Raw genomic sequence first — 82,694 nt, 5'->3', positions numbered from 1 at the left:
AAGGAGAAGCTCAAGGCCGGGTTGATTCGCTCAGAGGAACCCACCACCACGATTAACTGAGGACCGGGCGGGTGGGTGAGGAATTCTCAATGACCGCAGATGGGGAAATTTGAATGACCGTTGACAATTCCGCTCATGCCGATCGCCATGGGCAGCGCGATGCGCAAGCCCCACATGAAGCGCATGCCGAGAACGATCAAGGTGCCGCGTTGCTCAACGAGCCGTAACGCTACGTCGATCTTGGCGCGCAGCTTGGGCCGGCGCATCAGAATTCGAGCTCCGTACCGGCGACCCAATTGAAAGTAGATCTGGTCGCTGACCACGCCCGCGACGAACGCTGTGACGATCACCCAGGGCAGTTCCAGGTAACCTCGATGAGCCGCGAATCCGCCGAGGAGCAGCATGCTTTCGCCTTCGGCCAGGGAGCCGACGAACACAGCCAGATAGCCGTACTGTTGAAGCAAGCTCGATAGCATCGTAGGGTTGCCGACAGGTTTTTGCCGAGGTTTTCGTGTGCAGCTATGATGCACGAAAACAGACCGAGGGACTCCCATGGACTGGACGGCGTTTCGGAGCGCGATCGCGGCGACGGCCTTGCTCTTGTCGGCAGTCTCACATGCGCAGGAAACCCAGCGCATGGATCAGATCGTACAGCATCTGGTCGATCGCAAGCAGTTCATGGGCACGGTACTCGTGGCGCGTGCCGACCAGATCGTGTTCCATAAGTCATACGGCAGTGCGAACCTCGAGTGGGACATCGCGAACACGTCGACGACGAAGTACCGCATCGGATCGATCACCAAGCAATTCACGAGCGCCAGCATTTTGCTGCTGGAGGAGCGCGGCAAACTGAAGCTGGACGATCCCATCAAGAAACATTTTGGCGAGGCGCCCGCTGCGTGGGACAGCGTAACGCTCGAGCATCTGCTGACGCATACGTCTGGCATTCCGAATTTCACCAGTTTCCCCGAGTTCGACAAACTCAAGCAGTTCCCAACCCCGGTGACGGAGCTCATGGGCCTGTTCAAGGACAAGCCGCTCGAGTTCGCCCCGGGCGAGAAGATGGCGTACTCGAACTCGGGCTATGTGCTGCTGGGTTACGTCATCGAAAAGGCTTCCGGCATGTCGTATGCCGACTTCGTTCAAGCCAACATCTTTACGCCGCTCGGCATGAAGGACTCGGGCTACGACTCGAATGCGCCGATCATCGCTCGCAGAGCGGCTGGATACACGCGCAGCGGCGAGTCGATGGTCAATGCCGATTTCGTCCACATGAGCATCCCGCATGCTGCAGGCGGGCTGTATTCGACGACCGAGGATCTGCTGCGTTGGCAACGCCAGCTATACGGCGGCAAGCTGCTGTCGGCGGCATCGCTGGCGAAAATGACCACGCCTTTCAAGAACGATTATGCGCTCGGCCTCGCCGTGCACACCGGCAAGCGCAAGATGTACAGCCATGGCGGTGGCATCGAAGGCTTCAACACACTTCTGGCCTATTACCCGGACACCCAAGTGTCCGTGGTGGCGCTCGCCAACTTGAACGGCAACGCGCCGGCGGAAATCGCCGCGAAGCTCGGCTCTCTGGCGCATGGCGATGCGGTCGTACTGAGTCACGAGCGCAAGGAAATCACTGTCCCACGGCGAGTGCTCGAAAGATACGTCGGCACTTATGCCTTGTCCCCGCAGCTGAACGTCATGGTGACGCTCGAGGGCGATCAACTCATGACGCAGGTATCCGGCCAGCAACGTGTGCCGACCTTTGCGGAGTCGCAAACACGCTTCTTTCTCAAAGTCGTCGACGCACAGTGGGAGTTCGTGGAAACCGATGGCAAGGTCACGCACGTCATCCTCTATCAGGGAGGACGCGAGATCAGGGCGAAGCGCACTAGCGATACGGTTGCGGTGAAGCGGGAGATTCCCCTGCCCGTCAGCGCGCTGAAAAAATTTGTGGGGACCTATCAGCTCCGTCCCGGTTTCGACCTGGTCATCAAGCTCGAAGGTGAGCAACTCATCCTGCACCCGACGGGACAAGGCACCGATCGTCTATACGCCGAAACCGCGGACACCTTCTTCAGCAAGGTCGTCGACGCGACGATTCAGTTCCATGGCAACCCTCAGGGCGAGATCACGCATCTGACGCTGAATCAGGGGCAGTTCAAAGGCGATGCCCACAGAAAGTGAGTCGAGAATCGCGCCCCATCCAAGAATCATGAGATTTTTTTGCATGCACCAATGTGTACGCAGCTCCCACATACCTCTGCAGGAACCCCGCCCGATATCCGCATACAGCCACCCGCCGCCTACTTGGAGTCCATGTCCCTAAATACTTCGGCAGCGTTGCCGAACATCAGCATGAAATGGCTATACATGAACGGCACGCAGAAGCCGATAGCGCCCATTTCGCTTGCCTTGCCAAATGGCTTGTGCCCGCCCCAGTGGATACCTAGAACCTTCCCTCTGTCTGAAAAAACAGGTGCGCCGCTCAGCGTTTGCGCTGTGAGGTAGGAAGCCAGGAACCCGGTTGCATGAGATCCTGGAACAAAGTTTGATGGGCTTACGCCCGATATAAACCCGTACTGGAAGGTGGGGCCGACCCTCTCGACGTCTGTGCCGCCAAAAAGTAACCGCGCCCCCGAGGGGTACCCGCAGACAGCAACCGGCCTGCCGACTACAAGGTCACCCTCGTCTGCAGGTCTTAATGGTGGGTAGTCTACTGCCCTATCGAGCCTCAGCAGCGAGATGTCTGCTGAGCTCCTAATATCGAAGGCGTCAATCTTCGATCCCGATATCGTGGCCATGTAAGTGGTGGGCACCATATCGAATCCAGGAACTCCATCAGGACTCAATGTGGCAAACGCCGCCATGCGGCGGTAACCGACAACACCCTCCTTGTGAAGTTCGGCCGAGACATGGCCCGCGGTGACGATCGTTCTTGAGCCGATTAGAAAACCGGTACCGACGATGCCTAAGTTTTGAAGCGAAATCGATCGCTCATTGTCTGGAGAAACAACCACAATTGCACACGTTCCAGCCTGTACGAGGGCCAGTATTTGCGGGTTAAACATGGTGTAGAGCCCCTGTTGTTGTAGTGTTCTCTTTGCATCCTGCCCTCAAATCACCCCCCCCCCGCAAGCAACTCTGAAGCAAGCAAAGACGCGATTCTCCGACCTGCGGCGCAGCCAATTAGAATATTCGTTCCGCATCATCAGAAGCACTGAAACGAGTGCTCGCACGAGAACGACAAAGCACGCGAGGTCCTGCACAACTCGACCGACTCATTTCCAAACAACTTTGTATCTACCTGCCTGATGATCCTCCAAGATCTCGATTTTCCCTCCGACGGGTCCGTCTATTAGCAAATTTCCTTCGTTCACTACGTCCGTAACCGTCGTGGGCCCTCCGGCGTGGTCGTACTCAGACGCAGTGCGTGGGCTTTGGCGTCACGCATCCTTGAGCTTGCGTCGGCACTCGAAGTAGGGCCCTAGTATCACTTGCTCGATCACTTTCCTGTCGGGTCTCTTAACAGCACCTGCTACACAACACTGATTGTTTGCCTCCATCTCACTGAGAAGATGCATTTGCATTTGAATTGCGTCATTATTCCGTCCATCGGCGGGATCAGTTTCACATGATTACAAAACTAAAACGAACCGCAAGCCCACTTCTCCTTTGCATCGCGACCTCCAGTGCATCGGCGACAGTCATCACATACGATGATGGCGCTACACACAATCTCACCGGGCCACTGATTGCTGATATTAAACTCGCCAGTCCCGACACCCATCTGGTGATCGGTCCTGGCGGCACATTGATCGGCAACGTTGAGGGCCAAGGTCGATTGACCGTGGCCGGCGGCACGCTCGCAGGAACGACCAACTACTCTGGCCACGTGGTGATCGTCGAATCAGGCACGGTTACTGGCGCGATCACTGGGTGGGCCGGCCACGCTGATGAGCGAGTAGCTGAAGTTCAGATCCACGGCGGCAACGTTTTGGGCGGCGTATTCACGGACAACCAGGAGATTCTAATAACAGGCGGCTATGTCGGTGGCTGGGGTGCCGATTGGATCTTTACTGATTTCACAATGACCGGCGGCATCGTAGATGGTGGGTTGTACAGCGACGCTGCCTGGGAGATAGCCATCACCGGCGGGATCATAACGGGCAACATGTTCTTCGACGACTATAACGATACGTGGAACTCTCGAGTTATTACGGGCGGTACCTTCACGGCGGCGAACATGTATGCGTCTTCACCGTTGCTGAGTCTCTACACGAATCTGGACATCTTCGGTGGCCAATTCGCCCAGAATGAGTTTCATGTCGGTGATGAGGGTGCTCTCAATATCTACGGACGCAATTTCCGCTTCACCGATGGCCTTCTTAGCGGGTATCTGACAGACGGGAATTGGCTCAGTCAACGCATAGTCGTTACGGGGACGGGTGCTTTGAACATCCATGACGTGCCTGAACCATCTGTGATAGCCCTGTTTGCGTTCGGTCTATTCGGAGTTGCGATCGTGCGGCGCAAGATGCCGCGCGTGATCCGGCCGACTCATGTCTAACACGGTAGCTTCTGGGGGATATATGCGCGCTCTAATCTTTCTAAGCTTGATTCTGCCTATCGCTACGCCCGCCAAGATGATCACGATAGAGCCAGACAAGTACGCCCCTGGGACGAACCTTTCTGATATCTCCCCCTACGCAGCGCTCAGACTCGTTAACGGAGACGAAGTTATCTCCCGCAGTGTGGTTACAGGCGGCTGGGAAGTCTCCGGGGGTAGTTGGGAAATGCTCTCTACGGGGCCGCTCCGTGCCAACGTTTTTGGATACGGGTCCACCGTTGGCTTTCATGAATGGATGGCGCCAACGATCGACAATCAGCCTTCTGAATTCGATACCTATGGTAAGTGGACATCTGAAATTGGCTATGGCGGTGCGTTCACAGTAACGTTCAATCGTCCTGTGGACTACGTGAGTATTCTCATGGCGGAGGGTGATTGGGATGGTGGAGACGCAGGCGGCATTACTCAGGATCCAGCGCACTGGTTTTTCTACGACTGGAATGACGACCTAATTCACTACGAGTATTTCGGATGGGAAGACAGCGTGATCGCTTACAACGGCATCTACTATCCCGATGCTCTGCCTGCTTTTCCCGTGTATCGAAGTGAGTACAGGAACGCGAATATCCATCGCGTAGTTATCGGCGGCGAAAGTGAGCCCGCGATGATCGACCGTTTGCGCTTCAGGGTTGTAGAGGTTCCGGAACCGAGCACGCTATGGCTGTTCATGGCGGGCGCTGCATTCCTGTGGCGCTCAAGGCGAAAGGCACAGCCAGCGCTTTAAATGCATACGGCGGCTGTGCAAAGTGTCAGAGGACGCGCGGCTCCTAAATGAAGCATTGAAGGCCGATAGGAAAAGTGAATGAACCAGCGATTCCGGCTCGGGCTCCTCGATCAGGTCCATGGCAACAGCGCGAGATCACGCACCTGGCGCTGAACTCCGAGGCAGTTCAAGGTGATGCGCAGAGATAGTGAGCATCACCAGCACCGCAATGGCGCGTTTCTCGTTACGCGGCCGCCTTCTTCCTGAACTTCAACGTCATGCGATCGCTCTCGCCGATGGCTTCCATCTTGGCCTTGAGCTCGGGATCGTTCTGGCTGGTGGCGAGCGTCGGTGGCAACCGCCACACGAAGTCCTTCTCCGTGGGCTGATCTTTCGGATTGGCGTTGATCTCGCTCGCTTCCACCAGTTCGAACCCTGCCTTCTCGAACGCGGCGACCACCGCTGACTGCTTCACATAGCCCTGATCGCCCTTGGCCCACGCATCCGAGGCCGCCTCGGGCGCGCGATGCGCCTCCACACCGACGATGCCGCCCGGCTTCAGCATCTTGTTCATATCCGCGAGCGCCTTGGTCATCCACTGGCCCTTGTCTTCCATTCGCATCCAGTGATGGACGGCGCGGCTGACCAGGATCACATCGGCTGTACCAGCGAGATCATCCGGAATCTCACTGAAATGAACCGCAACGACGGCTGCATCATCGGCCCCGCGCTTCGCTTCCATCTTGCTGGTGAACTCCGCAGCCCACTTGGCCTTCTCCTCGGGTTTGGGCGAGTAGTCCCCAAACAGCTGCCACATTTCCTTGGAATAGTCGGCGGCGATGACCTTGCCCTGCGGACCGAGATAGTCCGCCAGGATGCCCGCGAACCAAACGTCTCCAGGCAGGGTGTCGACGACCGTCATGCCGGGCTTCACCTCGAAGAACTCCAACATTTCCTTCGGATGACGAGCCGCATAACGCGCCTTGTCCGCATCGGACTGAGCCGCGAGCACTGCGTCCAATTGCTCGCTGGGCGAAGCCTGTTGTGCCGTTGGCTCGGCCGGCGGCGCCGTGGTCGCTGCAGGCGGCGGTGATTCTTTTGAACAGGCGAACAGACCGAAGGATGCCAGGCAGACGATTAGAGTCTTGTTCATTGCTGCACCTTGCGAGTGAACGGCGCCGCACTATATCAAATTTATATGGCGGCAACGTGTCGTGCCTACATGGCTTCAAGCGTCTGAGCATTAGCTGCCACAACTGATCGTTGAATGTAAGCAGCACGGCGATACCAACTTTCTTGGGTTTCGTTTACAACCACTCAAGACCCGTCCCTGCAATCCTGTAAGTCGCTCGGAAGAAGGCAGCATGGGCTACCCCACAACGCGCGACGGTCTCTATTCAAAATTGACCGGGAACTCATCATGGCTTCTTTGGCGGCTTTTATCCCTGGACCAGTACGCACACCTCTGCGCAAGCTCAGAAAGGCGGTCATCGAGCAGAAAAAGCGGAGTACTTTTCGCAGCGCGATGCGGAAGTTCCAAAGAACGCAGGACACACGTGCAATTCCCAAGCTGATCTATGGCTGGGGAAATGCGCAGTGGTCGGCTCTCGACGAATACCTGATTGCGTGTGCTCGCGCCGCACGCGACGCTGAAGGCGACATCCTGGAATGCGGCTCTGGATTGACCACACTGCTACTTGGGGTAGTGGCTCAAAGCAAAGGCGTCCGCGTCTGCACGCTCGAGCATTCCGAGCCGTGGGCTCAGCGCGTTCGCGCCTGCCTCGAACGATATGAGATTGAAAGCGTATCGATCTTCTGCAGCCCACTGAAAACATACAACGGCTTTCAATGGTACGACCCGCCACATGAGGCATCCCTCCCGAGCCGATTCGCGCTAACCATCTGCGACGGCCCGCCGACGAGCACGACAATGGGCGGACGCTACGGGCTGCTGCCCGTTATGGGAGATCGGCTGAAAGGAAGCACGATATTGCTCGACGACGCTCAGCGACCGGAGGAGCAGGAGGTCGCGCGACGCTGGAGCGCCGAATTTGGCGGGAGCTACCGCCAGGTCGGCATCGAGAAACCTTACTTTTCAATGGCAATACCGGCGTGATCGGACCCTGCGACGGCTGACGGCAACGAGGAACCCGAGCAGCACAAGCTCCGCCGCACCGATCGCACCACCTCCGCCTCCTCCGCCACCTCCAGAGCGCGACGCGGTCACTTGAACCGAGACCGTAGCGGCGTTCGATGTCGTACCCAAGTTGTCTCGCACGGAATATTGGAAGCTGTCGGAACCGGAATAGCCGGCAGTCGGTGCATAGGTCACCGATCCGTTGGAGACGGCGGCGGTTCCATGTGCGGGGCCATTGACGATCGTGATCGATGCGTTGTCCAGCGTGCCCCCCCTCGCTCCTGTCATTGGTCAGGACATTGATCGTGACGCTTTGATTGGCCTGAACACTGGAGGCGTCGTTCGTTGCAATGGGTGCCGGCTGGACACTCAAACTGACGGTAGCAACGTTGGACACGCTTCCCAGATTATCTGTAACGCAGTACTGGAACGCGTCGACACCCGCGTAGCCTGCAGCAGGCGCATAGACGACCTGACCGTTTGTAACGACGGCGGTGCCGTGCAGAGGCTGGACCGCGATCGTTATCGATGCAGCCTCAAGCGTGCCGCTGCTTGTATCGTTGGCTAGCACATCGAGTGTGACGGACTGACCCGCAGCGAGCGTTCTCAAGTCGTTGGTAGCAACCGGTGCAGGTTGGACGGCGATGTTGACAACGGCCCGCTGAGATCGGGCACCGAGGCTGTCGCGCACTGTGTACGCGAACACGTCCAAGCCTGCATATCCCGATGCCGCGGCATAGGTTACCGAACCGCTCGCGTTCACCGTCGCGGTCCCGTGCTGCGGAGTCTCGGTGATTTTAAGTGAGCTGACATCCAGCGTCTGACCCGACGCTGCGGTGTCATTGGCCAGCACATCGATCTGCAGCCCCGTATTGATCGCAACGACAACAGAGTCGTTCTGCGCGATCGGATCCTGAGCAAGAACAGTCGGATAGTACGCGCCATAGTTCGAGGCCCCGTCTACCACAAGGACAACAGGTGCTGCGTTGGCAACGAGCGTGCCGACGTCAACGCCTCGTCCATAGCCGCTCAAGGAGGTCGCGGGACTATCGACGGGACTGGTGTTAGCGAATGGATTTGTCGCGCCGCTGTGGAGATAGATCGAACCCACCGCCGGGTTTTCCGGGGCCGGATTGGCGTTCCACCCTGGCGCTGAGCAGGAGAACAACAGATCGGGGCGAGCGTCACCGTTCACATCTCCGACCGCTATGTCGAGACAGCCGCGGCCGAGATTGCCGCTGGGCTGGAGCGCTTCAGAACTCGCGAACGGCTCGGCGGACGAGGCCGTGTTCAGGAACACGCTTTGCGTCCCCGATGCGAGTCCCGTGTCGGAAATCGACGTGATCAGGTCCATCCTGCCATCTTGATTGACGTCCGCCACTGCAATCGCCATGACCGATCGACCCGCGAGCAACTGCAGCGGCGTAACGTTGCCGAAAAATGTAATCGCACGCGGCCTCCAACGAGACGAACGTTTGCAGCTCGGCGTGTCGATGCGATTTACATAAGGAAACGTTACACCCAGCTAAATCACTTTGAAAATGCAGAAAATCGCCGGTGGCACACTTGTTGCTGCGCCTCTCTCGGTCCTTAAGGAGGAGACATTGTGCACACTAAAACCATAGCTGTTTCGGCCTGCCTCGCACTCATCGCATCGTTTGAGGCATCGGGCGCATTCGTAACTTATGAAGCCGGCCAGGTTTATAAAGTTACAAGTCCAGTTGTCGCCGAAGAGATCAGGCTCGATGGAGAGTTGCGGATCAAACCCGGTGGCACCGTGATCGGCACCATCACTGAGGGTGATGGTCATCTCGTCGTCGACGGAGGCACGCTGGTCGGTGGCACGTTCTGGTGGAATGGCACCACCACGGTCAAATCTGGGACCGTGACTGGACAGCTGACCGGTTATGCTAGTCACGGCAACATGCTAGTTCCTGACATCGCCATCTCGGGCGGATCAGTGCTCGGCGGCATCTCGGTCGACAATCAGTTTGTTGAGATCTCAGGAGGCTACGTTGGTAACAAGGTCGAATGGATATTCGCTGACTTCGCTATGACAGACGGCGTTGTAGACGGACGACTCTGGAGCGACGCGGCCTGGAACGTATCCATCTCGGGTGGACTGGTCACAGGAAGTATGTACCTGGGAGACTACAACGAAACTGGGGGAGACAGGTCCATTACTGGAGGCACGTTTACTGGCACGAACCTGCCGGGTGACACGCCTTTGCTGAGCTTGTACACCAGTCTAAACATCTTTGGCGGAAGTTTTGCAACCAACACCTTCCTGATTGGGGAGTTTGGGCAACTCAACATTTTCGGCACCGGGTTTAGCTACACCGATGGAATCCTTTCTGGACTGCTAAGAGACGGTAGCCAGTTCAGCCAAAGAATCGTGCTGGAGAATGGTGGCAAGCTCAACATTGTCGATGTGCCGGAGCCATCAACGTTAGGCTTGTTCGGAATCTCTCTTCTGGGACTGGCCTTAGGAAGTCGCGGGCGCGCATCGCAGGCAGCACGTCTTTAGGAGCGACATCGCAATCTTCGCTCACCTCCCCCGTCGGCCATCGATCCCAAGATCGGGCCGACGGTGGGGTGATTGGATGTTGTTGGACCGAGAGTTGGTGCGCCCGGCAGGAGTTGAACCTGCGACCTACCGCTTAGGAGGCGGTCGCTCTATCCACTGAGCTACGGGCGCAACGGGCGGCATTCTAGCAGCTCGACGCGATTTCATGTCCCCGCCGGCTCATTCTTCTTCGCCCCCCGAAGGTTCAGGACGAACAGGCCGACCTGCAGGACGATCAGGGCCAGGGCCTGCTCGTGCCAGCCCCAGATGATCCACAGCACGTTGCTCGCGATGAACGTCCAGAAACCCCAGTTGCGGCGGGCTTTGGACTGGGACGCGACCAGCCACGCGGCCACCAGAGTGACGACCATCGCGGGCCATTGCAGCAGCGACAACGCATCCATGAACACCTCGGATCGACCATTCGGCAGGGATTGCCAGCGATCGAAGCAATCGATCGCGCGCCCCATGAGTTCCGGCGCGGGGGCGATGCGGCTGTCGGGAAAGCACGTGCTTTGCTAGATTGCCCGCTTTGTCGGCGGGACAGCTTCCACTCGAACCCATGCTCGTAAGACGTATCCGCAAGTGGTACGAAGCCACGCAATTCCTCCGCGAGCACAGCTGGCTCGGCTATGCCTTTGCCCTGCTGACCAGCATCGGCGCCATGTATGTACGGGTGCTGCTCAGTGGCGTGCTCCAAGGCTTTCCGTTCATCACGTTCTTCGTCGCCATCGTGCTCACGGCGTTTATTTTCGGCTGGCGGGCCGGCGCCCTGGCCGGCGTGATCGGCGCGGTCATCTCGGGATACTTTTTGCTGCCGCCGGGCTGGGCCCTGACTGGCAATGGACTGTCGAACTGGATCGGCATGGGCTTCTACGTCGCCCTGGTCAGCGTGATCCTGTTGTTGACCGCTGCCATGCACCGCGGCTTTGCCGAATATGCCCAAGACGACCGACTGCGCCGTCAGCTGAATGACCTGCTCGAAATCCGGGTTGCCGAGCGCACCGCCGAGCTGGAGGCTGCGAATCAGAAACTGCGCGACGAGGCTCAATCGCGGGCGGCCGCCGAAGCGCTCGTCAGGCAGATGCAGAAGATGGAAGTGGTCGGCCAGCTCACCGGCGGCATCGCGCACGACTTCAACAACATGCTCGCCATCATCATCGGATCGCTCGACATGGCGAAGAAATACTTTCAGCGCGATCCGGTCAAAGCGTCGCGATCCATCGACCATGCGCTGGAAGGCGCCACGCGCGCCGCGGAGCTGACAGCCCGGCTCCTGGCGTTCTCGCGCCAGCAACCGCTCGATCCCCGCGTCGTGGACGCAAATAAACTGGTGAGCGGCATGTCGGAGCTGCTGACACGAACGCTCGGCGGCAACGTGCGCATGGAAACGGTGCTCGCCGGTGGGCTGTGGCGCATGTTCGCCGATCCGCCGCAACTCGAGAGCGCCATTCTCAATCTGTGCGTAAACGGTCGCGACGCCATGCCCGAGGGCGGCAAGATCACGCTGGAAACGATGAACGCGCACCTGGACGACGTCTACGCCGCGGAGCATGCCGAGGTGCGGCCCGGTCAGTACGTGGCGATCGCCGTCACGGACACCGGCATGGGAATGAGTGCCGAGGTGCTGTCGCGCGCCTTCGATCCTTTCTTCACGACCAAGAAGCCCGGCCAGGGCACGGGCCTCGGGTTGTCGCAGGTGTACGGCTTCGCGAAACAATCCGGCGGCCACGTGAAAATGTATTCGGAAGTCGGCCAGGGCACGACGGTGAAGCTCTACCTCCCTCGCTACGTCGGCGAGGACGAGCCGGTTCAACACGCGTTGCCCACGGATCGTCAGCTCCAGGGGACGTCGTCAGAAGTGATTATCGTGGTCGAAGATGAAGACCGCGTGCGCCGGATGTCAGTGCAACTGCTGCGTGACTTGGGCTACACGGTTATCGAGGCGGCCGATGCAAAGCAGGCGCTCACGATGCTGGAAACCGACGACGTGGCGTTCGATCTTTTGTTCACGGACGTGGTGATGCCGGACATGAACGGCAAGCAACTCGCGGATCGCGTCCGAGAGCTGCGACCGGGCGCCAGGGTGCTCTACACCACCGGCTACACGCGCAATGCCGTCATTCACAACGGCATGCTCGACCGCGATGTCTCGTTCCTGCCGAAGCCCTTCACGATCCAGCAGCTCGCGGCGAAGATCCGCCAGGTGTTGGATCAGAACTAGCTCACCGGCCCTGGAGCGATGCGGTCGATGGCCGCCAGCTCTTCCTTCGTGAAGCTCAGGTGCTTCAGCGCGCCGAGATTCTCTCGCACCTGTGCCACGCTGCTCGCGCCGATGATCGCAGACGTCATGCGCGGATCGCGCAGAACCCACGCAATCGCCAACTGTGCAAGCGACTGGCCGCGTGCCTGAGCAATTTCGTTGAGCGCTGCCGCCTTCTTGACGACCACATCAGACACCTGCTCCGGCCGCAGGAAGCGAGTGCCACGTCCCACGCGTGAGTCCGCGGGGATGCCCTGCAGATAGCGGTTCGTCAGCAAGCCTTGCTGGAGCGGCGAGAAACAGATCATGCCCGCGCCGACCTTCTCGACCGCCTCGAACAAGCCCGCCTCGATCTCTCGTTTGAAAATGCTGTACGAGGGCTGATGGATCAGCAGCGGAATATTCCAGCGCCGTAACGCTGCTTCCATCTCGAGCGTCTGCTGGGGCGAATACGCGGAGATGCCGACGTAGAGCGCCTTGCCCTGTTGCACGGCTGTAGCAAGCGCCGAAGCGGTTTCCTCGAGCGGCGTCTCTGGATCGAAACGATGCGAATAAAAAATATCGACGTAATCGAGCCCCATGCGCCGCAGACTCTGATCGAGGCTGGCGAGCACATACTTACGTGAGCCGCCGCCCTGCCCGTACGGCCCTGGCCACATATCCCACCCAGCTTTGGTGGAGATGATCAGCTCGTCGCGATGCGCCTGAAAATCTTCCTTGAGGATGCGGCCGAAGTTGGTCTCGGCGCTGCCGTACGGCGTGCCGTAGTTGTTCGCAAGATCGAAGTGAGTGATGCCGAGATCGAACGAGGCACGCAGAATCTCGCGCTGGCGCTCGAGGGGCGTGTTGTCGCCGAAGTTGTGCCACAGCCCGAGCGACAGCGGCGGCAGCTTCAGGCCGCTGCGACCGACTGGGCGATACGGGACTCGATCATATCGATCGCTGGCTGCGAGGTAAGCGGTGGCGGGCTGTGTCATGTCCGCCATCGTAGCAGTTATCAGAACGAGACCAGAAACGCGACCCGGATCCGATCCAGCCAGTCGCCGATGGCATTGCTGCCGGCGTCGAAGGAGTTTTCGGGCTTGTAGTGATACCAGATGGCCGTGACCAGCGTCTTCGGCATCGGCACGTAATCGACCGTGAGGGCGTGCAACTCATAGTTGGTGCCGATGCCGATATTGTCGTGCGAGAACGCGCCCAGCACCGCATCCGTCTCCGCCACCGAGTAGCCATAAGTCACGCGCCAGTCGTGTGGCTGAGTCACGCGGCCGATACCCAGGTCCGCGCCGTAGCCGGTGTCCTGTGAAGTCTCGGCGCCGAAGTTCTTCACATAGTCGCCAACGAAACGTATCGGCCACTGCGAGCCAAGGCCCGCATAGGTCGCGCCGACGATGAAATTGCCCAGATTGAAGTCGGAGAGGTAACTGCCGTCGGGTCGACGCAAGTTGCTCCGGAAATCGCCCACGTCGGCGCCCACAACGCTGCCCAGGGTGTAGTCGTAGTAGCCTGCGGACGCATCGAATTTGAAACTACCGAGCTCGGCCGTGTCGTAGCCGATCTGGCCGCCCGCCATGGTGCTGTCCGGGCCAACCGCATCTTCGTCGACGATGAAGAACAAGCCGCTGGCGCGCAGCGCCGAACCGTCGCCGAGCTTGTGCTTGTACACGCCGCTCAAGCCCTGCGGGTTCACGTCGCCGTCCCACACCAGGTCGGTCCGGACGAAGGGCTGCGGAATCTTGCCGCCATAAACATTCAAGTCGCCGAAGTTGAGCTGCGCGTAGGCCTGATCGAGGCTGACCTGAAAGTCATCGTCCCAGTTCGACATCTGCACATCGACGCTGTTCGGATCGTCTGCATCGCCGGTCACCAGTCGAGCGCCGATCGTGACGCGATCGGTCACGGCGTACGTCGCACCGAGACGGCCACGAACCTGCCCGCTGCGACGTGCGCGAACGTCGTCATCGGAGTAGTCGCCTTGATAGCGCAGGCGCAGATCGCCCGAGACAGTCAACTTCGGCTTGCCATCGACGTTCGCGAACTGCGGGACCGGCGACGAAGGCGCAACTGCGGGCGAGATCTGAGCCGAAGGACTGGTCGCACCAACACTCGCTTCCAACGCGCGAATTTTCGCTTCGGTCGCACGCTGCATCTCGGCGATGCGAGCCTGCTCTGCTCGCAGGGCCTCGATCTGCGCACGAAGTGCGGCGACATCAGTGGCGTTCGGGGTTTGAGCGAATGCGCTCGGACTCAGGGCTGCTAGCAGGACGGCAACGGCTGCGCCGAGGTTCTTAGAATTCATGCATGCTCCACAGTTGAAACTCGGCCGCGCCTGTTCAGCGCGACCGCGGAGCATGATGCCGAAAGAGTACTGACGTGAACCTGACGCGCTTGTCAGCTGCCGAGGGTCAGCTGCCGAGATCGAACATCCCTTCGACTGCCGCCTTCGTGAACACACGAAACGCGATCATCGTCTCGGTCAGCTGCACTCCGGGCAGCTTGCGCATCTTGTCGCTGACCACCTCGGCCAACTGCTCGTTTTCCTTGACGCGCACGATGGCGACGAGATCGTACTGACCCGCCACCGAGAACACTTCGGCGACGCCTTTGAGTTCGACGAGCTTTTGCGCGAGCTCGTTGACACTGGAAGTTTCGGCCTTGATGAGGACCACTGCGCTGACGCCGCCGACCATGACTGACTCCTTAAACTTTTGTAACACTACTTTCGTCGCTCACCGCAAGCAGGCCATCACCGAGCCGCGATGCTTGATGGTCTTCATGCAGACCGTCGTTTCCAATCGTTGCACGCCGGGCAGCCGCGAGATCTGCGCCCGGAGCAAGTCATCCAGTTCGCCGATGCCACGCACCAGGACGTGCAGCAGATAGTCCGCCTGCCCGGCCGTCGTGAAACACTCCAACACCGATGGATGACGATTCACCGCCGCCTCGAAATCGGTGTGCCGCGTCGGGTTGATGGTCACTTGCACGAAGGCGTGTAAATCCAACCCGACGGCCGCCGCGTCGATCTCCGCCCGATAACGCCGGATGACGCCCTGGCGCTCCAACTCCCGCACTCGCGACCAGCACGGACTCTTCGACAAGCCCACTTTTTCGCCCAGCTCGGCGTAGGAGAGTCGTCCGTCGTCTTCGAGCAATTTCAGGATAGTGGTCTCGGTCTTGTCCAGCATCGGGACATTGTCCTTCGAATTGGGGTGCTGACACTACTATCGTTCTTCGAGGAGCTTGGCAAGGCCAGCCTTTCGGAACAATGTCCGGCGGCCTCGGCGCGACACTTCCGATCAGGCACAGGGGTCCGCCAGATGCATCGAAAATTCGACAAGATCACGACCTTCGAGCGACGAGATGCGATTACCTACCCGGCGATCCGCCGGTGGGACCAGGAAGACCCGTTGCGCCACCGCCGTGAGGAGTTCGAGCTGCCGGGCGGCATCATCTATATGGACGGCAACTCGCTCGGCCCGCTGCCCAAAGCGACCCGCGGCCGGATCGACGAAGTGGTCGCCAGGGAATGGGGCCAGGGCCTGATCCGCAGCTGGAACGAGCATCAGTGGATCGATGCGCCGCTGCGAGTCGGCGACAAGATCGCCCGATTGATCGGCGCGCGCAGCGGTGAGGTCGTCGTGGCCGACTCCACCTCCGTCAACTTGTTCAAACTGCTGGGCGCGGCGCTCGCCGCCCGCCCGGACCGCTGCGTGGTGCTCTCCGAGCCCGGCAACTTCCCCACCGATCTGTACATGGCCGAAGGCGTCATCGGCACTCGCAGCTGTCCGATACAACTGCGACTGGAACCGGCCGAGCGCATCATCGACGCCATCGATGCGAACACCGCGGTGGTCATGCTCACGCATGTCCACTACAAAACCGCCGCCATTCACGACATGCGAGCCATCACTGCCAAGGCTCACGAGCATGGCGTGCTGGTGATCTGGGATTTAAGTCATAGCGTCGGCGCGATCGAGATCGATCTGAACGGCTGTGAAGCCGATATGGCCGTGGGGTGCGGCTACAAATATCTGAATGGCGGGCCGGGCGCGCCGGCGTTTTTGTTCGTATCGCAACGGCTGCAGGACCAGCTCACTTCGCCGCTCAAGGGCTGGATGGGCCACAACCGTCCGTTCGAGTTCATCGATAACTACGAGCCGGCCCGCGGCATCCGTCGCTTCCTGTGCGGCACGCCGTCCATTCTTGGCGTCCTGAGCCTGGAGGTCGGCGTCGATCTGATCTTACGCAGCCGCATGCAGGACATCGTGCAGAAGTCGCGCTGGCTGAGCGAGTTGTTCGTCGATCTCATCGCCGACATCTGCCCGTCGCTGCGACTGGTCAGTCCGGCGAATGCGAGCAATCGCGGCAGTCATGTTTCTTTCGCGCATCCGGAAGGCTACGCGATCATGCAGGCACTGATCGAACGCGGCGTGATCGGCGACTTCCGCGCACCGGATCTGCTGCGCTTCGGCTTCACTCCTTTATATCTGCGATACCAGGATGTCTGGGATGCCGCCTACACTGTGGCTGATGTAGTCCACAGCGGCTGCTGGGCAGATCCGCGTTATGCCGTTCGCGCCGCGGTGACCTGATGTTCGCCGAGTCCTTTCGCATGCCGTACACCTCGCACGTGGATGGATTTGCGAACGAGCGGTTGCCGCCGCCGCACTTGTGGCCCGAATTTCGCTTCGATCTGCCCGAGCTGCAATATCCCGAACATCTCAATTGCGGCGTCGTGCTCATCGACGATGCCGTCCGCGAAGGCCATGGCGCCCGTGTCGCGCTCTACTCCGACAGCGGCGTCTTGACCTACGCAGAGCTGCTCGATCGCAGCAATCGCATTGCCAATGTGCTGGTGAACGAAATGGGCATCGTGCCGGGCAATCGCGTGCTGCTGCGAGGCCCGAACAATCCCACGTTGGTTGCCTGCTGGCTGGCCGTGATGAAGGCCGGCGCCATCGCGGTGACCACCATGCCTTTGCTCCGCGCGCACGAGTTGTCGGTCATCGCCGAGCGCGCGCAAATCGACCATGCCCTGTGCGACTCACGTTTCGTGCAGGAGCTGCACCAGGCCGCCGAACTCGGCGGACGCCTGCGCAAGACCGTGCAATTCGGGGATGGCCAGCTGGAGAAAATGATGAACGGGCAGGCTTCGACATTCGTCAATGTCGACACTGCCCGTGACGATGTTTGTTTGCTCGCATTCACCTCCGGAACGACCGGCACGCCAAAGGCCACCATGCATTTCCATCGCGACGTGCTCGCGATGCGCGAGATCGTCGCGGGACATTTGCTCGAGACTTCACCCGAGGACATCTATGTCGGCAGTCCACCGCTCGGCTTCACATTTGGATTGGGCGCCCTGCTCGTATTCCCACTGGGTCGCCGCGCGGCCAGCGTCCTCGTCGAGCAGCCGAGCGGCGAAAACCTGCTGGCAGCCGTGCAACGTTTCCGGGCGAGCGCATTGTTCACATCGCCGACAGCGTATCGATCGCTGCTGCCACTGCTGAGCAAGTTCGATATCTCCAGCCTGAAGCGCTGCATCTCCGCAGGCGAGGCATTGCCCAAAGCCACCTCGGATGCGTGGTTCGCCGCGACTGGCATTCGCCTGATCGATGGCATCGGCGCCACCGAGCTGATCCATATATTTATTTCCGCCAAGGGCGATCAGATTCACCCGGGCACCACGGGCAAGCCGCTGCCTGGCTATCAAGCGTGCATCCTCGATGCCGATGGCCTGCCCCTGCCACCGGGCAAAGTGGGAAGACTCGCCGTGAAGGGCCCGACGGGATGCCGCTATCTCGATGATCCGCGCCAGCACGACTACGTGTATCAAGGATGGAATGTCACCGGCGATCTGTATTCACAGGACGAGGATGGGTACTTCCATTTCGAAGCGCGCGCCGACGACATGATCATTTCCGCCGGCTACAACATCGCTGGTCCGGAAGTGGAAGCGGCGCTCCTGGAATATCCCGCGGTCAAGGAATGCGCCGTGGTCGGCGTGCCGGATGAAGCCCGCGGTCAGCTCGTGAAAGCATTCATCGTGCTCCACGATGGCAACGACGGCTCGCCGGAGCTCGCGCAAACACTGCAAACGTTCGTGAAGCAAACGATCGCGCCGTACAAATACCCGCGCGCCATTGAATTTCGCAGCTCGCTGCCGAAGACCGCGACCGGGAAATTGCAGCGTCATGCGCTGCGTGTAACGAGCTGACTACAACAATCGGCGCCAGAAGAACGCAGCGAGCGTGACTGCGCCGCTGGCGACGATCAGCAGCATTACCCACCAGAATGCGTGACCGCCGTGCAGGCCAGGCAAGCCACCGACGTTCATACCGAAGATGCCGGTGACCAGCGTCATCGGCAGCATCACCGCGGTGACGATCGACAATACATACAAATTGCGACCGGTGTTCTCGGCCAGGCGCGACGCCAGCTCTTCCTGCAGCAGCTTGGCGCGCTCGTACAGCTCGGATATTTCTTCGAGGGCGAACGCGAGCGTATCGGTGGAGGACTGCAGCGCTTCGCGATCCGCCGCGGACAACGGCCCTGCCGGCCGGTGCAGGAAACGATTCAAGTCCGAGCGCTCCGGTGCGAACTGCCGCCGCAGCCGGGCGCACAAACGCCGGTTGCGACCCAGCAGCTCGCGCTGCTGCTCGATCTTGCCGGCCAGAATGCGATCCTCGATGGTGTCGAGCTGATCCGTCATCTCGTTGGCCAGCCGCTTTACCCGGCTGGTGCGAATGTCGAGTAACTGCGCGGCCAGCTCGATGCCCGAGGACGCAGTGAGGTACGAGCGCATTTGCAGGCGCAGCTCGTCGGCGCTCCTCAACGGGTGCAGCCGGGCCGTGATCAGCAACTGCTGGCTCGCGAAGCACCACAGCGGCGCGACTTCGGACGGATCGGACGCATCGTCATAAGAGAAGTCGTTGACCACCAGCAGCAGACCGCCATCATCGACCAACTCGACCCGGCGATTGCCATCGTGCTCGCGCCACAGCTCTCGCAACGCTTCGGGTAGAAACGTTGCGTCGAGCAGCCAACGGCGGGCCCGTGCGTCGCTCAGATTGAAATGCAGCCAGACGACGGCGTCGGAGCCGGCCTGGGCCTGCACCAGGGCGGATGCGACTTCTTCGGTAGGAATTTCCTGGGGCGCGGCGTTCGGCCGCAGGCGATATCCGCAGATCAGCCCACGGTCAGCGCCCAGGCTCTCGCTGAGTACAGCGGGCATGGGTTTGGGGCGGGCATCTGGCGTGTCTGGCGTTGGGAACATCCTTGTTCCCTATTACATCACCCTCGCTGCGCTCCGGTCATTACATTCTTAATTGATGCGGACGATGCGCCCTTCGATGGCGGCGCTGAACGGCTGCGGCAGCGATTCCACGTACTCGACCAGCGCCTCCAGATCGACGGGGCCGACCACCCGGTTCGTGCCCTGCGGCAGCACCAGAAAGCCGTCGCCGCCCGCGGCCATGAAGCTATTGACGGTCACGCGATAGGTCGCCGCCGGATCGAGCGGCGTACTGTCGGCCTTGAGAATCTGCGTCACTCGATCGCCGACCGCGCGGGCGTTATCCCACGTGTAGGTCAGGCCCGAGGTCTTGAGAATCTTCGGGAACGCCTGGCCTTGCCACTGCTGTTCGAGCAGCGTCTTGATCTGCGCGCCGGTCAGGTCCATGGACACCAGGTCGTTGCCGAAGGGCTGAATCGTGAACAGCGCGCCCCAGGTCACCTCGCCCGCCGCCAGATCCGCACGGATGCCACCGGGATTCATGAAGGCGAATTCGGCATCGGTCGCCACACGTTGCGCGTCGGCGATCAAATTGCCGAGCGACGATTCGCCCGCGCCGCTTTCAGTGCGGGTCAACGCCGTCGTCACCGTGCCGACGACGCGACTCACCAGCGGCGCGACCCGCTCATCGGCCTGCGCCACGAGCTCGGCCACTTTCACATCGGGCACCAGGCCCGGGCCTTCGTCGCCCCAGGTCGTGACAATGGCGGCGGACTTCTCCACCACATCACCGCTCTTGCGACTGATGGCGAGATCGATGTCGCCGTACGCAGTGCTGGCCGAGAACGCCTGCGTCAGCAGAATCTGTTTGCCAACGTTGTTCGGCACCAGCGCATTCGTGAAGCCGTGCGCGTGACCGGACACCACCACGTCCACTTCGCTGTCCAGGCGCTTGACGATGTTTGCGATCGGGCCGCTCGGCGGCAGCACCTCCGGATCGGTCGGACCGGTGTAGCTGGTCTGACCCGTGCCCTGGTGAATGGTGACGATGATGGTCTTCACACCCTGACGCTTCAGCTGTTTCACCGAAGCATTGATGGCATCGGCTTCGTCGATGAACTTCAGGCCGGCGACGCCCGTGGGCGTCACGATCGTGGGCGTTTCTTTCAACACCGCGCCAATGAAGCCGATGGCGACGCCGTTCATCACTTTGATGGTGTAAGGCGGCAGCACCGGGCGGCCGGTCGACTCGTCGATGACGTTTGCGCTGATATACGGGAACCCGGCTCCCTGCCAGCGCTTCTCGAGGAACGGACCGTCTTCATGATTGCCGCCGTAAACCAGGCGCAGCGCCTCGCCGATGCCTTCGTCGAATTCATGATTGCCGAAGGTGCCGACGATGTTGCACCGGGGCTGCGTGTAAGCCTGCAGCTCATATGGCAGCTTGCGGAACAGCTTCACCGGCAAGCACTGCTTGTTCGCAAGCTGATTCATCACGCTGATCGCCGGCTCGTCCTGCAGCAACGCCGAGTTCGGCGGCGACGCACCGACATGGTCGCCCGCATGAATGATGACCGCGCCGTCTTTCGCCGCTTCCGAAGCCGCACGCAGATAAGAAGCGAGCACCGCCGCGCCACCCGCCGGCCGAGCGCCGACGGCACGAGGCGACAGCTGACCGTGAAAATCGTTGATGCCGAGCAGCTTGATGTTGACGACCGGATCGTGTTTCCAACGCGAATCACGCCACGTCAGCCGCTGCGCCGCCTTGTTGCGAGCCCCGATTCCTTCCAGGCGCTCCTCGTACTTGTCCTGTTCGTTTGAGTGGGAATATTGATCGTGCGAATGAGCGGCGACGGAAAACGTAGCCGCAACCGCAGCGGCCAGCAACACAGACTGCGAACGCATAGCAACCCCTCTGCAACAGCGCATGATGGCCGTGAACTATGCAGGGGGCGTTTTACAGAATCGTCGCGGGAAGATTGCAGGTTTGTGGCGGCAGGCAGGGCTCATTCTTGCCGTGCCCGCCATCCATTGCACTCGTCCAGCCGTTGCCTCATACTGAACCATATGGTTCAGTTTAATCAAGCCCACCTGGACGCCTCGTTCGCCGCCCTGTCCGACGTCACTCGCCGCGGCGTGCTCGAGCAGCTTGGCCGCGCCGACGCCTCGATCACGGACCTCGCCGACCGTTTCGAGATGTCACTCACCGGCATGAAGAAACACGTCGGCGTGCTGGAGCAGGCCGGGCTGGTGATCACCGAGAAGGTTGGCCGGGTTCGCAACTGCAAGCTCGGCGTGCGCGGACTGCAGGAAGTCGCGGCTTGGATCGAGCGATACCACCAGCTCTGGGACGCGCGCTTCTGCGCACTCGACCAGATCGTCGAAGAATTGAAACGCAAGGAGAAGATCGATGGACGCAAGAAAAAGTAGCGAGGCGGCCGTGAAGCATCCGACGACGGTTGAGCGGAAGTCCGATCGCGAGCTGGTCGTGACGCGACTGTTCGACGGCCCCCCTCGTCTCGTGTTCGAGGCCTGGAGCAACCCCGAATTGTTCAAGCGATGGTGGGTGCCGCGCTCGATGGGCATGACGCTCAAGTCCTGCGAGATGGACGTGCGCACCGGCGGTAAGTACCGCCTCAACTTCGGCGACGGCATGGATTTCTTCGGTCGCTACATCGAGGTCACGCCGCCCTCGCGCATCGTGTGGACCAACGAAGAAGGCGGCGAGAACGGCTCCGTCACCACCGTCACTTTCGAGGACAAGGGCGGCAAGACGCTGCTCGTCATGAGCGAGCTCTACCCGTCGAAGGAAGCGCTCGACGCCGCCGGTACTGGCGCCGCGGACGCGACTCACGAAACGTTTGCGCAGCTCGACGAACTGCTCGCCACGCTCGCCTGAGGATTGGGCGCGACCTTTGCAGGCCCGGTCGCCGAAGGCGGCCGGGCCGATCTAATCGAAGATCTTGCCCGGGTTGAGGATGTTGTTCGGGTCCATCGTTCGCTTCAGCGCGCGCATGACCCCCACCGCCTGCTTGCCGTGCTCCGCTTCGAGGAAGCGCTTCTTGTGCAACCCCACTCCGTGCTCACCCGTGCACGTGCCGCCCATCGCGATGGCTCGGTGCACGAGCCGGTCGTTGAACTGCTCGCAAGTCTCCCATTCTTTCTGATTGGTAGGATCGAGCACCATCGACACGTGAAAATTCCCATCGCCCACGTGCCCCAGCACTGTCGCGAGTATGCCGTTGGCCGACAAGTCCGCCCTCGTCTCCGCAATACACTGCGCCAGCTTCGAAATCGGCACGCACGCATCGGTCGAAAACACCCGGCAGCCCGGCCGCAACTGCAGGGTCGCGAAATAGGCGTTGTGTCGCGCGCTCCACAGCTTCGTACGCTCCTCGGGCAGCTTCGTCCAGCGAAACTCCTCACCGCCGTTCTGTTTCGCAATCTCTTCGGCCACCGCCGCCTGCTCGGCCACCGACGTTTCGCTGCCGTGAAACTCCATCAACAGCATGGGCTGTTCGAGCAACGTGAGCTTGCTGTATCGATTGACCGCCATCACCGTCATCTCATCCAACAACTCACACCGCGCAATCGGTAAGCCATACTGGATGATCTCGCTCGCCGTACGCACCGCGGCGTCCACATCAGGAAAGTGCCCGACCGCCACACTTGACGCCTCCGGCACCGGCCGCAGCTTCACCACCGCCTGCGTCACGATCGCCAGCGTTCCTTCGCTGCCGACCAACAAATGGGTAAGGTCATATCCAGCCGAAGATTTACGCGCGCGCGTGCCTGTGTGAATGATTTCGCCACTCGCCGTCACGGCCGTCAGCGATAAAACATTCTCACGCATCGTTCCGTAGCGAACCGCGTTTGTGCCACTCGCACGCGTGGCAATCATGCCGCCGATCGTCGCATCGGCGCCCGGGTCGACGGAGAAGAACACGCCCTCCTGCCGAATATGCTCGTTGAGCTGCTTGCGCGTGACGCCCGCTTCGACGACGGCAATGCCTTCGGCGGCGTCCACTTCGAGGATGTTATTCATGCGGGAGAGATCGAGACAAATCCCGCCTTGCACGGCGAGCAAATGCCCTTCCAACGACGAACCTGCGCCGTAGGCGATGACAGGCACGCTGTGTTGGTTTGCTAGTGCCAGAGTGAACGCTACATCTTCAGTCGAATGCGCGAAGATCACCGCGTCTGGCGGGGTGATGTCGTACGCGGACTCATCACGACCGTGATGCTCTCGCACAGCGTCCGAGGTGACGTAACGATCCCCAAACCGCTCACTCAACGCAGCTGCCGCAGCCGGCGCCAACGGCCGCTTCTGCCCGGCGACTACCGCCCCGGCTACGCTACTCGACGACATCGAAACTCTCCACGGAAGGTCCGGCGAGGATCATACCGCAGCGCTCGGGAATGGGTCCGGGACGTTCAGCGGCCATGTCCGCCATGGCAGCTTCATGCACGCAGCGCGTAGTAAGATGACGACGCTAGCGAACACGCCGTACAGCAAGAAGTGCATGCGCGACACCTATAAACAAATAGCTGAATTTGGCCTGCTAGCCCTCGCATTCTTCTTAGCCGTGCCGCCACTGTCGTCGACACCGGAGCCCTATGACCTGATGCCCGGTCTGGCCTTTGCCGGCCTCGCCTTTACCGGAAGTCTGGTCTTTGCCCTGTACCGTAAAGCCGAGACCTGGCCGTTCGCTGCGGCGAAGCTACTACTATTTCTGATGTTCGGCTGGGGACTTCATTTGCGCATGACGATCCATTGAGCGCGGCCCCTTACTTCTTGTTCTTGGTCGCCGCCTTGGCACGCCCTTTTTGAGCCAACCCCCGCACCTCCGGCGCCAGGGTCTGCTCGAAGAAGCGGATGAATCCTGCCTGATCCGGCCCGACGCCCATCAATACGAGATGGTCGAAGCCCGCATCGATCGCTTTCTTGATCTGTTCGATATAAGGCTCCGGGTCCGGCCCGTGCGGAATGCTGTCCTTCAGATCTTCCGGTTTGATGTGCTTAGTGGCGCCTTCGAAACCTTTCACGCCGGGCAACTCAGCGAGCACTTCCCAGCCAAGCGCACCGAAACGGGAATATTCATGGGCGAGCTCGAGACCTTCTCTCTCCGAGCGTGCATAAGCGAACGAGAGCTCAAGGTAACGCGCACCGTCACCGCCGCCGGCCGCCTTCCAATCCTTGATCAAACTCGGCTCAGCCTCGACCGCCATGATCCCCGTCCCCAACTCGCCAGCGAGCGTCGCGGACTTCTTGCCGCTCACGCCGATCACAATCGGCACCGACGCTTCCGGCAAATCGTAAATGCGGGCGCTCTCGACTTCGTAATATTCGCCGCTATGTGAGAACAGCCCGCCCTCCCACAACCCGCGCATGATCTCGACCGCCTCACGCAGCATCCCGTGGCGATGATGCACCGGTGGCCACCCATAACCCACGACGTGCTCATTCAAACGTTCGCCCGCACCGAGCGCCAGCGTAAACCGCCCTTCGCTCATGACACCGATAGTCGCGGCAGCCTGCGCAATGATCGCTGGGTGATAACGAATGATGGGACAAGTAAGCCCGGTCGCGATGCCGACGCGCTCGGTAGTCTCCGCAATCGCGCCGAGCACACTCCACGCGAATGGCGAGTGGCCGTGGGATTCGAGCCACGGCAAATAATGATCGGATAAGCCGACGAAATCGAAACCGGCCTCCTCGGCCAGCTGCGCATTGCGGACCAGCTCGCGCGGTCCGGTGGTTTCCGACATCAGCTTGTAACCAAACCGGAGACCGCCGGATCGCGCCATCACACCGCTCCCATTGCAGGATTCGGCGGCGTAACGCCCCTAACGCATCAAATGATCCGCGTCAGTGCGCCTTCCGCTTGCGGTCCGCGTCCTTGATCCGCTGATGCGCAGAGCGCTGTGCCTCGGGCGGACTGGCGGTGGCATTGGCCCGCCGCTGCTGATGACGGACGTTGGCCGACAGCACTTCCTTCATCGTGCCCGGCGTCTTCGTCTTGCGAGTCAAATGACTCTGCTTCGTGTGAGTCGCCATGAACGTCTCCTCACTGCTCCACCAATGCTGGTGTTAAGCAGTCGGAGGCGCCGCGGGTTCCGACGAAATCACGTGCAGCACTTCTCGGGACACGCGCTCGTCGATCTCGGCAGCGTGCAGCAACTCGACCGGATAGCGCACGATCGCATCGACGCCTTCCGCCGAGAAACGCAGCTGAACCTGGGCCTGCGCATCCGCACTGCCGTGCACCTGCGCCGTGCGCTGGATTTCCTGCGTTTGCCGCAGGATGTCGTCGCGATAATCCTTCAGCACGCCGGCGACTGCTTCGATGAGCCTCGTCTTCAGCGCCGCCGCGTCGGCGCCGGAGGGCAAGCGCACGGTGATCTCGTGCCACGCCAGGTTGATGCCAGGGATTTGTTTGAACAAGCCACCCGTCGCGCCGAAGATGATGGAGTTCGCAAAGGCTACGACGCGCCCGGTCGGGCTCATCGCGCCGTCCTGCCCGCTCAATTCCATCAAGTGCAAGCGGACCAGACCAAGATCGATCACCTCGCCCGTCACGTTGCCGACCTGCACGCGATCGCCGACGCGAATGCCGTACTTGCCGATAAGGAAGAAATAACCGACGACCGAGACCAGCACGCTTTGCATGGCCACCGCGAGACCCGCGGTAATGAGGCCAGCGAACGTGGCCAGCGATCCCAACTCGGTGGCAAAGGTCGCGGCCGCGATGGCGACGACGAGCGCCCACAGCAAAATCTTTCTCAGCAGCAACAAACGCGAGCGTCGACGCGCGTCAGTCACGTAACGGAACACCGCGCGTCGATACAGTTCAGCAGCGGTGAACACCAGCGCCAGCAAGCCCGCAAAGATCGCGAGCCGAATGCCGAGCGCGCGCCATGCATCGCGCGTCTGACGCTGTGTCGCCTCCCGCCAGTTGTCGAGATTGTTTCGATACTGTGTGAGCAGCACTTCGGCTTTGCTCAGCGGCGTCACGATGCCGGAGGTTTGCTGGAACAGCCACGCGATGGTGTCGTACTGATCGCGCACGTACTTCAGCTTCGAGGCGTCTTTTGCCGCCTCCGCCGCCAGCTCATCGCTGCGCGTGGACAGCGCCTTCAACTGATCCAGCGGCTTTTCGCGAATCTGCGTAAAGACCTCCTGCAGATCCTCCGTGCGCCGGTCGACTGTTTCGATAGTGCGTGCCTTCGCCGACAAGCGCAGCACCGTCGCCGTCAAATCCCAGATGCCGAACTGACTGAGCGAGGTGCTCACCGCAGCGGTGACCGACGTCGACCCAGCGGCCGGCGCGCTCGTCGTGGTGGTCGTCGTGACGGGCCCAGCGCTCGCGGGGATCGACGCGGCAATCGCATCGATATGCGCTTTGAGCGCGTTGGCGCCGGCGTTCTCGTTCGCGTACTGAGTCATGTTCGCGAACAGATTGCGGCGGGCGTTGAGAAGATCCAGTTCGCTTTGCAGGACCGCGACCCGGGCTTGCAACTCCTCCCGATCCTTGCCCGACGCTGCCGCGATCTGACGGCGCACGCCTTCGATCTCGCCCTGCAGTTCGGTGCGCTGGTCATCGAGCTTCTTCTTGATTCGCGTGAGCGACGCCGTTTCCGGCGAGCTGGCTTCCTGCTGCTCCTGTTTAGCCCCGGCCTCGCTGCTGATCAGCTCCGCATTGGCCCGCGCGATCTCGAACGCGAGCGCCATGACTTTGTCCGCGGTCTGGCGATTGGCGTAAAGAATCAGCAGGTCGCTGGGCTGGGTCGCGGCCTGTTGCTGCGTGCCCAGCGTGCGATACCAGTCGACGGTCTCGTCGAGGATCTGCACCACTTGCTCGCCGGTCATCACGGCGCGCTGGGCGATGGGGTCGGCGGCGGTCTGGGTGGGCGCCTGTTCGGCGGCGCCGGCAGTCGTGCAGAGCGCGCTCATCATTAGCGCGGTGAAGGACGCGATTCTGGTGAGCATGCGGCGGTCTCTGCCACTCCTACCGGTTGAAAAGAGACTCGACTCGTTGGGTCGTGCCCGACTAAGTCATTGTTCTGGTTAGGATTGTGGGGAAGTTGGTGGACCCGAGGAGGATCGAACTCCTGACCTCCTCATTGCGAACGAGGCGCTCTCCCAGCTGAGCTACGGGCCCACCGAAGGGCGCGAATTGTAGCACCGGGCCTGCGGCTGGCAAGCGTGTGCAGCGGCTTTCATCGAACGCCTAATACCTGAGGCTCACGACCTTGGTCTTCGATACCTGGGGCACGAACACTACGAACATCGTGCTGTAGTCGTCCTCGGCCACCGTCACCGTCTCGCCGCTCAACGCGTGCACCAGCTGCGGGATGTTATTGGGGTTGCCGGCCACCAGCACATATTCGCCGCGATGCTCGCGAGTGATGCGCTTGGCCAGGTCCGCCCAGGTCGCCGACGGTACGACGTTCACAGGCAGAGCCAGGGTTTCGGACAAGGGCGTGACGGTCTGGTGAGCGCGGCGAAATTCCGAGGCAAAAATAGCATCCAGGCCACGCACCGGACGCGCCTTGGAAAGCATGGTCGCCAGACGCGCCGCACGCTCGCGGCCTTCGACGCTCAGCGGAGGATCGGGGTCATTGCCCGCTTCCACCTCGGCATGACGGACGACGAACACCACCGTGGTCGCGCGGGCATCGAACAACCACGCGGCAGCTGCCACCAAAGCGATGAACAACAGTACCGGGAGCACCAGCGGAAAAAAGAACGGCCGCCGGCGCATCTTGTCGAGATCTCGTTGCATGGGGGCGGATCATAACACTCACACCGAAACTGCCCGGGGATACGGTCACAAGCGGTGCAAACGCCCCGGCCAAAGACCCGATGTAGTGCAATAAACGCGGCAACCGCCCACCCGAGGGCCTCTTTTCCGGGCATCAGGATTGCATTCAGGACCCAGCTTGCGCTCGAGCACAGGAAAAAGACATGCATCTCTCATCGCCCTCCAGGATCGGCTGGACCTTGGCCGACTGGCGCGCCGCGTATCGCAGCGGCCGGCTGAAGCTGAATGATGTTTACGATGCGTCGCCCGTGGCCGACGGCGACAGCGCGTGGATCGCCCGAATCGACGCTGCCAGACTGCGAACCCAGCTGGAGCAATTGGAACATCGGCTGGGCGCCGTCGGCGGTGACACTTCGCAGCTGCCTTTGTATGGCATCCCCTTCGCTGCCAAGGACAACATCGACGCTGCCGGCTGGCCGACCACCGCCGCGTGCCCGGCATATGGTTACACCGCCAACGAAGATGCCACGACGATTCGACGTCTGCGCGAGGCCGGTGCGATTTTGCTCGGTAAAACGAACCTGGATCAATTTGCGACCGGGCTGGTCGGCACACGCTCGCCCTACGGTGTTGTGAGCAACGCGTTTCGCAGCGAGTACATCAGCGGCGGATCGAGCGCCGGCTCGGCCAGTGTCGTCGCGCGCGGGCTCGTGCCCTTCTCGCTCGGCACGGACACGGCCGGCTCGGGTCGCGTGCCCGCTGCCTTTAATAACATCGTCGGACTGAAGCCCACGCGCGGCTATTTGAGCACCAGGGGTGTCGTGCCCGCGTGCCGCACGCTCGATTGCGTGTCGGTGTTCGCGCTGACCGTCGAGGACGCCGACGAAGTCGCGGCCATCGCGGGCGGCTATGACGCGAACGATCCCTACTCTCGGGCATTTCCTGAGACGCCGGTACGGATGACGACGCTGCGCCTGGCGGTGCCCGACTCACTGGAGTTCTTTGGCGACGCGCAAGCACGGAAAACATTCGATCAGGCGATCGAAACCTGGCGAGCGCTGGGCGCAGACATCGCGCCGATCGATTTCTCACCCTTCGCTCAACTCGCTGCATTGTTATATGAAGGGCCGTGGGTCGCCGAGCGCTACGCGGTCGCCGAATCGTTGCTGGAACGCGACCCCGAAGCCTTGCACCCGGTTATTCGATCCATTGTTTCGACCGCAAGCCGGTTCAACGCGGTCGATGCATTCAAATATGAGTACCGCCGCGCCGCGCTCGCCCGCCTCATCAACCATACATTGGAAGGATTCACAGCGCTGCTGGCGCCAACGACACCGAGCATCTACACGATCGCGGAAGTGTTGGACGATCCCGTACGGCTCAATTCGCGTCTCGGGACCTACACGAACTTCACCAATCTCGCCGATCTTTCGGCGCTGGCGCTGCCGGCTCATTTCCGCGATGACGGCCTGCCTGCCGGGATCACGTTGATCGCGCCGGCCTGGCAGGATCGAACATTGGCCGAGCTCGGCAAACGCTGGCAGCAGCACCTGTCTCTCCCGCTCGGAGCGACTGGTCGCGCGTTCTCGGCCGTCGCGAAAGAAACAAAGCCGTCGGCTCCTGCCACGACTGTGCGCCTCGCCGTGGTTGGAGCCCATCTGACTGGCATGCCGCTCAATCATCAGCTGACATCGCGTGATGCCGTGTTTGTAGAACGCTGCCGGACTGCGGCGACTTATCAGCTGTACGCGCTCGCCAACACGACGCCGCCCAAACCCGGCTTGGTGAAAGCAACTGCGGGTGCACCAATCGAGGTCGAGCTTTGGGATGTGCCGCTCGACCGCTTCGGCTCGTTCGTCGCGGAAATTCCCGCGCCGCTGGGCATCGGCTCGCTGGAGCTCGATGACGGCCGCATCGTGAAGGGTTTCATCTGCGAGCCCATCGGATTACAGGGCGCGCGCGAGATCACGTCGTTTGGAGGCTGGCGCGCCTATCTGGCCAGCTTGAAGTGAGGGACGACGCATCGGCAGCGCTAGAGGAATAGACTCAAGCTCACCTCGTTTGCAGGAAGCAACCATGAACAGGATCATCTCGCTCTTCGTTCTAGCCTGCCTGACGGGCTGCGCCTCCAGCGGAAGTCCGGCCTCGTCCCGCACTCCGCCCGTCGTACACAGCAAGCCAAGCCACTGTGCACTGTGGCCCGGCGGCTATGGCCTGTGTATGCACACCTGCGCTCACGAAAACGCCATGGCTCAGGCCAGAACCGCCCAGTGCCAGGCGAGTCCTCCCGATAACAAACCCGCGGGCTGCGAGCTTGCCGGCATGGATGCCGGACAATACGGGGCGTGCATCGGCCGATGCGCAGCCATGCCAACCGAGTGTCAGTAACCGCTAGGCGACATTCGAGTCGAATGCGCGAACGGCATCGATGATTGCCCGCGCCACTTCGGCTGCTTGCTTCGCGCTCGTCGCCGGATCGAGAAACACTTGGTAGGCTTTGATCGCGAACACCGCGATGCCCATCGGGCCTGCGGGCACGCGGACGGTGAAGCTGTCACGTCGATCGCGAATGAACGTCGCCGCTGCACGCACGGCGGCGTGTTCCAATTCATCGATGTGTTCTGGATATGAGAAGCGCCACTCTCGCACGCGCTTATTGATGACGGCCTTGTCCTCACCGCCCGCATCGATGCCGGCTGCGGCGAAGATGCGGCAGTCGTAATCGTTACAGGTCTGCGGCCGGACGGAATAGATGGAGCACTTGCCGTCATCGAGCATCGGGCACAAGCCATTCTCCAGCGCTCTCACGGTCAGATTCCCCTTGGCGAATCCCGCGGCGCTTACCACGAATGTCGCGGGTATTCGCGCCGCCGCTTTGTGATCCTCAGGCCGAAGCTGTAACGAGTAGCCTGACACGCAGCAGCCGACGCAGTCTCCGCAAGGCACGTCCATGCCGTCGTTGCCCTGCAAAGAGCGGCGCATTTTCCGCAGCCAGTCACTGAACGGACCGGCGGCGACGATGGATTCGGCAGAGGGCTGGGACATGGGCGGCCGCTAGATAGCATCACGCGGCCGCTCTCGCAAGCAGTGTCAACGTGAGGGCATGGACGACAGCGGCACCCACGCCAGGCCCAACTGGAAGCCGATATCGGGCGTGTTGTTGACGTTCTGCAGGTTCTCGGTGATACCGAACGTGATCAGGAAGTTGTTGAGTCGATGGCGCAGACCCAAGCTCACCTGGTATTTCTCGCCGAGCAGTTCCTCGAGATCGGTCTCGTCGTGCGAGTACACGCTCTTGCTGATGTATCCCTGCAGGTTGACGTTGGTGCGCGCGGTCAGCATGCGCTCGTAACCAAAGATCACGGTCGGGATCAACTGCGCGTCCTGGGGCGACACCTGGCTCGCACCGTCGTAGTAGACAGCCGCGGCATCCAGATAGAACGCGTGATGCTGGCCCTTGCGCTGTAACGACACCTGCACGCCATAGTCGGTGCGCCCGGTTGATAGCAGCTCACGACGGCCCGCGACGGGCACTTTCACCGCCACTTCCGTCGCGAGGTGCCACTTCCCTGGCAGCGTCCAACCGGTGTAGCGCAAGCCAATGGTGGGATCGAGCAGACCGCCGTCGGTCGCCGTGCCGAGGCTCGCGTACTGGCTCGACTTCAAGTCATAGATCAGATTGACCTGATTCTTCGACACCGCCGGCCGGCCGAAGGAGCTGAAGCCGAACGTGTCGTGAAACCCTTCGATGGTGCCGTCGAGAAAGCCGCCCTGGAAGGACACGCCGCTGGCGATGAGGTAGGCCGTCCAGACGTTGGAGATCTTGTAGTGGAAGGTGACGTCCAGCAGCGCCAGCTCCAGGTCGATCAGATAATTTTCGCCGGGCAGATCGCGGATCGCCTGCAGTTCCTCGGGTCCGAGATCGCGGCGGCCGCGCGACTCCTGGCTGGTCAGATACTCCTCCACGTCGGGGCTCAGCGCCCAGGTGTTCTGATAGGCCACTTCGGTCTCGAGCGCCCAGCTACCGGGCTCGATCGACACGGCATGCGCCGGCCGCATGTCCAGGCGCAGGAAGCCGAACGGAGTGAGATCGCGAGACCGCAACAGCCCGTAGAGTTGGCCGTCCTCGGCGTGAGCCATGGGCATGCCGAAAGCGAGGCCGGCGAGCGTCAGCGTCGCGGCTGGCAGTATTTTCACATTGATTCCCTTATCGAGAGGCGGAGCGAGCTTGCACAAAGGCGCGAGGGCGCGTCTTGGACTGCAGTGCTGGATATTTTATAGAGCTGCTTCGCAAAGTTGTCCCTTTCACCGGCAATGTCGCCGGATGCGTACAGTACCTATCTCGAGGGAACTTGCACGAAGCAACGGCGGTTCCCGGCGTCGCCCATCGGAGCAACTCGCGAGAATTCGCGCCGTCTCGGGCCGAACGCGTGTCTTATTAGTCTTGGTAGCGTCGACGACGCGTTTGCATGCGCTCGTACAAGCGGCAGATGCAATCGCTCCCGGTGCGCACGAACAGGAACGGCAGTAACGCGTGCACCAGGCAAGCGATGCCTGCGAACACCATCTGGAAACCAAAGCCGGCCGCTGTCCGCAAATGCACCAGGTACGTTTCCCCCGCCGCCGCGGGGTGCTCGGTAAACGGATTGGCACGCACAGTATTCATGTCTGACAGGCTACCGAAGCCGTTCGGCGACCCGATTGCGAAATCGTGGACAGCGACCCCGCTGAACGCAACAATGTTGCGCAACCTCGCCGCGCCGCGCATTCGCCCTACATGGATCGCCTCGACCGTCGCATTCTCGACCTCCTGCAACACGACGGCTCTCTGACCGCCGCCGACATCGCCGAGCGCGTCGGATTGTCCAAGGCGCCGTGCTGGCGCCGGATCCAGCGCTTGCAGGAAAGCGGCGTGATCGCCCGCACCGTGGCCCTGCTCGATGCCAGATCGGTAAACGTCGGCACCACGGTGTTCGTGACCGTGAAGACCTCGAACCACAGCGCCGCCTGGTTCGAGCAGTTCGTGCGCACGGTGCGCGACATTCCCGAAGTCACCGAGATTCATCGGGTCAGCGGCGAAGTAGATTATCTGTTGCGCATCGTGGTGCCGAACATCGATGCGTACGACGTGGTCTACAAGAAGCTGATCGCCGGCTGCGCGTTTCTGGATGTGAGCGCCAGCTTCTCACTGGAAACCATCAAGCACACGACTGCCCTGCCCTTGAACTACCTCGCCACCGACGATTGACCCGCACACCCAGGGGAGCCCATATGACGACCTGGACGTCACACATATCGGCCGCAGAACATGTCGACGTGTTGGTCGTAGGTGCCGGATTGTCCGGCATCGGCGCGGGCTATCACCTGCAGCAGCACTGCCCGAAGAAGAGTTACGCGATTCTCGAAGGGCGTGACTGCATCGGCGGCACGTGGGATCTGTTCCGCTATCCGGGCATCCGCTCCGATTCGGACATGTATACGCTCGGCTATTCCTTCCGTCCGTGGCGCGAGGCCAAGGCCATCGCCGATGGGCCATCGATTCTAAAATATGTGCGCGATACGGCGCGCGATCACGGCATCGATCAAAAAATCCGGTTCAATCACCGCGTGAAGCAGGCGGCCTGGTCGTCGAGCGAGGCGCTGTGGAGTGTCGAAGCAGAGACGGCGTCCGGCGAGATCGCGCGATTCACCTGCAACTTCCTGTTTCTGTGCAGCGGCTACTACAGCTACGAAGCCGGCTACACCCCCGAGTTCAAAGGCATCGACCGATTTCGGGGCCGCGTCGTGCATCCTCAGAAATGGACCGAGGACATCGATTACACCGGCAAACGCGTCGTGGTGATCGGCAGCGGCGCTACTGCGGTCACCTTGGTGCCGGAGCTGGCCAAGAAGGCCGCGCACGTGACGATGTTACAGCGGTCACCAACGTACATCGTCGCACGTCCGGAAGAGGATTCGATTGCCAACTGGCTGCGCCGTCATTTCCCGGCGAAGTTTGCTTATGGAGTGACGCGATGGAAGAACGTGCTGCTGGGCATGTTGTTCTTCAACTTGTGCCGTCGCGCGCCGGAGCGAATGAAACAACGACTGCTGCAGCTCGTGAAGGACGAGCTCGGTGAAACCTGCGACGTGGATCGTCACTTCACCCCGCGCTACAACCCTTGGGATCAGCGCCTGTGCCTGGTGCCGAACGGCGATCTGTTTCAGGCATTGAAGCAAGGCAAGGCGTCGGTGGTCACGGACCACATCGAAACGTTCACCGAGCACGGCCTGAGGCTGCGCTCCGGCCCGCAGCTGGCCGCTGACCTGATCGTCACCGCGACGGGCTTGAATCTGCAGGTGCTCGGCAATCTGGCGCTCACGGTCGATGGCAAGGCGATAGAGCCTGCGCGCCTCATGAGCTACAAGGGCATGATGTACGGCAATGTGCCGAATCTCGCGACGGCCTTTGGCTATACCAACGCGTCATGGACGCTGAAGTGCGACCTCACCTGCGAGTACGTCTGTCGGCTGCTGAATTACATGGACGCGCAGGGCTATCGTCAGTGCATGCCGCGCAATGAGGATCCGTCGATCACGGCCACACCGTGGATCGACTTCACCTCAGGCTATGTGCAACGTTCGATCGAACAGTTCCCCAAGCAGGGCTCGAAGGCGCCGTGGCGCCTGTATCAGAACTATGCGCTCGATCTGATGAACCTGCGCTTCGCCGCCGTCGATGACGGCGTGATGCGCTTCAGCTCACCGGCTGCTCGCTGACCATGGTCAGCACGTCGTAGCTCGCGCAGATTTCGCCGTTCTGGTTGGTGATCTCGGTGTCCCACGCCACCTCGCCATACCCTTTATCCGCGCGCAGCGATTTCGATTTGCAGGTGAGCCGCACTTTGATGCGATCTCCCGGCTTGACCGGCTTCACGAAGCGCAGACGATCGATGCCGTAGTTCGCCAGCACCGGACCATACGGCGGATCGACAAACAGTCCAGCCGCTGCGGACACCAGGAAGTAGCCGTGCGCGACGCGGCCCCCAAACAGCGGATTGCGAGCCGCGGCCTCCTCGTCCATGTGCGCGTAGAACGTGTCGCCGGAGAGCGCGGCGAATTTCTCGATGTCCTCGAGCGTCACTTCGCGCTCGGCCGAATTGAGGCTGTCGCCGACCTGCAGCTCATGGAAGGATTTGCGGAACGGATGACGCCCCGGATCTTTCTGCACGGCGCCTCGCGTCCAGCGACCCGTGACGGCAGCAATCGTCTGCGGGCTGCCCTGAATGGCCGTGCGTTGCATGTAGTGCATGACGCCACGAATGCCGCCCATTTCCTCGCCACCACCCGCGCGACCCGGACCACCATGCACGAGGGCCGGCAGCGGTGAACCGTGCCCCGTCGATTCTTTCGCACAATCGCGATTGATGACGAGCAGACGACCGTGCAACGGCGACAGACCGAGCACCAACTCGGTGGCGAGCGCATCGTCGGCAGTGAACACCGATGCGACCAGGCTGCCCTCGCCCAAGCGGGCGAATCCAATCGCTTCACTGGTAGATGCGTAAGGCACGACGCTGCACACCGGACCGAACGCCTCGATGTGATGAAGCGCTTTGGCCTTGCGTGGCTCGCGACAATAGAGCAACGACGGCGCCACGAACGCACCGTGATCGTGATCCGCACCCGCCAGATCGATTCGTTCTGCGGTAATGAGCTCGGCTTCACGCCGCAACTCACCGATGCGCCCCAACACTTCGCGACGCTGCGACAACGCCGCCAACGGTCCCATGCGTACGTTCTCGAGTCGAGGATCGCCCACGACGACTTTGGCGAGCGAGGCTTTCAAAGCTTCCACGACCGCGTCCGAATAAGCCGCCGGAACGATCGCTTTACGAATCGCCGTGCACTTCTGGCCCGCCTTCGTCGTCATTTCACGCGCGACTTCGCGCACGAACAGCTCGAACTCCGGCTGACCCGGCTTGGCGTCCTGCGCCAGCACGCAGCTATTGATCGAATCCGTCTCGCTGATGAAGCGCACCGAATGCGCAACGATGCTGTGATGAGTGCGCAGCTTCTGCGCCGTGCTCGCCGAACCTGTGAACGAGACTACGTCCTGGCAGGTCAGATGATCGAACAGATCACCCACACTGCCGCACACCAACTGCAGCGAGCCTTCGGGCAGGATGCCAGACTCGATGATGCGTCGGACGACCAGCTCAGTGAGATAGGCGGTCGTGGTCGCAGGCTTCACGATCGCAGGCACGCCGGCGAGCAGCGTCGGCGCCAGCTTCTCCAACATCCCCCACACCGGGAAGTTGAACGCATTGATGTGCACAGCTGCGCCTTCCAACGGCACGCAGATGTGCTGACCGACGAACGTGCCGGTCTTCGACAGCATTTCGACGTCACCGTCGATGTACACCTTGCTGTTCGGCAGCTCGCGCGCGCCTTTGCTCGCGTACGCGAACAGCGTGCCGAAGCCGCCGTCGATGTCGATCCACGAATCGGTCTTGGTCGCACCGGTGGCGTAAGACAGCGTGTAGAACTCTTCCTTGAACTCTCCGAGCTTCTTCGCCAGTTGCTTCAGCAGCGCTGCGCGCTCATGAAACGTCAGCTTGCGTAACGCAGGTCCGCCGACTTCACGCGCGTAACGCAGCGTGGCTTTGAAGTCGATGCCCGTGGATGAGGCCGAAGCGATGACCTGACCGGTCGTGGCATCGCGCAGCTGCTGAGCTTCGCCTTCGCCCGCGAACCAGCGGCCTTGAATGTAACTTTTGAGTTGCATGGTATCCCCTTCGCCCGCCGCTGCAGATCAGCGGCCGGTGAACGTCGGTGTGCGTTTTTCGGTGAAGGCGGCGACGCCTTCAGCGTAGTCCTGCGAGCGACCCAGTTCGCGCTGGAAGTCACGCTCCTGATCGAGCTGCTGCTCGAGCGAATGACTCCAGGATTCGTAGATCGCTTGTTTGGTGCGAGCCAGTCCGCGGGTGGGCGCGGCAGCTAATTGCGTAGCAAGTTGATCGACGGTGTTCTTGAACTCCGCATCCTCGACACAGCGCCAGATCAGTCCCCATTGCGCCGCCTGTTCGGCTGGCAACTTGTCGCCCAACAATGCAAGGCCCATGGCTCTCGCATTGCCGAGTAGTCGCGGCAAGAACCAGGTGCCACCCGAATCTGGAACCAGGCCGAGCTTGCTGAATGCCTGCACGAAGCTCGCGGACTTGGCCGCAATGACCAGATCGCAGGCCAGCGCGATGTTGGCTCCGGCGCCCGCGGCAACACCGTTGACCGCCCCGATCACAGGCATCGGCAGATTGCGCAGTGCGAGCACCAACGGCTTGTAATAGTTCTCGATGGAATCGCCTAGATCGACGCCCTGCCCGCCCGGCGCGACGGCGCGGTCACCCAAATCTTGTCCCGCGCAGAAGCCGCGGCCGGCGCCCGTGAACACGAGCACTCGGGCCTCGCTGTTATTCGTGAGCTGCGCAAGCGCCTCGCGCACTTCCTGATGCATCTGCACGTTGAAACTATTGAGACGATCGGGCCGGTTCAAGGTCAGCCGCGCCACACCGCCCGCGACCTCGAACAAAATCGTTTGATAAGTCATGTCAGCGCTCGTCGTAGGTTAATTCGAGCTCGCGGCTGGTGGGCCTTGCCTGGCAGCACAGCACGAAGCCTTCTTTCACTTCCCAAGGCTCCAGCGCGTAGTTCACGGCCATTTCGGCGCTGCCGCGCGTGACCTTGACCCGGCACGTAGAGCATACGCCGGCTCGACACGAGTACGGCAGCTCCATGCCCATGCGCTCGGCCGCATCGAGCACGGTCGCATCGTCGTCGAGCATCGCAAAGGTGCGCTGACGACCGTCCATCGTGATGGTGATTTCCGCGACCTCTTCCGCTGTCGCTCGCTTCGGCTTCGCTTGAGCGGCCGAGGTGGATTGAACCGCGCCCGCCGGCATGTCGCTGGCGAAACGTTCGGTGTGAATACGCTTGGCGTCGACGCCGAGACCAACCAGCGTGTCGCGCACGCTCTCGATCATGTCGCCAGGGCCGCAGAGGAAGAATGCGTCGGTGTCGAGCGGATCGAACACTTCCTTGCTCAGCAAAGTGACCTTCTCGCGATCCAGCCGGCCGTTGAACAACTCCACGTCCTGCGGCTCGCGGCTCAGGAGGAAATACAGCGACAGGCGCGTCGGATAGCGATCCTTGAGCGCCAACAGCTCTTCGGCAAACATGATGGTCGAGGTCGTTCGATTGCTATAGAACAGCATGAACCGGCTGTTCGGCTCGCGAGCCAGCAGATTCTTCACGATGCCCAGAATCGGCGTGATGCCACTGCCACCGGCGAAAGCGCAGTAGGTACGCTCCGCGGCGGGCTGCGGCTCGGCGAAGAACCGACCCGTCGGCGTCAACACTTCAATGCTGTCGCCTGCCCGCAATTGATTGGCGAGGTACTGCGACATGCTGCCGTTATCGTGAACGCGCACGCCAATGCGCAAGTGACTATCGTCAGCCGCGCTGCAGATCGAATAGGTGCGCCGGACTTCCTGCCCGCCGATCTGCGCACGCACTCCGACGTGCTGCCCGGGGAAAAAGCGATATGCCTCGCGCAACGACTCGGGCACTTCAAATGAAATGCACAGCGCGTCGCTGCCTTCAGGATGGACGTCGGCCACTTTGAGCGGGTGAAAAGTCAGCATTTCTTCAGATGCACTTGAAATATTCGAATGGCTCCAGACAGCTGGAGCAGCGATACAACGCCTTGCAAGGCGTCGACGCGAACTCGCTCACCTTGCTGGTCTGCAGGGATGAGCAACGAGGACAAGCCACCTTCGGCTCGCGAAATAGATGTTTCGGATTGCTCACCGAGTGCGCGGGCGGCGCGATGCCATATTCTTTGAGCTTGGCGCGACCGCTGTCGGTCAGCCAGTCGCTGGTCCAGGGCGGCGCGAGCACCGACTCGACCTTGGGATGTTGGTAGCCTTCCGCTTCCAGTCGGGTTTCGATGGAGCGCGCGATGACCTCAGTCGCTGGACAACCGGTGTAAGTCGGCGACACGCCCACAGTCACACGGCCGTCGTCCGCCACGCGCACGTGACGAATGATCCCCAGCTCGACCACATTGAGCACCGGAATCTCCGGGTCCGGCACATCCGCCAGAATGCGCCAGATCTCGCGCTCCGCAGGAGCGACGAATCGATCGGTGCGGCTGGCGGGCGCCGGATTCATGGCTACCACTGCACCCCAGGGTAGGTCCGCTGCATGAACTGCATTTCGGCCAGCAAGCGGCTCAGATGTTCGCTGTGCTGATTGCGCTTGCCGTACCAGCGATAGGAAACATCGGCCGGCTTCTTCAACGTGGCTTCCGTCAGCACCTGCTCGACGTTTGCCGCCCACGCGGCACGCAGCGACGCGGGATCCGGCCCCAATCCGGCTGCCGCCGCCTCTTCGTCGACCGCGCCCGGCGCGAAGAACTCGCTGGTAAATTTCCACAGCGCATCCAGGCCTGCCTGCACGCGTTTGTGACTTTCTTCGGTGCCATCGCCCAGCCGGACCATCCAGCCCGAGCTGAAGCGATAGTGATAGCGCGTCTCTTTGAGCGCCTTGGCGGCGAGCTCGGCGAAGCGCGGCTCCGATGAGCCCTGCAGGCACTCGAACAATTCCAGCTGCCAGGCATCGATCAGAAACTGCCGCACGAGCGTGTGGCCGAAATCCACATTGGGCTGCTCGACCAGCGCCAGATTCGTGAAGTCCGACGGGTCGCGCAAGAACGCGAGATCGTCCTCAGTTCGGCCCTTGCCCTCGATCTCACCGGCGTACGACAGCAGATAACGCGCCTGCCCGAGCAGATCGAGCGAGATGTTGGCCAGCGCCAGGTCTTCCTCGAGCGCGGGCGCATGACCCACCCACTCGCCCAATCGCTGCGCGAGGATCAGGCTCGTGTCGCCCAGGTGAACGGCGTAGCGGAAGCGCAGGTCCGCCGAAGCGGAGAGCACAGTTTCGGCCGCGGCGCTCATAGATTCTTCACCTCGTCCGGAATCGAATAGAACGTCGGATGGCGATAGATCTTGTCCTTCGCGGGTTCGAACAGCGCGTCGGCATCGCCCGGATCCGATGCGGTGATATCCGATGAGCGCACGACCCAGATGCTCACGCCTTCCTGACGACGGGTGTACAGATCACGCGCGTGCTCGATGGCCTGGCGCGCATCGACGGCGTGAATGCTGCCGACGTGCTTGTGCTCCAAACCCGAGCGCGCACGAATGAAGACTTCGTACAGCGGCCACTGCTTGCGTTGCTGACTCATATATTTATTTCCTCAAGCGGCCTGCGTTTCGCGAGCGCGCTGCTTCTCTGCATGGGCCAGCGCGGCTTCGCGCACCCAGCGGCCGTCTTCATGAGCACGACGACGCGTCTCGAGCCGCTCGCGATTGCAAGGACCGTTGCCTTTGAGCACTTCCTCGAATTCCTTCCAGTCGATGGGACCGTGCACGTAGTGCTGGGTCGCCTCGTCCCAGCGCAGGTCCGGATCCGGCACCTTCAGGCCGAGGAACTCGGCTTGCGGCACGGTGATGTCGATGAACTTCTGCCGCAGCTCGTCATTGCTGAAACGTTTGATCTTCCAGCGCATGGACTGCGCAGTGTGCTTGGAAGCCGCGTCATTCGGGCCGAACATCATGATCGACGGCCACCACCAGCGATTCAGCGCATCCTGCGCCATGCGGTGCTGCTCGGGCGTGCCGCGAGCCAGCGTCATCATGATCTCGAAGCCCTGGCGCTGGTGAAAACTCTCTTCCTTGCAGATGCGCACCATGGCGCGCGCATACGGGCCGTACGAGCAACGGCAGATCGGAATCTGATTCATGATGGCCGCGCCATCGACCAGCCAGCCGATCGCGCCCACGTCGGCCCACGTCGGGGTTGGATAGTTGAAGATGCTGGAATACTTCGCCGTGCCGGCGAGCAACTGTTCCAACAACTCGTCGCGTGAAATGCCGAGCGTTTCGGCGGCGCTGTAGAGATACATGCCGTGACCGCCCTCGTCCTGCACCTTTGCGATCAACACCGCCTTACGACGCAGCGACGGAGCGCGCGTGATCCAGTTGCCTTCGGGAAGCATGCCGACGATCTCGGAGTGAGCGTGCTGCGAGATCTGGCGGATGAGCGTCTGCCGGTAGGCGTCGGGCATCCAGTCCTTCGGCTCGATGCGATCGTCGGCATCGACCTTGCTCTGAAAACGCTGCTCGAGCGTCACGGCGTCCGTCGCCTGATGCAGGCAATCCGCGCCCAGGGAATCCAAACCTTGCGTGTACATAAAGCCCCCACACCTCCAGCTCAGGCAATGTGACACAAAACGATGCGTCTATCAATTTTTTCTGTGTCACATGAGACTGCAATCCACCGGGCGTGCTGGGCAATCCTCACGCTGCCTGCGCTAACATGCGCCTCCATGTCAGCCAAATCGCACTCGGCCTTCGTCACTCGCACCAACGCGCTCGTCGCCCGCTTTCGGCGGCAGCGCCCGCTCCGGGGCGGATCGCTGTTGATCACGATCCTCGGCGATGCCATCGCCCCTCGCGGCGGCACCATTGCGCTGGCGAGTCTGATCAAACTGGCCATGCCGTTCGGATTGACCGAGCGCCTGGTCCGCACGTCGATCGGGCGCCTCGCCAACGAGGAATGGGTCAGCTTCGAACGCAGCGGCCGCGCGAGCTTTTACAGCCTCACGACCAATGGCCGTGCCCGCTTCGCCGAGGCCACCCAACGAATCTATGGCGCGCCCCCGCAGGACTGGGACGGTTTGTGGACCATGGCCATCGTCCCGCCCACGTTGAAAAGTCGACGCGACGATCTGCGGGAAGAACTTCTCTGGCTGGGCTTCGGTCAGATCACGCCCGGCGTGTATGCCCATCCAACCTATAAAGAGTCGGCGATCAGCGCACGCATCGACGAACTGCAGTCGGCCGGCCAGCTGGTCGTCATGAAAGGCTCGATCCTGTCGCAAGCGGCTAGCGCCAACCTGGTCGCCATGGGTTGGAATCTGGAAGATCTGGCCCGCCGCTACCGACGTTTCATCGACATGTTCGCGCCGGTCGCAACGGCATTGCAGGGTGCGACCAACGTGACGATCGATGGCGATGTCGCCTTCCTCCTGCGCACATTGCTGCTGCACGAGTACCGCAAGGTTCATTTGCGCGATCCTTTGCTGCCCGCAGCACTCTTGCCGGAGGACTGGGCTGGTGCCGATGCCCAGGGACTCTGCCGCGATTTGTATGCAACAGTGTTTCCCGCCTCGGAGCAATATTTGTCCGCGACGGTGCAGACGCAGGCCGGCGCCCTACCGGCGCCGGCCGCGGAGATCTTCCAACGCTTTGGCGGGCTGCCGCCCGTCGATGCGAGCATCAGCGCCATGCGCGTGTCCTAGTCGCAAGGGCCTCGGCCACTTTCGACAAATAGACTAAGCGCTCCAGTTCTCCAGCCGCTCCACCAGTACCTGCAGGAACCGGTTCGCGCGATGGCCGTCCATCACGCGATGATCCAGCGTCAGCGTGATGAAGCAACGCGGCTGGATCACGATGCGGTCTTCGCCATTTTCGCTGACGACAACCGCCCGCTTCTCCAGCTTGCCGACGCCCAGGATGGCCGACTGCGGCTGATTGATGATGATGGGCGTCGCGACGAGGCTGCCGCTGACGCCGTGATTGGAAATCGTGAACGTGCCATCGCGAACGTCGCTCGGTGTGAGCTTGTCGTTGCGCGCGCGCTCGACCACGTCACCCAACTCACGAGCGATGCCGAACAAGTCCAAGCCTTGCACGCTGCGAACCACCGGCACCACCAGCCCCTTACCCTCGAGCGCCGTGCCGACGCCGATGTTGATGGTGTCTGGGACGATCAACGCATCGTCGGTCCAGCGGCTGTTCGCCTCGGGCACTTCTCGAATCGCATCGACGCACGCGGCCAGGAAATAGGCAGTGAACGTGAGCGACACGCCTTTCTGCTGGAACTCGTCCTTGTGAGCTGCACGATGTGCGATCACCGCCGACATATCGGCTTCAAACACGGTTGTGACATGCGGCGCGGTGTGCAGAAGACTCTCGACCATGCGCTCAGCGATGCGCTTACGCATGCTCGAATGCGGCACTCGACGACCGGCGACGGCCGCTTCCGCTTCCGTAGGCATCGCAGCTTTCCGCGGCTGAGGTTCGTTGCTCGCCCGCCGGGCAGCGACGTAGGCGAGCACGTCGTCGACGGTCACGCGACCGCCCGCGCCCGTGCCACGAATCGGCGCTGACTCGAGCCCGTGTTCGGCAATCAAACGGCGCACGGCCGGGCTGCTACGGCCCGTCGATAAAGCTTCCGCATGAGCGGCGAGCGCCGCCATTCGAATCTCTGCGCCCGGGGCTGCGGGCCGACTCGAGGCCGCCGGTGCCGCCGCGGGTGCTGGCGCCGCTGCAGCTTCGGCTTCAGCAGCGGCTTGGGCGGACTGGATCGTGCCCAGCAATTCGCCCGGCTCGATCTCTTCCTGCTCGTGTTTGAGAATCTCGCGCAGTACGCCGCCGGCGGGCGCAGGAATCTCGATGGTGACTTTGTCCGTCTCCACTTCGATCAACGGTTCGTTCTCGGCGACGGTCTCGCCAATGTTCTTCAACCAGCGCTGGACCTGCGACCGTGTGCCCTCGGACTGCTCGCTCGGTGCGCGCACTTCAATCGTTGTTGTCATTCGTTGTTCTCTCTATCAGATGCTGGCGAGCTGACGGATGGCGTCAGTGATGCGGGCGGTACTCGGCACGACCGAGTCGAGCAACAGCGGGCTGTGCGGGCTCGGCACGTCCGGCATGGTGACGCGCTCGATCGGTGCGTCGAGATCGAAGAAAGCCTCTTTGGCCAGGGTCGCAGCGATCTCGGCCCCGAAACCGGCAGTGAGATTGTCTTCGTGCACGATCAAGCAGCGACGTGTCTTGCGCACGGACGCCAGCACCGCCTCGCGATCCCACGGCATCAATGTGCGCAGATCGAGCAGCTCGACATCGACACTCGACTCCTCCGCCGCCTGCTCACAACGCTCGACCATCGCGCCCCAGCTGATCACGGTCAGCTCCGAGCCTGCTCGCAGTTGCTTGGCCTTGCCGAACGGAACGATGAAGTCGTCGCCCGGATAGGGACGACGCGCCCAGGCACCGTCGAGCATCGCGCGGTGCTCGAAGAAGATCGTCGGATCGTTGGCGCGCAATGCGCTTCGCAACAGGCCGACCGCATCTTCGGCATTCGAAGGCATCGCGACTCGCCAGCCAATCGCGTGCACGAACTGCACTTCGTTGCTCTGGCTGTGCCACGGATCGCCGCACTTGAAGAAACCACCAGGCATGCGCACCACCATCGGCGCTGCGAAACGATTCGCCGTGCGCCAACGCATCGTGCCGCAATCATTCAACTGCTCGACCGCGGGATCGGCGTACTTGCGGAACTGGATTTCCGGCACTGGCATCAAGCCCGACAGCGCCATGCCCACGGCCCGCCCGATGATGCCCTCTTCCGACAAGCTGGTATCGAACACGCGCGAGGCGCCAAACTTCTCCTGCAATCCCAGCGTCGCGGCGTGCACGCCACCTTTGCGGCCGACGTCTTCGCCAAACACGACGACGCGCGGGTTGATGTTCAACTCATGTTCCAGCGTGCGGCGGATCGCCGTAACCATGTTGATGCGCGGCCCTTCGGAACGCGGCGCCTCGCTGCCCTTGGGAAGGTTCACGCCTGCATTCAACAAGCCGCCCTGCTGCTGCAGGTCGACACTGCCGTCTGCCTTGTTTTCTGAGAAGACATGAGTCGTCGTACGAGCGACATCGGGCACCGGGCTTGCTTCGACAGCCGCCAGCGCAGCCTGCACATCATCGTGAGCCTGCCGCTCGATCGCCTGCCACGCGTCCTCGGAGATCACCGTCGGCACGAGCTGCGCACGCAACTGAACCAGAGGATCGCGAGCTCGCTCGGCACTGATTTCTTCCGGGGTTTTGTAGGTCTGCGTGTCCTGGCCCGAATGGCCGGACAAGCGCGGCACCAGCATTCGCATCAGCACCGGGCCTTCGCCAGCGCGCACCGCGGCCACCGCCTCGGCGAGCAAATTCGCCGCTTCGACCGGCTTGGCGCTGTCGCCTTCGATGATGCGGAGGTTCTTGAAGCCCGAGAGATTGGCGGCGATGTTCCCGCCAGGCGTCTGGAAATCGGACTTCACGGAGATGCCGTACCCGTTGTCTTCGATGAAGAACAGGATGGGCAGGCGCTGCGTAGTCGCAATCGTCAACGCGGACCAGAAGCCATTCGTCGCGACCGAAGCATCGCCGCCATGAGCCACCGCGATGCAGCCATCAGCCTCGGCCTCGCGCAGCACTTGCGAACGATACTGCAGCGACTGCGCCCAACCGATCGCCGGTGTGTACTGCGCACCCACGCCACCACAGGCGGGCAACACGCAAACGCCCTCGCTCCTCGGCAGATTGAATACAACGCCGATGTCGCGACCGTCGCTCACGCTGCCCGAGCGCATCATGGTCGACGCCAGCGCGTCCTTCAGCGACAGGCCGACCGAGAGCATCAGCGGCCGCGAGCGGTAATAAACGCCAATGCCGTCGCGGACGCCGGTCATTAATTGCCCGAGCAACACTTGCGTCACGTCATGGCCGCGCGCCGTGAACTGATAGAGCACTTTGCGCGCCGGCAGCAGTTGGGTCTCTTCCAGCTCATCCAGCGCTCGCGACACCAGAATTGTATGCACGACCCGGTGCCAGTCCGGCTGCGGATGCTGCCGAGTCCCACTACCCACGCCCCTGCCGAAAACCGAATGTCGTTCTGCGCTCATTACTCGCGTCTTCTGATAGCGGCGCAGTTGGCCGCAAGCGCCAGCCTACGCCTGAGCCAGGAGCGGAAATCAACAAAGTGCGGCGCGTTTTAGCTCCAGATTGGTGATAGTCTCCACTTCAACCCGCCGAATTAGGCGATTCCACTCCGGATGCTTTATGGACCTCGATCGCTACGACGCCGCCATTCTCGATGAGCTGCAGCGCGATGGCCGCTTACCCATCGTCGAGCTCGCCGAAGAGGTCGGCCTTTCGAGTACGCCTTGCGCCCGTCGGCTGAAGCTCATGGAACAGGACGGCATCATCCAGGGATACACCGCCGTCATCGATCCGAGCCGCCTCGGCTTGAAAGTGCAGGCGTTCGTGCAGGTCCGCCTCACGCGTCATACCGACGAGAACATCGAGCAGTTCCGCCGCGCCGTCGACAGCATGGAGGAAGTGGTGAGCTGTCACGCCATGACTGGCGCGTACGACCTGCTGTTACAGGTGGTCGTCACGGACCTGGAGCAGCTCAGCAATGTCGTGTTGAAGAAGCTCATGCACATTCGCGCTGTGCGCGACGTGCATTCGAGCATCGTGCTCAATACCATCAAGCGCTCATCGCGCGTTCCCGTGCGCCATCTGGTGCGTTGAGGTTCCATGAGTAAGACCGCAGGCAGAATTCGCGCCGGCATCGGCGGCTGGACCTACGAGCCCTGGGAAGAGACGTTCTACCCTGAAGACCTGCCCAAGAAATCGCAGCTGAACTACGCGAGTCGGCAGGTCACGGCCATCGAGATCAACGGCACGTTCTACCGCCTGCAGAAGCCGGACGTGTTCGCCAAGTGGCGGGACGATGCGCCGGATGACTTCGTATTCTCGATCAAGGCGCCGCGGTACCTAACGTATCGCAAGGTGCTGTCCGAGGCAGTTCCGTCCGTCCCTCGCTTCCTTGCCAGCGGCTTATCGTCGCTCGGACCCAAGCTCGGGCCGATTTTGTGGCAGCTGCCACCGACCCTGCATTTCAATGCGGACGACATCGGCGCGTTCCTGGAAGCGCTGCCCCACACACTCGATGACTTGCCTCTGCGTCATGTGCTCGAGGTGCGACACAAGACGTTCATGGATCCAGCGTATGTGGAGTTGGCAAGGAAGCATTCCGTCGCGACGGTGTTTGCGCACACGGATGAGTTTCCGAACTTCGCGGATGTGAGTGCGGACTTCGTCTACGCTCGCCTGCGCAAGACCGAAGCCACGCAGCCAACCGGCTATTCGAAGGCTGACTTGGACGCTTGGAGCAAGCGCGCGAAGTTGTGGGCGGAAGGCGGCGCGCCCGATGACCTGCCGTATGTAACGAAGACGGCTCCACCGAAGAAGCCAAGGGATGTATTTATCTACTTCATCAGCGGGGCCAAGGAGCGCAACCCCGCCGCTGCGAAGCACTTACTGACGCTGATTTGAGTCGGTCTACTTCGCCAGCAAGTACTTATAAACGACGAAGAGCACCGCAATGGTCGCCAGGAACGCGACCGTAGCAACGACGAGGCTCCGGCCTTTGGCCTCCTCGCCTGTGCCTGCATCGACGATGCGCTGCGTGGCCGTGATCGGCCCACTGCTAGCATCCGTACGGAACACGCATTCGACCGGGCCGAAACGCACGCGGTCGCCCGAGGCGAGATAACTCACATTGGCGCGTTTGCCATTCACGAACGTGCCGTTTGCCGACATCTGATCGAGCACCTTCCAGCGCTCGCCCTCGTTGACGATTTTCGCGTGCAGCGCCGACACGCCGCTGTCCATGAACTGCACTTCGCGATCGGTCTGGCTGCCGATGGTCCACTCGGCATTGCCCGAGTCGCCGACGGCCAGTTGGATATTCAAGCCCGTCCGGCTGCCTGACACTACTTGCAGATGCGGACCGTCGACCGCGCTCGGCACTGCTGCGACCGGGGCGGCGCTGCTTGCCATCTGTTTCATCTGCGCCGGATCGATGAACTTCGTCTTGTGGACGCCGGCGTCTCCCATCGCATCCGGGTCCGCCCACGCGCCGGGACGCTTGAACACGCCGCTGCTCTCGGCCACAACGGCCGCCGACTCCGGCGCCCGATACACCGTCTTGCTCTCATCCAGCGCCACTGGGGCGGCCTGCGAGGGCACACGAAAATCGTACTCTTCGACGTCGAAACGCAGCCGGTCGCCCGAGGCGACCTTCACGCGGCCCGAAATGCGGTTGCCATTGATGAAGGTGCCGTTGGACGACCCCAGGTCTTCCAGCCAATAGCCGTCCTCGGCCTGCACGAGCCTGGCGTGCCGGCGGGAGGCGTGACCTTCGGTGAGCAGCACATCGCATTCGACCTGCCGGCCGAGCACGGTCTCCGACTTCAGCTGGATTTCCCGGCTGCTACCGACCTTGATGAGGAACGCGTTGGACTCAGCGACCATAGAACCACCACCACAGGGCCGCCACCAGCGTGGCTGCCGCGATTCCACCCAGAATTGAGAACATCATAGGTAACATGGGTTTCAGCGTCTGCGACATCCTGCTCGAAACCTCGCCCGAATCGGGGCCGTCGTATTCCACGACCACCGCACTCACATTGTCCCGGCCGCCCTTGGCCAGCGCCGCTTCGATCAAGGCCTCGGTGGCCTTCTCCAGCTGCGGATGGGTCCGCAGCACCTCGGCGATCTCGCGATCTTCCAATTCGTCGTTGAGTCCGTCACTGCACAGGATCAGCCAATCCCGTCGCCGCAGCGGCACCTTGGCCACCGACGCCTCGGGCGTGCCGATGCCCAGCGTTCGAGTCACCAAATTACGGTTGGGATGACCGCGCAACTGCTCTTCGGAAAGGTTCTCCTGGACTCGCAGCACTTCCAGGTAGGAATGATCCCGCGTCAGCGCGCTCAACGCCCCATGACGCCACAGGTACGCCCGACTGTCGCCAACCCAGGCAATCTCCGCCTGCCGTTCAGCGATCCGTGTCGCGACGACCGTCGATCCCATGTTGTCGTAAGCGGTGTTGGTCTTCGCCGTCGCGGCGACCGTCTCATGCGCCTTCTTGATCGCATCCACTAACGGCAGCGTCAGCGCCTCGCCGAGCAGTGTTTCTTTCACGACGCGACTGGCCACGTCGCCGCTCGCATGCCCGCCCATGCCGTCGGCGACGAACCAGAAGTTGCTGGCCTCGTCCCAGCCGATGACATCCTCGTTCGGACCGCCGCGACGGCCCGGATGAGTTCGACCGGAGAATCGTTTGCTGGCGGTTCCGAAACGCACGGTGGGGCTCGTTCAGAATGATTTCTGCGCGTTGGCCGCGGCAGTGGCAAATTGTTGTGGACTGAATGTGGTGTCGTTCTTGACTGCGTTGTACAGCGCATCCAGCGCTGCTTTCTTGCTGTTCCGGTCGCCGATCGTATAGCTCAGGCTTTCCAGCCCCAGCACGATCTGCTCCGCAGCAGCGTAGTCGCCTGCCTTGTCGGTCGCTGCGTAACGAGCGAGGTTCTTGCGCATCTTAATTACATCCGCGCTCGAATATTGTCTACGAGCGAGCGCATCGCGCGGGCCGAGCCAGTTCAGCAACGCCTTCGCCGCTTCGTTCACCGAGGTACGATCGCGTTGCCCGGCGCGAATCAGCGCGTTGGTCAGCTCGACCAGTTGCGCGGTCGCCGCCGGCTCGAAAGTGTCGGTGAGGGCCTGCAACACGATGAGATTCTGGGTCTGCAAACGCACTGTGCCCGGCTTGATGCCGGCGCCCGCGCGCGCCGAATTCCAGCGGATCTTGTCCATCGGGTGATGGCAGCTGTGACAATCGTAGAACGCCAGCTCCGGAAACATGTTGCCCGCATGAAACATATTGGTTTGCAGCAGCGACAGGTAACGGCGCGTGGTCTCGAGCTGACCGGTCACCCACAGGTTCATACCGGCGATCTTGCCCTTGCGCTCGTCGTAGTCGGCATCGACGATGAAATGCGCCGGTTGATTGGTGGTGTACGCCTCGAGCTCGAAGCTCAGGCGCGGATGGCCTGCGCCCATGATGGCGTGCGTCGCAAATTGATCCTTGGTGCCGAGATGACAGCCCAGGCACACCTGAGCTCGTTTCAGCGGCTGTTCCGTCGGATACATGCCGCGCGCGAGATTGTCCTTGTGCGTGGCTTTTTCCTCTGCGTGACTCTCGAGCCACTTTTCCGAACCGCCGTGGCACGCCTCGCAGCCGATGCCATCGCTGATCTGAAACTTCGGGCCGCGCTTGTCGGACGGCACATTGTCGGCGTGACAGTCCAGGCAGATCTTCGCTGCCGTCGCATTCGGCAGGCGGAGATTGGTGGCGATGCGCTTGGATTCGGCTAGCTCGAGCGTGCGGAACGCCTGCGCGTGCCGGTCTTCCTGCTGCCAGATCCGATACTCATTCAAGGCCACATCTCTATCTGATTGCGGCGCGAGCTTGCCGTGACAGACGCTGGTGGCGCAGCTCGCCACGCCCATATGTTTGTAATCGGCAATACCCGGCTCGATGGCGAGCGCGCGCACGCTCACACCGAGCAGCGCTGCGGCCATCCACAGCGCATGTGTTCTCAGGAAGGCTCCCGGCCTCCATCCCATAGAGATACTCCGCTACTGCCGCGAGACTCTTTGTTCTACTTGGTCGGTGACATACCACGGCTGCCCATTGTCATCCAGGAATAGCTTGCGCATTTCCTCCAAGTTGAGCGGGCGCGAGCCACGGCGGCCGAACACGGCGATCTGACCGCCGGTCTCGTCCACGCCGCGATCGCGCTCCAGGCCTTTCGACAGGCTCAGCGCAGGCTTGCCGGTCGAATACATTGCAATCAGCTCCGGCTTGGGCTCGGGACTGAAGCCATAGAACTTCGGCTGCGACGCCGGCGAGGTCAGCTGCACGACTTTGAGACCGCCCTTGCCGTCCGCCACATACATGTACAGCGAGGCATTGGTCGTCGCAACGATCACGTCGTTGGCATCGGTGATCTTGCCGCCCGCCGTGAAGCGCTGATATTCGAACATGCGCTCCGGCCGCTCCACATCGACGATCACCACGCCATCGCTGCCCGCCGCGACGTATGCGTACGTTCTGGCCACGAACACGCGCTGGGCATTCTTCATGCGGATGGTGTTGTCCTGCACGAGGCGCGGCGCTTTCGGATCGGTCACGTCGATGGTCTTCAAGCCGTCGGCATCCGTGACGAACAGATAGCGGAACTGCAGCGCCGTCGAGCGCGCATCCTTCAACGGCACTTCTGCGATCAGCACCGGGTTCTTCGGTGTATCGACGCTGACGATGGCCAGGCCCTTCGCGGTTGTGACGTACAGGTAGTAGCCACCAACCGTGATGTGTCGGGCGCCATTGAGCACGCCACCGGGATTCCAGGTCACCGCGCGCTTGAGGAAGTTATTGCGCGGCTCGCCGTCTGCCATCGTGTTCACGTCGACCAGGATCAGTCCTTCCTTGGAATCGGTGACATATGCGTAGTTATAGAGAGGATGGATCGGCTGCTCCAGGTTCGCCACACGCATCTTCTCGCCTTCGTTACGCGGCGGGTGGATGGGCTGATTGGTCGGCAGCGCCACGCAAGTCGCATTCTTTGTATTGACTTGGGTGTCGTGACCCAGCGGGCTGAACGGCGCAGTGATCAAGCGCTGTGACACGCCCTTGTTGCCCTGGCTGGCCACGTCGTAGACCTGCAGACCAGCGCGACCTTCGGCGACATACAAATATTCGCCCCGCAGTTGCAGGCAGCGCACATCGCCAGCGTCGTGGCTGTAGCCGTTCTTCAGCTCGCGATCGTTCTCGTTGTGCTCATTGAACCAATCCGGATAAGCGTAACGGTGCAGATAGCTGCCGATGACGGCTTGCGGCTCGTCCCATTCGGTGACGTTGACGGCGCTGATCTGGCCGTCGCCGCCCACATAAGCGTTGTAGCCGACGAAGTTGATGAAGTTGGTGCCCTGCGCCAGCAACTGCGCCATGATGGCGTTGTTGTCATTCTCCTTCGACAAATGACAGTCGGTGCAGGTCTTGGTCTCGGTCTTGCGCTCGGTGTGCGGGTAGTGCGGGTTGAACGCCTGCGAGCTGTAGCCGCTGGCCGCGATCGGCGGCTGCTGAATGTAGATCTTTTCGCGATTGGCATTGGTCGAGGAAAGGACCAGCGCCGAGCTCGAGCGCACGGGCGCAATCTTGCCACCCGCCGCGGGCTCGCGACGACCCAGCAGGAACATGTCATCACGCGCGACCTGCGGGTTATACGTCGCGAAGTTACGCGTCTCGCCGCCCTCGTAGTGATTGCGAGTCGTCTTGGCATTCGCCTCGATCGGCAAGTGACAGCCGCCGCAGCTCGTGGTCCACGACGTGTGGCACGTGTAGCACTCGACGTTCTCGTCGGTGTGCGCGAGGTTGTTTGGCGCGATACCCTTGCCCCACTCCAGCGACGCCGTGTTCTTGCTCATCAGCTTGGCGCGAGCCGCCTTCGGGTTGTATTCGGCACTGCTCGGGTCGACCGAGCGCTTGACCAGGCTCATGCGCCATTCGACGCCCGACTCCATCATCGAGCGCTGATACAACGTCTCGCCTATCCATTCGAAGCGCCGCCGGCCGTCCGGCGTGCGCAGCGTCGTCATGTCGACGCCGCCGCCGAGTGCAGCCGGACCTGAGGTGTACAAGTTCGGCAGCTGCAACGCCGTGCCATGGCAGTCCTTACAGTCGATCTCGACCGCGGCGGCCACCTCGCCATAGATATAGCCGTTGCCGTGATTGTCTTGCGAGAAATGGCAGTCCACGCACTGCATGCCCACGTCGACGTGGATGGACGACATGTGGACCGCCTTCTTGAACTTCTGCGGATCCTCGTCGCTCACGACCTTGTTGTTGGCATCCAGCAGGTTGCCCTTGCGGTCGCGCTTGAACACGCCGCGGAAGTTCCAGCCGTGACCGTGATAGTCCGCAAACTGCGTGTCCTTGAGCTGCGGATTGAGCTCGGACACCTGCTTCAGGAAATTCACGTCCGACCACTTGCCACGCGTCGCCGCGCCTTCCGGGTTGCGATCGAGCACTTTGCGCATCTGCTCGCTGGTCGGGTACTGCTGTTTCTCCGGCCACATGAACGGCGCGTCGGACTCGTAGTCCCACATCGTGTAGCCGAGGAAGCTGTTCATGAACATGTTGGGCTGGTGCATGTGACAGACCATGCACTGGCTGGTCGGCACCGAGCGCGTCAACGTGTGCGTCAGCGGATGGCCTGGCTCCGTCTTGCTGATCGTGGGGTCAACGGTGCGCGTCAGACCCTCGTGACCGAACTTCGCATAGATGCTCGAGTGGCGCTTGTCGCGGTCGTTCGCATACACGACGTGGCATGAAGCGCAGCCCGAGTGGCGGAAATCGCCGGGCTGATCGTTAGTGCCCAGGAACCAGGGCAGCGGATCGTTCAACCGAGTCTTGGTGATATTGATCACCGGCACGGCAATGCGAGCACCGGTGCCCGGGCCACGATTCGATTGGCGGAAATCAGGCCGACCCGGCTCTTCGATACGCTGCAACTGACCGAGCGCATTGGGCAGGCCGGTCTCGGGGAACAAGTTCGCGATGTTACGTCCGCCGCGCTCGAACACGCGGAAGATGTCGCCGGGATAAATCGTTTCCCACGACGGTAGCGGATACAGCTGCGGCAGGATGCCGGCGACCGCCGCCTGGTTGACCAGGTGATCCGGAATCTTCGGTCCCTTCAACAGCACGCCCTGGCCATTGCGGTCGTACGACTCGCCGATGATGTACTGTTTGAAATCGAGGATGCCGTTGTTATATGCAGCGCCGCCCCACAACATTGCGCCGGTCGTGTGCATGCTGCGCGCCGACGCTTCGATGATCTCCATGTGGCAGGAGCCGCACGACTCACGAACGATGCGATAGTCCGACGGATTGATGAAGCGAATGAACTCCGGGCTTTCGCGGTTCAACAGCGTATAGGTGCGCTCCGGATTGGCGCTGGACGGATACTTCCACTCCTCCGGAAATTTCGGCAGCACGTGAGCAAGCTCTTGCTGCTTCATGTAGTCCTTCGTGCCGCGCTGAACACCGGGCGTCAGGCGCACGTTGGCATCGCCGCCATGACAGTCCGTGCAACCCAGCTTCACGGCCGGGTTCAAGTGCATGGTGTTCGAATCGGTCTGGGTGTGACAGGTCTGACAGCCTTCGGTCTTGGCCCGCACGTCCTCTTCGGTCTGGCTCTTCGGCGCCGGCGGTGCCGTCACATACTTCGGTTCGTCGCCGAACCAGCCGGCGGAAGCGACGCCGCTGAAAGCGCACAGCGCGACCAATGTCTGTGCGAATCCAGTCGCGAGCTTCCCGAGCGTTGTCATTGGAGTCCTTGGCATGTCTGACGCGCTACAATGATTTTCGGAGGGTCAGTAAGCGAAGATCGCGTTGAGCTGGAAGTAACCCGGATCCTCGTCCGGGAACAGCGCGTCGAAGCCGTCGCCGGCAATCAGCGTCGCGTACGAGGCGCGCACCACCATGTTCTGCGACATCATCGGCCGATAGATCACCGAGGCCGACACGTCGTAACCGATGTGCTTGTCGATCGGCCCCTGATTGCGCGCGACCTCGATCACCGTCGGATCGTCGAAGTACAGCGTGTTGGCGTTGAAGGACAGCCGCAGCTCCGGCATCAAGTCCATATCGACGCCCAGGCCCGCCATCAGCACGCCCGGATTGGTGAAGTTCGACTGACCTTCTTCCTTCGACGAGCGCAGGTTGTTCAACACGCCGTTGCGGGTCGCGAGCGCGACGCGTCCGCCGCCGATCAAGGGCACGGCCTGGCGGATGAAGTAGCTGGTATCGGCGCCGGCGAACTGCGGATTCTCGAACACCGCATCGAAGCCGTTGGCCTCGTCGTCGAACGGATCGTCATCGCCGCTGCCGTACAAGAGCGAGATGCGCGGACGAATCCAGTCGAAGTCCATCGACAGCTCCGCCGCCGCGAACAGCGCGCTGATGTCTACTTCCTGATTGACGAACACGCTCGGCGTCTCGTCGCCGATGGCGTAGTACACGGAGGTCGTGAGGTTGACGCGGCCGAAGTGACCGTCGCCGTTGTAGCCGACATAGGTCACGTCGTACTCGCGCAGGTTCTCCAACCCGAGCGAGGACGGCCGCTCGATGAAGCCATTGTTGTTATAACGCAGCTCGTCCTCGCGATTGCGGTTGTGGAGCACCGTCGCCTGCGACGTGAAGCCGAGCACGGGGAAATCCTGCCGATAGAGGTTGACGACAAACACGTCGTCCTCGCGCAGATCCGCGCCGACATCGTTCAAGCCGCTGTTCGTGTCTTTTTCCAGGCGGCGGAAGTAAGCAATGTTGTATTGCCACTTGTTGTTGCCGCGAGTACCGAACAGACGCGCGCCCAGCTGATTGTCCTGAAACAGGAAGCCGCGGAAGTCCGACGAGAACGGCTGGATGCCGATACGGAAACTGTCGAAGTCGTAGTTGTCCGAAACGTTCCGCAGGTGCCTGTCCACGAACGCCGCCTGCAAGCCGACGAACGTGTCGTCACGCGTCAGGCCGCGGCGTGCATCGGCATTGACCGCCTGCACTTCCTCGAGCTCGGTGTAATTGTAGGAAATGACGGGAGTGACGCGGAATTCCCAATCGGGTGGCTTGAAGACCGTGTTGCCTTTGTAATAGACGAACTCGAAGCTCATGTTCTGCGCCACCGACCATTGATCGGAGCTGCCGAACACATCGATGCCGCCGGGCCTGTCGGTCGAGATCGCGCCGATGGGCGTGGGCACTTCGCGCATTTCATAGATCGTGTCGGAGATCACACCGAGGTTGAAGAACCAGTCCTCGCCGACCACCGGCTTGTCCGCCTTGAGCACGTTGCGGTTGTAGGGATCCCACCAACGTTCCTTGTAGCCCAGGGTGTCGACGATGCGCCAGCGATCGGGCATGGGCACCGAGTCCACGAAGTCTGTGAGACCCGGCCGCGGAATCGGCGAAACCGACGCCGGCGGCGTACGTTCCATCACGCGTCGCCGCGGGGCGCGACCGGTATCTTCGAGCGGCGGCAGCGGCAGCACCTGCTGCGCTTCCGGCGATGGCGGCGGCACACCTTCACCCGACGGCGTGGTCGGTTGCTGTGCGCTGCCCTCTTCCGGACACGGCACTTCGGTGTAGCCCGGCCGGCGTCGCTTCACGACGCGGCCAACGTCGTCCTGATAACAAACTTCAGCGGCGGTCGCGGTCTGAGACCATGCAGTCGCCGTGACTACAAACGTGCTGATCGTGAGAAGAGCAGCGGTTAGCGGTTGGCGGTTGGCGGTTGGCGGTTGGTGAAGAGAAGATTTGGGCAACGACATGTCGTCACGCCCTCCCGATCCCCATAGGAACTGAGCCTCTTGACTAACCGCCAACCGCCAATCGCAAACCGCTAACCGCTTCCTCCTCACGTCACTTCCCTCCACAAACGTTGTCGTCCGTGCCGTCGATGAACGGCGCCTGGGGACACTGCACGTACCGCAAGCGCACGCCCTGCGGCAGCAAGGTGTCGGCGCGCATCTCTGCCGGAGCGTTGTTGATCGCACCGCCGAGCGTCTGACCTGCGTTGTGCAAGCCCATGAACGCGACCATGTCATCCTGATCGATACCGTCGCCGGATACGCCGACGGCGCCGATCAAAGTGCTGCCTCGATAAACAGGCACGCTGCCAGGGAAGATCTGCAGGCCGTTCCCGAGGCGCACACCCGTGATCGTCTGCCCGACGCTGCTCAGGTCGGCGGCGAGTTGCACTCCCGCGCAGCCCGGTGCGACATCGGGAATTCCAGGCACGCCCGCGACGAACAACACATGCTGAAGGACCGCGTTCATCGACAGATCGAGCTGCATGCCGGTCGAGAACGGGCTCCACTCGCCCACCGGCTTGCTCAACGGCCCTTGGTTGGCACCCGTGATGCCGTCGGGAAAGAACGGGCGCGAGAGGTTGCCGTAAGCGCGATCGGTGTAGGCGACCTGTCCATCGGCAAGCGCGTTGGGATTGGCGATGAAAGAGCGCAGAGCATTCACGTATCCACTCAATGGAATTGAACGCACGACGCTCACCGCCGCATCGGTCGTGCTCAGATATCTGGCATCCGGCAGGGTCGCGATGAAGCTCGCCGCTGAACTGGACGACATGAACGCTGCCGTCCGCGCCTTTTGCAACGACACGTCCGTGCCGAACAGCGGCGCGTCTCGCGTGCGAGCAACGCCCAGGATCTCACCTTGCGAGTCGACGACGGAGATCGTCACGCGAGCTTGCGATCCCACCGGACGCCGGATCTGCGCACGAGCGCGATTCGCCACATCGAGCGCCGATTGCAACAGTGTGCGCACTTCAGCTTCACTGAGCACCGCTCCGCCCACAATAGCCGCATCCGTGCCAGCGCGCGGCGGGTAGCGCAGATTGTTTGCTTCATCGACCAGCACGAAGGCGTCGCGGCCAGGGAAGTTCTGATCGCCATCGGGACGCACACCAGAACCTGGCTGACCGAACACAGTACCGTCGCGAACGACGCCATCCGTGTATCCAGGCACCGTGACCAGTCCGCCCACCGCCGCGGTGAGCGTGTCGAAACCGGGCGCGGACTGCGGATCTGCGCTCAGTTCGGCGAACTCCACGTCGGTGAAGCGCAGCACTTTGCCATCGACGGTGATGCGATCGGCGCGTCGATCGACCGGCGCGCTGTAGCTAAACGTGGCGGCAAGCGCAATCGCCTCGTCCACGTCGATGTCACGATCGAGAATGCTCTTGTCGATGGTGTAGAAGCCGTCGGCCAGCACACCGACGCCGCCCACCACCGTGCCGTTCTTGTACAGCGGGAAACCGCCCGGGTCCGCCGACAATCCGAGCGGCGTTCGCTGCGGCCCCGGTCCCGGCGCGCCCGTGAACGAACGAACCAGATCCGAGCACGCAAGCGAGCTGAACTGCACCCCGAACAAAGGGCCGGCCGGCTGGAGGTCCTCGCCCGGATTGAAATGATCTTGCACGATCTGGCTGGCGACGCGCGTCGAGAATGCGTTGCCTTCGGAGGACAGATACGCACCGGTCACGGCCTTGGCGATGGCAGCCGCGTGATCGATGTTCACCATCGCGGCCTGCACCGGCAAACGAATGCCTTCCAATCCACCAGAGATCGGCGCGTCGCCGTTTGGGGAAGTCGTCACGGTGACTGAGCGCGTCGACGGATCGCCCATCCGATACACGGCGAGCACATTGCCCACGCGATCGACGACCGCGATTGTTGCATTCGTGCCGCGTGCTTGCGCTTCAGCAACACCTTGCGCGATCACTCGTTGCACATCGGCGACGCTGAGATTCGAGGTCGACGTGCTCAAGCACGTGCCGGTGCAAGTGGGATCGCTGCTGTCCGTGCCGGTGGTCGGTGTGGTCGGCGAGCCGCCTGAACACGCCACCAGGAATGCCGCCGTAAGCGGCAGCAAGCTCCGCCACGCGCGAATATGTGAAGTCTGTCTCATGATCCAGCGAGTTCGCCCGCAGGCGCCGGTTTGGTTTCGCGGGGCCGACTCAATCGAGTCGTGATGCGCGGGCTCGCGCCGTTGCTGAAGACGTCCAGCAACGACGGATCGCGCGGGTGATACTCGTGACAGCTCACGCATTGCACGGTGACTCGCTCGGCCGCAGCCTTATCGCCATGACACTCGGTGCATTTCGTAAGGCCAGGCACCATCAGATCACTGGCGTCCTCGGATTTTTTGGCTGCATGGCAGGACAGGCACGCATCGTCGCCAGTCAGCTTGTTCTGAATCTGATGGCTGCGATGATCGAAGCGATTTGCGGGGAAGTAATCGCGCGCGAATTTGATCGGGATGACCTGGAAGCGCTCGAATACATTCGGAGCTTGTGTGTCGACCACGGCGTGACAGCCGATGCAGCCGCGACGCGTGAATTGACTTTCGATCTCCTTGCGAGCGCTGCGCATGGCGCAATCGAACGGCACGCCCGTGCAGGTCTCCTCTTCATCCTCGCGTCCCGGCAAGCGCCGGCGCTCTCGCGTCACCTTGCCCATGTTCGGATCGGAGAACTTGCGGGTGAAGTAGTCTTGCAGTGTGAGCACGACTTCGCGCGGCTTACCGTGCGGCAGCTGACGATCCGGCGCGCCGGGATCGAACGTCAGCTCGTGGCACGACGAGCACTGCCCTTCCATCGAGATCGGCGCGAAGTGTTCGCCATCCGGCTCGAGGCGATGACAGTCGGCGCAGTTCATCGGCTTGCTGTCGCCGCGACGGAGCACCTGGTTGGGATCCAGGTGCTGCTGATGGGAGAACTTCAGGTTCGACTGTTCCTTGGCCTTGTCGAGCTCGGCGATCAGCGTCTTCCATTCATACGCGACCCCCGAGCCCGCGGGCGCCGTCGTCGACGCCAGCAAATGTGCTTTGAACTCCGGATGACGCTCGAGGCCAAAGCCCAGCACCCGATCGACCTGGATCTGACCGAAGCCATGCTCGGGATCGCCGTGGCAATCGACGCACATGCTGTCGCCGCTGTTGACCAGAAAGGTCTGCGGCTCGTTGTGCTCGCGATGACAGGTCGCACAGCGCGGCGTCGGCCCGAGCTCTGTGAGCGCCAGGCGCGCGGGCATGATGTGATCGTGCGTCGTGCGGTGACACTCGTTGCACGCTGCATCCTGCACGCGTTGGAACAACTTCTGATGGCACGTTTCGCAGCGATCGCCAATGGCCTGCTGATGTACTTGATGCAGCGGACCGCTGTTCCAGAACTTGTCGCCGGGAATCCACGACGGCGTGGCCGTGCCCGAGTGGTGCAGCTTCATGACGAAGAACGGCAACATCAGCCCGAACAACATCACCAGCACCACGCCGGCCCACGCCATGGTGCGCTTGCCGAGCCAGGTCTGTGACAAATCGGTGCGGAATGCGCTCTCGAACGCGCTGGCGTCGACGCGATCGTTGGGCTGCAGCTCGATGGCCGCATTGAAGCCCGGCGGCGGCTGGGCGATGCGCAGCCGATGTCCGGCGAGCTCGATCACATCGCCGACGTTGAGCCTCGCGGTCGCACGCTTCTTGCCGTTCAAGCGGACGATCTCGCCACGCCGGCACTCCAGCCTCAGCTGCGAGCCCGCCAGCACAATCGTTGCGTGCTCGGGCGCAATGCCACGGCCCAACAACTGAATGTTCCGGTCGGCCGCACTGCCAATGGTCAGCTGTTTGCTGCTGATCTCGGTATCGTAGTACTCGGCGATACCGTCTGGGCCTTCCCGTAGCTCGCGTAACAAGGCGTCCATGCGCGGCTACCAGTAGAAGAAGGTGACGATGATGTGCAGCACCAGCGCGATCAGCAGCGCGATGGTGACGGGCACGTGGAAGTACAGCCAGATCTTCAACCAGCCGTACAAGCGGATGTCACGACGGATGCGCCGTAGCACCGCCTGCCGGCGGCACAATAGAACGATCAGCTGCTGCAGGTTGGCAGCCTCGGCGCCCTTGGCCGCTCGCGGCAGTCGGGTGCCGACGAAATCGATGACTCGCTGCTGGTCCGTGTTCCGGACCGGCTTGCCCTCGCCGCGCACGAAGTACGAGCCGTCACGACTGAAGAGCTGCGAATAAATGCCGCCGCCCAGCGTCGTGCGCTCGATGCTGCTGTCGACGGCGATGGCGACGTCCGGCGCGCAACGGCTCGCGACCGAGCGAGCATTGCGATCCAGCTCGAACAATTCGGCAAACAGCTCCGCGCGCGCCCCACCTTCGCGGTTTTTGGAAATGAGCTGGGGGTAGCTCATGTACGTGTACAAGCCGAAGAAGCCACTCAGAATGACCACACACATGAGCACATACGCAAGCGTGTGCAAATTCCAGCCAACCTGGATGCCGGAATGCAGGGTCGCGATGACGATGAGCGTCGAACCGAGGTACACGTGCGCCGAGGTCCAGCCTTGCACGGTGCCCGTCGTCGAGCTGTAGCGCCGCTTGCGGACGCCGAGCATCGTGAGCCAGACGATCAGCAGCGCGCCGACCGTGCCGAGCACGTAGCCCTGCCAGGTGCCGCCGTTCGGCGGCTGCGAGTCGCCCTGTGTGACATACAGAACACACGCGGCCACGATTAATCCGAGCGACCACCAGAGGTAGCGAGCGCCGCGGTACAAGAGCAGATTGCGGTGGATCACCGCTTCCGCTCCTCGACCAGATCGATGAACTGCTCGGGCCCGATGCGGATGGCGGCGCCGGTGGGGCACGCTCGCACACAGGCCGGCCCGCCTTTGAGGCCGACGCAGGCGTCGCACTTCGTTGCTTTCTTACCTTTGTCCTTGGCCTTCGCGGAGGGCTTGTAATCGGGCTCTTCGCCCGGCCCGCTGCCGGCCGCAAAAATCATCCACGACACCAGGCCCGGTTTCTTCGGCGCGTCGTAGACCATGCGGATCACGCCGTACGGACAATTCGCCTCGCAGTTGCCGCAGCCGATGCAGGTATCGTTGATGTAGACCTCGCCGCTCTCCGAGCGGCGCAACGCGTTCGGCGGGCAGTCCTTCATGCAATGAGGCTGCTCGCAGTGTCGACAGGAGATCGGAATGTGGATGTTGGCGAAGGTTGCGCCGGCTTCGCGATCCAGCCGCGAGACGCCTTCGTGCGTTTCGGCACAAGCCTTTTCGCAGTTATCGCAACCGACGCACAGCGCTTCGTCGATGACCAGGACGTTGGTGGCTTCGCCGAGCCCTTCGTCCATCAGGAAGTTCATCAACGTGCCGGCTTCCGGCCGCACCTGCATGCGAGCATTGTCGACCACTCGCCGGCTCACATCCTTTTGCAAGGGATCGAGGCGTGCATCATCGCGACGCGTGAGCTCCAGGAACTCCCTGCGCTTGATCTCGATCAGCTCGGCGGCCACGTTCGCCGTCGCTGTCTCGCGGCGCATGGGATCACCCATCAACGCCATCTCGCCGATCAGCTGACCGGAGCGGACCTGCGACACCAGCTTGTCCTCGTCGCCTTGACGACGCAGCAAAGTGATTGCCCCCGAGCGCAACACGAACAACGAATCGCCCACATCGCCTTCGCTGAAGAGCACCTCGCCCGCTTTCAGCCGGCGCAGCGTGACGCGCGTGGCGATACTGCGCAGCTCTCTGAGCGTCGCGTACGGAGCAAAGTGCCGCTGCAGCTCGCGCACGATGAAGATCCAATCGATGCCGCTGCGAACTTCCTCGTTGGAGTTCATCAGCTTCAGCATGGTCCGGCGCGGTGTCTCCACTAGGATGCAGCCCGGCCCCGCGACCGCTTTTTCCAAGCGTGGCCGGCCCGACAGCAAGCTCATCTCGCCGAAGAACTCGCCGCGGCCCAGACGTGTGCGGATCTTTTGGCCGCCGGTGGCTTCGAGCAGCACCTCGCCATCGACGATGGTGAAGAACGAGGTGCCGAATTCACCGGGCTGATAGATCACCTCGCCTTCGCGAATGACGCGGGTCATGCGCGGCTGCGGATCTTTCAGCGCCAGCTTCTTCTGCAGGAGCGTCATGCGCTTGCGGGCGTCGTCAAACTCGGCGCCGGCTGGGAACGCGACCAGCAGATCGCTCTCGATCACCAGCTCGCGAAACGCCAGCGCATTCATCTGCCGAAACATCGGAATCAGCGTCTGGAAACGCTCGACGATCTCATCGACCGAGCGCTCGAACGGCAAGCCGAAGAACTGATATTCCAGCAGCGGATGATCCGCCGGCTTCACGTCGTTGCCGTTGATGAACTCGATGACGTCATAGCCCTGGTTCATCGCCTGCTTGATCAGCGGATAGCCCGCCAGCGAGCCGATGATGTACACGCCCGGCACGTTGCTTTCGTAATGCCGGCTCAGCTCGGGAATCGCGTCATTGCGCTCGTTCGGAAACTTGATGCCGATGGACTCGACGAACTTGCGCGGCGGGATGGCGCCCAAGCGCGCAATGATCCGATGACACTGCACCGTCTTCTCGCCCGCGGGTGTCTGCATCACGACGGTGAGCGGCATCGCGCCGCCACCTTGGGTGACGCTCTTGATGCTTGTCTCGTAGTAACAATTCAAACGCCGGCGCGGATCGGTGATGGCCGCGACCACGGCGTTGAGGTTGGCGTCCTTGGCGCGGCTGAATTCCTTGCCGCGATTCAAGATCCAGACATCGTTCTGCTCGGCCAGCGCCAGGGCGTTTTCGATCGCCGAATCGCCCGCGCCGACCACCAGGATGGTCTCGTTGGCGAATTCCTTGGGATCGTCGAGCTGATATTGAACCCGCTCCAGGTCCTCGCCCGGCGCGCCGAGTTTGCGCGGATTGCCTTCAAGGCCGATCGCGAGCACGACGTGGGCGGCTTGAATGGTCTCGCCGCTGGTGAGCTGGATCGCGAACGCGCCCTTGGCGCCGCCGATCTTCTTTACTTCGGCGTTGTGACGGATGTTTACGTTGAGCTCACGCAGACCGTCGCCCCACGCCGACAAGATTTTCTCGCGGCTGCCGGCGCCGAAGCCCAGATCGCTGCGCAGATCCAGGAAGCCGGGTTCGGCCATCACGTGCTTACCCTTCTGGTAACGCTGGATGGTCTTGGCGTGCGCGCTGAAGCCTTCTAGCAGAACGTAGCTGGGGCTCGAGCGTCTCGCCTGTTGATCACGCGCCGCTGCGCGTGCAGCTGCGCTCAGGCCCGCCGGGCCAGCGCCGATAATTGCGATTTGGTACATGCAGAAACAAATGCGCCCGCACTTGCTCCTCCCTGCGATTGCTTGCGACCCGCTGCCATCCCGTTCACTTATATTTGTTAAATCGCGACGGATGCTACCGGCCCGGCCGCGACGCTAGCAAGGTGTCTACCGTGCGCTACGTCACGGAATCCAGGACGTTTGTAGCAGCGAATAGATGAGTCGGCGCTGGTTGGAGACTGGTGCGATCGATCTCAATGGTTGACTCGAGCTGGATTCGCCCGGACGGGCGAACTGGATGCGCCGGCAACGCCAACGACGCGCCGGTGAAAACATTCATCCGCCATACACGAAGCCCATGGTGTGATCGCCGCTCGAGCGCAAAAGTCAGGGTTTGCGGGCGCTGCGCGCCGACGTAAACTCAGGAAGGAATCAAAAGGAATCTCCGATGAAGATGCTCGCTGCCGTCGTGCTGTCCGCGTTCGCCGCCCTGCCGGCGTTCGGGCAATCACGGGAGTATCAGGGTCCCCGGCTGCAGGCGCCGGACGCCACCGACCAGATCATCGTGCGTTGGCGCAGCGGCGCGAAAGCAACGCTCTCGGCCGCACCGGCCCAGCGCGCCGGCAAGCTCACGAGCCGCTCGGGCCTAGCCATCCAGCACAAGCGCAGCAGCACTTCGACGACCGACGTATACAAGCTCGATCACGCCTTGAACGGCCGCGAGTTGCAGTCCGTGCTCGACAAGCTCGCGGCCGATCCCGACGTGGAATTCGCGGTCGCCGACAAGCGCCGCCAGATCCAGCAGATCCCTTCGGACCCGCTGGTTGCCAATCAGTGGTATTTCCTCAGCGCAGAACCTGCGGCCACTCACACGGATGAGGCATGGGACGTCACCACCGGCACCGCGAACACGGTGGTCGCGGTGCTCGATACCGGCATCCGCCCCGATCATCCCGATCTCGCCAACGATACGGATGACAATCCGGCCAACGACAAGCTGCTGCCCGGCTACGACTTCATCTCCGATGCCCGCGTGGCCAACGATGGCGACGGCCCGGACGACGATGCGAGCGATCCGGGCGACTGGGTCGATGCCGCCGACCGCGCGACCGCCTTCTTCGCCAATTGCACCGCCACCTCCAGTTCCTGGCACGGCACGCGGGTCTCGAGCCTGATCGGCGCCAAGAGCAACGAAGGCTTCGGCATGGCCGGCGCCGGCTGGACCACCAAGATCCTGCCCGTGCGAGTTCTCGGCAAATGCGGTGGCTTCGACTCCGACATCATCGACGGTATGCGTTGGGCGGCGGGCCTGCCTGTCGACAACGCACCCACCAATCCCAACCCCGCGAACATCATCAACCTGAGCCTCGGCGGCGATGACGAGTGCAGTGCTGCTTATCAAAGCGCCGTCGACGAAATCATCGGACAAGGCACGCTGATCGTCGCCTCGGTCGGCAACGACGGCATTCCGCCAGGCACGCCATCGAACTGCGAGAACGTGCTCGGCGTCGGCGGCATTCGCCACATCGGGACCAAGATCGGCTTCAGCAACCTGGGCCCAGGCACCGACATTTCCGCGCCCGGCGGTAATTGCGTGAATGACGGCCCGCCGTTCACCGACGCCTCGCCCTGCGTTTACCCGGTGCAAGTGGCGATCGACTCGGGCAGCACCGTTCCGGTCGCCCCCACGCACACCGATCGGGTGAATCGGCCCAACTTCGGCACCAGCTTCTCGGCCCCACTGGTGGCCGGCGCTGCGGCGTTGATGCACTCAGTCAACCCACGACTCACGCCGGATCAGTTCACCACGTTGTTGCAGGAATCCGCCTCGCCCTTCCCAACGTCGAGCGCTACGACCAACGCGATCTGCCGCGTGCCGACGACCTTCGTGCAAGGTGTCGAATGTATCTGCACGACGGTGACTTGCGGGGCCGGCATGCTCAACACCGCGGCCGCCGTGCAAGCGGCACTCAAGCCTTTCGGCATCGTGCAGTCGACGGCGACCATCGATCCGAATGTCGCGGTAAATATCAGCGGCGGCACCAGCTTCGCCGCGCCGACGCACACGGTGGCGAGTTATCAGTGGAGTGTTGTCAACGTTACGGGCGCGACGCCGACGATCGCCGACGCGGCGGCCACGTCGACGACGGTGCAGGTGAATGGCAACAGCCGCTTCACGTTGCGACTGCGAGTGACAGACGATGCGGGCGTGGTCGATGACACCGATTTCGCGATGGTCACGTCCACGCCGCCCGATGCGCAAACGCCGCCGGCCTCATCGCCAATCGGCCAGAGCAACGGCGGCGGCGGCAGCTTCGACTGGTGGCTGCTGTTCCTCGGCTTGTTGCCGCTGGCTCTGCCCGGCCCCCGCCGCCGCAAGGTTGCGAGCGGCTCAGCCGGTCGCAGCCACCGGCGTCGCCGCCGCGAGCACTTCGCGGAGTGATTTTTCGATGATATCGAGGCCTTCGTTGATGATCGCGTCGGACGCGGTCAACGGCACCAGCAAGCGAATCACGTTGGCGTAAAGGCCGCACGACAACAGCACCAGGCCGTTGGCAGCCGCGCGCTGAACCAGCGCCTTCGCCAGATCCGCATCGGGCGCATGCGGATCGCGGTTACGCACCAGCTCCATCGCAACCATCGCACCCAGGCCGCGTACTTCACCGACGCACGTGAACTCGCCCTGGAACTTGCGCAATCGTTGCATGAGGATGTCGCCAACATGATTGGCGCGCGCCGGCAACTTCTCCTTCTCCATCACATCGATCACGGCGAGCGCAGCGGCGCAGCTCACAGCCGAGCCTGCGTACGTTCCACCGAGACCGCCGGTAATCGGCGCGTCCATGATCTGCTGCTTGCCGACGACGGCTGCGAGCGGGAAACCTCCGGCCAGGCTCTTCGCCATGGTCATCAGATCCGGCTCGATGCCGTAGTGCTCGATAGCAAACATCTTGCCGGTGCGAGCGAAGCCGGTCTGGATCTCATCGACGATCAGCACGATGCCGTGCTTGTCACAAAGCGCGCGCAGTGCTTTGAGGAATTCCACGGGCGCCGCATAGAAGCCGCCTTCGCCGAGCACCGGCTCGATGATGATGGCAGCCACGCGTGAAGGCTCGACGTCGTATTTGAAGAGCTGATCGAGCGCGGCGAGGCTGTCCTCGGACGTTACACCGTGATACGTCACCGGAAACGGGACGTGATAAACATCGCCGGGGAACGGACCGAACCCCACCTTGTACGGCGACACTTTGCCGGTCAGCGCCATCGCCATATAAGTGCGGCCGTGGAAGCTGCCGCCGAACGCGATCACAGCGGAGCGCCCTGTGTGAGCGCGCGCGATCTTCACCGCGTTTTCGACCGCTTCCGCGCCGGTGGTGACCAGCATCGTCTTCTTCGGCGTCGGGCCCGGCGCCAGCGCATTGAGCTTCTCGGCCAGTTCGACGGCAACGCGATATGGCGTGATCATCACGCAGGTGTGCGTGAAGCCTGCGTCGAGCTGCTGCTGCACGGCCGCCTTCACCTGCGGGTGCAGGTGACCGGTGTTCAACACGGCGATGCCGCCGGCGAAGTCGACGTAACGGCGCCCGTCCGCATCCCACACTTCGGCGTTCTGCCCCTTCTCGATGTAGATGGGCAGCATGGTGGACATGCCCTTGGTGAGCGCAGCGTTGCGCCGGTTGTGCAGGTCTGTATTAGCTGACATGGGGGATCTCGAAACGTTGGAAACAAATGCAGGCGGGCCCGCGCTGGCCCGCCCACAGGAGTTGGCTAGCCCTTCGGCGCGAGCGTGGTCGTCGCGAGGTTGCGCAGATAGTCGTGGAACTTGGTGCCGAGGCTTTCGTGCTTCAAGCCGTACTCGACGGTGGCTTGCAGATAACCGAGCTTGCTGCCGCAGTCGTAGCGCTTGCCTTCGAACTCGTAAGCAAACACGTTTTCGTCGCCGAGCAGATCGGCGATCGCATCGGTGAGCTGAATCTCTCCGCCCGCGCCCCGCCCGGTGTTCTCGAGCTTGGCGAAAATGGTCGGCGACAACAGATAACGGCCGACCACGGCCAGCGTCGAGGGCGCATTCGACGGCCGCGGCTTCTCGACGATCTGTTTGACTTTGCTGATGCGGCCTTCGCGCTCTTCGGTTGCAACGATGCCGTATTTGTCCGTTTCGGCGCGCGGCACGGTTTCCACACCGAGCACACTGCCGCCCCGCTCCGCATACACCTCAGCCATCTGACGCAGGCACGGCGTCGGCGCGTCGATCAAGTCGTCGGCGAGGTGCACGAAGAAAGGTTCGTCGCCGACCACCGGCTTGGCGCACCACACGGCATGACCCAAACCCAGCGGCGACGGCTGACGAATGTATATGCAGCTGGCCCACGACGGCACGATGTCCTTCAGCGCCTTGAGCAAGTCCCGCTTGCCCTGCGCTTCCAGCGCCTCCTCCAGCTCGTGGTCGGAATCGAAATGGTCTTCGATGGCCCGCTTGGAGCTGCCGGTAATGAATACGAGCTTGCGGGCACCGGCCGCGAGCGCCTCTTCGGCGGCGTACTGGATCAGCGGCTTGTCGACGATCGGCAACATCTCTTTGGGACTGGCCTTGGTGGCCGGCAAAAAGCGCGTGCCGCGCCCCGCCACTGGAAACACTGCCGTCCGGATCTCGGTCGTCGATACTTTCGCCACTGCACATCTCCGCGTTGGTACTTAAGGGGTGCGACGCCGATGATATCGCAAGCGGCTGCGAGCGGAGGGGTGACAAAAGGCCCGGTCCCTGGTGACCGGGCGCAGTTCACACCATTTATCGCCTCAGCTGCCCTTGCGAGCGCCGGTTGTCGCGGAATCCATACGGATGTTGACGCGGTTTCGTTCCAGCGTTTTGGCGCCGATGCCCTTGATCTTGCGCAGCTCGTCGGCGCTCTTGAAGGCCCCGTTCTTTTCGCGGTACTCGACGATGTCCTGCGCCTTGCTGAGCCCGATGCCTTGCAGCTCTTTGGCGATGGTGGCGGCGTCGGCGGTGTTGATGTCCACCGGGCCGGCCCAGCCTGCCGCAGGCAACAGGCTACAGATCAACGCCTGCACCGCGCGCCGGACCGAAAGATGTGTCGACATGATTCTCTCCTTGAATGTATTCAATTTGCCGTAGCGAGACGGATGCGATGGCATCCGGCGGCGGAGATTGTCGACACGATGGGTCGTCCCTGAAGCGCCAATATCGGGGCAAAAGCCTACGCAATCGGACGATCTGCAGCGCCCCGATATGCCTAGCGTCGATGCATGCCGGGCGTCAGGTCCAGCAGCGCTACCGGCGCGAACGCATCCCAGCTGCGGCAGCCAGGGCATTGCCAGAAATGTGCCGCGCTGGCGAAGCCGCAGTCCACGCAGCGATAGCGTTGGGTGCGTCGGAGAATTCGCCCCAGCGCTGTCGCCAGCGCCGTGCATTGTTCGGCGGTCAGATGGGAAGGATCGCCGCTGGTGGCGCTCACGATCTCGCCGAGGGTCGGATCCTCCCGCAGCAGGTCGGGCAAACACTCGCGAACGAACGACTCCTGTTCCAACCCAGCGACAATGGCGGCGTATGCCAGCTCCGCGCGTGCCACGGGATCGGGCCGTATCCACACACGGAAACGCCGTTCGATTTCGCCCGCATCGGTGCCGCGCATCGCACGCATCACGCGAGGCAACGCCAGTGTAAGTAGCTTGGGATGCAGCTCGACCGCACGCTGGCACAGCAATGCTGCGAGCTCGGGCTGATTCATATCGAGTGCGATGTCGGCGCGGATCAGCGCGCCTCGCGGAAAATTACGTTGAGCATCGCGCGCGAGGTGCAATTGTTCGCGAGCGCCGGTGAAGTCGCCCTTTGCGCGCATCTGCTCGGCGAGCTCGCAGTGATAATGGGCAATCGCGGTCGGGTGCTCGGGTGAAGCGACCGCGACGAGCTTGCGATGCGCGACGATCGCCTGCTCCCAATCGCGCTGCTGCTCGTAGATGCGCAACAGATAGCGTAACGCCTGCACGTGGCGGCCGCTGCCATCGGCGAGCTGTAGAAACAAACGTTCGGCGCGGTCGAACAAGCCGGCGCGAAAGTAGTCCTCGCCCAGAGCAAACATCGCGTGCAGACGGTGCTCGTCGCTGAGCGATGGGCGCGCCATGATGTTCTCGTGCACGCGAATGGCACGCTCCACTTCGCCACGGCGGCGATAAAGATTGCCCAGCGCGAAGTGAGTTTCGACCGTGTCGTTGTCGACGTCGACCATGCGCAGGAACACTTCCAGCGCCTTGTCAGGCTCTTCGTCGAGCAGGAAGCCCAGGCCGCGGAAATATTCTTCGGAAAGTTTGTTCGGCTCGGAGGCACGAGCGCCGCCGGCGCCGGAACGATAGCGGCCGAAAAGCCAGCCGGCAGCCGCGGCAACGAACAGTGCGGCGATCAACAAGAAAGACGGTGGGTCAGCCGGCATTTTCCCCGGTCGCAGCGGCGGTGCGAGCGCGCTGCTCGGCCAGACGCAAGGCGCGTCGCAGCCGGCCGCGCTCATTGAGCAGCTCGGCAACCCAATAGACGCGCCAGATCAACCCCGCCACCAGACCGGCGACGAAGGCGACGACCAGCGCAAGGCCGAGCGGAGTCGCAATCCGCAGGAACGCCAGCTCCACCTCGACTCGATCGACATTCATGGCGCTGACGAACAGCGCAACGAGTGCAGCGAGGGCGACGGTGAGGTAGAAAACGACGCGGGACATTCGAAAGGCGGTTGGCGGTTAGCGGTTCGCGGTTGGCGGTTAGTTTAGAGGCAACGGACCAAGCCGTGTTCCCCTCTTCACCAACCGCTAACCGCGAACCGCCAACCGCTTCAGTCCCGGATGGGACTATCGGCGCCGTCATTGACCCGCTCGCGCAGGTCCTTGCCGGGCTTGAAGTGCGGCACGTATTTGCCAGACAGCGCCACGGTCTCGCCGGTCTTGGGATTGCGGCCCTGGCGTGGCGGACGGAAATGCAATGAAAAGCTGCCGAAGCCGCGGATCTCGATGCGACCGCCCTGGGCCAGGGCATCGCTCATGATCTCCAGCACCTGCTTCACCGCCAGTTCCACGTCCTTGGCCGGCAGATGTTTTTGCTTGGCTGCAATGAGCTCGATGAGTTCCGATTTGGTCATGCTCGGGCCCGTTGTTGTTCTTCCACGGAACCTGCCTGGGAGCGACAAGCACGGCGGTGGCAAGCCACCGCCGTGCCGCTGAGTGTCGCTCGGGACAGGTTAATTGTCCTGGCTTCCGCCAATGTGCTCCTTCAGCAAGTCGCCCAGGCTGGTGCCGGCCGAGGTCTCGTTGGTGCGGTAATTCGATACCACCTCGGCTTCCTCGTGAATTTCCTTCGCCTTGATCGACAGAGCAATCGTGCGGCTCTTGCGATCGACGTTGGTGAAGCGGGCTTCCACTTCCTGGTCGACCTTCAGCACCGTACGGGCGTCTTCCACGCGGTCACGCGACAGCTCGGAAGCGCGCAGATGGCCATCCACGCCGCCGCCCAGGTCGATGATCGCACCCTTGGCGTCGACTTCGCGCACCTTGCCCTTCACGATGCTGCCCTTCGGATGATCGGCGATCCAGGCCGAGAACGGATCCTTCGCCAGCTGCTTGATGCCCAGCGAAATGCGCTCGCGCTCCGGATCGATCGACAGCACCATGGCTTCGACCTGCTGACCCTTCTGATAGTTGCGCACCGCCTCTTCGCCCGGGATGTCCCAGGAGATATCGGAGAGGTGCACCAGACCGTCGATGCCGCCGGACAGACCGATGAAGATGCCGAAGTCGGTGATCGACTTGATCTGGCCGCTGACCTTGTCGCCGCGGTTGTAGTTGTCGCCGAAGTCCTTCCAAGGATTCGACTGACACTGCTTGATGCCCAGAGAAATACGACGACGCTCTTCGTCGATGTCCAACACCATGACTTCCACTTCCTGGCCGATGTGCACGACCTTGGAGGGATTCACGTTCTTGTTGGTCCAGTCCATTTCGGAGACGTGCACCAGGCCTTCCACGCCCTCTTCGATTTCCACGAAGCAGCCGTAGTCGGCGATGTTGGTGACCTTGCCGAACAGACGCGAGCCGGTCGGGTAACGACGGGCGATGTTCTGCCACGGATCGTTGCCCAGCTGCTTGATGCCGAGGCTGACGCGCTGACGCTCGCGGTCGAACTTCAGGATGCGCACATCGATCTCGTCGCCAACCGTGACGACTTCGGACGGATGCTTGACGCGCTTCCACGCCATGTCGGTGATGTGCAAGAGGCCGTCGATGCCGCCCAGGTCCACGAACGCACCGTAATCGGTGAGGTTCTTGACCGTGCCCTTGACGACCGCGCCTTCCTGCAGCTTCTCCAGCAGCTCCGAACGCTCTGCGCTGTATTCCTGCTCGACCACCGCACGACGCGACACGACCACGTTGTTGCGCTTCTGATCCAGCTTGATGACCTTGAACTCGAGGGTCTTGCCTTCGAGATACGAGGGATCGCGCACCGGACGCACATCGACCAGCGAGCCCGGCAGGAACGCGCGGACGAAGTCGATCTCGACGGTGAAACCGCCCTTGACGCGGCCATTGATGATGCCCTTGACGATCTCCTGCTTCTCGAACGCCTGCTCGAGACGCGACCAGGTGCGGGCGCGCTTGGCTTTTTCGCGCGACAGGCGCGTTTCGCCATTGCCGTCTTCGACGCTGTCGAGGGCGACCTCGACGTCATCGCCGACGCTGACTTCGATCTCGCCACGGTCGTTCTTGAATTGCTCGACCGGGATCACTGCCTCGCTCTTCAGGCCGGCGTTGACGAGCACCACGTCGGGCCCGACTTCCACCACTCGGCCGGTGAGGATGGCGCCTGGCTTGATCCGTTGGGAGGCCAGACTTTCTTCGAACAGTTGCGCAAAACTTTCGGTCATGAGTATTTCCAGGGCCACAAGAGCCCGCGTGTTTGTCCTGCCGGCATCCGGTCCGACGAGGGGTTATTGAATCAAGCCACGCATCCGGCGCGGCACCAACAAAACGAAACTCTTTCAGCTTGGAATCAACCGCGCCCGAAGCGCGCGGCGGCCAGTTCCAGAACTCTGGCCAGGACGGCGTCAATCGTCATCGAGGTGGAGTCCACGATCAGCGCGTCATCCGCAGGCTTTAGCGGGGCGATCGGGCGGCTTGCGTCGCGTCGGTCACGCTCGGCGATGTCCAGCGAAAGGGCGGCGAGGTTAGCATCGAGCCCCTTGTCTTTCAACTGGTTATAGCGCCGACGGGCGCGCTCCTCAGCGCTTGCCGTGAGGTATATCTTGAGCCGCGCGGACGGAAAAACCACAGTTCCCATGTCGCGACCGTCGGCCACCAGACCGGGAGGCTGTGCAAATGCACGCTGACGCTCTAATAGGGCCGCACGGACGCCCGACATGGCCCCCACGCGGGAGGCGCCCTCGCCGGTCTGCTCGGTCCGGATCGCCTTGCTGACTTCCTCGCCTTCCAGCCAGATCTGCTCGCCGCCGTCCGGGGCTAGGCCGAATCTGACATTCAGCTGCTGGGCGACCCGTTCATGACCGGTTTGATCGGTCGGATCGAGGCTCTTGCGCTGACCGGCCAGCGCGACCAGGCGATACAACGCACCGCTATCGAGCAGATGCCAGCCAAGCTGGTCGGCGACCCGCCGCGCGATCGTGCCTTTGCCCGAGCCGCTCGGGCCATCGATAGTGAGAATCGGAATGCTGTCAGTCATGCACGGCGACGTTCAGCCCCGCCGACCCGGCCGTGCCGGGGAAGTCCGGGAACGACGTGGCCACGTTCGCCACATCCAGGATCTTGATCGGTGCGGCGGCGCGCAGGCTGGCCACCGAGAATGACATCGCGATGCGGTGATCGCCATGACTGTCGACTGTGCCGCCAGAGAACACCTTCGCTTCCGGGCGACCTTGAATGCGGATGCCGTCGGGCAGCACTTCGCAAGTCACGCCCATGGCTTTCAAACCTTCGGCCATGACAGCAATGCGATCGCTCTCCTTAACGCGCAATTCTTCCGCGCCGGTGACAATGGTCTCGCCCTGCGCGCAGGATGCTGCCACGAACAACACCGGGAATTCATCGATCGCCAGCGGCACCAGGTGTTCGGGCACGTGGATGCCCTTCAGCTGCGCCGGGCGCACTTCGATGTCGGCCACTGGTTCGGCGCCGGCAGAGCGATGATTCACTACGCGCAGATCCGCACCCATCAGAGCGAGGATATCCAGCAAGCCGGTGCGGGTCGGATTGATGCCGACACCGGTGATGGTCAGCACCGCATCTTTCTTGGGGTTGATCGAGCCTGCAACCATGAAGAAGGCTGCGGAGGAAAAGTCTCCGGGCACCTCCAAGGTGCACGCTTTCAGTTGCGTCGGCGGCGTCAGCGACACTTCCCCGTGCGCGGCGTCGACCTGGCAGCCGAAGCTCAGCAACATGCGCTCGGTATGATCGCGCGTGATCGCAGGCTCGATGACCGTCGTCGGCGTGTTTGCATATAAACCGGCGAGCAGCACGGCGGACTTCACCTGCGCGCTCGCCACGGGCAGCTCGTAACGAATGCCCTTCAACTTCGCGCCGCCGGTGATTTTCACGGGCGGTTTACCGTCGAGCGTCGCGATCTGCGCACCCATCTCGCGCAGCGGCTTCGCGGCGCGCTCCATCGGGCGCTTCATCAGCGACGAATCGCCGATCAGCTCGCTGTCGAATGACTGGCCCGACAGCAGGCCCGTCATCAAGCGCATCGCTGTGCCGGAGTTGCCCATATCCAGTGCGTGATTCGCCGGCTTCAAGCCGCGCATGCCGACGCCATGCACGCGCACCGCCTGCGGACCGATCTGCTCGATACGCACGCCGAGCGCGCGCATCGCCTTCATCGTCGACAGGCAATCTTCGCTTTCCAGGAAGCCACTCACTTCGGTCACGCCGTCGGCGATGCTGCCGAGCATGAGCGAGCGATGGGAAACGGACTTATCGCCAGGCACGCGGATCGCGCCGGAAACGCCAGGAACGGGCTCGACTATGTAATGCGACATCTATTTTTTGACGGGGTAACCGGGCTCGGCGGCGCCGGGCCTCAGGGGCGCCCAGCATACCCCATTCGGGGGTTACAGCACCGCCGCCGGATACGAGCCCAGCACGCGAAACAGCGTGGACGCCTCTTTCAGCTCCGCCAGCGCGGTCGACAGCGGCGGCTGCTCGGCATGGCCGACTACGTCGATGAAGAACACATAATCCCATTTGCGCTTGCGCGACGGCCGGGATTCGATGCGCGTCATGGTGATGTCGTTGGCAGCCAGCGGGCCCAGCAGCCGATGCAGGGCGCCGGGCGATTGCGTGTCACCGGCCGAGACCAGCAGCGTGGTCTTGTCCTGGCCGCTGGCGCTGAACAGCTTGCGCCCGATAACCAGGAAGCGGGTGGTATTGTCGGCCGTGTCCTCGATCTCCGGCACGATCACGCCGAGGTTATAAACCTCCGCGGCGGCCTCGCCCGCGATCGCCGCGGTGCCGTCCTCATCTCGTGCGCGACGCGCCGCTTCGGCATTGCTGCTGACCGGTATGCGCTCGATGTTTGGAAGATGCTCATCCAGCCATTGCCGACACTGCGCCAGCGACTGCGGATGTGAGCAAACCCGCTGGATCTTCTGCAACCCTTTCATGCGGCCCATCAGATGCTGACGAATGCGCAGCTCGATCTCGCCGCAGATCTTCAGCGGCGAGTTCAGGAACATGTCCAGCGTGTGATTGACCGTGCCCTCGGTCGAGTTCTCGATGGGCACGACGCCGAAATCGGCATGGCCGGCCTGCACTTCCTCGAACACTTCGCTGATCGCCGGCAGCGGCAACGCGCGCACCGAATGGCCGAAATGTTTCAGCACGGCTTGTTGGGAGAAGGTGCCTTCCGGGCCGAGGAACGCGATCTTCAGCGGCTCCTGCTGGGCCAGGCACGCCGACATGATTTCGCGGAACAGCCGCACGACCTCTTCGTTCTTCAGCGGACCTTCGTTGCGTTCGATGGCGTTGCGCAGCACCTGCGCCTCACGCTCGGGCTTGTAGAAATCCGCCGTGCTCAGCCCCTCGCCCCGCTTCGAGTCGCCCACCTGTTGGGCAAAGCGTGCGCGCTCGTTCAACAGCTGATGAATGCGCAGATCGATGTCGTCGATGCGCTCGCGGATCGAGCTGAGCTCGGGCGACGCCACGACCGGCGTCTTCTTAGCTGCCGCTTTTTTGGAGCCGGCCTTGCTGGCGCCCTTGGACGTACGTTTCATTGTGAGACAGTAGCTCGATGGCTGAATGGGTTCTCAGCCCGTCATTCTGCCAGCCTCGCCGGTCACAACGCACGCACGTTCAATACACCCTCGATCTTGCGCAGCTGATCCAGCACGCCGGCGGGCACCTGGCCGTCCACGTCTATCAATGTATAGGCCAGCTCGCCGCGGGACTTGTTGAGTAGATCGGCGATGTTGAGCCTGGCGTTGGCCAGCGCGGTGGAGATCTGGCCGACCATGTTCGGGACGTTCTCGTTGGAGATCGACAGCCGGGTCGAATTCGCGGTCCGAGGCAGCACCGCTTCGGGGAAATTGACCGAATGACGGATGTTGCCGTTCTCGAGAAAGTCCTTGAGCGTGTCCGCGACCATGATGGCGCAGTTCTCTTCGGCCTCGCCGGTCGACGCGCCCAGATGCGGCAGCGCCACGACTTTCGGATGATTCTTGACCGCGTTGGTCGGAAAGTCACAGATGTATGCGCCGAGCTTGCCGCTGTCGAGCGCTTCCACGACGGCCTTTTCATCGACGATGGCGGCACGAGAGAAATTGAGCACGACGCCGTTGTCCTTCAGCAGCCGGAGGCGCGCGGCGTTTACGAAGCCACGGGTCGCTTCCATCAACGGAACGTGCACCGTCACCATGTCGCAACGTGAGAACAGATCGTCCAGCGACAGCGCCTGCTGCACGCCCGAGGACAACTGCCAGGCACGCTGCACGGTAATCTGAGGATCGAAACCCAGCACTCGCATACCGAGCAAATGCGCCGCGTTTGCTACTTCGACGCCGACGGCGCCCAGGCCGATGACACCGAGCGTGCGGCTCGGCAGCTCGTAACCGACAAACTTTTTCTTGCCCTGCTCGACCGCGACATCCAGCTCTTCGTCGCTGCCTTTGAGATTGCGGGCGTAGTCCCACGCCTGGCAGACGTTGCGGGCCGCAAGGAACATACCGGTGATGACCAGTTCTTTCACCGCGTTGGCGTTCGCGCCAGGCGCGTTGAACACTGGAACGCCACGCGCGGACAGACGCGACACGGGAATATTGTTGGTGCCGGCGCCCGCCCGGCCGACACCGATGACACTGGAGGGAATGTCGATCGAGTGCATGTCCGCCGAGCGGACCAGGATCGCGTGCGGGTCGCTCAGAGCGGAGGCGACTTCGTATCCATCGCGCGGCAGTCGTTCCAAGCCGCGAACTGAGATGTTATTCAGCGTCAAAACTCTGAACATGCGCCCCCCCAGGAAAGCGGTTGGCGGTTCGCGGTTAGCGGTTGGCGGTTAGTTTGGGAGATTCGGAGGGCTCTGCCTCTTCACCAACCGCTAACCGCCATCCGCTAACCGCCAACCGCTACTTTATGCGTGTTTGCGCTCGAATTCCTTCATGAAGCCCACGAGCGCTTCCACGCCCGCCAGCGGCATGGCGTTGTAGATGCTGGCGCGCATGCCACCGACCGAGCGATGGCCTTCCAGCGTCACCAGTCCGGCGTCCTTCGCTTCGGCGATGAAGGTCTTGTCCAGCTCCGGCCGGGCCAGCACGAATGGGATATTCATCCACGAGCGCGCATCGTGCTGCACTGGATTCTTATAGAACGACGAGCTGTCGATGGCCGTGTAGAGCAGCTCCGCCTTGCGACGATTGATCTCGCCCATGGCCTTCAGACCGCCCTGGCGCTTCAACCACTGGAACACCAGGCCCGCCATGTACCAGGCGTAGGTCGGCGGCGTGTTCAGCATCGAGCCTTCCTTCGCCATGGCGCTGTAGTCCATGAACGCCGGCGTACCCGGACGCGCGCGACCGAGCAGGTCGTCTCGCACGATGACCAGCGTCAGGCCCGCGGGGCCGACATTCTTCTGCGCACCGCCGTAGATCACACCGAATTTGGAAACATCGATGGGCCGCGACAGCAAGGTCGAGGACATATCGGCGACTAGCGGCGCGCCGCTCTTCAGCTCCGGCACGAAATGAAACTCGACGCCGCCGATGGTTTCGTTCGGCGTGTAGTGCAGATAGGCGGCGTTCTCGCTCACCTTCCAATTCGACAGCAGCGGAATGTTGGTGTACGGCTCGCCCGCGTCGGCGGCGACATTCACCTTTGCGTACTGTTTGGCCTCGCCGATCGCCTTTTTCGACCAGGCGCCCGTGTTCACATAGTCGACAGTATCGCCAGGCTTGCTGAGATTCATCGGCACGCCGGCGAACTGACCCATGGCGCCGCCCTGCAGGAACAGCACCTTGTAGTTCTTCGGCACGCCGAGCAGCTCGCGCAGATCGGCTTCCGCAGCTTCCGCGATCGAAATGAACGCCTTGCCGCGATGGCTCATTTCCATGACCGACATGCCGGTGCCACGCCAGTCGAGCATTTCCTCGCGCGCCTGCTCGAGTACTTCCTGTGGCAACACCGCCGGACCGGGACTGAAGTTATAGACGCGCATGGAACCTATATGACCGTTGCTTACGCTGATTGATTACTCGGGAGCGCCACCGCCGCCATCATCGCCCTCGCCGCCTTCAGCGCCTTCCGGGCCTTCAGCGCCTTCGCCGCCTTCAGCGCCGGCGGCGCCGTCACTGACGATGCGTTCCAGGCCGACCAGACGATCGCCTTCATCGACGCGGATCAGACGCACACCTTGTGTGTTACGCCCCTGCACTGAAATCTCGTTGACCTGCGTGCGCACCAGCGTGCCGCCGGAGCTGATCAGCATGATCTCGTCTTCCGGCTTGACCAGCAGCGCGCCGACCATCCGACCATTTCGCTCGCTGATTTGCAATGCGATCACGCCCTGGCCGCCGCGGCCATGGATCGGGAAGTCCTCGATCGCGGTCCGCTTGCCATAGCCATTCTCGGACGCGGTGAGCACCATGCCCTGCTCGTCGACGATGATGAGCGAGATGACCTCTTCCTTGCTTTGCGGCTGCTCGGCGCCTTCCGCAGCAGCAGCCGGTTCCGGCAAGCGAATGCCACGCACGCCGGCGGCCGTGCGCCCCATCGGACGCACGTCGTTTTCGTCGAAGCGGATGGCCTTGCCGCCGCTCGAGCACAGAATGATCTGCTTGGTGCCGTCGGTGATGTCGACGCCGACCAGCCGATCGCCCTGTTCGAGCTCGATGGCGATGATGCCGGCCTGGCGCGGCCGCGAGAACGCTTCGAGCGACGTCTTCTTTACCGTACCGGCCGCGGTCACCATGAATACGAACTTATTGGTCTCGAATTCGTGGATGGGCAGCACAGCGTTGATGCGCTCGCCTTCCTGCAGCGGCAACAGGTTCACAATCGGCTTTCCGCGCGAGCCACGGCTCGCCTGCGGCAGCTGATACACCTTCAGCCAATACATCTTGCCGGTGCTGGAGAAGCACAGCAGCGTGTCGTGAGTATTGGCGATGAACAGCTTGTCGACGAAATCCTCGTCCTTCATTGCCGTCGCAGCCTTGCCGCGACCGCCGCGCCGCTGCGCTCGATATTCGGTCACCGGTTGCGCCTTGGCGTAGCCACCGTGCGACAGCGTGACCACCACGTCCTGCTGCTCGATCAGATCTTCCAACGTCAGATTCGAGTGATCCGCAATGATCTGCGTGCGACGCGGATCGGCGTACTTCGCTTTGACCTCTTCGAGCTCGGTGCGAATCACCTGCAGCAGCCGCTCCGGCCGCGCCAGGATGTCGCTCAAGTCGGCGATCTGCGCCAGCAGTTCCTGGAACTCGGCGATGATCTTGTCCTGCTCCAGGCCGGTGAGGCGGTTCAAGCGCATGTCGAGGATGGCCTGGGCCTGCACATCCGACAGACGGTAGCCGCCCTCGACAAGACCGAACTCGATGGACAATCCGTCCGGGCGCGCATTGACGGCGCCAGCCCGTTCCAGCATCGCCGGCACGGCGCCGGACGACCACACGCGCCCCATCAAAGCTGTCTTGGCTTCGGCCGGGGTCGGCGATGCCTTGATGACGGCGATGACTTCATCGATGTTCGCCAGCGCGACGGCCTGGCCTTCCAAAATGTGCGCACGTTCGCGAGCCTTGCGCAGGTCATACACCGTGCGGCGTGTGACCACTTCGCGGCGATGACGCACGAACGCTTCGAGCATCTCTTTCAGGCTGAACAGCTTCGGCTGGCCGTCCTGCAGGGCGACCATGTTCATGCCGAACACGGTTTCCATCGGCGTGTGCTTGAACAGCTTGTTCAGCACCACGTCCGCGACTTCACCGCGCTTGAGCTCGATGACGACGCGCATGCCATCCTTGTCGGACTCGTCGCGCAAGCCATCGGAGGCGATGCCTTCGATGACCTTTTCGCGCACCAGCTCGGCGATGCGCTCGAGCAGGCGCGCCTTGTTCACCTGGAACGGCAGCTCGGTGATGATGATGGCCTGCCGGCCCTTGTCGTCTTCCTCGATCTCGGTGCGGGCGCGCACGTACACGCGACCGCGACCGGTCAGATAGGCCGACGCGATCTCGGCCGCGCCGTTGATGATACCGGCGGTCGGAAAATCCGGCCCCGGAATGATCTGCATCAGGCTCGCGATGCTGATGTTCGGATCGTCGATGAGCGCGATACAGGCGGTGACCACTTCGCCCAGGTTGTGCGGCGGAATGTTGGTGGCCATGCCGACCGCGATGCCGGCCGAGCCGTTGATCAGCAGGTTCGGCACGCGCGTCGGCAGCACGACCGGCTCTTTTTCCTTGCCGTCGTAGTTGTCGACGAAATCGACGGTTTCGCGGTCGATGTCGGCGAGCAACTCGCTCGCCAGCGCCGTCATGCGGCACTCGGTGTAGCGGTAGGCCGCCGGCGGATCGCCGTCCACCGAGCCGAAGTTGCCCTGGCCGTCGACCAGCTGGTAGCGCATCGAGAAGTTCTGCGCCATGCGCACCAGCGCGTCGTAAGCCGACGTGTCGCCGTGCGGGTGATATTTACCGAGCACGTCACCGACCACGCGCGCGCACTTCACATATGGGCGAGTGGAGACGTTATTGCTCTCGTGCATCGCGAACAGGATGCGGCGATGGACCGGCTTCAAGCCGTCGCGCACATCGGGCAGAGCGCGCCCGACGATGACGCTCATCGCATAGTCGAGATACGACTGACGCATCTCGTCTTCTAGGTTGACGTGCAGAATTTCGCGAGCGATTTCGGCCATGCGGAGTTCTTCGAAGGAAGTGCCGAATCTTATCACATTGCGCGTCCAAAACAGGGCTTGCCAACTGATTAACTTGCAGCTTCGCAGTTATACTTGCGCCCGCATGGAACCTATCGACACGCTGCTCTCGGCCCGCTGGATCATTCCGATCGAACCGGCGGGCGTGGTGCTGGAAGCGCACTCGCTGGCGATTCACCAGGGACGCATCCTGGCGCTGTTGCCCACCGCCGAGGCGAAACAGCGTTTTTCAGCGCGGGAAGAGCTTGACCGGCCGGCGCACGTGCTGCTGCCAGGGCTGGTGAATGCGCACACTCACGCGGCCAGCAGCCTGCTGCACGGAGCAGTCACCAGCAGTTCGTTCGAGCACTGGGCGCACAGCATCCGGCTGCTTCAACAGCGCTGGGTCGATGCTGAATATGTCCGCGACGGCGCCGAGCTCGCGATCGCCGCCGCGCTGTCGAGCGGCACGACTTGTTTTGCCGACCAGCACCTGTTTCCGGAAGTGGTCGCGCAGACCGCCGCCGAAGCGCGCATGCGAGTCTGCGTCGGGCTTTCCATACAGGACACACCGTCGGTTTGGGCCGGCTCGGCCAGCGAGTGTCTGGCCAAGGGCCTGCAGCTGCGGGACGAGTATCGCGACGATCCACTGATCACGACCGCGCTTGCGCCCGTCGAGCCCGCCTCGCTGAGCGATGAGACGCTGGAGCGTGTGCGCCGACTTGCGGACGAGCTGGAATTACCAATCCACATGCACGTGAACGAAAGCCGCGGCAGCGCGCCTTCGCTCGAACGATTGGAAAAGCTGGGGCTGCTCTCGCCGCTGCTGGCAGCGGTGCATATGGTGAAACTGGATTCCGCCGACGTCGAGCGCGTTGCCGCCGCGGGCGCCAGCGTCGTGCACTGCCCGCAATCCAACCTCAAGCACGGCAGCGGCCTGTGTCCGGTGCCGTTGTTCAAGGATCGTGCGGTGAACGTTGCGCTCGGCAGCGGCGGCGTCGGCAACAACGATCTGTTGGCCGAGCTGCGCAGCGCCGCCCTCATCGCCAACGGCATGTTTCCGGCCGCGACTCCGGTCGACGCTCACGAGTGGCTCCAAACGGCGACTTTGAACGGTGCGCGCGCGCTTGGCCTGGCCGAGTCCATCGGCTCGCTGCTGCCGGGTAAATGGGCCGATGTGTGTTGTATCGACCTGAGTCATCCCAATACCCAGCCTACCTACGACCCGGCGGCGCAGATCGTGTTCGCCGTGTCGCGCGAGCAAATAAGCGATGTTTGGGTTGCCGGCCGCATGCTGGTGCGTGATCGCCAGCTGACGCATCTGGACACCGCCGCCGTGTTGAATCGCGCCGAGTTGTGGCGGGTTCGTATCGCGGCACAGGCAGTCCAATAGATCGGCGCCGCGGCTCAGCTCTGTGAGTAATTGAAACCATGAACGCAGCTGCTTCCAATCACGACCCCGCCGAGATCGCCCGCTTCGATGACATCGCGCAGCGCTGGTGGGATCCCAAGGGCGAGTTC

General features: G+C 62.1%; 69 protein-coding genes, 2 tRNA genes and 2 pseudogenes (1 of these 73 running past the window's edge). 20 read left to right on the top strand and 53 right to left on the bottom strand.

What is annotated here, in order from left to right:
- Positions 1 to 86: 86 nt before the first annotated feature.
- Entirely contained in the window at positions 87 to 476 is a 390-nt protein-coding gene (locus EK373_RS34555; protein ID WP_157994630.1) for a DedA family protein, read from the bottom strand.
- Positions 477 to 636: 160 nt separating this feature from the next.
- Between EK373_RS34555 and EK373_RS31655 the strand changes: the two genes are divergently transcribed.
- Positions 637 to 2,181: a serine hydrolase gene (locus EK373_RS31655; protein ID WP_232831411.1), complete on the top strand. Its 1,545-nt coding sequence runs from the start codon at positions 637 to 639 to the stop codon at positions 2,179 to 2,181.
- Between the two features lie 119 nt (positions 2,182 to 2,300).
- Here EK373_RS31655 and EK373_RS31650 read toward each other — a convergent pair whose 3' ends face one another.
- Positions 2,301 to 3,065, bottom strand: a complete 765-nt coding sequence (locus EK373_RS31650; protein WP_129649364.1) for a S1 family peptidase — start codon at positions 3,063 to 3,065, stop codon at positions 2,301 to 2,303.
- A gap of 563 nt (positions 3,066 to 3,628) precedes the next feature.
- On the opposite strand from EK373_RS31650, the gene EK373_RS31645 reads away from it, so the two are divergent.
- A complete protein-coding gene (locus EK373_RS31645; protein WP_129649363.1) occupies positions 3,629 to 4,564 on the top strand; it encodes a PEP-CTERM sorting domain-containing protein in 936 nt (311 codons plus the stop codon).
- 22 nt (positions 4,565 to 4,586) lie between these two features.
- Positions 4,587 to 5,348: a PEP-CTERM sorting domain-containing protein gene (locus EK373_RS31640; protein ID WP_157994629.1), complete on the top strand. Its 762-nt coding sequence runs from the start codon at positions 4,587 to 4,589 to the stop codon at positions 5,346 to 5,348.
- Between the two features lie 223 nt (positions 5,349 to 5,571).
- On the opposite strand, the gene EK373_RS31635 is transcribed toward EK373_RS31640, so the two are convergent.
- Positions 5,572 to 6,480, bottom strand: a complete 909-nt coding sequence (locus tag EK373_RS31635; protein ID WP_129649361.1) for a class I SAM-dependent methyltransferase — start codon at positions 6,478 to 6,480, stop codon at positions 5,572 to 5,574.
- Between the two features lie 267 nt (positions 6,481 to 6,747).
- Here EK373_RS31635 and EK373_RS33900 point away from each other — a divergent pair, with 267 nt between their 5' ends.
- Positions 6,748 to 7,443 (top strand): hypothetical protein, encoded by a 696-nt coding sequence (locus EK373_RS33900; protein ID WP_232831409.1) that lies wholly within the window; start codon positions 6,748 to 6,750, stop codon positions 7,441 to 7,443.
- Here the strand turns inward: EK373_RS33900 and EK373_RS34485 are convergent.
- A complete protein-coding gene (locus EK373_RS34485) occupies positions 7,423 to 7,752 on the bottom strand; it encodes an Ig-like domain-containing protein (protein ID WP_407676232.1) in 330 nt (109 codons plus the stop codon). The genes EK373_RS33900 and EK373_RS34485 overlap by 21 nt on opposite strands.
- Positions 7,753 to 7,939: 187 nt before the next feature.
- A pseudogene (locus tag EK373_RS34480) lies at positions 7,940 to 8,818 on the bottom strand (Ig-like domain-containing protein); the annotation flags it as partial.
- Between the two features lie 252 nt (positions 8,819 to 9,070).
- Between EK373_RS34480 and EK373_RS31625 the strand changes: the two are divergent.
- A complete protein-coding gene (locus tag EK373_RS31625; protein ID WP_129649359.1) occupies positions 9,071 to 9,991 on the top strand; it encodes a PEP-CTERM sorting domain-containing protein in 921 nt (306 codons plus the stop codon).
- 95 nt (positions 9,992 to 10,086) lie between these two features.
- Here EK373_RS31625 and EK373_RS31620 read toward each other — a convergent pair.
- Together EK373_RS31620 and EK373_RS31615 are read right to left on the bottom strand one after the other, a co-directional pair.
- Positions 10,087 to 10,162 (bottom strand) — tRNA-Arg (locus tag EK373_RS31620).
- A gap of 32 nt (positions 10,163 to 10,194) precedes the next feature.
- Complete coding sequence (locus EK373_RS31615) at positions 10,195 to 10,500, bottom strand: hypothetical protein (protein WP_232831407.1); 306 nt, start codon at positions 10,498 to 10,500, stop codon at positions 10,195 to 10,197.
- Between the two features lie 92 nt (positions 10,501 to 10,592).
- On the opposite strand from EK373_RS31615, the gene EK373_RS31610 reads away from it, so the two are divergent.
- Positions 10,593 to 12,254 (top strand): response regulator, encoded by a 1,662-nt coding sequence (locus EK373_RS31610; protein ID WP_129649358.1) that lies wholly within the window; start codon positions 10,593 to 10,595, stop codon positions 12,252 to 12,254.
- Here the strand turns inward: EK373_RS31610 and mgrA are convergent.
- From mgrA to EK373_RS31590, 4 genes are all read right to left on the bottom strand, one after another.
- Positions 12,251 to 13,270 (bottom strand): L-glyceraldehyde 3-phosphate reductase, encoded by a 1,020-nt coding sequence (gene mgrA, locus EK373_RS31605; RefSeq protein WP_129649357.1) that lies wholly within the window; start codon positions 13,268 to 13,270, stop codon positions 12,251 to 12,253. The genes EK373_RS31610 and mgrA overlap by 4 nt on opposite strands.
- A gap of 20 nt (positions 13,271 to 13,290) precedes the next feature.
- Entirely contained in the window at positions 13,291 to 14,592 is a 1,302-nt protein-coding gene (locus EK373_RS31600; protein ID WP_157994628.1) for a putative porin, read from the bottom strand.
- 106 nt (positions 14,593 to 14,698) lie between these two features.
- On the bottom strand, positions 14,699 to 14,983 hold the full coding sequence (locus tag EK373_RS31595) for an Lrp/AsnC family transcriptional regulator (protein WP_129649355.1): 285 nt from the start codon (positions 14,981 to 14,983) through the stop codon (positions 14,699 to 14,701).
- Positions 14,984 to 15,022: 39 nt separating this feature from the next.
- Positions 15,023 to 15,478 carry an Lrp/AsnC family transcriptional regulator gene (locus tag EK373_RS31590; RefSeq protein ID WP_198683799.1) on the bottom strand — a complete coding sequence of 152 codons (456 nt, stop codon included), beginning with the start codon at positions 15,476 to 15,478 and terminating at the stop codon, positions 15,023 to 15,025.
- A 132-nt stretch (positions 15,479 to 15,610) separates the two neighbouring features.
- Between EK373_RS31590 and kynU the strand changes: the two genes are divergently transcribed.
- Both kynU and EK373_RS31580 read left to right on the top strand, forming a co-directional pair.
- Positions 15,611 to 16,885, top strand: a complete 1,275-nt coding sequence (kynU, locus tag EK373_RS31585; RefSeq protein WP_129649354.1) for a kynureninase — start codon at positions 15,611 to 15,613, stop codon at positions 16,883 to 16,885.
- A 20-nt stretch (positions 16,886 to 16,905) separates the two neighbouring features.
- On the top strand, positions 16,906 to 18,510 hold the full coding sequence (locus EK373_RS31580) for an AMP-binding protein (RefSeq protein WP_129649378.1): 1,605 nt from the start codon (positions 16,906 to 16,908) through the stop codon (positions 18,508 to 18,510).
- Here EK373_RS31580 and EK373_RS31575 read toward each other — a convergent pair whose 3' ends face one another.
- Together EK373_RS31575 and EK373_RS31570 are read right to left on the bottom strand one after the other, a co-directional pair.
- Positions 18,511 to 19,569: a CorA family divalent cation transporter gene (locus tag EK373_RS31575; protein ID WP_129649353.1), complete on the bottom strand. Its 1,059-nt coding sequence runs from the start codon at positions 19,567 to 19,569 to the stop codon at positions 18,511 to 18,513. It lies immediately after the preceding gene.
- A gap of 48 nt (positions 19,570 to 19,617) precedes the next feature.
- A complete protein-coding gene (locus tag EK373_RS31570; RefSeq protein ID WP_129649352.1) occupies positions 19,618 to 21,432 on the bottom strand; it encodes a bifunctional metallophosphatase/5'-nucleotidase in 1,815 nt (604 codons plus the stop codon).
- A gap of 162 nt (positions 21,433 to 21,594) precedes the next feature.
- Here EK373_RS31570 and EK373_RS31565 point away from each other — a divergent pair, with 162 nt between their 5' ends.
- Both EK373_RS31565 and EK373_RS31560 read left to right on the top strand, forming a co-directional pair.
- Complete coding sequence (locus EK373_RS31565) at positions 21,595 to 21,957, top strand: ArsR/SmtB family transcription factor (protein ID WP_129649351.1); 363 nt, start codon at positions 21,595 to 21,597, stop codon at positions 21,955 to 21,957.
- Positions 21,938 to 22,426 carry an SRPBCC domain-containing protein gene (locus EK373_RS31560; RefSeq protein WP_129649350.1) on the top strand — a complete coding sequence of 163 codons (489 nt, stop codon included), beginning with the start codon at positions 21,938 to 21,940 and terminating at the stop codon, positions 22,424 to 22,426. The genes EK373_RS31565 and EK373_RS31560 overlap by 20 nt, the downstream gene beginning before the upstream one ends.
- Before the next feature lie 51 nt (positions 22,427 to 22,477).
- Here EK373_RS31560 and EK373_RS31555 read toward each other — a convergent pair whose 3' ends face one another.
- Positions 22,478 to 23,896: an FAD-binding oxidoreductase gene (locus EK373_RS31555; RefSeq protein WP_129649349.1), complete on the bottom strand. Its 1,419-nt coding sequence runs from the start codon at positions 23,894 to 23,896 to the stop codon at positions 22,478 to 22,480.
- A gap of 154 nt (positions 23,897 to 24,050) precedes the next feature.
- On the opposite strand from EK373_RS31555, the gene EK373_RS31550 reads away from it, so the two are divergent.
- Positions 24,051 to 24,305: a hypothetical protein gene (locus EK373_RS31550; RefSeq protein ID WP_129649348.1), complete on the top strand. Its 255-nt coding sequence runs from the start codon at positions 24,051 to 24,053 to the stop codon at positions 24,303 to 24,305.
- A 10-nt stretch (positions 24,306 to 24,315) separates the two neighbouring features.
- Here EK373_RS31550 and EK373_RS31545 read toward each other — a convergent pair whose 3' ends face one another.
- The 5 genes from EK373_RS31545 to EK373_RS31525 all read right to left on the bottom strand — a co-directional run bounded on the left by EK373_RS31545 (position 24,316) and on the right by EK373_RS31525 (position 28,313).
- The gene (locus tag EK373_RS31545; RefSeq protein ID WP_129649347.1) at positions 24,316 to 25,335 is read right to left on the bottom strand and encodes a TIGR03557 family F420-dependent LLM class oxidoreductase; all 1,020 of its coding nucleotides are present in this window, start codon (positions 25,333 to 25,335) and stop codon (positions 24,316 to 24,318) included.
- Positions 25,336 to 25,396: 61 nt separating this feature from the next.
- Positions 25,397 to 25,585 (bottom strand): hypothetical protein, encoded by a 189-nt coding sequence (locus EK373_RS31540; RefSeq protein ID WP_129649346.1) that lies wholly within the window; start codon positions 25,583 to 25,585, stop codon positions 25,397 to 25,399.
- A 33-nt stretch (positions 25,586 to 25,618) separates the two neighbouring features.
- Complete coding sequence (locus EK373_RS31535) at positions 25,619 to 27,517, bottom strand: mechanosensitive ion channel domain-containing protein (protein ID WP_129649345.1); 1,899 nt, start codon at positions 27,515 to 27,517, stop codon at positions 25,619 to 25,621.
- Positions 27,518 to 27,613: 96 nt separating this feature from the next.
- Positions 27,614 to 27,689: transfer RNA gene (locus EK373_RS31530), tRNA-Ala, on the bottom strand.
- A gap of 69 nt (positions 27,690 to 27,758) precedes the next feature.
- Complete coding sequence (locus EK373_RS31525; RefSeq protein WP_129649344.1) at positions 27,759 to 28,313, bottom strand: SixA phosphatase family protein; 555 nt, start codon at positions 28,311 to 28,313, stop codon at positions 27,759 to 27,761.
- Between the two features lie 182 nt (positions 28,314 to 28,495).
- Between EK373_RS31525 and atzF the strand changes: the two genes are divergently transcribed.
- Positions 28,496 to 30,304, top strand: coding sequence for an allophanate hydrolase (gene atzF / locus EK373_RS31520; RefSeq protein WP_129649343.1), 1,809 nt, complete (start codon positions 28,496 to 28,498; stop codon positions 30,302 to 30,304).
- A gap of 379 nt (positions 30,305 to 30,683) precedes the next feature.
- Here the strand turns inward: atzF and EK373_RS31515 are convergent, their stop codons facing one another.
- The 3 genes from EK373_RS31515 to EK373_RS31505 form a co-directional block, all read right to left on the bottom strand.
- Entirely contained in the window at positions 30,684 to 31,337 is a 654-nt protein-coding gene (locus tag EK373_RS31515) for a YkgJ family cysteine cluster protein (protein WP_129649342.1), read from the bottom strand.
- Positions 31,338 to 31,382: 45 nt separating this feature from the next.
- A complete protein-coding gene (locus tag EK373_RS31510) occupies positions 31,383 to 32,489 on the bottom strand; it encodes a DUF3187 family protein (RefSeq protein WP_129649341.1) in 1,107 nt (368 codons plus the stop codon).
- Positions 32,490 to 32,730: 241 nt separating this feature from the next.
- Entirely contained in the window at positions 32,731 to 32,958 is a 228-nt protein-coding gene (locus EK373_RS31505) for a DUF6356 family protein (protein WP_129649340.1), read from the bottom strand.
- Positions 32,959 to 33,069: 111 nt separating this feature from the next.
- On the opposite strand from EK373_RS31505, the gene EK373_RS31500 reads away from it, so the two are divergent.
- Together EK373_RS31500 and EK373_RS31495 are read left to right on the top strand one after the other, a co-directional pair.
- Positions 33,070 to 33,540, top strand: coding sequence for an Lrp/AsnC family transcriptional regulator (locus EK373_RS31500; protein ID WP_129649339.1), 471 nt, complete (start codon positions 33,070 to 33,072; stop codon positions 33,538 to 33,540).
- Positions 33,541 to 33,563: 23 nt separating this feature from the next.
- Complete coding sequence (locus EK373_RS31495; protein ID WP_129649338.1) at positions 33,564 to 35,051, top strand: flavin-containing monooxygenase; 1,488 nt, start codon at positions 33,564 to 33,566, stop codon at positions 35,049 to 35,051.
- Here the strand turns inward: EK373_RS31495 and paaZ are convergent.
- From paaZ to paaA, 7 genes are read right to left on the bottom strand one after another with little or no spacing between them, the layout of a single operon-like run.
- Positions 35,029 to 37,059 (bottom strand): phenylacetic acid degradation bifunctional protein PaaZ, encoded by a 2,031-nt coding sequence (gene paaZ / locus EK373_RS31490; RefSeq protein WP_129649337.1) that lies wholly within the window; start codon positions 37,057 to 37,059, stop codon positions 35,029 to 35,031. The two genes, EK373_RS31495 and paaZ, sit on opposite strands and share 23 nt — an antisense overlap.
- Positions 37,060 to 37,086: 27 nt before the next feature.
- Positions 37,087 to 37,878 carry a 2-(1,2-epoxy-1,2-dihydrophenyl)acetyl-CoA isomerase PaaG gene (gene paaG / locus EK373_RS31485; RefSeq protein WP_129649336.1) on the bottom strand — a complete coding sequence of 264 codons (792 nt, stop codon included), beginning with the start codon at positions 37,876 to 37,878 and terminating at the stop codon, positions 37,087 to 37,089.
- A gap of 1 nt (position 37,879) precedes the next feature.
- Positions 37,880 to 38,971, bottom strand: a complete 1,092-nt coding sequence (gene paaE, locus EK373_RS31480; RefSeq protein WP_129649335.1) for a 1,2-phenylacetyl-CoA epoxidase subunit PaaE — start codon at positions 38,969 to 38,971, stop codon at positions 37,880 to 37,882.
- A gap of 4 nt (positions 38,972 to 38,975) precedes the next feature.
- Positions 38,976 to 39,500 (bottom strand): 1,2-phenylacetyl-CoA epoxidase subunit PaaD, encoded by a 525-nt coding sequence (gene paaD / locus EK373_RS31475; protein WP_129649334.1) that lies wholly within the window; start codon positions 39,498 to 39,500, stop codon positions 38,976 to 38,978.
- A gap of 2 nt (positions 39,501 to 39,502) precedes the next feature.
- Positions 39,503 to 40,288 (bottom strand): 1,2-phenylacetyl-CoA epoxidase subunit PaaC, encoded by a 786-nt coding sequence (gene paaC / locus EK373_RS31470; RefSeq protein WP_129649333.1) that lies wholly within the window; start codon positions 40,286 to 40,288, stop codon positions 39,503 to 39,505.
- Positions 40,285 to 40,578, bottom strand: coding sequence for a 1,2-phenylacetyl-CoA epoxidase subunit PaaB (gene paaB, locus EK373_RS31465; protein ID WP_129649332.1), 294 nt, complete (start codon positions 40,576 to 40,578; stop codon positions 40,285 to 40,287). Before paaB ends, paaC begins: the two co-directional genes overlap by 4 nt.
- Positions 40,579 to 40,590: 12 nt before the next feature.
- Positions 40,591 to 41,586 carry a 1,2-phenylacetyl-CoA epoxidase subunit PaaA gene (paaA, locus tag EK373_RS31460; protein WP_129649331.1) on the bottom strand — a complete coding sequence of 332 codons (996 nt, stop codon included), beginning with the start codon at positions 41,584 to 41,586 and terminating at the stop codon, positions 40,591 to 40,593.
- A 135-nt stretch (positions 41,587 to 41,721) separates the two neighbouring features.
- Here paaA and paaX point away from each other — a divergent pair, with 135 nt between their 5' ends.
- Complete coding sequence (paaX, locus tag EK373_RS31455) at positions 41,722 to 42,696, top strand: phenylacetic acid degradation operon negative regulatory protein PaaX (RefSeq protein ID WP_157994627.1); 975 nt, start codon at positions 41,722 to 41,724, stop codon at positions 42,694 to 42,696.
- A 33-nt stretch (positions 42,697 to 42,729) separates the two neighbouring features.
- Here paaX and EK373_RS31450 read toward each other — a convergent pair whose 3' ends face one another.
- Positions 42,730 to 43,995 (bottom strand): dihydrolipoamide acetyltransferase family protein, encoded by a 1,266-nt coding sequence (locus EK373_RS31450; protein WP_129649329.1) that lies wholly within the window; start codon positions 43,993 to 43,995, stop codon positions 42,730 to 42,732.
- Between the two features lie 15 nt (positions 43,996 to 44,010).
- On the bottom strand, positions 44,011 to 46,128 hold the full coding sequence (locus EK373_RS31445) for an alpha-ketoacid dehydrogenase subunit alpha/beta (RefSeq protein WP_129649328.1): 2,118 nt from the start codon (positions 46,126 to 46,128) through the stop codon (positions 44,011 to 44,013).
- Positions 46,129 to 46,285: 157 nt separating this feature from the next.
- Between EK373_RS31445 and EK373_RS31440 the strand changes: the two genes are divergently transcribed.
- Together EK373_RS31440 and EK373_RS31435 are read left to right on the top strand one after the other, a co-directional pair.
- Positions 46,286 to 46,759: an Lrp/AsnC family transcriptional regulator gene (locus EK373_RS31440; RefSeq protein WP_129649327.1), complete on the top strand. Its 474-nt coding sequence runs from the start codon at positions 46,286 to 46,288 to the stop codon at positions 46,757 to 46,759.
- Between the two features lie 6 nt (positions 46,760 to 46,765).
- On the top strand, positions 46,766 to 47,566 hold the full coding sequence (locus EK373_RS31435) for a DUF72 domain-containing protein (RefSeq protein ID WP_129649326.1): 801 nt from the start codon (positions 46,766 to 46,768) through the stop codon (positions 47,564 to 47,566).
- A gap of 6 nt (positions 47,567 to 47,572) precedes the next feature.
- Here the strand turns inward: EK373_RS31435 and EK373_RS31430 are convergent, their stop codons facing one another.
- From EK373_RS31430 to EK373_RS31390, 9 genes are all read right to left on the bottom strand, one after another.
- Positions 47,573 to 48,547, bottom strand: a complete 975-nt coding sequence (locus tag EK373_RS31430) for an FHA domain-containing protein (RefSeq protein WP_129649325.1) — start codon at positions 48,545 to 48,547, stop codon at positions 47,573 to 47,575.
- Positions 48,537 to 49,379 carry a PP2C family protein-serine/threonine phosphatase gene (locus EK373_RS31425; protein WP_129649324.1) on the bottom strand — a complete coding sequence of 281 codons (843 nt, stop codon included), beginning with the start codon at positions 49,377 to 49,379 and terminating at the stop codon, positions 48,537 to 48,539. The genes EK373_RS31430 and EK373_RS31425 overlap by 11 nt, the downstream gene beginning before the upstream one ends.
- A 12-nt stretch (positions 49,380 to 49,391) precedes the next feature.
- On the bottom strand, positions 49,392 to 50,702 hold the full coding sequence (locus EK373_RS31420; protein WP_129649323.1) for a multiheme c-type cytochrome: 1,311 nt from the start codon (positions 50,700 to 50,702) through the stop codon (positions 49,392 to 49,394).
- 12 nt (positions 50,703 to 50,714) lie between these two features.
- On the bottom strand, positions 50,715 to 54,467 hold the full coding sequence (locus tag EK373_RS31415) for a hypothetical protein (RefSeq protein ID WP_129649322.1): 3,753 nt from the start codon (positions 54,465 to 54,467) through the stop codon (positions 50,715 to 50,717).
- 45 nt (positions 54,468 to 54,512) lie between these two features.
- Complete coding sequence (locus EK373_RS31410) at positions 54,513 to 56,465, bottom strand: hypothetical protein (protein ID WP_198683796.1); 1,953 nt, start codon at positions 56,463 to 56,465, stop codon at positions 54,513 to 54,515.
- Between the two features lie 91 nt (positions 56,466 to 56,556).
- Positions 56,557 to 58,620 carry a heme-binding protein gene (locus tag EK373_RS31405; protein ID WP_129649321.1) on the bottom strand — a complete coding sequence of 688 codons (2,064 nt, stop codon included), beginning with the start codon at positions 58,618 to 58,620 and terminating at the stop codon, positions 56,557 to 56,559.
- Positions 58,617 to 60,407, bottom strand: a complete 1,791-nt coding sequence (locus EK373_RS31400; RefSeq protein WP_129649320.1) for an FHA domain-containing protein — start codon at positions 60,405 to 60,407, stop codon at positions 58,617 to 58,619. Before EK373_RS31400 ends, EK373_RS31405 begins: the two co-directional genes overlap by 4 nt.
- A gap of 6 nt (positions 60,408 to 60,413) precedes the next feature.
- Positions 60,414 to 61,220, bottom strand: a complete 807-nt coding sequence (locus EK373_RS31395; protein WP_129649319.1) for a hypothetical protein — start codon at positions 61,218 to 61,220, stop codon at positions 60,414 to 60,416.
- Between the two features lie 62 nt (positions 61,221 to 61,282).
- Positions 61,283 to 63,814 (bottom strand): cyclic nucleotide-binding domain-containing protein, encoded by a 2,532-nt coding sequence (locus tag EK373_RS31390; protein ID WP_129649318.1) that lies wholly within the window; start codon positions 63,812 to 63,814, stop codon positions 61,283 to 61,285.
- A 406-nt stretch (positions 63,815 to 64,220) separates the two neighbouring features.
- Between EK373_RS31390 and EK373_RS31385 the strand changes: the two genes are divergently transcribed.
- A complete protein-coding gene (locus EK373_RS31385; RefSeq protein ID WP_129649317.1) occupies positions 64,221 to 66,215 on the top strand; it encodes a S8 family peptidase in 1,995 nt (664 codons plus the stop codon).
- Here the strand turns inward: EK373_RS31385 and gabT are convergent.
- From gabT to gyrA, 13 genes and pseudogenes are all read right to left on the bottom strand, one after another.
- Complete coding sequence (gene gabT / locus EK373_RS31380) at positions 66,165 to 67,475, bottom strand: 4-aminobutyrate--2-oxoglutarate transaminase (RefSeq protein ID WP_129649316.1); 1,311 nt, start codon at positions 67,473 to 67,475, stop codon at positions 66,165 to 66,167. The two genes, EK373_RS31385 and gabT, sit on opposite strands and share 51 nt — an antisense overlap.
- Positions 67,476 to 67,540: 65 nt before the next feature.
- Complete coding sequence (galU, locus tag EK373_RS31375; RefSeq protein WP_129649315.1) at positions 67,541 to 68,446, bottom strand: UTP--glucose-1-phosphate uridylyltransferase GalU; 906 nt, start codon at positions 68,444 to 68,446, stop codon at positions 67,541 to 67,543.
- Between the two features lie 123 nt (positions 68,447 to 68,569).
- The gene (locus EK373_RS31370) at positions 68,570 to 68,872 is read right to left on the bottom strand and encodes a ComEA family DNA-binding protein (RefSeq protein WP_129649314.1); all 303 of its coding nucleotides are present in this window, start codon (positions 68,870 to 68,872) and stop codon (positions 68,570 to 68,572) included.
- Between the two features lie 152 nt (positions 68,873 to 69,024).
- On the bottom strand, positions 69,025 to 70,194 hold the full coding sequence (locus EK373_RS31365) for a tetratricopeptide repeat protein (protein ID WP_198683794.1): 1,170 nt from the start codon (positions 70,192 to 70,194) through the stop codon (positions 69,025 to 69,027).
- Positions 70,195 to 70,207: 13 nt separating this feature from the next.
- The gene (locus EK373_RS31360) at positions 70,208 to 70,498 is read right to left on the bottom strand and encodes a LapA family protein (RefSeq protein ID WP_129649312.1); all 291 of its coding nucleotides are present in this window, start codon (positions 70,496 to 70,498) and stop codon (positions 70,208 to 70,210) included.
- Between the two features lie 110 nt (positions 70,499 to 70,608).
- Positions 70,609 to 70,959: an integration host factor subunit beta gene (locus EK373_RS31355; RefSeq protein WP_268894923.1), complete on the bottom strand. Its 351-nt coding sequence runs from the start codon at positions 70,957 to 70,959 to the stop codon at positions 70,609 to 70,611.
- A 51-nt stretch (positions 70,960 to 71,010) separates the two neighbouring features.
- Positions 71,011 to 72,690, bottom strand: coding sequence for a 30S ribosomal protein S1 (rpsA, locus tag EK373_RS31350; protein ID WP_129649310.1), 1,680 nt, complete (start codon positions 72,688 to 72,690; stop codon positions 71,011 to 71,013).
- Positions 72,691 to 72,815: 125 nt separating this feature from the next.
- Positions 72,816 to 73,502: a (d)CMP kinase gene (cmk, locus tag EK373_RS31345; RefSeq protein WP_129649309.1), complete on the bottom strand. Its 687-nt coding sequence runs from the start codon at positions 73,500 to 73,502 to the stop codon at positions 72,816 to 72,818.
- Positions 73,495 to 74,805, bottom strand: a pseudogene (gene aroA / locus EK373_RS31340) (3-phosphoshikimate 1-carboxyvinyltransferase); the annotation flags it as partial. The gene cmk and the pseudogene aroA, both read right to left, overlap by 8 nt.
- 81 nt (positions 74,806 to 74,886) lie before the next feature.
- The gene (gene pheA / locus EK373_RS31335; protein ID WP_129649307.1) at positions 74,887 to 76,047 is read right to left on the bottom strand and encodes a prephenate dehydratase; all 1,161 of its coding nucleotides are present in this window, start codon (positions 76,045 to 76,047) and stop codon (positions 74,887 to 74,889) included.
- Between the two features lie 62 nt (positions 76,048 to 76,109).
- On the bottom strand, positions 76,110 to 77,276 hold the full coding sequence (locus tag EK373_RS31330; RefSeq protein ID WP_129649306.1) for a phosphoglycerate dehydrogenase: 1,167 nt from the start codon (positions 77,274 to 77,276) through the stop codon (positions 76,110 to 76,112).
- A gap of 123 nt (positions 77,277 to 77,399) precedes the next feature.
- Positions 77,400 to 78,479: a 3-phosphoserine/phosphohydroxythreonine transaminase gene (gene serC / locus EK373_RS31325; protein WP_129649305.1), complete on the bottom strand. Its 1,080-nt coding sequence runs from the start codon at positions 78,477 to 78,479 to the stop codon at positions 77,400 to 77,402.
- A gap of 33 nt (positions 78,480 to 78,512) precedes the next feature.
- Positions 78,513 to 81,176 carry a DNA gyrase subunit A gene (gene gyrA / locus EK373_RS31320; RefSeq protein WP_129649304.1) on the bottom strand — a complete coding sequence of 888 codons (2,664 nt, stop codon included), beginning with the start codon at positions 81,174 to 81,176 and terminating at the stop codon, positions 78,513 to 78,515.
- Between the two features lie 103 nt (positions 81,177 to 81,279).
- On the opposite strand from gyrA, the gene EK373_RS31315 reads away from it, so the two are divergent.
- Positions 81,280 to 82,566, top strand: coding sequence for an amidohydrolase family protein (locus tag EK373_RS31315; protein ID WP_129649303.1), 1,287 nt, complete (start codon positions 81,280 to 81,282; stop codon positions 82,564 to 82,566).
- A gap of 38 nt (positions 82,567 to 82,604) precedes the next feature.
- Positions 82,605 to 82,694, top strand: partial view of a bifunctional 2-polyprenyl-6-hydroxyphenol methylase/3-demethylubiquinol 3-O-methyltransferase UbiG gene (gene ubiG / locus EK373_RS31310; protein ID WP_129649302.1) — the 5' end (the start) only. The gene runs 621 nt beyond the window's last position; 90 of the gene's 711 nt are visible here — the first part of the coding sequence; it begins with the start codon at positions 82,605 to 82,607; its stop codon lies beyond the right edge, outside the window.

Origin of the sequence: Peristeroidobacter agariperforans, from assembly GCF_004138335.1 — a bacterium.
In the GTDB taxonomy this organism is placed as follows: Bacteria; Pseudomonadota; Gammaproteobacteria; order Steroidobacterales; family Steroidobacteraceae; genus Steroidobacter; species Steroidobacter agariperforans.
This window is presented reverse-complemented; position numbering and strand designations above follow the sequence as displayed.

What these genes read in the sequence shown, in the direction of transcription:
- EK373_RS31635 (WP_129649361.1), bottom strand. Translation starts at nt 6,480, where the DNA reads ATGAACAAGACTCTAATCGTCTGCCTGGCATCCTTCGGTCTGTTCGCC.
- EK373_RS31535 (WP_129649345.1), bottom strand. Translation starts at nt 27,517, where the DNA reads ATGCTCACCAGAATCGCGTCCTTCACCGCGCTAATGATGAGCGCGCTC.
- EK373_RS31560 (WP_129649350.1), top strand. Translation starts at nt 21,938, where the DNA reads ATGGACGCAAGAAAAAGTAGCGAGGCGGCCGTGAAGCATCCGACGACG.
- pheA (WP_129649307.1), bottom strand. Translation starts at nt 76,047, where the DNA reads ATGAAACGTACGTCCAAGGGCGCCAGCAAGGCCGGCTCCAAAAAAGCG.
- kynU (WP_129649354.1), top strand. Translation starts at nt 15,611, where the DNA reads ATGCATCGAAAATTCGACAAGATCACGACCTTCGAGCGACGAGATGCG.
- EK373_RS31360 (WP_129649312.1), bottom strand. Translation starts at nt 70,498, where the DNA reads ATGTCCCGCGTCGTTTTCTACCTCACCGTCGCCCTCGCTGCACTCGTT.
- EK373_RS31525 (WP_129649344.1), bottom strand. Translation starts at nt 28,313, where the DNA reads ATGCAACGAGATCTCGACAAGATGCGCCGGCGGCCGTTCTTTTTTCCG.
- EK373_RS31555 (WP_129649349.1), bottom strand. Translation starts at nt 23,896, where the DNA reads ATGTCGTCGAGTAGCGTAGCCGGGGCGGTAGTCGCCGGGCAGAAGCGG.
- EK373_RS31410 (WP_198683796.1), bottom strand. Translation starts at nt 56,465, where the DNA reads ATGTCGTTGCCCAAATCTTCTCTTCACCAACCGCCAACCGCCAACCGC.
- EK373_RS31565 (WP_129649351.1), top strand. Translation starts at nt 21,595, where the DNA reads ATGGTTCAGTTTAATCAAGCCCACCTGGACGCCTCGTTCGCCGCCCTG.
- paaC (WP_129649333.1), bottom strand. Translation starts at nt 40,288, where the DNA reads ATGAGCGCCGCGGCCGAAACTGTGCTCTCCGCTTCGGCGGACCTGCGC.
- EK373_RS31515 (WP_129649342.1), bottom strand. Translation starts at nt 31,337, where the DNA reads ATGTCCCAGCCCTCTGCCGAATCCATCGTCGCCGCCGGTCCGTTCAGT.
- EK373_RS31575 (WP_129649353.1), bottom strand. Translation starts at nt 19,569, where the DNA reads ATGTTCCCAACGCCAGACACGCCAGATGCCCGCCCCAAACCCATGCCC.
- EK373_RS31420 (WP_129649323.1), bottom strand. Translation starts at nt 50,702, where the DNA reads ATGGGATGGAGGCCGGGAGCCTTCCTGAGAACACATGCGCTGTGGATG.
- EK373_RS31315 (WP_129649303.1), top strand. Translation starts at nt 81,280, where the DNA reads ATGGAACCTATCGACACGCTGCTCTCGGCCCGCTGGATCATTCCGATC.
- EK373_RS31495 (WP_129649338.1), top strand. Translation starts at nt 33,564, where the DNA reads ATGACGACCTGGACGTCACACATATCGGCCGCAGAACATGTCGACGTG.
- EK373_RS31550 (WP_129649348.1), top strand. Translation starts at nt 24,051, where the DNA reads ATGCGCGACACCTATAAACAAATAGCTGAATTTGGCCTGCTAGCCCTC.
- EK373_RS31610 (WP_129649358.1), top strand. Translation starts at nt 10,593, where the DNA reads ATGCTCGTAAGACGTATCCGCAAGTGGTACGAAGCCACGCAATTCCTC.
- EK373_RS31370 (WP_129649314.1), bottom strand. Translation starts at nt 68,872, where the DNA reads ATGTCGACACATCTTTCGGTCCGGCGCGCGGTGCAGGCGTTGATCTGT.
- paaD (WP_129649334.1), bottom strand. Translation starts at nt 39,500, where the DNA reads ATGAATCCGGCGCCCGCCAGCCGCACCGATCGATTCGTCGCTCCTGCG.
- paaX (WP_157994627.1), top strand. Translation starts at nt 41,722, where the DNA reads ATGTCAGCCAAATCGCACTCGGCCTTCGTCACTCGCACCAACGCGCTC.
- EK373_RS31580 (WP_129649378.1), top strand. Translation starts at nt 16,906, where the DNA reads ATGCCGTACACCTCGCACGTGGATGGATTTGCGAACGAGCGGTTGCCG.
- paaZ (WP_129649337.1), bottom strand. Translation starts at nt 37,059, where the DNA reads ATGCAACTCAAAAGTTACATTCAAGGCCGCTGGTTCGCGGGCGAAGGC.
- EK373_RS31545 (WP_129649347.1), bottom strand. Translation starts at nt 25,335, where the DNA reads ATGGCGCGATCCGGCGGTCTCCGGTTTGGTTACAAGCTGATGTCGGAA.
- EK373_RS31600 (WP_157994628.1), bottom strand. Translation starts at nt 14,592, where the DNA reads ATGAATTCTAAGAACCTCGGCGCAGCCGTTGCCGTCCTGCTAGCAGCC.
- EK373_RS31645 (WP_129649363.1), top strand. Translation starts at nt 3,629, where the DNA reads ATGATTACAAAACTAAAACGAACCGCAAGCCCACTTCTCCTTTGCATC.
- EK373_RS31400 (WP_129649320.1), bottom strand. Translation starts at nt 60,407, where the DNA reads ATGGACGCCTTGTTACGCGAGCTACGGGAAGGCCCAGACGGTATCGCC.
- EK373_RS31655 (WP_232831411.1), top strand. Translation starts at nt 637, where the DNA reads ATGGATCAGATCGTACAGCATCTGGTCGATCGCAAGCAGTTCATGGGC.
- paaG (WP_129649336.1), bottom strand. Translation starts at nt 37,878, where the DNA reads ATGACTTATCAAACGATTTTGTTCGAGGTCGCGGGCGGTGTGGCGCGG.
- EK373_RS31570 (WP_129649352.1), bottom strand. Translation starts at nt 21,432, where the DNA reads ATGCGTTCGCAGTCTGTGTTGCTGGCCGCTGCGGTTGCGGCTACGTTT.
- EK373_RS31640 (WP_157994629.1), top strand. Translation starts at nt 4,587, where the DNA reads ATGCGCGCTCTAATCTTTCTAAGCTTGATTCTGCCTATCGCTACGCCC.
- mgrA (WP_129649357.1), bottom strand. Translation starts at nt 13,270, where the DNA reads ATGACACAGCCCGCCACCGCTTACCTCGCAGCCAGCGATCGATATGAT.
- EK373_RS31390 (WP_129649318.1), bottom strand. Translation starts at nt 63,814, where the DNA reads ATGTACCAAATCGCAATTATCGGCGCTGGCCCGGCGGGCCTGAGCGCA.
- gabT (WP_129649316.1), bottom strand. Translation starts at nt 67,475, where the DNA reads ATGTCAGCTAATACAGACCTGCACAACCGGCGCAACGCTGCGCTCACC.
- EK373_RS31385 (WP_129649317.1), top strand. Translation starts at nt 64,221, where the DNA reads ATGAAGATGCTCGCTGCCGTCGTGCTGTCCGCGTTCGCCGCCCTGCCG.
- paaB (WP_129649332.1), bottom strand. Translation starts at nt 40,578, where the DNA reads ATGAGTCAGCAACGCAAGCAGTGGCCGCTGTACGAAGTCTTCATTCGT.
- serC (WP_129649305.1), bottom strand. Translation starts at nt 78,479, where the DNA reads ATGCGCGTCTATAACTTCAGTCCCGGTCCGGCGGTGTTGCCACAGGAA.
- EK373_RS31450 (WP_129649329.1), bottom strand. Translation starts at nt 43,995, where the DNA reads ATGACAACAACGATTGAAGTGCGCGCACCGAGCGAGCAGTCCGAGGGC.
- paaA (WP_129649331.1), bottom strand. Translation starts at nt 41,586, where the DNA reads ATGTACACGCAAGGTTTGGATTCCCTGGGCGCGGATTGCCTGCATCAG.
- EK373_RS31540 (WP_129649346.1), bottom strand. Translation starts at nt 25,585, where the DNA reads ATGGCGACTCACACGAAGCAGAGTCATTTGACTCGCAAGACGAAGACG.
- EK373_RS31445 (WP_129649328.1), bottom strand. Translation starts at nt 46,128, where the DNA reads ATGAGCGCAGAACGACATTCGGTTTTCGGCAGGGGCGTGGGTAGTGGG.
- EK373_RS31615 (WP_232831407.1), bottom strand. Translation starts at nt 10,500, where the DNA reads ATGGGGCGCGCGATCGATTGCTTCGATCGCTGGCAATCCCTGCCGAAT.
- atzF (WP_129649343.1), top strand. Translation starts at nt 28,496, where the DNA reads ATGCATCTCTCATCGCCCTCCAGGATCGGCTGGACCTTGGCCGACTGG.
- EK373_RS34485 (WP_407676232.1), bottom strand. Translation starts at nt 7,752, where the DNA reads ATGACAGGAGCGAGGGGGGGCACGCTGGACAACGCATCGATCACGATC.
- EK373_RS31505 (WP_129649340.1), bottom strand. Translation starts at nt 32,958, where the DNA reads ATGAATACTGTGCGTGCCAATCCGTTTACCGAGCACCCCGCGGCGGCG.
- gyrA (WP_129649304.1), bottom strand. Translation starts at nt 81,176, where the DNA reads ATGGCCGAAATCGCTCGCGAAATTCTGCACGTCAACCTAGAAGACGAG.
- EK373_RS31500 (WP_129649339.1), top strand. Translation starts at nt 33,070, where the DNA reads ATGGATCGCCTCGACCGTCGCATTCTCGACCTCCTGCAACACGACGGC.
- EK373_RS31330 (WP_129649306.1), bottom strand. Translation starts at nt 77,276, where the DNA reads ATGTTCAGAGTTTTGACGCTGAATAACATCTCAGTTCGCGGCTTGGAA.
- EK373_RS31415 (WP_129649322.1), bottom strand. Translation starts at nt 54,467, where the DNA reads ATGACAACGCTCGGGAAGCTCGCGACTGGATTCGCACAGACATTGGTC.
- EK373_RS31590 (WP_198683799.1), bottom strand. Translation starts at nt 15,478, where the DNA reads ATGCTGGACAAGACCGAGACCACTATCCTGAAATTGCTCGAAGACGAC.
- EK373_RS31435 (WP_129649326.1), top strand. Translation starts at nt 46,766, where the DNA reads ATGAGTAAGACCGCAGGCAGAATTCGCGCCGGCATCGGCGGCTGGACC.
- EK373_RS31650 (WP_129649364.1), bottom strand. Translation starts at nt 3,065, where the DNA reads ATGTTTAACCCGCAAATACTGGCCCTCGTACAGGCTGGAACGTGTGCA.
- EK373_RS31405 (WP_129649321.1), bottom strand. Translation starts at nt 58,620, where the DNA reads ATGAGACAGACTTCACATATTCGCGCGTGGCGGAGCTTGCTGCCGCTT.
- rpsA (WP_129649310.1), bottom strand. Translation starts at nt 72,690, where the DNA reads ATGACCGAAAGTTTTGCGCAACTGTTCGAAGAAAGTCTGGCCTCCCAA.
- EK373_RS33900 (WP_232831409.1), top strand. Translation starts at nt 6,748, where the DNA reads ATGGCTTCTTTGGCGGCTTTTATCCCTGGACCAGTACGCACACCTCTG.
- EK373_RS31595 (WP_129649355.1), bottom strand. Translation starts at nt 14,983, where the DNA reads ATGGTCGGCGGCGTCAGCGCAGTGGTCCTCATCAAGGCCGAAACTTCC.
- paaE (WP_129649335.1), bottom strand. Translation starts at nt 38,971, where the DNA reads ATGCTGACTTTTCACCCGCTCAAAGTGGCCGACGTCCATCCTGAAGGC.
- EK373_RS31440 (WP_129649327.1), top strand. Translation starts at nt 46,286, where the DNA reads ATGGACCTCGATCGCTACGACGCCGCCATTCTCGATGAGCTGCAGCGC.
- EK373_RS31430 (WP_129649325.1), bottom strand. Translation starts at nt 48,547, where the DNA reads ATGGTCGCTGAGTCCAACGCGTTCCTCATCAAGGTCGGTAGCAGCCGG.
- EK373_RS34555 (WP_157994630.1), bottom strand. Translation starts at nt 476, where the DNA reads ATGCTATCGAGCTTGCTTCAACAGTACGGCTATCTGGCTGTGTTCGTC.
- cmk (WP_129649309.1), bottom strand. Translation starts at nt 73,502, where the DNA reads ATGACTGACAGCATTCCGATTCTCACTATCGATGGCCCGAGCGGCTCG.